The organism is Psychrobacter piscatorii (assembly GCF_904846415.1).
Taxonomy (GTDB): domain Bacteria; phylum Pseudomonadota; class Gammaproteobacteria; order Pseudomonadales; family Moraxellaceae; genus Psychrobacter; species Psychrobacter piscatorii.
Map to the genome: position 1 here is coordinate 1 of NZ_CAJHAR010000001.1, position 115,343 is coordinate 115,343.

The following is a 115,343-nucleotide window of genomic DNA, read 5'->3' on the forward strand; positions in this document are numbered from 1 at the left end:
AGGCTTAGATGCGTATAGTTCATGGTTGCAATCTCACTTTGGTCGGTGGATAAAGACTTTGATGCTAGCGCATCTAGGTCTTTTTTTCACCTTGCATTTGGTATTGCACTTCATGTGTTAATCTAAGATTTTTATGATTACAAAGCAAACGCTCTAACGGCGCAATTCAATCGCCATCAGAGCGTACTTATATTATCGAGTATATCCTACATAGGGATTGGGTTTTTGTTTCGAGCATCTGTGTGAGTAATCCACCAGCTACCGACGCAGAGATGGGAATCAATGGCGTTACAGTGGCTTGAAAGTCATGATAAAGATCTTCGCGCGTTGGATATACGACCGTACTTAAGTTGCCATATGCATCTACCTCATGACGCCAACCGCCATGCTCAAGATCAATCAAAGTACTGGCAATATAATCCCAAGCTAAGCGGTAGTAATGTTCAAAGCGCGGATCATCCGTACGGCGCGATAGCATTAGCGCGGTATTAGCCATCTCAGCCTGTACCCAGTAAGGACGGTTTGGTATTGAAATCTCATCATCCCAGCCGATGGTATAGACCATGCCAGATTGACCGTCAGGTGCCCAGCCGCGCTCGATAGCACTATCAAATAATGCGATAGCATCAGGTAGCAGCCAATCAGGTACGTCATAACCATGGGCGATACAGGCAGACTCAACTTTCAGCAGCAGTCCTGCCCATTCTGCAAAGTGACCGGGTGTGAGACCCCAAGGCCTCAAATCATCAGAAGGCTCGTTGGCATCGTAATCAGGCAATAGATTCCACCCACTATCAAAATGTTCAGGTAGGCGACCATCGTAATTACTAGGCATATGATGACCGAAACGCTTGGCTAAGTGTAGTGCGCGATCGAGCCAACGCGTTTCACCCGTGGCATCTACCAGTGCTAAGCAGGCTTCAGTCGTATGCATGTTGCAATTGGCGCCGCGATAATCTTCAGGATCAGACCAGTCAGCCGCAAAAGAAGGTAGCATCGATTGCTCATCTTCTAGCCAGAAGTGCTCATCGATAATATTTATCGCTGCTTGCATGAGCTCTGAACCGCGCGGGCGACCAGCAATGCTAGCAGACGCACCAGCAAGCGCGACAAACGCATGCAGATAGGCGTTTTTGCGTGATGGGTTTTCATGAGTTGAAGAAGCATCACTGAACCAACCGCCATGTACCGAGTCGCGTAATGGGCCATCAAGCAACGCATCTAGGCCATGGTCAGCAAGTGTTGCTGCACCCGGTACGCCCATTAGTGCCGCTAGCGCATAGCAATGCACCATCCTCGCAGTGATGATGCTCTTTGCTGTGTCATCTACCATGCTCCCATCGTGACCGAGAGTAGCAAACCCTGATGGCACGCGCGCTTTGGCATAATGTTCGAGCAAACGTTGCCCTTCAGCGAGCAACCAACGGCGATGAGTACTGCTATCTGCCCAACAGACAGATAGCAGGTCAGAGGAGTCAGGAGAATCCATGATATCAGCCATTGGTAATCATGCCTCCGTTTATGTGTAAGGTCTGACCAGTCACAAAGCTACTGTCTTGGCAAGCAAGAAATACATAGGCAGCACCCATCTCACGTGGCTGACCCATGCGCCCCATTGGTGAGGACATGGATTCTAAAATATCTTTATCAAAGTCTTTAAATACCAGTTGAATCTCGCTCACCACAGGACCTGGTGCCACCTGATTGACGCGAATACCACGACTAAGTAGTTGTTGCGATAGCGCGCGAGTGTAGCCGACGATAGCGCCTTTGGTCGCGGTGTATGGCACCAATACATCATTGCCGACATATGCATTTACTGAGGTGGTATTGATGATGCTATCACCTTCTTTCATATGCTCAAGGGCGGCGCGAGTTGCATAAAACATTCCTGCCATATTGACATCGAAATGCTGTTGCCAGTCTTCGTCACTGACCTCAGACAAATCATGATACGGCTTTTGCATACCTGCGTTATTGACTAGCACATCAATGCCGCCCCATTGTGCCACGACGGCTTCTACTGCCTCTTTGCAACTACTGCTATCTGCCGTATCACCCTGCAATACCAACGCATCTGTGCCTTCTGCTTCAATACCTTCACGCGTCTCATTTGCGCTCTCTTCGTCAGAGTGATAAAGGATGGCAACTTTGGCACCTTCACGTGCCATGTGAAAAGCCACTGCACGACCGATACCGCTGTCTCCGCCAGTGATTAAAACGCGCTTATCAGCCAGTTTTCCTGAGCCTTTATAGTTATCATTGATGTATTCAGCAGGTGGCATCATGCTGTCGATTTGGTCTGTCATAATCTGTATCCTTTGTTCTTTTCAGGTATTGTTTATTGTTATTACAGCAATCCTATGACGCTGGCATCAGTATTTTTATAATGCTATTTTAGGATGTCCGCCTCATAGTCTTGCTAGCAGTCATCATAATACCCAAATGCGTTTTTTGAAATATTACTCGGTTAATGTTTGGTAATTTAAAGATGCAGTTATGATACTTATTACCATGGACAAATACTAAGCAAAAAGGATATTGAGAAAATATTAATTAATAAAGCGATCACCGTCTAAGACAGACGGTATGAGACATTGGGTGATTTGGAAAAATGTAAAGACGCGGCAAAAAATAGGCATTTAGTTGAAAGGCTCACTCGGATAGAGACTCAGTCTATATAACAAAGCTTATACACAAGCGGCAAGCCATTTTATGTTTACCCCAGTGGCCGCATATATGTGTAGCAGTTAGCTAATACATTAATAAATCGCACTTTGTCTAAAGCGGCATAAATATGACATATATCTATAAAAGCGATAATCTGATTAATAAAAAAGGCTGCCATACTAGCGACAGGTTATACTGGTATGCTGGCACCGGTATTTTCATGAGTAATATGAAGATGACCACTCATAGGATTTGATAATGACCGTACCCGAAAATATTGATTTTTTTAATAAGTTTAGCGTTGCTGTCCCAAGCTTTATTCGTCATCCCACTCTCAGAAAACTGGCCGAGCGAGTGCAACAGGAGACATTGAATGCGCTTACGAGTCCGGCGATGTCCGAGAGTGGCGACACCTCACAAAGTACACGTATTTTGGACAGCTTATATCAGACACCTATTGCTGATGCATCGATATTGGTCGCGATCACTCATGAGCGTAAACCAAAAATATTATTGACGCGCCGAGCCGCTCATATGAACAGCCATGCGGGAGAGGTCTCCTGTGCAGGCGGCAAACACGAGATAGGTGATGGCAACAACGTCGTGACCGCGTTACGTGAAGCCTGTGAAGAGACGGCGCTACCACCTAATAAAGTGCAATTACTGGGACAACTACCGATCCAAACGTCCAAAAGCGGTATGAGCGTACGTCCAATTGTCGCACTCATCGCCCCAGGTCTGGTGTTAGTTCCTGAAGTGGGAGAGATATCACGTATTTTTTGGGCGGATTTAGAGTCGTTAGTCAACCAGCCAACGGTGGAGTATGCGGTAGAATATAAAATGCAAGAACAAACCGCGACCATACTGACGCCGAGCTGGCAAGTGGATGGTGAGACGGTGTGGGGACTGACAGGGCGCGTCATTGCCAATCTGCTAGAAACAGGATTCGATCGTCAGCTAGAATGGTATTACCGCGTAGAAAACAAACGCTGATAAATGTCATCTACTATGGTCATCTACTTATAATAATCATCATTTTTCTTGAGCCACCAGTTCATATTGTCTTGGCGTTTGGCACGAAATGCTTCTAATTTTTGGGCGACCGTTGCATTGTGCTGCCGCGCAGTATCAAGGGCAAAAAGAATCGGCACGGAAGACAATACGCCAAATCGTATCTTTGATTTTGGTAAAGCTAAGCCGTCACCAATATCATCACCAACCAAAGTGCGCGTCACACTGGCGTTGACCATCTCCACAAAGCGTCCACGGCGATTGTCTTCGCCCATTAACTGACGCGGCAGATCATGCAAGGCTTTTGCCAGTGGCTGCCCCATCTTAAAGTCTAGCTGCTGTATAGATAGGTAGGTATACAGCCATTCCCAGCTAGCCGCTTCATCTTTTGGCAGACGCGCTAAATCAACGCCCATCCAGTAGCTGGCAAGATTCCATAAGTGCAAAATACCTTCCGCTTCCTCAGAGCTAATACGAGCGCCGAGCAGTCGTAGGCCGCGCATAATCAATAATGAAAACTGTAAATGGGTGGCAATCATGTCAGTTTGGTTAATCGGCACGCCCCAATAATCGGTATTCCAGCTACCATCAGGATTGTGATGTTGGTCGGCGTTTGGTATCACGCCAGCTGCCGCATTGCCCTTACCTTTGAGCAAGTTTTGCCGTACCAATGTATGAATCTGACGTACTTTGATGGATTGTCGCCAGCCCTCAGAGCCAATCGCCAATACTTGATCGATAGGTTGAGAGTGGTTGCGCATGCTCATATCCGATTGTGGATGTTCAGACACCGCCAGGATATAGGCATAGGTACGCATGAGCCGTGGTAGCGCATCGTGCATCAACGCGCCAGTTTGAATGAGTGGTAGTGATAGCGCTGGGATGCTATAACCTGCCATCAGCGCGACATTACGCAATAGCCAAATGAGCATCAATGGATAGCGTCGATAGGCGACCGCACCGATTTGCGCGAGTTTGGGATCGAACCAATCAGGATGACTGCTAAATTGCTCGGTTAGTGTATTAAATGAGGCATTGATTGCGAGGTCACTATTTGGGTCTAGATCATTGCCGCCGCTGATAATCTGTTGTAGGGGCTTTGCAAAGCGGATATTGTTAGCGGCCAAATCATCTGCGAGTGGATCGCCAATATCGTAGCCGGCGACTATCTCCTCTAGTAGCTTAGGCGAGATAGCAAAATCTTTTGGCAGTAGATATCGCTTAATTCGCTTTAACACTTGCAAATCACTATGGTCATCGATAGCAGTTGTACGCCCATGACGCAAATAAGACGCTGTTGATGGATGCTGCGTCTTATTGGTGGGGATATTTGCAGTATTGCTGATTTTCTTATCCATATGATCAAACACCTTTATAAGTCAGCTATAAAACAACATTCGTATCGTATGAGCGATCCATAACCATCACTTATAAGCGTTAATTGATGGATTCAATGAATCTCGTTGTCTTTGTATCGTACTGATACGAGATTTTAGGTCACGTATTTCATCAGATAAGAATAGCAGTCTTACACGCGCGTCTTTCGCACTAACGATAGGGCAGACATGATATATTGGATATTCTCGTCTGCCGACATTACAATTATTGCTGATGCTACAGCTGGTTCATTAACAATAAGCAACCTTGGCTAAATCCCTATTTTTCATTAACAGGTTTTGCAGATAATAAAAAGCGACTTATAAGCTAATAGGCTCATAAGTCGCTCGTTTTGTTATTAATGAGAGCGAGTCAAATCGACTGATGTGCCGCTGACATTATCTTTCAAGCTCACTTTGAGCATGATGTAACCTGCGATACCAGAGACGATAGAACCCATGATGATACCCAAGCGCTCGTCAAACATAGTCGTATCACCTGCAAATGCGAGGCCGCCAATGAATAAACTCATGGTAAAACCAACACCGCACAATAGCGCTGCGCCGTAGATTTGCTTATAGTTCATACCTTTTGGCATGGTTGAGATACCAAGCTTAAAGATTAACCAGCACATAATCATGACGCCCAACTGCTTACCAATAAACAGACCTGCGGCAATACCTAGTGGCACTGAATGGAATAATTCAGCAAGACCTGCACCTTCGAGTGAGATACCCGAGTTGGCAAAAGCGAATATTGGCAAAATACCAAAGGCGACGGTGTTATGTAGGTCATGCTCTAGCTCTTCAAGCGGAGAGTGCTCAGGATCAGTGCGGTCAAACATAGGAATAAATAGTGCTAAGACCACACCAGCCAGTGTTGCATGGATACCCGATTTGAGCACTGCAATCCACATGATAATACCAATAAGTAGGTAAGGCGTGATGCTAGTAACGTTACGACGATTAAGAAGGTACAAGAATGGTAGACATAGGCCAGCCAATGCTAACGACTCTAATGATAAATCGCTGGTATAAAACAGAGCGATAATCAAAATTGCACCGATATCATCAAAGATGGCAATAGAGACCAAAAAGACTTTCAGAGAGTTGGGTACACGGTTGCCAAGAAGGCTCAAAATACCAAGCGCAAAAGCAATATCCGTTGCCGCAGGAATGGCCCAACCTTTCCAAAACTCAGGCTCATTGTAGTTAAAGAGTAGATAAACAATCGCAGGCATAATCATACCGCCCAGTGCTGCACCAGCTGGCAGGATAATCTGCTTGACGTTAGACAACTCACCAATCAATACTTCACGCTTGAGCTCAAGCCCGACCAAGAAAAAGAAAACAGCCATTAGACCGTCATTGATCCAGTGGTGAGCATCTTTGGCAATCGCAAACTCGCCAATTTGAATGGCAACTGGTGCGTGAATAAAACCTTCGTACCAAACATTAAGAGGGGAGTTGGCAATGATCATTGCAGCAACGGCAGCCAATGCTAAGACGATACCGCCCGCTGCCTCAAATTCAAAAAATGCCTTAATCCTTCGTATTGCCATATTATCCTCATCTCCTAAGTACAATTTACTAAATAATCTCAAATATCCACGCTACTATTCATGACGATATAGCAAGCAGATAAAAACAGTTTCTCACACTCTTATTAATATAGACAATAAAATACGCTGAAATAATGCCATTAGCCTATTATATCGTCTCAATGATAGTGACATTATAAAGGCGATGCGACGAGCAAAATAGTTGTAAGTCGTTAAATCTTTTTAACAAACTGTCCGTTATATGAGAGATTTGGAACACTATTGGCTAAATCTAGCAGACTTTGTGACGTTTTTGGCTTTTTTTGCAGTTTTATATCTATAATGATCGACGCATTATGACGTTATCTCATGTCTTAAGAAGTTTTCAGGAAATTTATCGTCTTATCACTACTATTACCAACAATAGTTATTACCAACGATAGTAGTGTCATTAGTAAGTTTTTAGCCTAGTATCTGAGGCTTCCTTTTCTTTTATCACCATATTTTGTAGGTCAGCATTATGGACTTAACCTTCTCACTAGAGATTATTTTGATGCTTACGGCTGTCGCAGCATTGGCAGGATTTATTGATGCGATTGCTGGCGGCGGCGGTCTGTTGACCATACCTGCTATGCTATTGGCCAATATTCCACCAGTGCTCACGCTCGGCACCAATAAGCTACAAGCTGCTTCTGGCGCATTGGCCGCATCCATTACTATGATAAAAAAGGGCGTCGTCAAACCGCAGCGTATTAAAGTTGCTATTATTGCCGCGTTTATCGGATCAGTCTTGGGTACCATTGCGGTGCAGATGTCACCACCTGATTTGCTCGAAAAACTGATTCCTTTTTTGATTGCCGCTATCGGTATTTATACCTTATTTGCCCCTAGGCTTGGTGAGGTAGAGGCGGCTCCCCGCATATCAGAGGGTAAGTGGCAAAAAGGGGTGGCACCTTTGATTGGTTTTTATGATGGGTATATTGGTCCCGGCACAGGGATGTTTTTTGCGCTGGGCAATGTGGCACTGCGCGGTCGTCAGATTATTGAAGCGACAGGCACCGCAAAAGTGTTGAATCTATCGACCAATATTGGCTCATTGATATTCTTTATCTTGGGTGGCAATGTACTGTGGAAAGTGGGATTGGCAATGATGGTTGGGCAAACCGTTGGCGCGTATTTTGGTTCACATATGGTCGTCAAAGGCGGTAGTAAGCTGATTCGTCCGATGATTGTACTGGTGTGTTTGGCAATGTTGACCAAATACGTTTTTGGCTAAATGAGAGTAACCATACTTATGATTTACCTCAAAAAAAACCTCAGCCAATGTGACTGAGGTTTTTTATTTTATAAATGTCTATCTAGCAGAGGTGATTAGTGGCGACGATCAACGTCATCGTACTCACTACCCATGATGCCATCATTCATGACTTTAGAGAATTCACGCTCGTTGTCTTCATCGATATGACCGTCAAACACGTCTTTGGCACCAGCATTAGGATCGTTATAAATAGCAAGATCCATTTTGCCTTCTGATTTTGCCACGATAGCAGTCACTGCTGCATCACCACCAACGTTCACGGCAGTACGTAGCATGTCTAGGATACGATCCACACCTAGAATCAGACCAATACCTTCGATTGGTAAGCCAACTTGGGCAAATACCATAGATAGCATGATCAGACCGACACCAGGGACACCCGCCGTACCGACAGAGGCCAGTACTGACATCAAGATAACGGTTAGATATTCGGTCACGCCCAAATCAATACCATAAATATTGGCAATAAAGATGGTCGCTGTACCCTGCATGATGGCTGTACCATCCATGTTGATGGTGGCACCAAAAGGAACGGTAAACGAAGCCACTGAGTTATTCACACCCATACGTTTGGTAACGGTACGCAAGGTAATCGGAATGGTCGCGTTTGAGCTTGACGTACTAAACGCAAAGATTTGTACTTCGCGCATTTTTGCCAAAAAGGTCTTGATAGATAGACCTGAAGAGACTTTTAGTACAATCATCATAGTAACGAAGAAATGGAAGGCCAAAGACCCAACCAATACTGCCATATAGCTTAGTAGTGACAAAATTAATTCAAAGCCTAGCTCAGACATCGCCTTAGCTAACAGCGCAAATACACCATAAGGGGCTAGGTTCATAATGATTGTCACCATCTTTAAGATGACTTCATTGATAAGCTCTAGACTTTGAACTAAGCCTTTGGCAGGTTTACCCACCATCAAAATACTGATACCGATTAGAATGGCAAAGAAAATAATCGATAGCATGTCGCCATTTGCCATCGCACTGATGGGATTTGATGGGATAATGTTTGAGAACACATCAAGCAGCGGTGGCGCTGATGCAGCTTCAAACGTGGCTTCAGATTCGATATTCATGCCTTTACCGATACCAAATAGCACACCCAATCCAATCGCCGTTGCAATAGCAAGCGCGGTTGTCATCATATAGATCATAAATGTTTTGGTACCAATACGTCCTAGCAGACGGATATCACCGATGCCACACACACCACAAATCAGTGAGATAAGTACTAAAGGTACGACCAACATTTTTAATGAGTTAACAAATAGCTTGCCGATAATAGCAAAGGCACCATTTGTGATATAAGTATTAACGAAGCTGCCTTCGCCATTTAATCCTGAGTAGTTTAAAAATAGACCCAGTATGATACCGAGCACCATGGCAACGATAATCTTGCCTGTCAGTCCCATGTTTTTCCACATATCCGTATCCTTTGTGTGCATAACAGCGCTATAGTCAGCGTCACCCAAATCTATGTGACCGTGTTTACCAATCTAACTATAATGCGTGTTATGACTATTAAGTTCTTGTGATTGTCGCTTGATGTCACATTTTCGAGGACAATATAAAAGAATAGTTAAGGGCACTGCAAGATTTTTTTTATCATTTTATTCTGAGAGAATAATCCCTGTCACAACTATGTGCCCATAAAATAGTGATTATTTATTGTAAACGGTTTGTTTCTGATATGAAACAATATATTCATGAAAGAGTTTTTAGGGTAAATGGATATATCAAACTATTGATATTAAACCAGTGTTATCATTTTGATGTCATAAAATACGTTTGCATTTTGGCAACTCCAAAAAAAAGCCAGACTGTCGCGTGTGGACAGTCTGGCTTTTGAATTTTTATATTTATCGTCATGAATAATTACGATACTCATGAGTTTACGCGTTTGAATTGACCTTTTAGTTATACCTTGTCATCTTCTTCGCGTTCGCGCGGCAGATGCGTCTGATCATCTGAGGTTTGAAGGTGTTTGTCACTTGCGCTTTCGTCGACCTCATCAGGTGGAGCAATGTGGCGACTGTGGTTGTTACTCATACGCTCATTGAGGTGTGACTCTGCATCACGATAACGATGATCAAGCGCTTCGGCTTCAGGATTTGATTTCTCAAAATTCGCCTGTGACTTGATCTCTTTCACAGTATCTTGCTCACTGACCATTTCTACATCACCATCGCTCTCATAGCCGTGATTGGGATTGGCATCACCAGTCTGTGGTTCTGTAGTTGTCGTATCATTTAACGCATGCGTGACTGGCATCTCACCGTCAGTCGATACGCTACTTTTGTCTTTTGCTTCTTTTTTTAGCTCTGCATAGTTTGTTAGTTGATTGACAGCGTTTTCGAGCGTATGTGGATTATCGCGCTCTTGAGCTTCTGATAGGTGCTTATCAAATACATCGGTTAATAATGAATCAAAGCGCATGGCATTGTATTGAATCAGCACTTCAGCCTCTTCTTCAGTAATACCGCCATTTTGGCTCGCATGTACCACATGGTCTTCGAAGGTTAGGCCTTCAAAGCTATCCTGATGTTCTGCCTTTTTGAACTTCTGCCACAGTGGTTCGATCTCAACCAAGGTCTGATAAGCATGCTCCATACGGCCTGTCACATCATCTGGGTCGATATTGTAATAAACCATGGTTTTGAGATAATCGCGGAATGGATTGGCAGCAAAATCATCCATAAAGGTATCACCCAGCTGACGTTTTAGCTCATCGCTTGCTGGCGTAAAGATACGTCCACTTGGGAAAGTCACAAAGCTCACCACATTGGCGGCCATGCGATTAGGGAAGTTGGCAAAGAAAGATACAAAAGCTTCTTGAATCGTGTATAAGCTGTTTTGTAGCGCAACTTCAGCATGTAAACGCTCAGCTTCTGATTTACTACCATGCTCATAAAATTGCAAAATAGCCGTCGCGATAAATAAGTGGCTATGAATATCCGCTAAGCGACCAGACAGCATCTCTTTACGTTTTAGATCCCCTGCTAACAGTCCTAACGCCATATCCGCAGTCAATGCAAAGCAAGCACTGAGACGGTTGATATGCTTGTAATAAGGACGAGTAAAGGCATCAGCAAAACGTGGCGCATTATCACTACCACCGACGTAACCTGCGATAAACGCTTTTGCACCGCGGTTAAAGGTATAGCCTAAATGCTTAAAGAAAAGCGTATCGAATTTTTCAGTCGCTGCTTTTTTATCCTCACTCTGTAGCAGTTGCAGCTCATCGAATAGATAAGGATGACAACGCATCGCGCCTTGACCAAAAATCATCAGCGAGCGGGTCAAAATGTTGGCACCCTCAACAGTGATAGATACAGGAATTGCTTGATAAGGTATCGCTAAGAAGTTACGTGGGCCCATCTGTACGGCACGACCACCAACGACATCCATACCATCATTGACCACACTACGCATGGTTTCGGTCGCGTAGTATTTAGCCATTGCAGTCATTACTGATGGCGTACCACCTTGGTTTAACCCGCAAGTCACCAAATGACGGAACGCCTCTAACATATAAGTGTTACTTGCCATGCGGCTGGTGGCGTCCTGTACACCTTCAAACTTACCGACTGATATTTTGAACTGCTCACGAACTTTCGCAAACGCGCCGACAGACAGATAGGTCATTTCACTGGCTGAGGTCGATAGAGCAGGCAAGGAGATACCACGACCCACGCCTAAGCACTCCATCAGCATACGCCAACCGCGACCGGCATTTTCGACACCGCCAATGATGTAATCTAGTGGGATAAAGACATCTTTGCCATCGACCGTACCATTCATAAATGGCGAGCCAATTGGGTTATGACGTGGGCCCGTGACCACCCCTTCGTGATTGGCGGGGATCAGTGCACAGGTGATACCGTAATCGGTTTTGTCCGGATCTCCAAGCAGCCCTTCAGGATCATGCATCTTGAAAGCCAAACCCACGACAGTAGCGATAGGGGCTAACGTAATCCAGCGTTTGGAGAAGTTCATACGCAGACCAAGTACCTGCTCGCCTTCATGCGTACCATAACAGACGACGCCTGTATCAGGAATCGCACCTGCATCAGAGCCTGCCTCAGGTCCGGTCAAACCGAAGCAAGGTACTTCATCACCTTTGGCGAGACCCGGTAGCCAGCGCTGTTTTTGCTCGTCCGTGCCATAGTGCATTAGTAGCTCACCAGGACCGAGCGAATTGGGTACCATACAGGTCACTGCAGCAGTCGGTGAGCGCGACGCGATCTTACTCATCACACGGCTTTGCGCGTAAGAGCTAAATTCTAAACCACCAAACTCTTTTGGAATAATTAAACCTAAAAAGCCATTACTTTTGATAAATTGCCACGCTTCAGGTGACAGCTCTTTATCTTTGTGCTGGATTTGCCATTCATCGAGCATGGCGCATAACGTTTCTACTTCGTTATCAATGAAGCTTTGCTCTTCTTCTGACAGCTGCGGATAAGGATAATTAGCAAAAGCTTCCCAATTTGGGGCACCCATAAATAGCTCTTTTTCCCACCAGCTAGTACCAGCATCGAGCGCTTCACGCTCCGTATCACTCATACTTGGCATCGCACCGCCTAATGCTTCGTAGACCGGTTTGGTAATCAAAGATTGACGGATAGGTGTGATGAGTAAAACCAAACAAAGCAATGCGATCGGTACGCCCAATATCAGGGACAGTGGGCTGATAATCGCGGTAACAACGACGGTAATCAGGGCAACGACGCTGCCCGTAACCCGTGACAAGGACAACAAAAAGATGGCCAAGACCACGGCTAATTGAATGATGACTGCCAAAATAAACAAGCCAATTGCCATGACTATCTCCTGTGAAATACTGAATAAAAAGCGTGAAAAATATAAAAGATAAGAAACGTGTGAATAACGATATTTATTGTTTTGTCTTACGTCATTGTAATGGATACATCGATAATAAAAATATATATAAGCAAACTATAATACTACCTACTAATATGAAACAGTTGTCGATGACTATCAAGAGCCAAAATGCTACGCTCTGTCGATAATATGTATCAGGTATCATGCCCAATAGACTCTAATGAAGAGGGTTTGCCAAGCAGCTCAAATTTGCTGACCAGTTAAGCGATCAGTGTTATGAACTAACCAAAAGGCGCAAGGCAGCTTTCGGCATAAGATAAGGTATCGTTGCGGCCAACGATTATGTGATCAACAAGAGAGATATCTAATAAGTCACACGCTTTTTTTAGCTCATAGGTCAATACATTGTCTGCTGTTGATGGCTTGGCATCGGTATGAGGATGGTTGTGCGCGATGATAAGTTGGCTCGCCGCGTGGCTTAGAGCGTGCCGTAGTACATGCTTGATACAGACAGAACACGATGAGATACCGCCGGTGAAAAGTATCTCAAAGTTTAAAAGGTTCAAGGCATTGTCTAGACAGAGGACTGCAAATACTTCACGATGCTCACCGCGTAACTGGGTGCTGATATAATCTTTGACCACTTGCGAGCGCCCAAGCGCTTGCCCCGTTTTTAGCTTACTATCCAGATAACGTGTACCCATCTCAAGCGATGCCAATATCTGAGCATACTTGGCGGGACCGATCCCATGGCAAGCAAGAACGGTTTGTTGCGGGGCGGCAAGCAGCTCAGCTAGACTGCCAAACTGATCAATCAAATGACGCGCGAGCTCAATTGCTGACTGTGACTGCGTACCCGTACGCAAAAATATGGCCAGTATCTCCGCATCAGACAAATGAGCGGCACCGAATTTCAATAACTTTTCGCGTGGTCTGTCATCCTCATGCCAGTCTTTAATCGCCATTGCCACTCCTTAAGAATAAATTGCTACTTGTTATCTGAGGTAAATACGGAAAATTTTACCCAATTTATCTCATAGTTGTTACTATAAGCGCAATTTTATCTTTTCACTTTTTTATTGATGCCACGCTTATGTCCAATATTGTGCTTGCTATTACCGGCGGTATCGCCGCTTATAAATCTGCTATATTTGCCCGCCTGTTGATTAAGGCAGGCTTTGATGTGCGCGTCATTATGACGACAGGCGCACAAGCATTTATCACACCGCTGACTCTGCAAGCGTTGACGGGTAATGAGGTGCATGTCTCGTTGCTCGATGAGCAAGCTGAGGCAGGCATGGGGCATATTGAGCTCGCTAAGTGGGCAGACTTGATTGTCATCGCACCTGCGTCAGCCAATACGCTCGCACGTCTGGCTATGGGAATGGCTGATGATTTGTTGACCACAGTGTGCCTTGCCACAACAGCGCCAGTCATTATCGCTCCTGCCATGAATCAGCAGATGTGGGCGCATCCTGCGGTAAATCTGAATGTACAAACCTTACGTGATATGAACTATCAGATTATCCAGCCAGCCAGCGGTGAGCAAGCATGTGGTGATGTGGGCGCAGGGCGGTTGCCTGAGCCTGAGCAGTTGTTGGCCGAAGTGCTCCTGTTCAAAGCAATGAACACGACGCCGCAATTATTAGCAGGCAAAAGAGTGGTCATTACCGCAGGACCTACAGTAGAAGCGATCGACCCTGTGCGCTATTTATCCAATCATTCTTCAGGAAAAATGGGCTTTGCCTTAGCGCGTGCTTGTGTGGCTGCTGGCGCAGAGGTGGTCCTAATCGCTGGTGGTAAAGTGGCATTGCCTACGCCGCTTAATGTCACGAGAATTGATGTGCTGTCTGCTAAAGACATGCTAATCGCTGCCCAGCAATGTGTGGATGGTACGCATAGCGATCTTCAACTGGATTTTGAAGATGAGCATGACCATTCTCATGAACACGCACATGAACATGAACATAACCATCCTCACACTCATGAGCACCATCATAGCGATTGTGGTTGCGGTGATGAGCATGAACTACCGCAGGCTTATACTGAACACCAATTCGTAAAGGCAGATATCTTTATCGCGACCGCCGCAGTAGCAGATTATCGTACTGAAGAAGCCGCACCGCAAAAAATTAAAAAGACGCAAGATGCTATGAATCTCAGCTTGGTTAAAAACCCTGATATTTTAGCGACGATTTCTCTTGCTCATCCAGAATTATTTGTCGTTGGTTTTGCCGCAGAAACACAAGATGTCGAGCGTTATGCGCGTGGTAAGCTCGCCGCAAAAGCGCTAGATATGATCGCCTGTAATGATGTCTCACGGGCAGATATTGGTTTTGCTAGTGACGATAATGCCATGCAGGTATTTTTCTCTGAGCGCTATGAGCGTGATGCGATAACGTTAGACAAAACCAGCAAAGACAAAATCGCTGAGCGGTTAGCCAGTATTATTGGTGAAACAATCGCTCAACGTCAAAATAGCTAGTGGTATAGACATAGGCGCTGAGCCTCAAATGGTATAAACAATATGACCAACATAGCTGGTAACGATAGCACTCAGATGCTAGTGCTGACGCTCATTTTTGCGCTGGCATCGCTGCTACACGGTATTAGCGGACTTGGCGCGACGCTTGTGACGACTACCGCGCTTGCTAGCATGTATCCATTGCCACATGCCATTGTATTGGTGATCTTCCCCTCGCTAGTGGTCAATCTCATGACTTGGCTAGCAGGTGGCGAGCGCACTATTTGGCAAAATTTTATCTACTATGGCAGACGCTATTGGCTGCTTGCGCTTACTAGCTTACTAGGTAGTATTCTAGGTGCGAAGCTACTGCTATGGGTCGATAGCGCTTATATCCTTTTATTGTTGGCGGCGGTCATTGCCTTTTACGTCGTGAGTAGCTTGCTCGGCAAACAAATCCGCTTACCAGATACGAAGCCCATGTTGATAGCCGTTGGTTTTGGTGCAGGCGTCATTGGCGGCTCAACCAATGCGATGTCGACCATCCTGATGATGTATTTGCTCTCTGCAAGTGACGATAAAAACACCATCGCCAAAGTGGGTAACATGTGCTATTTCTTAGGAAAGATCGCACAAATTATTGTACTGCGTGAGCCTATCATGGCGTTGAGTAGCGGTGAGTGGCAGCTGATTGCCTTGCTCAGTGTGATATCTATTGTTACGCTTTTAGTCGGGATTCGTCTACGTCGTTATTTGCCACAAGCGCGTTTTCGTCAGCTTATTTTATTGATTCTAATCGTGCTTGGAGTGCGCGTAGGCTGGCAAGGCGTGACCGCATTATTATAATCAAAGTTGCCAGAACGAGTTCAACTCTGAAATTATTCTTATCTTCTGAGTGAATTTAGTATCAAACCATTTCACCAAAATAAATCTGCTGTGCCACTCGAAAGGTATTGCAGTGCGCCTCGACCACATCTTCGATATCTTCTGAATAGCCACCGCCCATGACAATGGCAATCGGGATATTGACTGACTTTGCTTGCTGCAATACATATTCATCACGCGCCTTACATCCTGCTTGTGTCAGTCCAAGTTTGCCGAGCTTATCGGTAGCGAGTACATCGACAGCAGATTGATAAAAAATCATATCGGGCGCAACCTCAGCGATTAACCGTGGGAGTGTGTCTTTTAATATCTCTAAATATTCGTCATCACCAGCATCGTTTTCCAATTCAATGTCTAGGTCTGATACTTGCTTGCGAAACGGATAATTCTTGGCACCATGCATACTAAAGACAAAAACGCGTGGCTCATCGTGCATGATGCTGGCGTTGCCATTGCCTTGATGAACATCCAAATCCACAATCAAAATTTTCTTCGCTTGTCCGCGATTTAGTAATAAATTGCTAGCGATACAGACATCATTGAACACACAAAACCCTTCTCCATGATCGGCAAAAGAATGATGGGTGCCACCTGCGACATTCATGGCCACACCATATTGCTGAGCATATAGCGCGCACTCATAGGTTGCATGGGCAATATAACGACCGCGCTCCACCAACTGCGGTGTCATCTCAAACCCAATTGCTCGAGCGGCTTTGCGTGGTAGTGTTTGGGTTTTGAGCTGATACCAATACTCTGCTGTATGAGTGGTCAAAATCTCCTCTTCGCTTAAGCAGGCAGGGGCAAAGAAGTTATCTTGACTGATCGTGCCCTCACTCAATAAGCGCTCAGGAATCATAATATACTTTTGCATGGGGAAGCGGTGCTTTTCGGGCACAGAATAACGAAAGACGTCAGAGTAGGCAATTTTTAGCATAAGAATTCTAGCTTAATATTGATGGTTTTTTGGATATACAAATAGATAGATGAGCGACCGCTGAGTGCGGCCTTATTGCGTAAACTATATGAGTGAATAAACTGACGCATTACTGAACAAACTGCGTCGGTAAAAAGAATGTGCGTGCATCTGATTGCTGGCGCAGCTCTGTCAGTAATGTCTGCATGTCTTCAGCAGGGTCCTGATTATTAATCAAATCGCCAAATAGCTCGCTTGCAACCGTGGTCATCGCAACAACGCTTTGTAGTGAGTGTTCAATGATCTCAGTATCGATACCGACCGCTTCGACATCGATCGCGTTTTTGTAGCGTATTTCCCCATCATTGACATCCATCTCTAGGTTACCAATGAGCATGTCGTAGTTAATTTGAGTGATAAGTAATAGGGCAGCGCTCTGATGACTCTCTGGTATCAAAAATGGCAAAATGCCATAGATTGCTAACAGTTTATTTTTTTCCTGAACACGAAACAGATAACCACAGTCGATTTGTTTATGACGCATTCTTAGGGACAAATGATGCGATTGCTGGCTGTCATTGGCTTTGGGACGATAGTGCGTATAGTGCCATTGCTTGTCATTGAAGTATTGTTTTAGACAGTCAACAATGGGCATGTCGCTATGATTTTGTGGTTCTGAACTTGGGTTGTCAGTTTTGAGGTGAGACGCATCTGCTTGCGCTTTTTCGTTGCTTTGAATAGTATCGTCTTTGGGCGCAGTTTTAGAGGTAGTATTATCAATGTCGCTGTCAGCAAGTGATGACTGTGCTGGCTCGTTTATACCATCGATTACTGACTGCGGTGCGGAAGCCGTCAGTAATCGTTTGATTTTTTGCCATAAGCTGAGTTTATTGGGTTGACTCATAATAGTATGCTAACAAATAAAAGTTATAAATTAATCGTGGTTAAGAGCCAAACCTTCTTTGATAGCAGGCTGCGCATAGAATGCTTCTAGCATGTCACGAATATGAGCCGCTAACCAAGGCGTTTCAATGGCGTCGTATACGATGGGTAATAGAGCGCTGCTACATTGCGCCATCGCTGCGTCATCGATGTGCAAACTCGCCGCAATGGTAGCTATCGTATCAGACTGATGATTGGCATACCAAGTATCAATACTCGCTGATACCAAACTGTGCAAATAGGGTGACAGTCGCAGACGATTGTAGCTTTGCTGGATACCCGCTTCGATATGGTCGATACTACTGTTATTAGGCTCATCGCTTAAGTAGGTTTGTAGTTCACTGATTGGTTGGTCTTTGATACGATCCCAGCCCATGACCATCAGACGTGCGACTTCTTCATTTGACAAGTGTTCTTGTGCATTGGCCTCGGCTTTGCGCGTCAAGTCTTTGATATTGCGATGCAAATACGTTTGTAGTTTTTCATCGAGGTTTCTGTTGGTCGCTTTCTCAAATGAGCTGCGCCCAAGCTTCATCAGTTTACCAACGCCGCCCGCTTTATCAAGCGTGGTCTCCATAAAGTCATTGATAGCGTGATAGAGCGTTTGGGTCAACAGATCGGCAAAGGTTTCGTTACCCACCAGCGTATGAATGAGGACGTTACGCTGCTGCTCATGGCTACCAATATAGTCAGCAAGAGTCTGAACTTGGGTGTCATCGACCAGCTCAGACAAAGGCACGTTGTCATTGACTGGATGATAGATAATGGTATGCAAAATATCACGGATATCTGTACGCATCACCTCAGTCATTGGCTGATTTAACAGCCAGTCTTTCATTAAATGCTGTAAATGGTCACAGGTAATATATTTGCTTAAGGGCTGCGCGCCAAACCACTGCCAAGCTTCCATCGATAACGGCTCGGCCTGCTTGTGCAACCACTGCTGCATGAAATCAACTTGCGCATCGATCAAACTGTCTATCGTCAAGCGGCTGGTTAATGGCGCTTTTGACAATTCGGTGTCTGCATTGTCATTGTTGGTCTCTGCATCTGGCATTTGATTTTGGCTATCTTGTGAAGTCTGCATAGGTTTTGAAGTCATATTTTGAGGTCGTATTTTTTTGAGGTCGTACTTTTTGAAGTAAGAGTAATCGACAATTTGTTATACTGTGTGTTTGTGGTGAGCATAGGGTATTATGCCACGAACATTACCTTTGTTTGTGATGAATATTGACTGCTGCTTGATAAATAACCAGAGGTTTTGATGACGGTTTTGGATACGCCTGTACTAACGCTTGATGAGATGACGGTTCAGCGCGGCGAGATACCGCTCTGTGAAGGGGTGACGCTGCACCTGTCTGCCGGTAGTATCTGTCATCTGATTGGGGCAAATGGAACCGGAAAGACCACGTTACTCATCCAGCTGGCAGGATTATTACCCATTCTGTCAGGAGAGGTTACTTATCAAGGGCAAGCGTGTTTGCCTATTCAACCTTTATATGTTTCGCATCAGTTGGGTATCCATCCGAATCTAACTGTGGCACAAAACCTGATATTTTTATTGAATTTATATGGCATCACGCCTAGCGCTACCGATATTGATGATGCGCTCACATGGGTAGGGCTACAAGGGTTCGAAACGATCAGCTCAAGCCATCTGTCCGCTGGTCAGACGCGGCGTATCACGTTGGCAAGATTGTATTTATTGACGCCAGCTGTCACACCGCTCTGGTTACTTGATGAACCGTTTACGGCGCTAGATGTCGATATGGTGGCACGTATGGAAGCACGGTTATGCGACTTTGCGCAGGCTGGCGGCTCGATACTCATGACCAGTCATCAGGCAGTGGGTGTCGCCAATCAAATGCTTGATTTGTCAGATTACATGGTCTAAATGTGACTGCTATCAGTACCATCAGTATCGGTAAAAGGATGAATAATGACAGACAGTCCAACGCAAGTGAGCACAACCATAACCGCGAATAAAAACTCAAATGTTATTGTCACAACGCCGCGCAGTATTGGGTTTATGCAGTTGTGGCGCCGTGAATGGCAAGTCAAGCAGCAAGGGGCGGTGCAATGGTTGTACCCATTGGTACTGTTCTTAGTGATTATCACCTTGTTTCCACTAGCGGTCGGTAGTGAGCCTGCGTTATTGCAGCGTCTTGGCGTATCAGCCGTGTGGATTGCTGCATTGCTGTCACTGGTAATGGGTGTTGATGGCTTGTTCAAGCCTGCGCTTGATAATGGTACGCTTGCACAATTGGTCGTGGCCAAAGCGTCACTACCATTATGGGTGCTGATTAGACTGGTCATTCACTGGATTTTTAGCAGTGGTATTGTGGCATTGCTTAGTCTGCTTGCTGTGCCGCTATTTCAACTCAGTTGGTTTGAAGCGTGGATATTGATGGCGTCTATCGTGACAGGCAGTCCGATGCTTTTGATGCTATCCGCAGTCGCCAGTAGCTTAACGCTATCATTGAAGAATGGCGCGGTGCTAGTGCCTTTGATTGCGTTACCGATGCAGTTGCCAGTATTGATTTTTGCCACAGGCGCGGTTGACTTATTTGCCACTGGCCTGAATGGTCTGCCGATCTTGGCCTTATTGCTGGCAGGAAGTATCATATCTGTCTTAGTCATGCCGTGGGTGATTGCGCTGACCCTAAAAATGTCATGGCTCAATTGATTAATGTATTTGCCATATATTAGAAACCCAGTCGTCTAAATCCAGTTGTCTGAACTCCATGTATTAACATCGTGTTGAAAACGGGCAATTTTGCTATAATAACCCCAGTTCGGGATAAGCCACATTGTAACTCATTGATACTATTTACAATGTTGCTACCTGTCCCTGCTGAGGCATGTTTTTGATGGTGGGTTTATAGGGAAACCAGCAATAAGCAATTAAACCTGACAGCAAGTTTGTGATAAACCCCGTGACACTACGATGGCGTGAGTGTTCGATTTGGCACAAGTTTTTAAGCTCTCCAAACACCGTTTCAACCAAAGAGCGATGATTGAGTAGTGCCTCATCCATAGGCTCAAGTAATTGGGGTTTCATATTACGCCGAAGTTTAGTTATCAACGTGGTATCACTGTGTTTTGTGAGCCACGCGTTTAGTGCTTTACTGATGTATCCTCTATCACCAAACAGCTTACCAAATAACGGCGTTGTCATATCCTTAACAGGCACTCTGTCATCCGTATTACCCGCAGTGACTTTAACAGATACAAGCTCGCCCTTATGATTGATAATGGCGTGTAGCTTAAAGCCATAGAACCAGCCCATGCTGCTTTTGCCTCGGGTTGCAAGTCCCTTAAAGACTTTATGACGGTAGATACGCTTGTTATGACAAACTGCTATCTTGGTTGAATCAATATAGCTGATACCCGTACAGTCGCCCATCATGCTTTGCAAGTAGCTGCACAGTGGCATGATACTGCGCGGCACAAGCTCTATAAATCGCGAGTAGCTCGGCAGATTTGGAAATTCCCGTTTCATCATGCCAAGCATGTGATGGTAGTAAAACGCCTTAAACTGTCGATAACGTAATTGATGAAACAGTACCAAGATGGTCATAATCTCTGCTACACTTATCTGGCATACTCTTAACCTTTGGTGTCCCGTTGCGATTAAATGAGCGTCAAACTCAGGTTTGAATTGCTGATAAAAGTCGTCAATATGGCAGTATAGTTCGGTTAGGTTGTCCATGTAAGAAGTCCTTTTTGCTTAAGTGGTCTTGGTAAACTTACTTTAGCAACTTCGGACTTCTTTTTTTATCTTTTTTTTGAGCGCTTATCCCGAATTGGGGTTATAATAGTCAATTGAATACGTAAACAGCTCTTTGTAGATTCTATCCAGTGTTTAACGCCAGCAGGTGAGCTGATAGTGTGCTTTTGTAGGCCACGTCGGTCATGACCAGTAAGCTGTGTAATAGGTTTATTCCCATGCCCAACCTGAATAACGTCTCGTCTCCTAGCCTATGGCAGCGCATTTGGCAGGGCTTCTTGACCACTGTAGGCACCAAGCAGTTCTTTCGGATTTTTAGTCCTTGGGTCAAGTGGCTCGCGATATTAGCCAGTCTCTGTTTGCTTATTGGTAGCGTATGGGGTCTTGCTTTTGCGCCGCCTGATTATTTGCAGGGCAATAGCTACCGTATTATTTTTATCCATGTCCCAGCAGCCAGTCTTGCTATCTCTATTTATTTTTCCCTTGCCGTTTTGGGGGTGATTTATTTGGTGTGGAAAATTAAGACCGCCAGTCTGGTCGCGCAGGCACTTGCTCCGATGGGGTTTTTGCTCTGTGTGATCAGTTTGCTCACAGGGTCTATTTGGGCAAAGCCAACCTGGGGGACCTACTGGGTATGGGATGCGCGTCTCACTTCAATGCTGATATTAGCGTTTCTGTACGCAGGGGTGATGGCGCTGTTTGCTGCCTTTGAGCACACGGCCAATCGTGGTAAAGCGGCTGCTATTTTATCTATCGTGGGCGCGGTAAATCTACCGATTATTAAATATTCAGTAGAATGGTGGAATACCTTACATCAAGGTGCCACTTTTAGTCTGACCGAAGCACCGAAGATGTCAGCTGATATGTGGATGCCACTGTTGCTCATGATTATCGGCAGTTATTTACTGGTCGCGACCATGGCGATTTATCGTACCAATACGCTGATCTTACATCGTGACCAAGGCAAAGCATGGGTCAAAGAATACATTCGCGCTCAACACAAATAACGGCTAGGAACCTACTATGCAGCCTTACTTTTATAGCCTATCTGAGTTTGTCGCCATGGGTAAGCATGGGGTCTTTGTGTGGTCATGTTGGGCGATTACCATCGGCGTGATGCTGGCCTTTATTATTTATAGTCGCAGACAAAGACAAGCGCTTATCAAGCAGCTGACTATACAGCAAGCGCGTCAGGCACAGCGCACGACCAAAACATCCACACCGATCACCAAGCAATCCGACTGAGAAATTATCTTAATATCAGGGTTTTAGCGTAAGAAACCCTATCCTTTTACTGACAAAAATATGACCTCGCGAGTAGCTATAGGGCTTATTGATTTGTCCGAAAAATGCTATCATATGATCATTAGAAGATTACGATTAGAAAGATTTTTTGACAATGTTTATTGAAAGCGTTTTTCTAATCGTCGTTTCTTTAATATTTTCTGTTTTATGGGCTAATTGTCTTTAAAACAGAGACTCATCAACGAGGTAGAGGTATGAATGCAGTTCGTCGGAAAAAGCTGATGTGGGTGATGTTTACGCTGGCAGGTGCAGCTGTAGCAGTCATATTGGTTATTTATGCTATTGGGCAGCAAACCGACTATTATTTTGATGCGACCGCTATCGCTCAAGGTGAGGCGCCTCAAGACAAGCGTATCCGTGCTGGTGGTATGGTGGTTGCAGGTAGTGTGCAGCGTGCAGCAGACAATCCATTGAATGTTGAGTTTGCGATTACTGACTTTCAATCAACCGTACCTGTGACTTATCAAGGTATTTTGCCAGACTTATTTGCCGAAAACTCAGGCGTCGTAGCCACGGGTAAAATGCAGGGCGATACTTTTGTCGCTGGTGAAGTATTGGCAAAGCATGATGAAAACTATATGCCACCAGAAGTCGCTAAATCCATGAAAGAAAACAATCGTAATGGGGTAGCAGTACCTTCTTCTGAACAGTATAATCCTGCCGAAAGAATTCATGAAACTGAAACCCTGCAACAGTAATAATGATAAGTATTGATTACATATAAAAAGGCCACCGATAATCGGTGGCCTTTTTGTGCATAGTACTAAGCTATTTAACTGATTGCTTATTTAACTAATTATTCAAGTAACTGATTACTAGTCATCCCATACAGGGCTATAGTCAGGATGCTCAATCTTACGACCATCAGAACTTGCTAGCTTACCGATTCTTTCTAATTCATCTGCACTCAACTCTACTTTAATGGCGTCTAAATTGCCTTGTAAGTGGTCAGGGTTAGACGTTTTTGGAATAGCAACACGGTCTTTATCCGACAAAATCCATGCCAATGAAATCTGCGCTGGCGTTACGTTATGCTTATCTGCAATCTCTTTGATAATATCATTATCAAATACATCGCCACGAGCGAGTGGTGAATAAGCTTCTAGCAAAATATGATGGTTGTTCAAAAAGGTTTGTAATGTATCTTGCTTAATGAACGGATGAAATTCAACTTGGTTTACGACAATAGGTACATCCGCATATTTTTCAGCTTCAGTGATGTTAGCAATATTAAAGTTCGAGACACCGATATGACGCGTTAGACCTTGCTTTTGTAATTCACACAATGCGGGTATAGTCTCAGATAATGGTACGCGGTCATCAGGCCAATGTAGCAACAATAGATCGACATAGTCCACGCCCAAATTTTCTAATGACTTTTGAGCAGCAGCTTTCAGCTTTTCTGGCTCAAACTTCATGTCATCAGGAAAAATTTTGGTGGTTAAGAAAAACTTATCACGAGCCACGCCAGACTGCTTAATACCTTCGCCAACTTCTTTTTCATTGTCATACGCTTGAGCGGTATCAATATGCTCATAGCCCATCTCTAGACCCTTTTTGACCACATCTATGCAGTCTTGACCAGTTGACTGCCAAGTACCTAGTCCTAGAACGGGAATATTGGCTTTTCCAGCGGTACGAATATTATAGTTTTTAGTACTCATATTTTTATCCTTATTTTATTTATAATTTATAGTATGTTTTGAGTTAAAAATGGTTTTAAGCAAAACATTTAATACAGTTGATACTAGTAGAAAAACTTAGCGAACCTAAGCATTTGTTTAGCTTATCTAATAATCAAGCTTGTCTACTATAAGAAAAACTGGAGCAAAGTGGAAGAGTGTGTGACGCATCCCTACAAAGGACAAACAGGCTGTAACGTGATTTTGATCACCAGTTAGAATGTATAAAATGTTTAAAAGTGCAAAACCTCAAACTCAATGCCATAAAAAAACGCCCATCACGGTTAAGTGATGGGCGCCGATAATCATTGAAATACCCTTATATTTGGGTACTTATGATTTTAATATCTTACTGAGCAGCGGCTTCTGTAGTTGCAGTGTCTGCAGTTTCAGTTTTGGCAGCAGTGTCTGTCTTTGCGCTGTTATCAGAACCCCAGATTTTTGGGTACTTATAGCCAGGGAAGGTTTCGTGAGCATACTTTTTGAAAGCTTCTGAGTTATAAGCGTTGGTGACATCTTCGACCCATTTCTTACCAGCATCAGCAGATTTGATCGCTGACCAGTTCACATAAGCAAAACTTGGCTCTTGGAACAATGCTTCAGTCAGCTTGATGCCAGAGTCAGTTGCATAGTTACCGTTGATTACTGCAAAGTCAACTTCATCACGCGCGCGTGGTAATTGAGCGGCTTCTAGCTCAACGATGTCGATATCATATTTGCTGTTGTCAGCGATGTCAGCTTTTGATGCAGTCAATGGGTCGATATCGTCTTTTAGCTTAATCCAGCCAAGATCGTCCATCATGACCAACGCACGAGCAAAGTTACTTGGATCGTTCGGTGCAGACACACTCATGCCTTTGAATGCTTCATCTAGGCTAGATTTTTTACCTGAGTAGATACCAAGTGGAGCTGTTGGTACTTGGAATACTTCAACAAGATCAAGGTTGTTCTCTTTTTTGAAGGTGTCAAGGTAAGGCTTGTGCTGGAAGATGTTGATATCCAAATCGCCTTCAGCCAATGCAAGGTTAGGACGAACATAATCAGTAAACGCAATCAACTCAACCTCATAACCCTGAGCTTCAAGAGTTCCTTTCACTTGGTTACGAACCATATCAGCAAAATCGCCTTCAGTCGTACCGATAACGATTTTGGTATGTTCAGGATCGATGTCGCTAGTGCTAGCAGCAGTTTCTGCAGTGGCACCTTCGGTAACAGGCTCTTGATTCGCTTCTGGCGCTGATGAGTTGCTGCAACCAACTAAGACCAAACCTGATACGCCAACGGCGGCAAATGCGGTGGCTAACTGACGGCTGATATCTGTTAATTTCATAATATGTCCTTAATAATGAATGGGATTGAGTAAAGCGTTTATCGTCGATACATTAAAAAAGCAACATTATAAATAGTAATGCTGCTTTTTTGTGAGCGCTGAGACAAGGGTTGAGTGTTGCCAAAAATAAACCTAGTCGCTCGCAATGTCAAGTATTCTCTAAAGCGGTTTAACGTTTGTCTAAACGATTGGCGAGCCAGTTGCCAGAGGCTTGAATCGATATAACCATGATGGATAGTACAATCACGATAAAAATCATCACCTCGGTCTGATAGCGATAATAGCCATAACGAATGGCCAAATCACCCAAACCACCACCGCCAATCATACCAGCCGCCGCTGAGTAAGATAGCAAACTGATACACAAAATGGTGACAGAGAGTACCAAACCTGAGCGCGCTTCATTGAGCAGCACTTTGATGATAGTAAAAGGCCTGGCGCCCATCGACTCGGTCGCTTCAATAATACCGCGCGGTACTTCACGCAAATTTTGCTCAACCAAACGCGCAAAATAAAATGAACCTGCAATCGCCAGTACGAGCGATGCGGCAATCGGACCGATACCAGTACCGACGATGGCCTTGGTAAACGGACTCATCGCAATCATCAAAATTACAAAAGGGAAGGCGCGCATAAAGTTAGTAATGCCGCCGAGCACGCCATATAGTGTTTTGTTTTGCAAAAACTGGCGATCACTAGACAAAAACAAGAATACGCCAAAGAGCCCACCGATAAGGATAGCGACCGTGGTTGAAATACCAAGCATGACGAACGTATCAACAAACGCGCTCACAATCTCTTTGCGTAGGGCAAGCAGCTTGTCTATAGAGGCGGATAATTCAGTACCAGTTAACATATCTATTTCTCCTGCCTCATTAGTCCTCAACGACTAAGCCTTTGCCAATCGGGGTAGTTGCCTGAATCAGACCATCTCGTACATCGGCCACTTCTAATAGCTGACCTTGATGCAATAATGCTGCGCGATCACAGAGTCTGCGAATGACGCTCATCTCATGGGTTACGATGACGATGGTCACACCAAGTTGATCATTGATATCGCGCAAACAAGTCAGCAAACTGCGAGTCGTTGCAGGATCAAGCGCACTGGTTGGCTCATCGGCCAGCAATACTTTTGGACTCGGTGCAATCGCGCGGGCAATACCGACACGTTGCTTTTGCCCACCGGATAGCTGCGCAGGATAATGTCCAGCGCGATCTGTCAAATCGACAATCTCAAGACATTCCATAACGCGTTTATGAATATCGCGGCTAGGGTAGCCTGACACTTTTAAATTAAATGCTACGTTGTCAAAAACCGTTTGATTAGACATGAGATTAAACTGCTGAAAAATCATACCGATATTGTGACGGGCGATACGCAGTTCACTGGCAGATAGCGTGGTCAAGTCAGTACCGTCTATCACCACTTGGCCTGAATCTGGACGCTCAAGCATATTAATCAAACGCAATAAGGTGGATTTACCTGCGCCTGAATAGCCCATTAGACCAAAAATCTCGCCTTGTTTGATAGTCAGAGATGTCGGCTCAACAGCAGTAAACCAATGTGGTTTGCCGTCTTTGTCTTTGATTGATCGGTCGCTTAAAAAACTTTTGGTCACATCGTTTAAGACAATCATGTCATTCATGGAGGGCTCAAAATTCAATAAATTTTTTAATGGTCATCGTGTGTCGTTATGCTTCTATTACTAGATAAGAAGCCCATCAAAACAACAACAGTCAATAACCGTATAATAAGGGGCGGTAATATAGCATATTATCAGCCACTTTGGATATGCACATCCGTGACTGACTTATGATGAATAGCTATTAAGGAAGGAATGTTTGAGGGGTATCAGTGGCAGTAATATTAACAAAGCAACATGTTTTCAAATATAGCTGACTACTCATGCTGATTGTAATGAGGGTCATGCTTAACGGGTATGGCGACTAAGAAGCGAGTATGACCGTTTAGCGTATCAGTAGTGATCCGCCCTTGATGCGCGGTGACAATCTGTGAAACCAAAGATAAGCCCAAACCAGAACCTTTGTTTTTCTGCTGCAATCGTACGAATGGGCTAAACACTTCTTCGCGTTTCTCTTCAGGAATACCTGTGCCTTCATCAATCACTGCTAGCACCGCGTATTTCGGTAGTGGGCGCACAGGCTCAGTTTTTGCCTTTTTTAGATGCTTAGCAAATAAGCCTTCTTTGCGCGGTGTGGCTGAGGCTTCGTTATTATTTTGGGTGTTGGCTTTAGTGCCGTTTTTCGCTTTATCTTTGTTGCCATTTTTGCTGATAGTTGTATCAGTTGCTACTTTGTCAGTTTTTCGATTGCTATCATTTTTAAGAGCATGCGCACGATTATCGATTGTTTCATTTGTAGATTCGATAAAATCATTATGTACGGATTTCTTAGCGTCTTCATTAGAGTCTAGGGTGTCTTTAGAATCAGGAATGGCCTTCCAAATCACTTTATCTAAATCGGTGCTAGCAATATGAGCATCAAGTTTTACAGAGCTTGGGGTGTTTCTAATAAGGTTAAGATCTGTATTCATATCAGCATTTACATCTTCATCGACTGCTAGATTTTCGCCATTCTTGTAGATTGGCGGCGCTGGCAAGACAGCTATTGGCTCGACTGACTCCGTTTTGTCTTTATTGCTCAGAGTAGAGTCAGCATTTTCGAGTGAAGCAGATTCGTGTGCATCACTGTTGGTATCAAGCGACTCTTCATAAGAGTCAAAATCCAACAAGCTATTATAATCGGTGAAACTGCTAGAGAGCACGGTCTGCAATAGGTAATCAGGAACAGTGCCAGCCTCTTCGATAGTCTGAACGCCGTACAGTAACACGGTAACGGGCGGCTTGCCGTGAAGCATGGCATTGGTCAGTAGATTACGGATGAGATGAGTCAACATTGATGATTGACCATCAATCATGATGTGCTCACCAATCAGCGTGGCTTCAGGATAGTGCTGACGTTCTTGATTGACCAAATCGTATAAATCCAAGTTTTCAATTTGCTGCAGCGCATGACCTGCATCTAGACGACTGACCAACAATATACTTTCGACCAAATCATTGAGACCTGACAGATCGCGAGTGATGGCATGAGCGCGTTTATCAAACTTGGCTTTGGTGTCAGACGGTAGAGCACCAGCCAACATATCCATCATTTCAACCTGCAAGCGAATGCGCGTGATAGGCGTACGCAGCTCGTGAGAAGCATGCGCCAGTAATAAATTATTGGCATCAACGAGGTGCTCAATCTTTTGCGCTGCTTGGTTGAACCCACGCGCCAATGAGGCAATTTCGTCATTACCACGCGCGTTCACTCGAACCGTAAAATCCCCATCGCCTAACTGAGCCATCTGCTGACTTAACTGATCGATACGCCATGTCATGGTACGGGCAATCAGCCACAGAACACCTGCCATGATAATGAGCAGCAACAAAGTACCCGTAAACAGATTCAGCGCTGCAGAAAGTACGGGCTTTTTAGGAGGTAAACGTGACTCATACAGCAAAGTATAGCCAGTGCTGCTATAGACTTGAGCCTGCTTAGTAGGGGAGGTATCTGCAAATGAAGGGAAAACACGTGAAAATAAAGATGGCGTAGGTGGTAGCTCTAGTGGCAAATCGCTATTATCGGTTTGCATGAGCAGCCGACCTTCGCTATCGTACAAGCCCATTTTGGCCTGTAGTGACTCATCAAAAATATCAAAGCTTTTTTTGACAACAGCCAGCATAAATCGTGATTGTAGGCGATTGTCCTTACTAATAGAGATGTTCAACTCGTGCAGAAACGGATCAATTTGACCCAAAATCTGCGTGGCCAATATCTCTGAGCGGATTCCTGCGTCCTTGTCATGCACCAGCTGGGTCAATAGCACCATAGCAACTGCAAATAAAGTAAGTGCCAGCATAACGCTGGCAAATAGTTTGGCAAATACGGAACGAAAACCCAATTGCTGCATTAAACAATCTCTGTTATTGGACACTAATATCGACTGAGCTTAATATACTCTCTATCGATTAATCCATCTTTTACGATCAAACCTGATCAGTGGCAAATTGATAACCAACACCGCGCACCGTGATAATGCGTTTTGGTTGACGTGGGTTGTCTTCGATCAAAGCACGCAAACGTGAAATATGCACGTCAATGGCACGATCGATGTTATCTGAGCTGTCGTCATTTGGCATTGCCTGCCAAAGCTGCTCGCGATTTAATACCTTGCCAGAATGAGTAGCAAAATAGTGTAGTAATTGGAACTGATGCGTCGTTAAACGTACAGGCTCGTCATCGATAGTAACTTCGTGACTGTCAGGGAACACACTCAAACGACCAAAGGTTAAGCTATCTGACTGGCTATCTGCTTGGTTTGGTTGCTCATGACGGCGGATAACCGCACGGATACGGGCAAGAAGCTCACGCGGCTCGAAAGGCTTTGCGATATAGTCATCAGCACCCATCTCCAGACCTAACACGCGATCAGTTGTATCCCCTTTTGCGGTCAACATGATAATAGGCACTTTATTGGTCATATTATTCTTGTTGCCACGAATTTTTTGACATACTTGCATGCCATCCATGTCAGGCAACATCAAATCAAGTACGACCAAATCGATATCACGCTCTTTAGTATCTAACAGATCAAGACCTTCTTGACCCAAACCTGCATGATGGACGTCATAGTAATTCATGGTCAAATAATCACTGATCAGCTCTGCTAAATCTGGATCATCTTCAATCAATAAAATCTGCTTGCTCATGGGATATCCTCTAATTGTTGTTATAATTTGCCAAAAGTCTAATGTGCGCTAGTCGCTTAATCATGATACATGATAGAAGTATCAATAATTTTTACATTCTATGCCATTAAACCTTTGAGCCTCTAAGTTTTCAGGTGTTCTAGAGTACTGAACTATCATGATGATAAAAATACGTAGTGATAAAAATAGTCCTAAATACTCGGATAGTGCTATATATAATACGACTATATTGCCCAATGATGCTGTTACAAAACAAGATAGGCTTTGTTAATGTTTCTACCAAATGTAACTGTCAGCATGAATTGCTATGACACGATGACTTTTTTGCCTTCAGAATCAATAGGTAAGTCAGCCAAGCAAATTAAACTATCGTTACTCACACCAGCAATCAAATATTGTTGCGTGGTCGGATCATACTCAACAACCTCAATAGGCTGGCGTGTCAAACGCTGGTCTTGGCCAATAATCCAGACATTAGCTGTTAAGGGTTTAAGCGGCATGTATGGCGGTTTTTGTAACTCTGTTAAGTCAACATCATGTAAGGCGCGCTTAGGCACGATAGTACCCACATCTATTTGTCCATAATTGACTCGCCCCGTGACCTTCATTTCTGGTTTTAGCTTGTCACGGCTGGCTTCATTGTCAATGACGTTAACATACACCAACAGTTTTTTTGGCTGGCTGGTAGGCACAAGCTTACTGACCTGACCTGTAAACTTGTCAGTGATACCTTCGGTCGTAAAATTGACAGTCTGACCAACTGAAAGCTGAGGCTCCGCTTGAATGGGAAGTGTAGCCGCAAAGTGCAATTTGGTCTCGTCACTAAGTTCTAATAGGGGAGTGCGCGCCGCCATTTTTTCACCAGTGGTGGCATATAGGTTTTCTACACGACCTGAAAAGCTAGCAGTTATCGTCACCAAATTATATTGTGGGTTTGGTTTTTTATTATCAGCTTTTACACCATTACTATCGGCGTTATCACTATTATCTGTCACAAGGTTTGCTGCTGACGACTCTTCTTTATCATTGCTAGTATTATTTACATTAGCATCATTATCAACAGATAAAGTTTTAGTAGGTTTAGGATCAGAGTTGTCGTCAATACTTGGTGTATTCTCTGGTTTCTTATTATTGGTAGTGCTTGTCACTATCTCTTCTTTAGAAGAGTTGGCTTCTGTAGATGTGTCTGATTTTACGGTAGGATCGCTCACCGCCGCCAAACGCCTGACAACTAGTAAGGGCGTACCTTTTTCTACCCATTGACCTTCGCTAACGAACGTTTTTTCTATATTGACTGGATGTACTGCAACAAATTTGGTTTGTTTGATAGGTTCGATGCTACCTTGCAGCCCTAGACTTGGCTGATAACGTGAGGACTTTATACTTAGTATGTGTTCAGGCGTCATCGTAACACTATCACTGGTAATGACAACGGGGGAGTCTGCCGTTGCCGTGTTTTCAGGAGCGACTGATTCATTCTCAGGTGGTGAGGGCTGACAAGCAGCAAGCAATAAAACGCTGAGCAAGTAAAGGCTTTTTTTGGAATGTTTAAAGGCTGTCATAGCAGTTACCGTTATAGTCGTCGCTTCATTATATAGTGAATAGATACGCGGTGGAACAATTGCGCCATACTTACTAATCTTAAGTAGCGTAAGCGTTTGTCGTAAGAAAACAGATGTGGTTGCCGACTTATTAAATAAGAACAGCGATTTATGATACTCATTAGTTAGAACATTAATTCGCTAATGACTGGAAAAGCATCAATAACTGTGCTAAAACAAACATAACGAAATACTGTGATACATTTTTATCACAAAAGAAAATTATTCAGCAATGTGGTTATTGATTCTATATAATGCAGGAATATCATAAAGTTGGTTGCCTCGTAGTTTGAATGACGTTGTCACTGACAGTAAGTAAGTTCAAAATTTTTGAGTATTTTAAGAGATAATACGACTTTGCTTGATGGTTATAGAAGTAAAATATTGAGCCTAAAAAGCTAAGAACCGCACTCAATTTTATGAGCTTATTACGAGCAAAGTGCGTATAGTAACTCATGTTGACGCTGTGTTTGATGGGCAGACACTGATAAAAGGTATTCACTGTCATAAAATGTCTAATAAAATCTTAGTCTTTTGTATTGGTCTAACATTGACTGATATCATGACTTAAGATGATCGTTAGAGCTTTATATAGACAGAGAGCGTTACGAATAAATAGTCGTTCATAGGATAATGATAATGGAAAATAATTTTGAAGGTTTAAAAGTAATGGTGATTGATGATTCAAAAACCATTCGCCGTACCGCAGAAACCTTGCTACAAAAAGCGGGTTGTGAAGTCGTAACCGCTATAGATGGCTTCGATGCCTTAGCAAAAATTGTTGATAACAACCCAGATATTATTTTTGTCGATATCATGATGCCGCGCTTAGATGGCTATCAGACTTGTGCACTCATAAAAAATAACCCTGATTATGCTAATAAACCCGTGATTATGTTGTCATCTAAAGATGGCTTATTTGATAAAGCCCGTGGCCGCATCGTCGGATCTGATGAGTATTTGACCAAACCATTTAGTAAAGATGAGCTTTTTGATGCAATTAACCAGTACCGTTAATCAGCTCTATAGACTCAAATATAGTGATTGCTAAGATTAAAAATAATGACTCACTATTTAAGTGACTAACATACTAAATGATTAGCATAAAAATAAATCACGAATAAGTTGTTGGGCATCATTTTCAATCTTTTTATCAACAATATATCTTCATAGATATTTTAGAAAATAAAGGAAAATCCTATGACTACCGTTTTAGTCATTGACGACTCGCCATCAGAAATGGCGAAATTTCGCGACATGCTTTCCAAAAATAATTTTCAAGTATTAGAAGCATCAAATGGCGAGCAGGGCTGTCAGATGGCAGCTGATCACCTGCCAGATGTCATCTTAATGGATGTGGTCATGCCAGAAATGAACGGTTTTCAGGCTACGCGAAAAATCACTCGTGGTAAAACCACCGCTCATATACCTGTCATTATGATTAGTACCAAAAATCAAGAAACCGATAGAGTGTGGGGCAAGCGTCAAGGTGCCAAAGAGTATATGAATAAACCAGTCGATGAAAATGGATTGGTCAATATGATTCGCAAAGTGATGGAGTAACTTGTGGCCTCTAGAGGATTTATTGAGCTTCTGCGTCTAGCAGACTTGGCACGTGCGCGCAAAAGTGGTCGCCGCGGTGGTCAAGAGTTTGATTGGCAAGGGGTGGTATTTGAGATTGGTGGGCAGCGCTTAGTTGCCCCTATGGGTCAGGTATCAGAGGTATTATCCATGCCAGAATATACTAGCTTACCTCTAGTAAAGTCTTGGATGCTAGGTATTGCCAATATTCGCGGACGATTACTACCTCTGACGGATTTGTCACACTTTTTACAAGTGCCAAGTCGCTTGTCACAGCTAAGCCAGCGAAAAGTTATTGTAATCGATCATGACAATAACTTTTCAGGGCTACTAGTCGATCAAGTGCTTGGTATCGAACAATTCACTCAGGAACAATATCGCCCAGAAGCGATTGATTCCAATTCACCATTTGCACCTTATAACCATGGTAAGTTTTTGAAAGACGAGCAGGAGTGGTACGTTTTCATGCCAAGCTTGCTGGCACAGGATCTGCAGTATTCAGATGCTGCGATATAGTAATCGATAATAGAAGACCTATTTATTCGGTAACGACAGATTGATAGCGACTGACACGATACAGTGGGATGTCAGTATTTATACAGGCTTTGCTAATCATTGTTTTGATAACAATAAGATTGTCAAAGTCAGTCACGATAAGACTTTGACGATTGTTTGAAAGGAATACGCAAGATGAGTGATGTTAAAAGAAAACCTGTAGCTGGCGTGGGCCAAACAGCAGTAGATGGCAAAAGCTCTGATAGTACATGGAAATTGTTGTTAGGATTTTTTGTGCTATTAAGTTTGGCCTGTCTGATTTGGCTGATCAACTCCCTATCAACGGTAAGTCAATACTTTGATAGCTTTGATCAATCGGTTGTTTTACCGGCGGCGATATTTGCAGTCGGAGCCGTGGGTATTATGTTTGCCTCATATCAGTTGCTCAAGCAACGTGGTGGATCGGAGCGTTTACTGATTGAAAAAGAAACGTTACGCCGCCGTCAAGAAGCAGAAGCAGAGTCTGAACGAGCTCGTCAAATTCAAGAAGAAAACGAACGTAACCAGATCGCTATTCTACGCCTACTTGATGAGTTGGGTGATTTGGCAGAAGGTGATTTGACGGTCAATGCTACCGTATCAGAAGACTTTACAGGGGCAATTGCTGACTCAGTAAACTTCGCAATTGACCAATTACGTCAATTGGTCTTGGTTATTAACAGTACCGCTGACCGAGTTGCACAGTCTTCAGATCAAACGCAGATGAATGCTGTTGAGCTTGCTGAAGCTTCTGAACATCAAGCGCAAGAAATTGCTGGCGTATCAGCCGCTATTAATGAGATGACCGTGTCAATTGACCAAGTTTCGAATAATGCGTCAGAGTCTGCGACGGTTGCTCAGCGTTCAGTTGCCATTGCCTATAATGGGGCAGAAGTTGTACAGCGTTCGATTGAAGGTATGAACGTTATTCGTGATCAGATTCAAGAGACGTCTAAACGTATCAAACGCCTTGGTGAGTCTTCGCAAGAGATTGGTGATATCGTTGGCTTGATTAACGATATTGCAGACCAAACCAACGTTTTGGCATTGAACGCCGCTATTCAGGCATCGATGGCAGGTGAGGCCGGTCGAGGCTTTGCGGTTGTTGCTGATGAGGTTCAGCGTCTGGCTGAGCGTTCAGCGAATGCGACCAAGCAGATTGAAACCTTGGTAAAAACCATTCAGGCGGATACTAATGAAGCTGTTATGTCGATGGAATCGACGACATCTGAAGTAGTACGTGGTGCTCGTTTGGCAAAAGATGCTGGTGAAGCACTAGAAGAAGTACAGAGCGTTTCTAACACGTTGGCTGACTTGATTCAGAACATCTCAAATGCTGCATTACAGCAGGCTGAATCTGCTGGTCATATTTCTCATACTATGAATATCATTCAAGATATTACTTCACAAACCTCATCTGGTACGCTTGCCACAGCACGTTCTATTGGTGAGTTGAGTGAAATGGCTGCCGCACTACAAGAATCTGTTACCGGCTTTAAAGTATCGAACGATGATGAATTGTTAGATGATGAAATGACTCACTCTGAACGAACCTTATCGGAAATTGTCTAACCTTTTAGCTTGAATGTTGAAGCGGTATCGATACGTTTTTTACATAAGGTTTTAATTAAAATGCTGTATAGGTTCTGATGCCGTGCAGCAGTGATAATAGCAGGTGACGTGAACAATCATACACAAGCAAAAAAGGCTCTATCTAATACATTTGAACCTGTATGGGGTGACGAGATGATACAGGGCGATAGTGCTAATTTGCAGCAGTGGCAGCGATATATAGAACAAGAGATTGGCTTCATATTGCCAAATATGCAGCTGCAGTGGTTGACCAATGCCATTGACCATACAGCAACGTTAAATGGACTCACTACCCAGCAGCTATGGCATCAGTTGCCTAAAGATAATGAAATTCGCCAGCAGTTGTTGGATAAGGTGCTGATTCATGAGAGTCGCTTTTTTCGCCATAGACCTTCTATAGCCTTTATCACAAAATATGCAGCAAATTATCAACGAGCAAATAAAACGGATACACCATTTCGCATTTGGAGTGTTGGTTGTGCAAGTGGGCAAGAGACTTGGTCGCTGGCTATGAGTATGACAGCCGCGCAGTTGTCCAATCACGTGATACTGGGAACAGATGTGAGCGAGCAGGCGATTACAAACGCGCGGTTAGGACAATATGATAAACGGCAGCAGTCATTAATTCCTCAAAATTGTCAGCAGTTTGTTCACCCTTTGATCACCAAGAATGCAGGTACTGAGCTGAGTATGGCTGATGCTTCTAGTAAAGCAGAAAGGTCTATCAATACTCACGTTGATTGGCAAGTAGCGCCGGCTTTGCGACCTTATGTTAGCTTTGCTCTGCACAATGTTATTGAACAAAAACCACCCACTTCGCATCTCCAAAATGTGATTATCTGCCAAAATATGCTGCTGTATTTTCGTAAATTTGATCAGCGTGATATTTTGGCACGTTTATCAGAGCAGTGTGCGATAGAGGGATATATTATATTGGCTCCAGGTGAGGCGTTGTTTTGGCGTCCTTCGAATATGCGCCGTATTGCGCACCCACAAGTGAATGTGTGGCAAAAAATTAGTGCCTAAATTAGTGCCTAGACGAGTTAGGATAAACCTATGAAAAAGCAGCCCAATGACATAGTGACGCTTGAGTGGTTGTCGCCACTGCTCAATCAGCAATTATCACAGATATCTGATGGCTGGCAATCAGGTGCTGAAATCGACAGTTATCAACAGATGACATCGCACTACCATCAGATTAGCGGCGCGCTGACGATGATTCGCTTGCCTCTACTAGCAGATATTGCCAATAAGTTGAGCCTTATGGCGAGCTTGGGGGAGAGTGATGATCTGTCTACTAGAAACTGTCAAATAGGCAAGTTTTCTCATAAGTTGTTACAACATGCGCTCAACCAATATGCGCGTGTAGGCAAATACAACCGTGCTCTAATAAATAAAGCTACTAATGAGCTTGCCCAGATACTATCGCAACGAGGTGTGGAAGCAGACGCGTTTATAGATGCTACTGATACCCAGCACGATCATCGAAATAACGATGATATTCATGAAGATATTGTTCATGAAGATATTGTCAATAGCATTCAGATCGCAGTACCCACGAGTAATGTCACGACCAATTTGGAAGATCAGCACTATCAGCAGATGTTACTGGTGTGGCGACAGCAAGTACAAAAATTGCTGGTTGCCAATAGTAATCAGGCACCTGTTCTACAGGTTTTAGAAAAAGTTAGTCAATATCTATGGCAGACCACTCAAGACAATGATTTACAGCGCCTATGGTATTTGACTCAATTGTGGCTGAGTGATCTTGCTCATAATGAAGCGCCGTTACCTGAATATTATGCGCCACTATTAGGTCAGCTTGATCGCGTCATAGAATCTGCTACTCAGCCAGCCCAGTTATCTTCGAGCCTTGTCAAAAGCTTAATCACCAGTGTCTATATCCAGCTCAGCTATTTAGAAAGTAGTAGCGAGCGAACTCAATCTATCCTTAATGACGTATCACAGCACGGGCCTGCGACCTCACGTTTTTTAACGCGATTACTCAGTGAGATTGAGACCTTTATCTTTAATCTAGATAAGCCAGATACGCTAGTCAATCCTCTACGACATATACAAGGCCAGCTTGAGAGTCGAGGTTGGGTACAATACGCGTCGCAAGTCGAATCAATCCTTACCGATTTAGAGCAAGCACGCTTGTCAGAGGCAGAGTTTACGCAGCAGCAATGGCACATTGAGCGCAAGCTACAAGAGCTCTATAGTGCTATTTATGATACCGAGCAGGCAATATCACTCAAAATCGGCGCTGCTGCTTCTTTTGCTACTATACCTGAAGCGTTTGATAGCAGTGATGTAAAGGGTGAAGATAGACATGAATCAGTTTCTAATGACAGTGATTTACGTGAGCTACGTATTGCCGTTGAGGAAATCAAGGAAGGCTTTAACGAGTATATACAACGTCAAGATATTCAGTCTTTACCAGCCATTGCTGACTTTGACAAAATTGCCCATGCTTTTGATGATATGGGACTGCCAGTCATTAGTGAGACGATAGAAAATATAGGTAGTATATTCACGCAACTGCTCACTCACGAGATTGCTGTACTTAGCTGGGATGTGACCCAAGCCTTGGCAGAGAGTCTGACCTCGATTGAATTGTTACTCGACTATCTTGCGCAACAAGTCTTTGATCAAAACTTACTGACGCAGGCAAATGAGTATGCAGCGAAAGCATCACAGCTTCTTCATGCGTATGTGACATCACCAGAAACGATTAACGAGACATGGCTGACGCAAAAGCCAGTCGCGATGAATGTGCTTCGTTATGATGATAGTGGTGAGATCGCACCTGTGATCAGTTCAGATGATGAAACGGTGATAGCAGCGCAAGATACCACTGATACTAGTCCTAATGTAGAGAGTGACGCATTGCTGCGTGCTCGTGAACAAGTCAAGCCTGACAATTTTGAAGTTGATGAAGAGATTCGTGACATCTTTATCGAAGAAGTCACTGAAGTAATTGACGATCTGGAGGATTTTCTGCCTATTTGGCAGCAGGATGCACAAGACTTAACACCATTGACTGAGGTGCGTAGAAGCTTTCATACCTTAAAAGGCTCAGGCCGCATGGTTGGTGCCTTTAGCATCAGTGAGATGGCATGGTCAATAGAAAACCTACTTAACCGTCTGTTGGATAAAACACTCCCTGTAACAGACGATGTCGTACGTCTGGTGATAGAGACGGCGGAACGTTTGCCAGTGCTACTGACAGATTTTGCCGCACAACAATCACCGAGCTTTGATCCTGCTATTACTATTCTACAAAGTAGTAACCTAATGGCGCAGCAGCCTGTCAATGCTGGTTTAGATACGTTTGAGACTGGAATCACTGAAACATCAGTTGAAGTAGCGTTAGGTATCAATGACTCTGACTCAATGGATGATTTATCGTTAGAAACATTACTTTCGAGCGTTGATGCTGCTGCAGGAATAGATTCTGAAAGCAATAATACAAATGTACTAGCATCGCTATCTGGTTTAGAGATTCCAGCAGTACTTGTCCCGTTTATGCAAGAAACCGAGCAATTAGCAGCCGATGCGAATGATGCAGATCCTGATATTAAAGAGATATTTATAGAAGAGGCCGAGGAAGTACTTGCCGAAATCGTACCTTTATATGAAGGTTGGCAGCTAGCATCGACTGACCTAGACGCCTTAAAAGATATCCGTCGCGGTTTTCATACCCTAAAAGGCTCTGGCCGCATGGTGGGCGCTAACTACACCGCCGAGCTAGCATGGGCGATAGAGAATATGCTTAATCGCGTATTGGATCATAGTGTTGTTGTCTCAAGCGATATGGGTCAGCTGATGTCAGATGTATTGGCCGCTTATCCTGAAATGTTAGTAGCATTTGAAAACAATAGCCAAGATTACCCAGCTTTAGTGCCTTTATGGATTGCCTGCGCCAATGCCTATAGTAAGCAACAGGGTGATGCGTTTAGTTACTCTCGTTTATATGAGCAAGCAACAAGCCATTCTGAAGATGACGCCGCGCAAGAGCCCGTATTGGCGACTAGCATAGACGAAGCCAATCCTACCTATGATGAGACTAATGAAGCGATAGACATGACGTTACAGACCTTCCATTCTGTCAACGAAAAAATGGCAGAGGCAACCGTCGTTCTAACGCCTCAAAGCGAAGAAGAAAAAGCATTTTGTAAGATATTTATTGATGAAGCAGAAGAGTTACTTCATCACATTGATCAATTTGTCAGCGACAATCAAGATCAGCAGCTTATTGAGATAACGGATGAAATAGTACGTGCATTCCATACGTTGCGAGCTGCATCTGGCTCCAGTGCTTTGGCTGCTATCAGCGAAGTTAGCGCAACAATAGAGCATAGTTTGGAGCTATTGCAGCAGCAAGATACAGCGATGAGCGCCCAACATTTAGAGGCTTTAGCGCAATCTGCCAAGCTGATAAATGGTTATTTAAGTAGCTACAAACAAAATATTCAGCAGCGTAGTGTTATAGAAGAAGATTCACACAGTCAGCAAGAGCAAGACATAGCGTCATTGCAAGCAATGCTGGCTGAGCAGTATGTCATTAGTGATGCTGATGCGACCGTTGTTACTGATAGCAAACCAACGATAGAAGAGCTATTAGATAATAATATCGATACGTTATTAGATGCTGAGTGGGAGTTAGAAGAGGCGCTTGGTCATGCTGAAACAGAACACAGTCAAGACTATATCGCGCAGCAAATTTCACAAATCACCTGTTTAATAGATAAAGCTCAAGCATTTCCAAAATTCATTACCGTTCTGAATGAGCTTGGTAATGCCTATAGATACCTGAGTGATAATATTGATAAAGCGAGAGATAGAGATATCCAATCTATTCTACTGTCGGGTCATGCCCAGTTGATTGGTCTATTCGATGCGCTAGCTGGTAGTACGTCACTGAAAATAGACCAGCAGGTAATGAGTGATCTACAAGGTATCTATCAAAATGATAGCCTTGATGATAACGACGAAGGCTTTGTAGTTCGAGCTATTTCGGCACCTGAAATCCAATTTGAAACGATTGATACGGATATTGAGCTATTAGAGATTTTCTTAGAAGAAGCTCAAGAGCTTGATAATGCGCTAGATGAGAGTTTCAATAAATGGCGTGACGATATTACTAATATCAACTCGCTAAAAGTATTACAGCGTCATTTGCACACCATTAAAGGTGGCGCACGGATGGCTGGCATTCGTAGTATTGGTGATCTAACTCACGAAGCAGAAAGTGTTTATGAGTCTTTTGTAGAAAACAGACGGGAGCCGACGACACAATGGCTTGAGATTATGCAAATGGTGCAAGACACGATGTCGCAACAAGTGATGCATATCGTGAATCATAAAAAATCTTTTTTTACCTCAGAGCTTATTGAGCAGTTAAAAGTACTTGAAAGGGAAAAAACCTTACCAGAAACGGTAGAGCTGATCATACCAGTACCGAAAAACTATTTTGAACCAGACGTCCAAAACGTAGTGGAGGATAAAGCTAATATCAGTACTGAGACATCAGAATTGCTCAGCCTAGATACCATGATTAAGCAATCATGGGCTAATGGGTTGCCTGATCCAGACATATTAGCAGTGTTCTTAGAAGAGGCAGAAGAGCTTACCAATCGTAATAAATACCTGCACTTGTTCTTAAACGACACAAACAATACCACAGCATTACAAGCGCTTCAGCGAGATCTGCATACCATTAAGGGCGGTGCCCGAATGGTGACTGCGTCCGGTATTGCTGATTTGGCTCATGAGATGGAGTCGGTTTATACAGACTTTGTGAGTAACCGTCGTCCCCCTACTCAGAAAGTATTAGAATTGCTAGTTGCCAGTCATGATTGGCTTGCCGATGCCGTATTTATTCTTCAACAAAATGTGAATCCACCAACGCCTGCACTATTAATCGAGGCGTTAGAGCAGTTTGGGAGAAATCCTGATAGTCTCAAACAAGTTCCTAAAGAATCTCTACAGTCTCAGCGCGAAGCAATTTTGATTGCCAAAGAAAATCAAGACTCTCACTATCTTGCAAAAGATATTAGCGAGATGCCATCTATGTTCAGTAACACTAATGAGGAAGATGACAGCACTAGTAGTAATGAAATGATTCGTATCTCAGGTGGTCTGATTGAGCATATGATTAACTTATCTGGTGAGTCAGCGATTAACCGTGCCCGTATTGATATGGGTATTAGTAGTTTGACTAACAGTATTGAAGAGATGGGTACAACGGTACAGCGACTGGCAGATCAGTTACGCCGTATGGAGATTGAGCTTGAAGCTCAGATTTTGTCACAGATAGATGATGAGCTCATTGATAATGAGGATTTCGATCCACTAGAAATGGATCAGTATTCTTCACTGAATCAATTGTCAAAATCATTGACAGAATCTGCCTCGGATTTGGTTGATATCAACCATACTTTACTAGAAAAGACTCGTGACAGTGAAAGCCTATTGCTACAGCTATCGCGGACACAGACTGAGTTGCAAGATGGGCTGATGAACTCGCGTATGGTGCCATTCACGCGTCTGACACCGCGTCTTGAGCGTATTGTTCGTCAGACCGCTAATGAGTTGAACAAGTCCGTTGAGTTGACAATCATTAATGCTGATGATGAGATGGATAGAACCATCTTAGAACGTATTACTTCACCGCTTGAGCATATGCTACGAAACGCTGTCGATCACGGTATCGAAACTACCTCGACGCGTCTCAAAGCAGGCAAAGAACGTAGTGGGCATATTACGCTTGAGGTCCATCGAGAAGGTAGCGAGATTGTTATCCAACTATCAGATGATGGCCGTGGTATCGATGTAGAGGCGGTACGCAATAAAGCTATCTCTCAAGGTCTTATTGATGCAAACGATGATAGTCTCTCTGATCTTGATATCATGCAATATATCTTCAATGCTGGACTGAGTACCAGTAAGCAAGTGACACAGATCTCTGGCCGCGGCGTTGGCATGGACGTTGTGATCAGTGAAATCCGTCAATTAGGTGGTTCCGTCTCGGTTGTTTCAGAGCTTGGCAAAGGCTCTAACTTCACGATGCGTTTGCCATTGACCGTCGCTGTGTCTGACGCTTTGGTCGTGCGCGCAGCAGATCGCTACTACGCCATACCATTGGTACAGATCGAGCGCGTGGTACGTGTCAACCCAGAAAAGCTATATGATTACTATCAGTCAGATGCTGCCACCCTGAACTTTGAAGATACCGAATACCGTGTACGCTATCTAAACGAGATTCTATCAGGTAATAAACTGAATGAGCTGGTCGTCAATACCAACACCAGTCTGCCGCTGATTATTATTAAAAACCGTACGGGACAAAACATCGCACTACAAGTTGATCAAATTGCAGGATCACGTATTGAAGTGGTTGTTAAACCCCTAGGCCAGCAATTATCGAATATACCGGGTATTTCAGCTGCTACTATCATGGGCGATGGTTCGGTGATGCTCATTTTGGACCTGATTGCGTTAATGCGAAATGCGCAGCTGGTGAAGAACAGCTCGAAATCTGCCAGTGCCAAGCGAGGACGTATAGAGTCCAAATCGACGGTGTTAGTAGTCGATGACTCCGTGACCGTACGTAAAGTGACCTCTCGTTTCTTGGAGCGTCAAGGGTTCAATGTGGCGGTTGCAAAAGATGGTATCGATGCGCTCGAGATATTACAGGACACGACGCCAGATATGATATTGCTAGATATTGAGATGCCGCGTATGGATGGCTTCGAGGTGGCGACTCAGGTCAGATTCAATAGTCGATTGCAACATATCCCAATTATTATGATTACCTCACGTACTGGCGAAAAGCATCGTGAGCGTGCTCTAGAGATTGGGGTAAATGACTATATGGGTAAGCCATTCCAAGAAAAAGAGTTGCTTGAAAAAATCCAAAGACTACTTGGTGAAGAGGTCAGCCTAACTAATGAAGGATAATGCACGTGTTTTAGCACTGCGACAAAAAAATAATAATGAGATTAAAGTGCTGGTGGTGGCAGAAGATCATCGCCAGCGTGTGGCTTTTTCGGACACCGTACGTAGTTGCGGTTTCACGCTTGTCGGCTGTGTATCATGGGCTCAGTGGCAAGAAAAAAGTGAGCTGTCTAATGTAGATATCGATATTTGGCTCATAGACAGTGATTATGATGACAGTGTTGCAACCGCAACGACAGCTTCCAAATCTGCTGCTGTCTTGGTGGGTTTTAGTCAGGCACCCTATCTTAACGAAGCACAGCAATATGCCAAATGGCAGCGTAAGTTAAAACGCAAACTGGCGAAGCTACTGGCGCTACCAACCTTACTGGATACTGCTGCACATAAGAGTGATGATGCTGAAAGAAGTTGGCAATATGTCGTATTTCTGGGTGCATCTATGGGTGGTCCTAGTGCAGTAAAAGAGTTTTTAGATAATGTACCAGCGACACTGCCAGTGTGCATTTTATTGGCGCATCACTTCAATCAGACTATGATTGGTACATTACCAAGGATACTTAATCGCCATAATGATTGGCGCTGTGAGGTTATCGCTTCCTCGCAGCGTTTGCGAGCAGGACAATGTCTTATAGCACCGATCGATAAGCAGATTGTCTGTGATTCGGCAGGTCGGGTGATACTGTTGGAGCAAGCGTGGAGCGGTGAATATAAGCCTGCTATTGGTCAGCTTCTTAAAAATACCAGCGATGTTTATGGTAGCGATCTAATCAATATTATATTTTCGGGCATGGGTAATGATGGCTCTCAGTATTTGGATATGGTTCAAGACAACAACAGCCAGTTGTGGGCGCAAGACCCTAGTCTGAGTGCATGTCCGAGTCAACCTCAGGCTATTATTGATTCAGGGTATTGTGGTTTCGTTGGTAGTCCGACAGATTTGGCAAAAAAACTGACTGATTATATTGGTGAAAGGGCAGCAAGCCATTCACGCTAACTGATTGTGAGCGACGTATGAAACAAATTTTGAAACACTCATTTGAAGCGGTAAGTTTACTGACCACGAATAATGGTATGCTTGATGTGACTATCGTGCCAGCATCTAACCAACCTGATTGGATCATTCCGAGCAGTTTGATTTTGAGCGTCGAGGATTATCAAGAGCGTATATCCACGTATCAGTGGCAAGAGCAAAATCTTGCTGTCTTTCACTTGTTACCGCAAGATAGAACACCAGAGAAAATCATCATACTAGAGGGTAACACCACTGAGCATCGATTTGCTTTGCAAACGGCAGGTGAGCTGCGCCAATTACAAGCTCGTATTTCTGACGTCAAAGATACAGAGCTTCCCGAGCAGTTTGTAGATACTGGTGTTGATAAAATAGAAGGGCAGTCTGACGAAAACGTTGTGCTCTCTTATCTGTATCAGACTGTTATGATTGACGACAATGTTTATTTGGTACCAGATTTAGACAAAATTGCGCATCATTTGGTTAATTTAGATAACTAGATTCTCGTCTAAGTTTCAGTTATGCTTCACCTCATAGGTAGTATCCGAGCAATGCTGATTACTTTTTGTTATTGAATGAGTTGCTGTCCTATATATAATATCAATTATAAATAATGCTTAATAAAAACTATAGAGCCGCTCATGAATAATTCTAATGTATCAAAATGGTCGCTCAGCAGTCGTATATTTCATTGGATCAGTGCAGTTTTATTGTTGATCACATGGGTAATGATATTGCTGTATGAAAATCTCGATAGCAATCTATATATCGGATTTCACAAAGCGTTTGGGGTAAGCTTGTTGTTTTGGATGATTGCGCGAGTTATCAACCGCGTCTTTACCAAAGCGCCACCGTCTATACCAATGCCAAAATGGCAATCGATGGTCTCTAAGTTGTCGCATTTTGCTCTTTATGCCATTCTGATCGCTATGCCACTTGCTGGTTTATTGATGACGGTATATGGTGGTCGTCCTGTCGATATCTTTGGTTTATTCCAAATACCCGTGTTTGTGACTCCTGATAGGAGTTTGGCACGCTTTTATAATGATTTACATACTGATATTATTTGGCCGATGATTATCGGTTTTACAGCGCTCCATATTGGTGCTGCCTTGTATCATCAGTTTATCAAAAAAGACAATTTAATATCGCGTATGAAATGATCTGCCATTGATCAATGCTCGGATGCTATATACATACATCACGCCGTACCAATAAACTTAAAGATGCAAAAAAGCCCTAAGTACATTACTTAGGGCTTTTTAAGTGATAAATGACAGTGCTTACGGTCTAAAGGTCTGATTACAAATTTACTTTTTGTGTTCAGGTAAATTGATGTTCATCTCTAATACATCCAAGCTATCTTCCGAGCGATGATTGATATTGACATCATCAATCTGCACGCCATTCACATATTTGTTGACCACTTCTAAGATTTCACGCTTCATTTTTTCGATACGATCAACCGTTAGGCGGTTATTTAGACGATTTTCGCTAGCTACGATAACCTTGAGACGTTCGGTAGCTAGATTGGCACTGCCTGCGCTACTGCTATCGTCAGTACCAAATAGGCTACTCCAAAATCCTTTTTTCTTAGTCATCATTAACCCCCAAACCAGCGCTGTAGTAAACTCTTTTTCTTCACATCAATATGACGTAGTGGACGCTCTTCGCCTAAGAAACGGGCGACGATATCATCATAACATTGACCAGCAACAGAGTCGGTATAATGAATAACAGGCTCACCGTGGTTCGATGCTTCGAGCACAGAATGGCTCTCAGGCACAACGCCGAGCAATGGTACTTTTAGAATATCATTAGAAATAGTATCGATGTCCATCATCTCATTCGCAGCAGCACGTTCTGCATTGTAACGAGTGATGACCAAATGCTCACGTACAGAGCCTAGGTTTTCTTCAACTTTTTTCGTTTGACTTTGCAAAATACCGATGATGCGATCCGAGTCACGTACTGAAGAGATTTCAGGATTGGTAACAATGATGGCTTCGTCAGCGTGATACATGGCCAACTGTGCACCGCGCTCGATACCAGCAGGTGAGTCACAGATGATATAGTCAAACTGTTTAGACAGCTCAGTCATGACCTCTGCGACACCTTCGTCTGTCAGTGCGTCTTTATCACGCGTCTGACTAGCAGGAAGGATATACAGGTTTTCAAGCTGTTTGTCTTTGACAAGTGCTTGTGACAAGCGTGCGCTACCGGTAATGACATCAACGAAATCATAAACAATTCGGTTTTCACAACCCATGATCAAGTCTAGATTACGTAGACCTACATCAAAATCAATTACAACCGTTTTATAGCCACGCAATGCTAAACCAGCGGCAAAAGAGGCACTTGTCGTGGTTTTGCCCACACCGCCTTTACCTGAAGTGATTACAACTATCTTCGCCACAATGGCACACTCCTATGAATCAATGGGATATCTTTTATATAAATAGCACAATTGCATGGTATTTATCTACTAACTATATATGTACTATCTGCGAAGCTAGCCTAGCATAAATATACAAGGATTTATAGCAAGTCTATATTAAAGCAGAAAAACAACTGAGATATGAGCTATAAAAGGCTTTTGCTTATAAATTGCACAGTTAACAGCGATAATTTTTAGCCGTTTGATAGCTATTTAAATATAAGGCAAATAACGTCAAAACCAACACTTAATAATAGCTCAATTGTAACGATTAATTTGATATATCTTGTTTTATTTATCTGACACAGCAGCTTATATAATTAAGGCTTACCTTACCCAGTTTACTTTACTAGACAATCACCTAACCGTTTATTATTTTTAACCGAGTAATCGTTAAGCTTCATCCATCACGATAAATACTAGGCCTTCACCTTCCACAAACTTGACTTGCACCGGTTTGTCTATCACGTGATCTGGCAGATTGTCTCGTAAGCAATACGTCCCAGCAACGGAAACCAATGAAGGGTTGAAAACTTGGCAAAAAATGCGGGCATCTTTGTCGCCCGTTGCACCTGCAACCAAGCGACCTTGCGCACGCCCATAGACATGCAGGCTATTGTCGGTGATTGCCTCAGCACCATTGTTGACACTGTTGGTCAAAATCAAGTCGCCGCCAACATGGTTTAAGCTTTGTCCTGAGCGCAGCATTTGGTCATAGATTAGGCTGGTTATATGCTGAGCACTTAATAATGTCTCATCTGGAAGACTAGAGATGGTAGTTTCAGTGGCAGGTATATTTGCCGCACTCTCGGTGCTAGTAGCGTTGGCTGATTCTGTGCCATTATCTTCTTTGGGTTTATTGGACGGTGTAGGGGCTGTTTTGCTAGGTACGATACGTTCGATACGTTTACCATCTGCTGGAAATATGGCCAAACGTTGCTCGCGCGCTTGATCATCAAGTAGGCCTGTCACCACACCGATAGGTTGCAGCCCCCATGACCATAATAACTCTACTAAGGCGGATAAATCTTGCTCGACCGCGCTGTCGATAAGGATTGGGATATTACTGGATTTGTTGCTCAGCGTTTCAGCAAGTTGGGCTTCAATAGCACCTAGATCACTGGTATTGAACTGTAAACGTGAAAAAGTTAGCATCTTGCCATATAGGGCTAAGGCTGGTGCTGCGCTTGCAGTCTGATTATTATTGTCTGAAACTGTCATATATAAACCCTTAAAAATAATTCTATCACTGTATTCACGGTGTCATTTTTATTATCGTGTCATGTTAGTAGACATACTATAGATTTAGCATGTCTTGGTGTTTCCATTGCTGTACTTTTACTTGTGCTTCAAATGCAGTCAAACTGTCATCAATGATACTCGAAATCAATGTATCAAGCGCAGTATTATCGGTATCTATTTGGGCGATACCACTGGCAATAGCGACCATCAATGAGTCGAGGCGCTCAGGGTCAAGCAGGCGCTTATTTAACGCATAAACAACATTTTCACCAATATTATGTCCGACATGCTGTAGCTGCGATTCAATCAAATGACCAGCGATGGGTATCATACGCAAATAGCGTCGTAGCTCAGGAGTATTGGCTAAGCCTTCTTCAATGGCGTTGCCCATGTCGCTAGCCAACATGCTGCCGCCACCTGATGAGGCAGTCAGCTCCTGCAATTTTGGCGCAAGCTCGGAGCGAAGGATAGATAATACGGCCGCTTCAATCTCGGCACGGTTACGTGTGATGGCTGATTCAATAAATGATTTGTGCGTTTCAGGATTGGTCAATTCCTGTCTAAAGTTTTGGATAGTCGTCAAGATGACACGATCCGATAGCTCTTCTAGTAGTAGGTCAATATAGAACTTGATACGGTTGATCCATGGCTGCGGCAGTACTTGATAGCCAAGCTGGTACAACCGACGCCCGATAACGACTGCCCTAAATAACCGTAACAAACGCAGTTGCGGAAAACAGCCCAAGACTTCATACCAATGGACAAAAGGGAAGAAAAACCAGCGATAGTAAAATTTTTCTTTGATTGCAATCGCCCAGCGTAACAGCAGCTCACTAACCAAAAATATAGTAAAAAACCCACCAGCGGTACGTAACGGCTCATGCAAGGTAGCCTGATACCAGTTGAGCCCCTCGCTGACTGACAGCCATTGTGCAGCATTACTACTAAAATCGCTCATCAGTACCGCGTCAATACTGATCAGTAATAAATCAATACTGATGGCGATGATCATTACGATGTCGTAAGTGAGCTTTAGGCGACTTGGCTGCGGGCGATCCGGTCTTGGCGGCTCACTGGTTGCAAGATGAGGCGAAACCGGTGCGGTCGTAAGAGGCGGGCTAGGAGGAGGAGAGGCGGGCACAGTCATACCTTATAAGTGATAAATGGTACAAAAAATGAGTAAATTTCTAATGAGTATTCAAAAATAACCATCGAAAATTTATGAGTTCATGATTAGTCACATTATCAATGAATAAGGCTAAAAAACAACCCATCTGCGATTAAAATTTACGCATAATAATTTATAACCTATAAAGCGAGCATCGCAAATAAAATGCTCGCTTATTATTATCAGTATTTTTTTGGTCGATTACTCCATAACTCATTGCGAGTACTGCTCGCTTTTATAGCTTATTTTGCTATGATTTATTGTTCCTGTATACAACGTATTTGATACTTGATAAAGGGAGCACTTTAGCAAATGTCTTGAGCATTAGGACTGGTTTCAGGGCTTGTCTCAAAATCAGCCAGCATGTCAGTGATACGCTGATCTTTTTGACGCCAGATGTGTTCAACCCAGTCAAACATTTGCGCTTTTATTTCTTCATTATTTTCGTAGCCGCCCTGCTTAATTCCCTCAAACAACGCATCTGGTATATCGATATATCTTAGATCCACACCCAGACGTTTGATATTGCCTTTCCACAGGTCACTATAGCTTGGTACACCGTCAGGATAGACGATGGTCACATCCAGTATGCCATCAATGTCCTCGCCTAGAGCGTTAATCGCAAGGGATAAGCCGCCAGCTCGTGGTTTTAGCAAGTGCGTATAAGGAGACTGCTGTTTGGCGTGTTTGGCTTTGGTAAAGCGGGTGCCTTCTAGATAGTTTAGCAAGGTGAATGGCTTGTCTTTTAAAAGGGCACAGGCACGCTTGGCCTCTTCGATATCTTTACCTTTGAGTGCAGGGTTTTTGGCGATGGCTTCTTTAGAGTGCCTGCGCATCATGGGGAAATCTAAAAAGTAAAAAGCTTGCCCAACGATAGGAATATAGATCAGCTCAAACTTAGTAAAAAAACGCGTCAATGGCAGGCGCTTTTCGCCAATATACTGCACGATGCTGGTATCGACCCAAGATTGATGGTTGCTGACCAGAAGGTATTTACCATCGATACGAATATCATCTGGTAAGCTGATACGCCAGTCTTTACGAGGCAGCATGTCATCGATTAGGGCACTATTGCTGCTGATCCAATAAGTCGCGATTTTGATGACCGCTTTATCTGCGATAGGCGCACCCGTAATGACCTTGCCGACACCCATTAACCACAAAGGAATACTACCACCGAAGCTATTGGCTGCAATGACGCCTGTTGCCGTGGCTAGAGAAACAGCTTTGCCCAGTTTAGGCGTGCGTTTATGTAGATTTCGAATGGTGGATGTCAGTCGCATGCTTGATCCTCTTGGTTCCGTTTAATTAATTAAGTAAGCCATATATTTCACAAGTCGATGTGTTCAAATATTGCCAAAACTGCTCATATGATTGATGATCAATAATCCAGTGAACTAAGCGCTAATCATAGAAAAGTTACTGGTTAATCCCTGATAAAGCGGTCATTTGACGATGAGCAATTTGGTGACATAATTTTAGCAGAAACGTTTCGCAGTGTACGAGTGTAAACGTGACTAGTGATAGCAAGGAACAGCTATTGGATAGTTTAAATGCTAAGAAATACCGCAAAGTTAATCTGCACTTCTCATACATAGGTGTGACAAAATATTACACAGAGTTAGATTGTAATTGCCATAATAATGACGAAAGTAAATAAGTACTTAATAAGATTAACGGACAATCTTGATAAAGCACGATTTATAATATTTTTAAACTTATAGAGGAAATATCATGCGTAATACATTATTAATTGCAGCAGTAGCATCAGGTCTAGCACTTAGTGGTTGTACGACTGATCCAAACACTGGACAGCAACGTTTGAACAAAGCGGCTCTAGGCGGTTTGGTTGGTGCAGCAGGTGGCGCAACTATCTCAAAAGCAACAGGCGGTGACAAAACTGGCCGTGATGCTGCTATCGGTGCTGCACTTGGTGCTGGCGTTGGTTACTACATGGAGCGTCAAGCTCGTCAGCTTGAGCAGCAAATGGCTGGTACAGGCGTGACTGTTAATCAAAACCCAACCACTGGTAACATTGATCTTGTTATGCCAGGTAGCATCACTTTCTCGTTTGATGATGCAACACTTAACTCATCATTCAAGCCAACGCTAGATAAGCTTGCTTCAACCATGAACCAGTATAACCAGAACACAATCACGATTGCTGGTCACACTGATAGCCAAGGTTCAGCATCTTACAACATGGGTCTGTCACGTGATCGTGCTTACTCAGTTGCTAACTACCTAACTGCTCGCGGTGTTGCTTCTAACCGTATCAACGTAGTCGCTTATGGCGAGTCACGTCCAGTTGCTACTAACAACACTGAATCTGGTCGTCAGCAAAACCGCCGTGTTGAGCTAACGGTTAATGCACCACAAAGCGTAAACTAATCGACAGTTCCATATAACTGTTTGGTAGGTGCGAATGATTTTTACGCCCCTATCTAGCAAAAAGAGTCAGCAATATGCTGGCTCTTTTTTTATGCGTTAAATTTTGATTGATCAAACTCGATAGTTAGAAGAGTGCGAGTATAATGTCTGCTGTCTCAAACAGAATAGTACTCGTTTAGCGTTTGATAACATTTTATAAAATCGTCATAAAGATTAATGATTATTAATATAAAATTAAGTATTGATAATGATTATCAATAACACTATAATTTGTTAGTGTTTTATTACTGAATAGTTACAAGCTTGATAATATGCGATAAGCATAAATATACGAAATCAAATCAGCTGATTAAGGCGTGATTTGATAATCGATATGATGGAAGCCATTTAACCAAAACGAATTTTACTATCTCTTTGAGGATTTGTATGACGATTACCACAGAAACACGCCGTAAGATTTTACCAACTACTTTAGCTGTTGCACTTGCAGGATTGTTAATGGTATCGGGCTGTACCAAAAAAACCGAAGAAGACACTGCTGCTACTGAGACGCAGACAGAGGTTGTAAGCACAGAAACAGGCGACAATACAGATATATCAGCTGCCGAAAAAGCACATATTGATAGACTGATGATCAGCTATGCAAACATGGCACACGCCGCTTACAAAGACTCGCTAGATACTGCTAAGACATTACAAGCAGCGGTAGATACCTATGTTGCGACGCCAACTCAAGCCAACCTTGATGCGGCAAAAGCTGCCTATAAAGCTGCGCGCCAGCCGTACTCACAGACGGAAATTTTCCGTTTTGATGAAGGGTTTGTGACGGCAAATGATAAGCGTGCTATCAATAGCATCGATAGCTGGGAAGGTCAGATCAATGCTTGGCCACTGGATGAAGCGCTGATTGATTATGTCAGTGATGACTATCAAGGCGAATACAACAGTCAAGAAAATATCATCAATAGCGACAGCATTACGGTCGGTAGTACCAAGCAAGATACCAGCACAATTACACCTGAACTGCTTGCAGAAATGAATGAGATCGGTGGTAGCGAAGCCAATGTAACGACTGGCTACCATGCGATTGAGTTTATGCTATGGGGTCAAGACACCAATGGCGTAAAAGAAGGCGCGGGTAATCGCCCAGTCACCGACTATATGACAGAAGCTGGACAATGTACCAGCGGGGATACGGTCAATGAAGATGCCAGTATTTGTGAGCGCCGTGGTGAGTTTTTAAAAGCCGCTACTCAACTACTGGTAGATGATTTGACTGCGATGGAAGCTCAGTGGCAGCCTGATACCGAAAATACTTTACGCAGTGATTTGATGGCGCGTAAATATGACAATGGCCTGCGTCAGATTATGTACCAAATGGGCAGTTTAGCCTTGGGTGAGTTGGCCTCTGAGCGTATGCAGGTCGCTTTTGTCACAGGGTCTACCGAAGATGAGCACGAATGCTTTAGTGACTTGACGCATCTGAGCTATGCCAATAATGCCCGCGGTATTCAAAACGTCTTTAATGGTAGCTACCAGACAGTCGCTGGTAAAACAGTCGGTGGCTATGGTATTAAAGACTATCTCGTTGACAGCGGTCATGTAGAGGAAGCTGACAAATTGGCTGCTGACTTTAGCAAAGTCGAAGGTGCATTCAACGTCATCGTTGAAAAGGGTGAGAAAGAAGACATCAAAATTGACCAAATGATTGCAACGGTTGGTCAAGCAAGTCAAGAAGGTGTCTCTGCTGAAGAACAAAATATCCGTCGCGGCTGGGTAGAGGCAGGTATTAATAGCTTGCAAGAGCTGACCGCTGGTATCGAAAACGCCGCAAAAGCCGTTGGTATTGATAATCTTGATGCAGATGCAGGATCACAGTTTTAAGCGCATTTTTGATGATTAAAGGCTTTTTATTATATTCATCATACTGAGTCAACTTATTATTAAGTAACAAGGCTCACTTTTATAAAATATAGATTGGATCTCATATATACGTTGTCGATTACGGTCGGCAACGTATTTTTGCAAGTATCAAAATAGGCCGATAGGTCGGTGTTCCGAACCAATATGTCGATGACTAGATATGTAATCGTCATCGGCTTTTATGGTTCTACTCTAAAACCAAGGCATTTAATTTTTATGAAAGCCATTTATACCAAATCCTCTGCTTTTCCTTTCTCCTCTAGCATAATACAAAATTTGCCATCCAAACTTGCACTTATGATGATGGGGACGGTGGCACTGAGCGCATGTCAACCGGCTGATAGCGTGTCAAATGAGACTTCGGATAATGAGAGCGTCGCAAGCACCAAGGAAAAAGCTCAACCGCTCACCTCTGAACGTGCCGAAAATATAGAAGCACTGGCTGGCGTGCCGATGCAGCAACTGATCAGCTTTGATCCGCAAGAGATCAAGCAGGGTGGCGACTCTGGTATCAGTATTACCAGTGCTGAAAGCTACTCTAAGCCTTCATCGAACCTGACGGCGTCGCGTAAGGGCTCGTTTTTCATTGGTAATGCATTCTTTAAGCAGCCTTGGGTCGTCGCTCCTGCCAGTACCGACAGTCGAGATGGGCTTGGTGCGCTATTTAATGTTGCCGCTTGTCAGTCTTGCCATATCAAAGATGGTCGCGGTCATGCGCCCATGTCGGCCGATGATGACGCAGACAGTTTATTGCTTCGTCTATCGATGCCAGCAACGACAGATGAGCAGCGACAACAGCTACAGGACTCGCTGATTGAAAAGGTCGTCCACCCCATGTATGGCGGGCAACTGCAAGACCGCGGTATTCAGGGTGTACCTGCTGAAGCCAGAATTGCGGTGCAGTGGACAGATAAGCCAGTCACCTTTGCTGATGGGCATGTTGAGACGCTACGTGCGCCAACTTTTAATTTGACTAACTCAGGTTATGGCGCTTTTGACGACGCAATGATGGTATCACCGCGAGTGGCGCTCCCGATGATTGGGCTTGGGCTACTAGAGCAAATACCTGATGATGATATTAAGAAACAGGCAGGCAATAAGAGTAATAGCGACATTAGTGGTAAGTTCAATTGGGTAATGGATCCACAGACTGGCAAACGTGCGCTTGGACGTTTTGGCTGGAAAGCCGGTCAAACCAAACTGATTACTCAAAATCAAAGTGCCTTTAACGAAGACATGGGTTTGACGTCAAACATTCGTCCTCATGAATCCTGTATGCCGACACAGACCGCCTGCTTAAATGCGACAACAGGCGCTGATGAGCAAGGCAATGGCAAACCGCCTGTGGAAGTGAATGATGATGTTGCCAAGTTTGTGGAGTTTTATACCCGTAACTTAGCGGTGCCCCATCGCCGCAATGCGGATAATGAGCTTGTGCTGGCGGGCAAAAAGCGATTTTATAACATGGGCTGTCAAAGCTGCCATACACCAAGATATCAGTTGCCAAAAACTGACGATGATCATCTTGAGCAGCATGGACAAGTGATTTATCCTTATACAGATTTGCTATTGCACGACATGGGTGATGCTCTCGCTGATCGTACCATCGCGGGTAAGCTACCACCAAAAGACGCTCAAGTTGAGTTTTTAGCCAATTCTTATGAATGGCGCACGCCCGCACTTTGGGGCGTTGGACTTGCACAAACGGTTGATCCACAAGCGACGTTTTTACATGATGGACGCGCTCGTACGCTGATGGAAGCGGTCCTTTGGCACGGCGGAGAAGCCGAAAAGCAACAGCAACAAGTATTGAAATTAGACAAGCAAGGTCGCGCCGAGCTAAATGCGTTTCTAAAGTCGCTATAATAAGGTCACTGTAATACAGTCACCATGATAAAGTCAGCATAAAAACGCTATAAATTACTACCTATAACATTACCGAGAAATCTATGAAAATAAATCACGCTTTGGCGATGGCGCTATCTGCATTGAGTGCCGGGCTGCTGATCAGCTGTGTCAAACCTGCGGACGACAACAAATCTGCAGAAGTGGATAGTCAAGAAGTTGCACAGAACAACTCGACTACTGACAGCTCAGCAGAAAGCAGTAAGGAAAGCACTGCGCAGATCGTTGCGGTAGATATCAGTCCTGAGACTCAAAAAACGTATTTGACGCATGTGGCAGATGATATAGTGATTCCTGCGTATGCTGATGCAGCAAAGCAAAGTGATCTGTTAAATGAATTGGCGCAGAAACATTGTCAGCAAGCACCCGTCAGTGGCGATGAGCTACAAGCATTACGTGCGCAGTGGCTAGTATTGGCACAAGCATGGTCGAGTGCTGAGATGATTAATTTTGGTCCTGCGACTGCCAGTATGAGCAATCTGTACATCAATTATTATCCTGATGAGCGCGGACTCGTACATAGCGGCGTGGCTGACTTGATTGCTGCCAATCCAACCCTAACGCCAGAGCAGCTCGAGGGCGAGAGCGCTATCGTACAAGGCGTGCCAGGATTGGAAGAAGCCTTATTTGCCAATGAGAGCTTGAATGCTGGTCAATGTGCTTACGTGATTAGTGCCAGTAGTGCCTTGAGCACACGCCTAAAGGACATCGAAAAAAACTGGCAGCAAAACGCGACTGAGTTATTGGCGATAGATCAAACAGCTGAGAGCGATCAAGGCTTAAATCAATGGATCAACTCTCTACTGTCATTGGTTGAGACCATGAAATCTAACGCCATTGATCAGCCACTCGGTCTAACGGGTAAAGCAAAAGGTCATTTACCAGCTGCTACCGCTGGTCAAAGCCGCGCTATTATCAATGCAAAACTAGATGCCATCAATAAAGCCATGACGGATCCCGTATTGACGGCGATTCTTAGCAGCAATGATGAGAGCACAGTGGCTAACAATCTATCGACGGCATTGGCTGACACCACGACCCTATTGGCACAAATGCCAGAAGATTTATCAAACGTAGATAAAGACGATCAGCAGGCGCTATATGACCATCTCACTACCGTCACTCGCTTGATTAAACGCGAGTTAATCCCAGCTCTCGGTATCCGAGTGGGCTTTAATAGCACCGATGGCGATTAAGTGATGTTTATGACTAAAGGCAATACGATGTCAGATGATGAGCGTCATGACAGATCATATGAGCCAAAAGCCAGTTCAGTAAGCCGTGAGCTCCTGACGACCTCACTGCTCACGGCAGTCGGCACCGCGGCTTTGGTCGGTATTCACCATCGTTATCGTAAGCAGCAGCATCCAGATGCCAGTCTAAAAGATTATGTGGCGGGTATGCGAGCGCAGTTACAAGCATTGCAATCGGCCACTGGGTCAACGCCAAACCTCAAACGTTTTCGCTATGCTTGTCAGCAAGTAGCGGTGACATGGCAGCAGGCTTATCATCAAGCGATAGATGATAATAAGAGTGACATTCTTGATCTTACTGCTATGCATACGACGACGTTGCTGGCACGACCTGTTCGCTGGGTCAGCGGTGTCGCATCTATGCCAAAAAATACCGCTTCATTGAATCAAAATGAGCATGATTTTGGCGTGGTAGGTATCGATGCCGATAGACAGCTCGTTTGGCAGACGACCATGCCTGAGCGTGTCCACGACATCGTTGTTCAGCCTGTACCTGTTACTGTACTGGATGCCCAAGCTCAGCATAGCAATGTCGAACAAAGACGCGATGTCGTTGTGATGGGGCGCCGTCCAAGCGAAAGGTTCTGGGTACTTAATACGTCAAATGGGCAAGTACAGCATGCGATTACAGCTGATGTAAACCGTCATTTTTATGGTCATGCTTGTTATAGCTTAGATGGGAAGTTGCTCTACGTAACTGAAAATGACACAGTTAGTCTGGCAGGTAAAATTGGTATTTATGATGCTAACGATGCTTATAAAAAAGTAGCAGAGTTTGACTCCTATGGTATCGGGCCGCATGAACTGATTATGCATCCTGATAGCGAAACACTAGTAATTGCAAATGGAGGCATCAAGACTGAGCAGGCCTCACGTGAAGAGTTAAATTTAGATACTATGCGACCATCGCTGGTCTACCTGAATCGTCATGATGGCACACTGCTTGAGCAAGTGACTCCCGAGCATAATCAGATGAGTATACGCCATTTAGCGATGCACAATAATGGCACTGTCATGATCGGTATTCAGTTCCAAGGCGAAAAGCACATCAATGTACCGTTGGTACTGACTCACCAGCGCGGTGATGTCAGCTTTACGCCCCTGACTATGCCGAATAATCAATGGCAACGTTTTCACCAATATATCGCAAGCGTAGCCGTCGATAGCGACCGTAATTTGCTCTGTGTGACCACTCCGATTGGGGGCTGTGCAGCGATTTATGATTTGCACACTCGTGAATTGATTGACGATGTGAGTTTGCCAGATTGTGCAGGGGCATCCGTCCTATCCAGTGCTAGTAGCTCAGCTAACAAAGTCGACAATTCCATCGAGTCATCAGGATTTATCGTGAGTGATGGGCAAGGGCAGTTAACAGCGTTAAGAGTAAGTGTTTCTTCAGAAGTTAAATTAGACGCAAACGATGCTGAACAACATGCTCGTATTATAAAGGATAGTAAGTTGCATATGATGTCCTTTGATAACCATTTGCAAGCGTTATAGTACATAGCCATCGGTACAGTTATTGTCATTGAGGAGATAAAGCATTAGCTTAGACACCAATTTAGATACTGTTAGAGAGCAGCTCGCACAGGCAAGCATTGAGCTGCACATCAGCAAAAAGCGTGTCAAAAATATCAATTTTCGCTTAAAGCCTTATATGTTGATGGTCTCTACACCGATGCATGTCAGTACATCACAAATGTTACATGCTGTGGCTAAGCGGGTGCCGTGGGCTATTGAACATCATCATCAAGTATTAGAGCAATACAAACGTAGACAGAGTATGTCGTCTGACATTTCAGCTGATAATAATTCAGTTTTATTATGGGGTACAGCGCAATCATTTACGCTAAGCCCTGATAAAAAAATCACCTACTATCGCCAGCAGCTCTCCGATGTCATGCCGTCGCTATTTGAGAAATGGCAGCCAATCGTTGGTGCTTACGCCAATGAGATACGATTAAAAAAAATGCACACACGCTGGGGCAGTTGCAACACGCGTGCAAAGCGAATTTGGCTATCCGTTTATCTTCCTGCCTATCCTATCGAATGCACCGAATATGTCATCGTCCATGAACTGTGCCATTTGCATCATGCCAACCATAGCCGTGCGTTTTGGCAAACGGTTGCAATCGCGATGCCAGATTATCAGCAATGGCATAACATATTGGCGGGTAAGACAGGTCAGTTGGATTAAACATGTCATCTAAATAATGTAGATAATTTCAACAAGCCTGATATGATAAGAAATAACGATATAAATTGTGTCGTTTAAATAATAGTTTTATATACAGGGATGTCATATGGAAAACGTCAACCAAGCTGAGTTTTGGCAGGAGCGTTATGAGAAAAACAGTATCGGCTGGGATATGGGGCAAGTATCGCCACCTCTCAAAGCTTATATTGATCAGCTACCTCAAAGCGTCAAAAATCAGGCGATATTGGTAGCAGGTGCTGGTAATGCCTATGAAGTAGGCTACTTATATGAGCAAGGGTTTACCAATGTCACGTTGGTCGATTTTGCGCCTGCACCGATTGAGGCGTTTGCAGCGCGCTATCCTGATTTCTCATCTGAGCAGTTAATTTGTGCGGATTTTTTTAGTTTGTCAGCTGAGCAGTGTCAATTTGATTGGATACTTGAGCAGACGTTTTTTTGTGCGATCAATCCATCGCGACGTGATGAATACGTGCAACAGATGGCAATGCTGTTAAAGCCACAAGGTAAACTGGTTGGGTTGTTGTTTGACACGGATTTTGGACGCAAAGAGCCACCATTCGGCGGCAGCAAAGAAGAGTACCAGCAGCGTTTTCAAAGTCATTTTGATATCGATATTATGGAGCCCAGCTATAATTCACATCCAGCACGGCAGGGTAGTGAGCTATTTATAAAGCTGCGAGCGAAGTAAGCTCGCGCTTGATATTATCTCGAGCTTGTGTTTCCAACTGATTGTAGTAATGGTCAGTTAGATAAAGCTTGGGATGTGCTAGTAATCCTTGCAACACTGCAGTGCGCCCATCACGGTAGTTGTCAGCGGCAACATGCTTATATTCTTGACGTATCGCCTTTGCATATTGCTCATATGCAGGCCAAGGCGTACCCAAGATACTCAAATCCATATCTAACAGATATGCCGCATCACTGTATTTTTCACTGTCTATCAATACATCTATCTGATGATTAGCCGTCATCATAATGAGAGCGTAGATCTGCTGGCATTGCTCTGTGCTTAGATAAGGGCTCAAAACATCTGTCGCAAACTCAGCACTTTTTAGCTCGTTGTCGGAGCGTGCTGGGTCGTATATTACATCATGATAGTACAGTGCTAATGCAATGATATGCGGCTCAGACAGAAACTGCTTAATATTCTCAAACTGTACCAATAACTGCTCAATGTGATTGAGTGTATGGTAAGCACGTTGTGGTTCGCCGTAGCGCGTCACGATATCTTGCCAAAGCCTATCTATTTGCTTTGGCAGGATATCGCTGGTCATAGCTGACAAATGCTGTGCAAAGCACTTGCCAAGCTCATCATGCTTATTTGAGACAGTTTTCATATGTCATTTTTTCACTATGACCGTGGTAAAAATGGTTTGATTATTCTTTGTTAGCCACTGCGTCTTTAAATGCTTTATTAAACACCTCACCAAGCAAGCTAACATCATCGACACGCGCATAGTTCAGACGGGTGACAAAGGCAATATGGCGATGCGGCCCGTCTTCAGCCAATGGTATGGCGACGGCATTCTGGTTTTGCAGGTGTAGCTGATCGAGCGCCATTTCAGGCACTAGCGTTGTGCCCATATTGGCAAGTGCCATTTGAATCAAAGTGTTTAAACTGGCATCTGAGAAGCTTGATTTCATTTGTGCGCGGTCGAAATGACAAACAGACAGGGTCTGGTCAGTTAGGCAGTGTCCTTCACCAAGTAGCATGAGGTTGGCAGTTGCCAGTTCGTCAGCATTGATGGTCTCAAGCTTGGCATGTATGTCATCTTTTGGAAATACAGCAAAGAAGTCTTCACTCCAAAACTCAAAACTGTGTAGCCCATCTACCGCATAAGGTAGCGCAATAATAGCGGTGTCGATATGACCGTAGCGTACCTGTTCAAGCAAACGCTCTGTCTGTTGTTCGACGATGGTCATACGGAACTCTGGATATTGTGCACGCAGCGCAGGCAGTACTTTTGGCAGCAAATAAGGCGCAATCGTCGGAATGATACCGACAGTCATGGGATAGGCGAGCGGCGTCTGATGGCTATGAGCACGCGTGGTCAAATCGCTGACCTCAGAAAACACTCGCTGCGCCCGTGTGAGGATGTCTTGACCGATAGGGGTAATCAATACCTGTTTATTGTTGCGCTCAAAAATCTGAGTATCTAGCTGTTTTTCTAATTCTGCGATACCCAAACTTAGTGCAGATTGCGAGATATTGCAATCTTCAGCCGCACGTTTAAAATGACGATGTTTGGCGACGGCTAGGGCAAACTCAAGTTGTCGTAAAGTAATCATAAAACCTCTCTGTTAGTGGGTTTTTAATGCAATTTATTATGTTTGGTCAACCTTTATAAGGTAGCAAATTACCAATTAAGCACCAATGATAAAATGTAGAGATAATAGTTTAACAAGTTTAATAAAACAAAACATCATATTAAAAACTTTTAACTGGATTAACCGTAGAATTCGCGTATAGTTTGTCAGGTAGCCCAGAGAGCTAGAGGGCTAATTGAAAAAACCATATAAATAATTTCCAATTTACTTAACTATAGAGGAGCCAACCATGGCGTCTATCATCAATCAAGAAATCCCAGAATTTTCAGCAGATGCATACGTAAACGGTGAGTTCAAAACCATCACTTCAGAAGACGTAAAAGGCAACTGGGCGATTTTCCTATTTTACCCAGCTGATTTCACGTTCGTTTGCCCAACTGAGCTAGAAGACATGGCCGCTCATTATGACGAGCTAAAAGGTCTTGGTGTTGAAGTATACTCAGTATCTACTGACACGCATTTCACGCACAAAGCATGGCATGATTCTTCAGAAGCTATCGGTAAAGTACAATACCCAATGATCGGTGATCCTACTGGTAAAATCACTCGCGGCTTTAATGTTATGATTGAAGAAGCAGGTTTGGCTGAGCGCGGTACGTTCTTAGTAGATCCTGATGGCTTGATCCAAGTAGCAGAAATCCACGCTGGGGGTATTGGCCGTAGCGCAAAAGACATGCTACGTAAAGTAAAAGCAGCTCAGTATGTTCGTGAAAACGACGGCGAAGTTTGCCCAGCAGCTTGGGAACAAGGCGGCGATACACTTAAGCCAAGTCTTGACCTAGTTGGTAAAATCTAAGTAGCTATTTCATCCCTTAGATAAAGTAGTGCTGAATTTCATACTTCTATGGGAATCAGTTCTACAAATAAAGACCCCATTAACTGATGTTGATGGGGTCTTTTTATGGCGCTAGCTACAATCTTATGAGTCTTATTTGTTGATCATAAGCGTAGTAGGCGTAGTATCAGGCGCGAGATTGTTCTTTATTTTTATCAATAATCTTATAAATCTCGTCTTTGAGATATAATTTACGCCGTTTCATTTGTTCTATTTCTTCTTCACGGCTGGCATGCTTGACTAGATCTTTTTCGAGGTAATTAATCTTTTGGTCAAGCTCGGTATGTTCATCAAAAATACTCGCAAAATGACTGTCTTTGAGCTTAAGTTCGGCAATAATATCTCTATTATCGTGGAAAGTATCTGTTTTTCTCATGTGTTCATCCTTGTCATGAAACGCAAGCTTGTCACAAGCAGTGCGTATTGTTTTAAAAAGACGGCTTAACTTAAGAACTATTCTCGATTGTAGCGAAAAAATAATCCAGTTACTATCGCTATTATCCACCAGTGTATTTGTATTTAATTAATTAAACCTATTAACGATTGGTTTTATAAAACTTAAGGTTTGAGTTTCTCAGCTTGCCCAAATGCTGTGAACACCTGATAATAGGGTCATTCAAGAGCGAAAGTTCGATATATACAATGTTTTTTATAAAATTATTAAGTGTAAGAATTTCATATTTAGGCGTGCAGCATGACAGTTGCCGTTACATATTCAGTCATAATGAGGAACAAACATGATAGATCAGAATTTATTAGACGCAGTTAAGACATATAGCGAAAACATGACGCGCCCGATTACTTTTGTATTGGGTAGCGGTGAGCACAACAAACGCGCTGAACTCATTGATTTTTTGACCAAGATTGCTGGTACAACTGTCAAAATTAACTTCGATGCAGAAGCGACTGATGACAGCCTGCCAAGCGCGATTAGTTTTAAAGTAGTCAGTCATATCGATGGAGAGGCTGCTGACACAGGTATCGTATTCAGTGGTATTCCTGGTGGTCATGAATTTACCTCATTGATTCTAGCCATTTTGCAAGCGGGTGGTCATACGCTAAAATTGGATGACGGTATCCAAAAGCTGGTCAAGCGCTTTAATAAGCCATTACAGTTCCAGACCTATGTGTCATTATCGTGCCATAGCTGCCCAGAAGTGGTTCAGGCGTTGAACCAATTTGCGCTACTAAACGATGGTATCAGCAATGAGATGATCGATGGCGCGCTATTCCAAGAGCAAGTAGAAGCAAACAAAATCCAAGGTGTACCGGCAGTATTCTTGAACGGAAAGCCGTTTGCCAATGGGTTAATCGACACCGCAAAACTGATTGGAAAGTTACAAGAGCAGTTCCCAGATCTATTGTCAGACGTAGAAGATGACGCTGAGCAATTAGAGCAGCAAGATGTCACTATCATTGGTGCAGGTCCTGCAGGCGTGGCAGCAGCTATTTATACTGCGCGTAAAGGTCTGAAAGTGACCATGGTCGCTGATCGTATCGGTGGACAGGTCAAAGACACACAGGACATCGAAAACTTAATCTCTGTGCCTTTAACCAATGGTACTGATTTATCGACTAATTTCGTTAAGCACTTGTCTGAGTACAATATCACGCTAAAAGAGCATGTAAGTGTGAAAGATATCGGCGAGACAGAAGAAGAAAACTACAGCATCAACCTAAATACCGGTGAGACGTTTGAGACTCGTAGTATTATCTTGGCGACAGGTGCCCAGTGGCGTAAGCTTGGCGTACCAGGCGAAGAAGAAAATATCGGTAAAGGCGTGGCGTTTTGTGCCCACTGCGACGGTCCCTTCTTTAAAGGTAAAGATATCTCAGTCATCGGCGGTGGTAACTCAGGCGTTGAGGCCGCGCTAGATTTGGCAGGTATCGTCAAGCACGTCACGGTTTTAGAGTTCGCTGATGAGTTAAAAGCAGACCAAGTATTGATCAATAAAGCCAAAGAAAAATCTAATATTGAATTCATCACTGGTGCTGCGACACAAGAGATCAAGGCGACTGATGGCAAAGTATCGTCTATCGTCTATCAAGATCGCAGCACAGGCGAGACACATGAGCGTGATTTATCAGGTGTGTTTGTACAAATCGGTCTCGTACCAAACACTGAATTTGTCAAAGGCTTTGTCGATTTAAACCGCTTCGGCGAGATTGAGATTGATGAGCGCTGCCGTACAGATCGCAAAGGTATCTTTGCTTGCGGTGACGTGACCACCGTACCATTCAAGCAGATTAATATTGCGATGGGTGAGGGTAGTAAAGCGGCATTGTCAGCGTTCGAATATTTGGTTATGCAGTAAGTTTTAGTATCAGAATTAGTCTCAGAAGAAAAAGCCACCTTAATTGAGGTGGCTTTTTTTTGCGTTTTATAGGAATTTTTCTATAGAATAGCGCCTAAAGTTTAAAAACCAGTCATTTTGATGAGTGAATAAAGCAATTTCTCTCGAAAAATGTCATCATTTACGTTACAAATGCGCCATTTTCGTTACAAATACGGGTCTTAGATGCGATAATAAGCCCAATAAAACCTATCATAGCGTCATGAACTATAAGGAAAATAGGCATGGAATATATAGAATCTTTTTTTGCCCTAGTCGGGGATCTAACGTGGGGCTGGGCACTCGTGCCTATGTTAATTATTTTTGGTTTATTATTTACCATTGTGGGCAGGTTCGCTCAGTTTACATATTTTAAACGTATGTTCCGTGTGTTTAAGACGGATGAAGTAGGAGACGATGGCATTTCTGCCCGTCAGGCGTTGCTCGTGTCGATCGGTGGGCGTGTTGGTGGTGGTAACATTGCTGGTGTTGCCGTTGCGATCTCTTTGGGTGGTCCCGGTGCGGTTTTTTGGATGTGGGTTGTGGCCCTCATCGGCATGATGACCAGTATTGTCGAATGTAGCTTGGCTCAGCTTTACAAGCGTAGAGACAATGATGGTAATTTTCGCGGCGGCCCTGCAACCTATATCTTACATGGTCTAGGTAAAGATTATCGCTGGCTCGCTGTCATTTATGCGATCTCGCTACTACTGTCTTTCTCTATTGGTTTTGTGGCGTTCCAAGGCAATACGGTAGCAGGTTCTGCGCTTGAGAGTTTCGGTATTGATCGCTGGATATCAGGTGCGGTACTGGTGGTTGCAGGCGGATTTATTGTTTTTGGCGGTATCCAGCGCATTGCAAAGGTCGCTGACGTTGTCATTCCTGTGATGGCGTTGATTTACATTGGTATGGCACTAATTATCATCGTGCTGAATATCACTGAACTGCCTGCATTGATGGCAATGATTGTCAAAAATGCATTCGGCATTGAATCTGTCGTCGGCGGCGGTATCGGTGTGGCGATTGAGCAAGGCATGAAGCGTGGTCTGTTCTCTAATGAGGCAGGTTTGGGTTCTGCGCCTAACATTGCCGCCACTGCTTATGCCACGCATCCAGTTAGTCAAGGTATCTCACAGTCACTATCAGTATTTATCGATACGATTGTTGTGTGTAGTGCTACGGCATTTATGATTTTACTCAGCGGCGTTTATCAGCCAGGTGCCGAAGTTGATGGTATTGTACTGGCGCAGCAAGCGCTCACCGCTCAGCTGGGTGATTGGTCACAGTACGTGTTAACCATCTCGCTATTATTGTTTGCATTAAGCTCGATCATGTATAACTACTACATGGGCGAAAATGCGATTAACTTCTTAGTTAAGAAGAATATTAAAGCAGCGACCCTGGTATTACGCATTGTGGTGATTGCGATCTTGTTCTTGGGCGCGGTAGCACCTGCGGCAACCACTGTCTTCTTCTTCGCTGATCCATTGATGGGCGTACTCGCACTAGCCAACTTACTGGCCTTGATTATGCTGTTCCCACGTGCCAAGCGCTTACTTGACGATTTTGCCCGTCAATTAAAATCAGGCGTCAAAGAGCCATTATTCGATGCACAAGAGTATGAGAAATTAGATCTCGATCTGAGTGCATGGGGCAAAAAAGCAGTCAAAGAGGCGTTAGAGCAAAAACAGTAAAACGTTATATTCGAAGTCTTATCAAACAAAAAACCACTTTAGCCAAGCTGAAGTGGTTTTTTTGTGGAAGGTATTATTTAGCTGACAAAACACCCGATAACGAGACAATCTCACCCGCTTCATCTTCTTCAATCATCCGTGTCTCTTGCAGTGCTGCTTGAATCCAAGCCTTGATATGCGGGTTATTCAGCATGGTCTGACAATATTGCTTAGTCAATGGTTGCAAGGTGATATTGGACGCATCAGCATAGGTTTGTAATCGCAGTACCACTGGGGCGAAAAAAACATCAGCTGCTGTGAAATGTCCAAACAAATAACTGTCTTCTGAATGTCCCTTTAAGCAATCGGCAAAAATAGCCTCAAGCCGAGCAATGTCTGCTAAGCACGCCTCACTTGGGTGTATTTTAGCAGTCGCTCTGATATTCATCGGCATCTCATTACGAATACCTGATAATCCTGAATGCATCTCAGCAATGATGCTTTGGCAATAAGCGCTATTTATTTTACTTTGGATGCCATGTTGGGTGCTGGTGTCAGATTTGCTGATACCCGTCCAAATATTGATATCCGTAAAATACTCATTAATATGCATCGCAATAGCTAATGTATCCCAAACAGTGACTTTTTCATCGTCTTCACCGTAGACCAATACAGGGACTTTTCCTGTTGGTGAATGCGCCTCAAGTATTGGGCGTGCTGAGGGATCAAACAATTCAATCAGCTGCTCGTCAAAGTCAACGTTAAATGCTTTTAGCAATAGCCAAGCGCGTAGCGACCAAGAGGAGTAGTTCTTATTGCCGATAATCAATAGTGGTTTTTGCATCGTACAGTCCTATAAAGCCATGTCTATAAAATTTTATTATGTACTCAATATTGAGAGTTAACCAGTCTATAACTTGCGTGATATCTCTATCATTTAAATGATATTCCAAAAAAAGCCCATCCAATATATGGACAGGCATTTTTAATTTTAAGTAGTAGGGGATTTTGTTAATTTGACAAAAGACTAGTCATCTAACAAATCCATTTGCTTGGCGGCTTCATAGATACCATTTGAGCGGTTACCTGTACGGCAAAAGATAAGCATTGGTTGCTCAGCTTGATTAAAGAAATCTGCAAATGCTTCGACATGCTGCTGCGTCAAGCCATTACCTGAGAATGAAATCTCTTTATAAGCAAGTCCTGCTTCTTTAGCAGCGGCTTCAATCTCTGCACTGGTTGGCTGATTTGGCTCTTCACCATCAGGACGATTGTTGATAATGGTTTTAAAGCCGTTTTCGGCAATCATAGGCACTTGGTCAGGGGTGATCTGTCCGGTAAAGCTAACTTCATGGCTCATGGGAGCTCCTTTTTTTATTGGTTCAGTTGGTGGTATAAAATGCATTTATGATTGAGCCAAAGCGAGCAATATGACTATAGCAAGCCTTGCATCAATGCGCTTTGATACAGCAGCTTGGCTCGCGCGCCCGTACCGCAAAACATCAATATGGGTTTTGGCATTGAATGGTAAAAGTCAGCAAACTGCTCTACGGTCAGCATACTCAAGCGCTCATCATCAAATGGCAGATGATGATAGGTTAGGTTTGCTTCCTTCGTGGCAATCGCTAAATCGCAGCTGTTGGGCTGTGTCTCGATCTCAGCGTCTGGACGTATATTGAGCACTGAGCGATAGCCAAGCTCGGCAATTTTGATACATTGGCTTGGATAAATTTGCTTATAAATCGTTATGTCATCAGTCATAAATAGCTTCAGTTATCGTTGTTAATATATATTTATTATTGAGGTCTTGGCAGAGATTATCAAAATGGGGTCAAGCACTGTTGAGAATGAAAAAATAGGGTGATATGTGTTTATGTCTCATTAGCCTCTGTTCAGTCAATCTAGCATAACACAGGCTCTATCATAGCGATATTGTGCGATAGACAACAGTAACGATTGAAAGTGTGGTACAAAAATAATGACGCAGCTATCTATCCTTTAGAGCATCGACGGCATCTAACGTACTGAGATAGACCTGCCCTGACAGCTCGCTAATGAGCGGGGTCTGGCCGATGATATCCATGACAGGGCCCTTAATAAAGCTAAAATGTAAGCGCTTGTTTTGCAGCGCAAGTTCTTTATTTAAGGTACTGAGCATCTCTTGTGCCGTCAGATCGATATGATTGACGGCGGCCATGATCAAAACAATTTCCTGCGCTGCTGGATATTGCTGCATGGCATTTAGAATACGGCGGTGTACCGATTCACTATTACCAAAAAACAGACTCTCATCGATACGTAGCATCAATAAATTATCAAAAGTCACTACATCGTGACGATTGATATTGCGAAAGTGTCCTGTACCACCTAGCTGTCCCACGATGGCGACATGTGGCTTACTTGATTGCCAGATGAGACTGGCGAATGACACCATTAGGCCAATGACCAAACCTGTATTGAGCCCAAATATAAGCACACCGACGAACGCAGCCAAAAAGCTAGCACCATCCAAGCGATCACGCTGCCAAGCAGACTTTAAGGTCGCAATATCTATCAGACCAATGATAGAAGCCATAATGGTTGCACCGAGTAGTGCATAAGGCAAGGGTGCGAGTGCATTACTAAAGGCAATCAGCGCGGCAATCATTACCAGCACCGTCACAAGGCTGGCAAGCGGTGTCTTTGCACCTGAATCGGCATTGATCGCCGTGCGAGAAAAGCCACCTGCGACCGCAAAGCTCTGAAACAGCCCGCCAGATAGATTGGCAAGACCAAGACCCGTCAGCTCATGGTTGGCATCGAAGCTCTCACCACGCAAGCGTGCGTAAGTACTGGCAACGGAACTGCTAGAAACAAAGACGATCAGTGCCATCAATCCTGCAGTCGGCAAGAGCTTGAGCGCTTCCTGTAGATCGGTCATATGCGGTAGCGTAAAGCTGGGTAAACCTTGTGGAATACTACCAATGGTCGCAACCCCTAGCGAGTCCCAGTGCAATAGCATACTCAGAACGATAGCAATACCCAGTAAAACCAGTGGAAATAAACGTTCGGCCCATTTGGCATACGATGATGACAGCCACGTTCGCCATACCCATTGACTCGCATAGCGGTTAGCGACCAACAGCGAAAACGCGATAATACCAATCACTAACGTTAGCGGATGCACCTGACTGGCATAGTGCTGCATGGTAGATAAATAGCCAACCAAGCTGCTACCAGCAATAGGAATCGCCATCAGATACTTTAGCTGACTGACAAAGATAAGTACTGCCGCGCCGCTCACAAAACCTGCTGAGACGCCGCGACTGATAAACTGCATAATCCAGCCAAGCTTTAACCGCCCTGCAATCCACAGCAGTGCGCCTACCATCAATGCCAATAAACTCGCCATCAGAGCATACTGCTCTGTGCCTTGCTCAGCATAAGGCAGTAGACCACTGGCCGTCATAATAGCGGTGATAGCGACGGGCCCGACGGCTTGTACGTTGCTAGAACCCAGCCAAGCATAGACGAGCACAGGCACGATCGCAGAATACAGACCATACACGGGCGGTAGACCAGCAAGGACTGCATAGCCTAGGCTCTGCGGTATCACCAGTACGCCCACCACCAGTCCTGCGACAAGATCGGTCGGTAACGCTGTGAGCTGGTATTGGCGCAGCCAAGTAGGAATCAGACGAGCAGCGATAGAAGACATATCAATACATCACCAAGATAGAAAGCAGCTTAAAACAGTCAGGCGAGTACGGCATTATTCGGTTTTGGCACAAAATCTCTGATAAAGCAGCTCTAGTACGGCCAAGGCATCGTCACTTGCGATGCTATAGTAGATTTGCTTGCCTTCACGGCGTGTCGCAACCAGTTCGTCTTTACGCAAGATACCTAACTGCTGCGACAAGCTTGGTTGTCCAACACCGACCAGTCCTTCAAGCTCACCGACGCAGTATTCACCTTGTGTCAACTGGCAGAGTAGAAGTAGGCGATCAGGATGCGAGAGCGACTTTAGTAGCTGGCTGGCTTGCATCGAGGCTTGTTGCATTTGTTTAGCAAGATCGATAGATGAAAAGTCTGCGCTATCAGATGACACCTCATCGTTAGCGCTGTGAGTAGACATACTCATTGCTGAATTAGAAGTAGCCAGAATAAGCTCCTTATATAATAGGACAGTCACTGCCATATTATTTTTAATAATATATGGTTGATTATCAATGATATCGCGCCACATAGCAAGATATCATTATTTACATTATATAAATTGATAAAATGTATCGCAGTTGCTATATTGGTGATAACAAAAAGTCGTAAATATAAGCAAACATTATATACGACTCAATATCATACTTAAGGGTTAATTAGAGATAAAAAAAGCCCTATAGCAAAAACATTCATAGATAAGTAAAGAGGCAACCATGCAAGTTCATTCTTTCTTAGATAAAGACACAGAAACCTACACTCATGTACTCGCCGATGTCGAGCAGCAAGTGTGTGCGATTGTCGATCCCGTATTAAATTTTGATGCAAAATCAGGCAGGACGAGCACGAGCAGCGTTGACGAGGTCATTGAGTTTGTACGTGAAAATGATTGGACGCTCAAGTACATTATTGAGACTCATGCGCATGCTGATCATTTATCGGCGGCCATTCATGTCAAAGAAAGCCTTGGTGGGCAATTAGTCATGGGGCAGCACATCACTGAAGTACAAAAAATATTTAAGCAAATCTTTAACTTTGATACCAGTTTCCGCACCGATGCCAGTCAGTTTGATATTTTGACGGACGATGGCGAGACGCTAGCGCTTGGTGATATTACAATCACCGCAATATACGTGCCGGGTCATACCCGTGCCGATATGGCTTATATGGCTGCTGATAATGAGAAAACAGTGGTCTTCGTGGGTGATACGTTATTTGCCCCTGATGTGGGTACGGCTCGCTGTGATTTCCCAGGCGGTGACGCAAAGACGCTCTATCGCTCTATCCAAAAGCTACTGGCGCTCCCTGGTGATACGGTGATGTATCTGTGCCATGACTATCCGCGTGAGAGTCGTCAGCACTGCCCAACAACCACGGTTGCGGCGCAAAAACTAGAAAACATCCATGTCAAAGACAGTATCAACGAAGCAGAGTTTGTGCAGATGCGTGAGCGCCGTGACGCGACCTTGGACATGCCGCGTCTGATTATCCCAGCGGTACAAGTGAATATTGATGCGGGGCATTTTCCAGAGCCAGAAGACAACGGTACACGTTATCTGAAAGTACCTATCAATGTCCTTGGAGAATAAACCAAGTTGCGCTATGGGTGACCATTACTACCTAATAAATGACATATAAAAGGCACAGCCATGAAAATAAATATCGGCAGTACTGAACGGTTACTACGTATTATTGTTGGCGTGGTGATTATCGCATTAGGTATATATTATGGCAGTTGGTGGGGCGTAATCGGCTTAGTTCCTTTACTAACAGGATTATCGCGTTTTTGCCCTCTGTATAGCATGCTTGGTATGAATACCTGCAAGCGCTAAGTAGTTCAATAAAGGGAGAGGACAGTGAATCCATACGAGCGTTATGTATTGCCGAAGCTGATAGATGTCGCTTGTAGCACAGGCAATGTAATGAAAGCTCGGTCTAAAATTGTTCCTCAGGCGTTCGGTGAGGTATTAGAGGTTGGCATTGGTAGCGGTCTAAATCTGCAGTTTTATGATCCCAAAAAAGTCTCTACTATTATTGGTATTGACCCAGCGGCTCAGATGCAGACGCTAGCACGGCAGCGAGCCGCTGACATTAGCATTCCAGTTGAAGTGATAGCGGTGGATGTGCAGGGTATTCATGCTGATACTGATAGGTTTGATACTATTGTTATGACCTTTACCCTATGCAGTATCGACGATCCGATCTCAGCATTACAAGAAATGACGCGTGTGCTGAAACCTGATGGTCGCTTGTTATTCTGTGAGCATGGCTTGGCACCAGATGTCTCTGTCGAGCGCTGGCAGCATCGATTGACGCCTTTTTGGAAACCGATGGCGGGCGGTTGTCATTTAGATCGTGACATTCCAGCGTTGATTAGAGCAGGTGGTTTTGTCATCGATGAGTTGAGCGAAGCGTACTTACCCGGTCCACGACCGATGAGCTATGTGTATAGTGGCGTGGCACAGCAAGTGGTATAAAGAACGAGTATCAGCAACAATGTTAAAATGATTCATGTAAGTATTTTGTGCAGATAGCTTTTATTGGCAGATACCAATAACAAATCTTTAAGAAGCAAAGCGATTAGAATAATTAAAATAGGAATTATATGATGAGTGAACACAGTTTTCATTTAGTATGCCCACATTGCCAAGCAACCAATCGCGTTCCGGCTGCACGGCTAAGCGCTGCACCAAAATGTGGTAAATGTGGTCAGCCATTATTGACCGCAAGCCCGCACGAGCTTAACGCACAAACGGCCAATAAGGTTATCCAAAAGAACGACGTATTGACCATTGTAGATTTTTGGGCGAGCTGGTGTCAGCCGTGTATTATGATGGCGCCAGAATTCAAAGCGGCTGCTGGTCAATTGACGCAGGTGGTGTTTGCCAAAGTACAAACAGATAAATACGAGCAAGCGGCAGCCCCTTATAATATCCGCAGTTTACCGACGATGGTTGCTTTTAGAAATGGTAAGGAAGTCGCGCGTCAGTCAGGCGCACTACCAAGCAGCCAAATCGTCCAGTGGGTACAAAGCTTGCAGGCGTAGGGCTTAGTAAAGTAGTATTCGTCAGATTAGTACAATGCCTGTCAACGCTATAATGAGAAAAAAGCCAATATGCTGATCGCGTATTGGCTTTTTCTTGTGTCATGATAACAATTTAACAGTATTGTGTTACCGCTAGATTTTTCTTGGCCTAAATCTTATTCACCATAGATCTTGATGCCATTGGCAAAACTACAGCGTTGAATACGGGCAGTTTGTACGATGGCATCACGCTCACCATAAAGCCGCGATAACTTTGCATCACGCGCTTTGGTATTGTTGCTTTTGCCAACCCCAAAGCTAATATTGGGAGAGATGCCCCAACGCCCTGCCGAGACGCCAACACCCACACCCGAAGCCGACAAGGTAGATTGCTCATTGCGCGCCGCTTCAACATAACGGTTGACGCGATTGTACTCTTGGCTCAATGCTTGGCAGTCATAGTTTTGATAAGTGCTGGGCGGTACATATTGCGGCGTGACATTGCCAGTAGAGGCACAGCCTGAGAGCGCAAAAACGCCAACTGTTGCCAGTAGTGTCGCTGTGGTAAACGTTTTCATAGTGGCTCCATTAGGCTAAGTGATTGTATTTATATCTATTTAAGATAGCAAAAATAGCATGATTAAGATATTGAAAAAATATAAATGGTTAAATATTTTGTTGCCTTGCTAATACGATTGCTTGTGAGATAGCAGTACGATATTTACTCAAAATATTGAAGCTCTGCTACAACGACAATTGCTTATCAGAATAAGTTGGCTGGTTTAGCAAAGGCGAGTATTACAATGCCAATATACGCGACAGCTGCAATCAGGATACCTGTTTTGCTCTGAGTAGGTGTCGCATGGGCATTAAAGGCTTTGATACTTGAGCTAATCGCTGCGATAAGTAAGATAATTTTGGCAAATACCCACTGCACAGGCGCATTAGCACTCATCAGCTGCATGAGCATAATAGCGCCTGATACGATAAGTAATGCATAGATAATATGAGTGGCGATTTTGACCACGAGTGGCGCGCGTCTATTTGCGCTGAGCACTAAGTAGCTTTGATATAAGAACAGCACAATGGTCAGTACCGCCATCAGCATGTGTAGATGTTTCATCGAGTATCGCTCCTGCTAGAACTGCATTATATGGGCTTGTTTAAAATATTTTATCGTCAGCTATTTATTTTGACCTGCGCATAATGGGCTGTCAGGGCTTTGACCTTGCCATTCTGTCGGTGTGTAGGCATGAATGGCTAAGGCATGTACTTGACCGCCTTGTGACGTCAATAAAGGCGTAACCAGTCCATATATTAGCTGATGACGCCCGACCAGTCGCTTGCCCTCGAACGCCTCACTGACGATAGCGAGCTTAAAATGGCTTTCTTTGCCTTCGAAATAACCAGCATGAGCCATCGACTCATTGATTAGTTCGATGTGCTGCGGCTCTAGAGCCTGTAGCTTGGCATGAAGTGCATCGGCGGTAGGTGTAGTGCTCATAACAATCCTTCAATGTATATTGCGCAATTCTATTAGGCAATCTGCAAATGATATCTATTGGCATTATAGCAGACAGAGCAATCGGTATAGCACTTGATTAAAAAGCCTTTACTGTCTAAGCAAACCCCAGTAAAAAAGCAAAGCACAACACGTTGGTTGTACTTTGCTTTTCATATTTACACATTTAATAAATCAAATATCAAAGTAGAAGGCGATGTATTAACGACGCGACCTTTGATACAGTGGCATTACTTTTGGCATCAACGATTGTAGCTCCGCGATACGGCTGCTGCTCGTTGGGTGAGTGCTTAGGAATTGAGGCGGCTCGCCTTGGCTCGCACGCTGCATTTTTTGCCATAGAGTAATAGCGGCTTGCGGGTTATAACCTGCGCGTGCCATTAATTCAAGACCAATTTGATCGGCTTCACTTTCTTGGGTACGACTGTGTGGACGGCTTAAACCTAGATCACCGGCAACGCTTGCTAGCTGCGCTTGACCTTGTGATAGACCAAAGATACTGGCAGCAACACCGATACCTGTTTGGGTCGCGTATTCGCGTGAGATGCGTTCACGTGAGTGCTCACGTAATGCGTGAGAGATTTCATGCCCCATGATCGCAGCAATCTCATCATCAGTTAAGTTCAGACGGTCAATGATACCTGAGTAAAACATAACCTTACCACCTGGCATAACGAAGGCGTTCAACTGGTCAGATTTGATCGTATGTACTTCCCACTTCCATTTTGCTGCATCTGCACGATAAACACCCACTTGACCAACCAAACGATTAGCAATGTTTTTCAAGCGATTTAATTGAGCAGTATTGGTATCCAATACACCTTTTGATCTCGCATCTTGCAATGTCTTAGCGTAGCTCTGTGCAGATAGCTGCAATACTTGCTCGCTAGAAACCAATAATAACTGCTGGCGATCGACGCCAATGGCACCAGTATTGGTCGTACTGGTACAACCAGTCAATGTCAGCGCGGACAATGAAGCCGCCATCACACTAGTGGTCAATAGTTTTTTCATGAAAAGCATCCTCTCGATAAATGGTAAAAAGCAAAATCAAACAAAGTAAATCGCGTTGCAGCAGGTAATGGCGCTATTTTTTATGGCTCTTTATCGATGCCCAATTACCTACTAAGATAGTAAAAGCCTGTTCGAGCTGTCATTGTAGATAAGTATAATAATGTTAACCAAGTAAAACCAAGATAGGAAAAGTAACAATAGAGCGTATGATTGTAAGTGAAACAGACATTGCTCATAATGAAGTAACGTTTTGCTTTTAGTGATAGCAAAAAAATTTATAGTCATGTACAAACGTCACATAAGGTAAATTGTAGACTGATAAGGTTTAGCTGAAGTAGTAGGTATCAATGACAGAGGATAAACCTCAAAGTGCTATTATTAATATAAAATAATTTATATTTCTCTAAAAGTAATTCCTGTTTTTAAATCAATTGCTTATGTTACATTTCCTCAAAAACGAAGGTCTGGACTAAAAATATTAGCCATAATTTTTAAAAAAGGTGTTGACACCCACAGAATATTTGCTAAAATAGCCAGCCTATCGAGACGGAGTAGTTGTTAACAACACGATGATTCGATAATAAGCGGGAATAGCTCAGTGGTAGAGCATAACCTTGCCAAGGTTGGGGTCGAGAGTTCGAATCTCTTTTCCCGCTCCAAATATGGCTTGAAAAAGCGTAAAAAGCCTCACTTTATAGTGAGGCTTTTTTTTATGCGTAAAATCCAACTTAGCGCTACTTTTTAGATAAATAACGGAAGACAAAGGACAAGTCGACGCTCTATGGAAAGAAGAGAATATAGTAATAACTGTCATAGGTGCTATGCACTAGACGTATCAACTTAAATACTTGAGTATTTTCAATCTATAAGCAATATAAGGGCACGTCATGCCACCAAAACCGCTCACCCAGATCAGCGCCAAGCTCGCCTTTATTATCTCAGCCATCGTCATCGCCATCATGGGCGTTACCATGATTGGCTTTGGCTGGGTACCGCACCTGTCTCTTATATTGGCCATCTGCGTGCTACTCGCTATCGGTATGACCAAAGGTCTGAGCTTTGATGACATGCAAGCACAAATGGCCTCAGGCGTCATGCGCGGTATTGGTGCCATCTATTTGTTCTTCTTTATTGGTTTGATGGTTGCGGCTTTAATGATGTCAGGGGCTATTCCTACTTTGATGTACTTTGGTTTTCAGCTGATCTCACCTGAGTACTACTATATCTCCGCCTTTATCTTGACCTCTATTATCGGTATCGCTTTGGGTAGTAGTTTGACTACCGCAGCAACACTTGGTGTCGCCTTTATTGGTATGAGCAATGCCTTTGATGCCAATGTGGCGATAGCGGCGGGTGCTGTAGTATCAGGTGCGTTCTTTGGTGATAAGATGTCGCCTTTGTCTGATACTTGTACTATTGCGTCCTCTGTGGTGGGTATTGATCTGTTTGAGCACATTCGCAACATGATGTATACGACAGTCCCTGCATGGATACTGACAGTCATCTTGTTCTGGTTTTTCTCAGGGCAAACGACCAGTGCTGATCTGAGTCAAGTGACTGTCTTACAAGGTCAGCTAATAGAGAGTGGTCTGGTACATGGTTATTCAGTATTACCCTTTGTGATATTGGTAGGGTTAGCCCTGTTTCGGGTCAATGCGATTTATACGATTATCTGTACGATTGCCGCTGCACTCATCATTACTTATATGCACAGCTCACCAAGCTTTGGTCAATTAGGTGGTTATTTGTTTGCCGGTTATGCGCCTGCTGAGTCATTAGAGTTGGGTGAGGTGGGCGGTATGCTGTCGCGTGGCGGTGTACAGAGTATGTTCTTTACACAGGCGATTGTGATACTGGCATTAAGCTTAGGTGGTCTGCTGACGGCATTAGGTATTCTGCCAGCATTACTATCCGGTATTAAGGACACACTGACAACATCAGGACGAGCGATCTTTGCGGCAGCGATGTCGGCACTGAGCATCAACGTGCTGATCGGGGAGCAGTATTTAAGTATTTTATTATCTGGTACGGCGTTTCGTTCAACGTTTGAGCGCTTGCACCTACATCCGAAGAATTTGTCGCGGACGATTGAGGATGCAGGAACGGTGATTAATCCATTGGTGCCTTGGAGTGTGTGCGGGGTGTTTATCAGTCAGGCATTAGGGGTGCCAGTGCTGGATTACTTGCCGTATGCATTCTTCTGTTATTTGTCATTACTATTAACATTGCTGTTTGGCTTTACGGGGGTGACGATTAGTAAGAGGGTGAGTAGGCAATGATTTTAATAAGGACAGTTTATAAATAATGCTATTTTTATAATAGTTAACTTATTTCTTATCTTAAGATCTGAAGCATTATGTGAGTGCAGTTATTCGTGGTGAGACACGTATTGCTTTATTTGAGAGTGTAGATATCTAAGCGTGATAGTAAAGTAGGCGTATATAAGCCGCAAAAAGCATCATCCAATGAGTAGTCGGATGATGCTTTTATGATTTTAGTCATGATACTTTTTGATAATAACTTTTAAATTAATAAAAATTTTTAGACATGTGGCGCTTTGATAGATTCAGTCTTTCAACTAATTGAATATCCCCAAGTGATATCGTTTATATCATTCAAAACAAATGCGAGCGGCGTCATTACAGAATGTTTGATTACCATTTTTAAAGCCTGCTAATGCTTGAGCGTTGGTTCTAATCGTCTCTACCGCATCTTTTGCTTCTAGTATCACGAACGTCGCTGGTGCTCCTACTGCTATCTCTGTCTGCTTTGAGAGTAGCTGAGCTGCATTCTTGGTAATCATGTTGAACACATCTGCTATCTGCTTATCTTTTACCAACTGTGCGATATTGGCGTACATATTCGCCATTCTGACCAATGAGGCATCGCCATAAGGTGTGAAAGCATTCAAAATATTATTACTAGAGAGGGTCGTATTGATACCCATCTCTAAAAGCTCATTAGCATTCACCATGCCTCTAGGAATTAGCAAATCATAATCCCGCCCATTCAAAAATATATCGGTAGCAGGTAAAACAGTCAAAGTAATATCAGCGATTTTCAATAACGCTGCCATCTCTGTGCGCTTGTCTTTGTCCATTGCAGACAGTTTGGTCACATGGCCGATAGACACACGGCCTTGGTAATGGCGCTTGATGGTTTCTTCCACCAGTTTTGGAATGCTGGAGTTTTTTGGATCCAAATCAAAATCGAGATGAAAATCAACATCGACGTCAAATTGTTCTGCCAAATCAAACACCATCTCGATATGTTTGTCAGGGTTATCATCTTTATAAGGACAACCGCCAACTAAATCAGCGCCTTGCGACAATGCGAGTTTTAATAGCTCATAGGTATGTGGCGCATTGGTTAATCCTGATTGGGCAAAAGCACAAATCTCTATATCAATGGCAAATGCGTACTTATCCCGCGCTTTTTTTATTGCATTAAACGCCCGCATTTCTGTCTTTGAATCGGTTTCGACAAAACTACGCAGACCAACCGTGCCTTTTTTGATGGACATTTCAATCACTTTTGATGCGCGTTCAAATACATCTGCTTCTGTAAATTCTGTTTTCGCCTTGCTAGTTTCTTCAACAGCTTCGTCTAAATCGCCTTGCTCTATCGTGCAACGATTTAGGATGCAGGCTTTGTCAAGATGAATGTGGCTCTCAAAAAATCCTGAGCAGACAAAACGGCCTTTAGCATCAAAAATAGCGGTTGGCTCATTGTCATTATTTTTAAATGCCTCCGAGATGTTGTCAATACTCTCAATATGAGAGCCATTTATGCTGATATTGACCAAGTTTTCTCGATTGGCCAATCGGGCATTTTTTATGAGTAAATCTGACATTATGTTTCTCTTATTGTTTGATGAAGCCTGCGAAAAAATCTATTAAATTCAAAATCAAAAATGCAATTTTGCGCCCTAAAGTAGAATGATTATTGATTGTTATGGTTTTTCCTACTCAGCGGTCGTTATTTGTTCTTGAATGGTTAGGTACAAATGTGCTCTGAGTTGCTATATAGAATATAATAATTGATATGGGATGACGGCTTTGTTTACGAGCACGCTATAGTTCCTGTACCTAAAAACACACTTAAATGTCTGTATTGAATTATCATCACTTTCTTCAATATAAATCAAATAATTTAAGTTTATCTAATAATTAGGTAAGTAGTGAATAAGTATCAAGCAGTTTATTACGATTGAATTGCACAAGCGTTTTCAAGAGAAATTATCTCATCTACACACAAACAAATGGATAGGAAAAAAGTATGTCAAATATTAATGAGTCTTTGAAAGAATTAATGGATCTTGATGGTGCTATGGGTGCCTGTATCGTTGATTACATGTCAGGTATGGTACTAGGTATGATTGGTGGCGGTGTTGATTTAGAACTGGCTGCTGCTGGTAACTCGCAAGTCGTAAAAGCAAAAGTAGCAACGATGAAATCACTAGACATCAAAGGTGAAATCGAAGATATGTTGATCACACTAGAGTCTCAGCTGCACATCATTCGTCCGACAGCCAGTCATGAAGATTTATTCATCTACCTAGTACTTGATAAATCAAAAGCGAACCTTGCATTGGCACGCCGTAAAGTACAATCAATTGAAAGCAAATTAGAAATATAATTTGGCTAAAATGAATCAAACCGTCGTTGGTTTGTTGAGTCCAGCTTATTGCTGATAGTGTGTCAAACATTATGAGCAATAAGGTCAAATTCGTTATATGCGTACTGTGTATAACGAATTATTATTTTATATATAGTTATAAAGAATTTATTGAGTTTTGGATGTTCTATCAAATGGTGACAAAATGAAATGTGTTGCATATGTCAGCAGAGCGCCTATCAAAGATCGCAGTGTTCGTATGCCTGCTGGATTATCAGATATTGTCAGAGTCTCTAGCAAGCATAATCCAGAGTTGCAAATCACTGGTATCATATCCTATCGCGAAGGGCAGTATCTTCAAGTACTTGAAGGCCCTTATGCAGCAGTAGATAAGTTGATGGCCAAGATAGCATCTGATCCTAGACATAAAGATATTTGGGTTTTTCTTGAAAAGGATGTGACAGAGCGCAGCTTTGATAATTGGGGCGTCAGCGTGTTTGACTTTGTAGATAAAGGCACTTTTTTTGATACTTTTATTGAAAATAACAGTGCGGTTTTAAATAGTTTTGATGAACTACAAACCAAGCGTATTCAGCCTTTCTTTGACATAAAAAAATCTAATAACGCCTCCCAAAAGGATTATAAAGGCAAAAGTCTCAAATTATTGGCTTGGCCTGACTTAAATCATGAAAGTAACCCTCAAATGATTATGGATTTGTGTGTTAAATTGACTAAGAAACCGTATCCATTTGATGCGTTAGTGGATAGTGGTGAGTTTGGCTCACTTGATCAAGTCACAAAAATGATAGTAGGATTTGAGCAATCAGGTATACTAAATGTGACAGACGCACAGCCAGTAGATGAGCAAAAGGTTAGTGAAAAAAAACCTAACAAATTTTACGGTGCGATCAAAAGATTCTTAGGAATGAGGTAAAAAATTGAATTATCAAAAGCTAGCTATCATTGGTGAAGTGGGCGCCGGAAAAACTCGAATGGTTAAGACTTTAAGTGAGATAAGTCCTTTCGAGACAGAAGCAAAATCCAGTATTGATATTGGTAAAGAGTACACCACCGTCGGTATTGATTATGGAAGAATCACCCTGTCTGATGATATGGCATTAGGTATTTATGGGGTTCCAGGTCAAGAGCGTTTTTCGTTTTTGTGGGAATTCGTCAATCACTCCTTGTGGGGTTTGCTAATCTTGATCAAGCATGGTGAGACGCCTGATTATGCTAACTTAGATAAACTGCTACATTTTTTTGCACCAGCAGAAAAGCAGACGACTTGTATTATTGGTATTACACATTGTGAAGATGCTGATAAACAAAGCTTGGCAGCGCTCGGACAAGAAATTAGAGTCATGCTGATGGAGCACGATATAGTTGCTCCAGTAATCAATACAGATCCTAGAAACAAAGAGTCCGCCGTGTCTCTATTATCATTATTTAATACCCTGAACAATCAAGGTTGATGTTAGATATGACTACACAAAACGAAAAATCACCAGCGAAAATAGCACTTTTAGGTCACATGAAAGCCTTATGTGAAGCCAATAGAGAAATCATATTGGTCAGCTTATGCACCACAGACGGTTTTCCTATCAGCTGCTTCTCGATCAAAGAGTTGAGCAACCAATCCGATAAGTTTGCGGCGATGAGCAGTACGCTATCAGCGCTCAGCGACTCATCAGCTACCCAGATGAAACAAGGTAAGTGCGATATCACAATCGTTGAAGCCACGTCTGGCAACATGCTATTTGTCAAAACAGACTATATCGGCAAGCCATGTGTATTGACCGTTGTGGCACAAGACAAGATGGCATTAGCAGAAGCAAGATATAAGACCAAGAAGCTGATTGGTCAAATCTCAGCGATTACTGAGTAGAGTGAAATTATTGAGAGCAGAGCGCTTCGTAGAGTAACTACGGCGCTATACTTTGTAAAAGAATAACCTTGCGCAATCAACTCCTATCAAAAATCATCCCAATAGGGATGATCACCAAAGCGCTCGGCAATGAAGTCAATCAAATAACGACAACGCTGCGATAAAAATCGATTTTTTGGATAGACGGCATACGCGTTTAGTATTGGCAATTGATACTGCTGCAAAATCGGTACAAGCTCGCCGTGTGCTAGTTTTTTATAAGCGATAAAAGTTGGAATGACAGTAATGCCATGTCCTTTTACTGCCAAATCCGTTAAAAACTCACCATTGGTGGCTTTAATTTTGGCATTCATCGCGTGATAATGCTTTTTCCCTTGGGCATCAATCAGCTCTATGCTGTTTGTTTGACCAAGACTGTATTGCAAAAACTCATGCCCCTCTAAATCTTCTAATGTATCAGGTGTGCCCATTCTTTTTAGATAGTCGGGACTGGCGCAGATGACGCAACGAATCCGTGCCAGCGGCTTTGCTTGATAACTAGAATCTCGTAGCTCTCTGATTCGAATAGCCAGCTCATATCCTTCTTCAATCAAATCAACATGCCGATCAGAAAAATCCAACTCAAACTTCAGGTTTGGGTGCTGATTGGCGTATTCATCAATCACATCAGTCAGATGCATAAGACCAAACGATAACGGCGCTGTCATCTTTAGCGTGCCGCCAATGCGTGTTGGCGTATCACTGGTAGTCTCGTTCAAGGCATCAACCGCGTTTAAGATACTGTTGACCTGCTGATAGTACTGCTCACCTGCTTGTGTCAAGTGAGAGTGGCGCGTCGTACGGCTGATCAACTGAGTGCCTAGGCGCGTCTCCAAGTCTTGTAGGCGGCGGCTGACAGCTGACTTTGCAATATTTAATTGCTCAGCGGCTTTGGTAATACTGCCTGCCTCGACAATGCGTACAAACATCGCCATGTCTTCTAACTGTCCCATTATCGATGCCTCATGATTGTTCTAATAAAAAGAATAGTTATTTGCATTTACGTCTGTTTATCTCTGTATAGTCAACAATTATAATAGATACATTGTTCAATCACGTGAATTAATAACAAATATATAGATGATAAACGTGTTGATAATTAAGGATAAATAATGAAAACGATCTATCATGCAGCAGACTCCCGCGGTAATGCCAACCATGGCTGGCTCAAAAGCCGTCATACCTTTAGCTTTGCCAATTACTATAATCCTGAGCGTATGGGCTTTGGGGTGTTACGTGTCATTAATGATGATTTTGTCATTGGTGGTCAAGGGTTTGGCAACCACTCGCACCGTGATATGGAAATTATCAGCATTCCTTTAGCTGGCAAACTTGCGCATGGCGATAGCATCGGTAATGAAGGCATGATTGAGACGGGTGAGATCCAAGTCATGTCAGCGGGCACAGGCATCACCCATAGTGAAATGAATGGTAGTCGTGAAGAAGCCGTAAGGTTTTTACAAATCTGGGTCATGCCAAATAAAATGAACGTTGCCCCTCGCTATCAGCAAGTGCATATGGGGACAATCATGACATCCAACCAGTTTAATCAAGTGTTATCGCCAAATGTGGATGATGCAGGGGTTTGGATTCATCAAGATGCTTGGTTCAGCATGGGAGAGTTTGATAAAGGCGTGACGCAGACCTATCAGCTAAACAACTCTAATAACGGTGTTTATATTTTTGTGATTGCAGGAACAATCGTGATAGACGGTAACATTTTGTCTACTCGAGACAGCCTTGGAGTTTGGGATACTAAGCACTTCACTATGGAAGCGGAAGAGGCTGCAAAAGTATTGGTGATGGAAGTACCGCTATCTTTGTAAATAAATAGGGCATATACCAAGAGGTGTCACATGACAATTAGAACTCTAGAGCCACGAATGACTGAGGTTGGCGGTGTTCCTATTGCTCGATTACTGCCTAACAAAGGCAAACAGCCCATTGGCGCGTGGTGCTTTTTGGATCATGCAGGGCCAGCTGAGTTTGCTCAAGATGATTTAGGGGTGCAAGTTGGGCGCCATCCGCATACCAATCTACAGACGTTTAGCTGGATGATTGAGGGTGAGATTTTACACAAAGACAGCTTGGGTAGCGCGCAAGTCATTGCCAAAAACCAAGTCAACCTCATGACGGCAGGTACTGGGCTGACACAAGGTATCAGCCATACAGAGCAAAGCGTGTTTTTGGACAGTGCTGACTCAGATGCTGCTCACTCAAGCGTCGCTGAGCGTCATATCAATATGGTACAGCTGTGGATCGCTTTACCCACTGACCAGCAGATTGAACGCAGTTTTCACCATTATCCGGAGCTGCCAACATGGACTGAGGGCAACGTCGAGCTGATTCTGACTACGGGTAGTTACAAATCAGCGTCTGGTGAGCACTATCAAGCGCCAACGTTGCAGTACTCAAAGATGGTTGGGATTGATGTGCATTTTTTAGAAGATGGGGACGTCACGCTGAATTTGGAAGCAAGCTTTGAGTACGGTGTTTTGGTGGTTGTCGGTACGTTAGAGTCTGAAGGTCAGGTGTATAAAAAAGACCAATTATTACGCTTTCATCGTACAGACGTTAATAACGATACAACGATAACGCTGGTTGCCAAGAAAGGCACACGCTTGATGTTTATTGGCGGTGAGCCTTTAGATAACCGAGTATTACTGTGGTGGAACTTTGTCGCTGATAACAAAGAAGAGCTTGAGCAGTCAGTGATCGATTGGAATAATGGCCATGAGCGTTTTGGCAAGGTTGATTCTGATATGCAGCGTCTGATGGCACCAGAACTACCCAAAGGCTTCAAAGGCTAATTATCAACACGCAAAATTTATTAACCTATTTTTCAAAGACAATCACTATCGTTAAGTTTTTTTTACAAAAAAGTTATGGGGTTTTAAGTGAATTGTTCCGATAATAGCGCAAATAAACAAATTATTTTATAAAAACTTGTTGATCATAAGATTGACAAGGTCTATCAACCCAAAGCAAATCATTCCTACAATAATATGGAGAAGTATTATGTCAGAACTAAAAGACTTACAGCAATTAGCAGAGAAACGCCGTACTATTTATGCACTAAGCGACCAGTTGCCAGTATCTAACGATGAAGTCGTCAAAGTAGTTGAGCATGCTGTCTTGCATACACCATCATCATTTAACTCGCAATCAACGCGTGTCGTTGTGTTATTCGGTGACGAGCATCATAAACTATGGGATATGACTGAAGACGCACTACGTGCAATCGTTGGTGATGAAGAAGCGTTCAAGTCAACTAAAGAAAAAATTGCTGGTTTTAGAGCGGGTGCTGGCACGGTATTGTTCTTTGAAGATAAAGCAGTGGTAAGAGGCATGCAAGAAGCAGCGCCTTTGTATGCTGATAATTTTCCAATTTGGGCAACTCAAACCAACGCCATGCATCAGTACGTCATCTGGACGGCACTAGCAAGCATTGATGTCGGTGCAAACTTGCAACACTATAACCCAGTAATCGATCAAAAAGTCGCGAGCACTTGGAATATCGATGCAGACTGGGAGTTAAAAGCACAAATGGTATTTGGTAAGATTGAGCAGCCAGCGGGCGACAAAGAATTCAAGCCACTTGATGAGCGTATGAAAGTGTTTGGTGCTTAAGATAAGCAGCTTATTGCTTTATTTTAGGAAATATCCTAAATAAAATATATGTCACATAAAAAAACGCCACCCAATCATTGGATGGCGTTTTTTTATGAATAATAAAAATTAAAGACAGTACAGCTATACTGGATGTTTGCAGAACTGATGCGACAATTTAATGATTATTTGCGTTGCATTAAACTGTTGGCGACCCATGCTGGACCGATTAACAAAAACTGTAAATCTTCAAAAAATGAGGGTTTTTTGCCTTCGATTTTATGACCAATAAACTGACCAATCCAAGCAACGACAAATACTGCCGCCCACGCTTTGAATCCCCATGGCATTGCTGCCATGACCGACAGACAAATCAGAATAAACAGCCCCATTGCCAAAAATAGCGGCGTAGATAAGTGTATATAAAACAGTAATACCAACGCACTCAGTACGAGAGTAAACCACACAGACAGCGACATTCCCATGCCCAGCAGGCTGACAAAAATCGTTGGCACACATAGCCAATGGATTTTTTTATTGACCAAGTTTTGGTGACTGACCGCGTACTCGCTGAGCCACTGCTCGAGCGTGCGTTTGGACATTTTGGGTTGACGAGACATACTAACCTCCTTGTTAGTAAATGAAATAAAACACTGACATGCGCTATCACTTTAAATATTAACATGCGCAATTAGTACCAGTTGTAGCACTAATTGCGCGTGTCTACCATTTTATCTGATAGACGGCACAGTCAATTTCACTCGTATTGCCAATGCGATATTAGTAGGATTTATCTCAATATCTCAAACGCTTTTTTCTACAGATGTTGCTATTAACCTCGTTCGCTGCGGTGCCACTCATAGAGACCGACAAAGGCGTTTACTTGATAAACCATGGTTTGAATCGCAAAGATATAGTTACCAGACATGAGATTGACGATCAGCCACACAAAGTTGACGATGATCCATAACCACCAGTTAAAGGAATAACGCAGAATCATGGCGGCTTGCGCGGTAATAGAAAGCACAAAGGCAATGACGTTGATCCAAAAGAAAGAGATGAATCCCAAAAACAGACTATTATCATCCTCTACGACCGCATAACCATAGCTCGCCAGTAAATCATTGACGGTTGGGAAAAGAGCCAGACCAATGATGATAAATGCGGCAGTGATGAACCAAACGGCTTTGCTCGCTGATTTGGGTATCATGTCGCCATCAGGGTCGGTGTGTTTTGACCAGTAAAAGATGCCATACACATGAGTGAAAAAGTTAAATAGGGGCGCGAGCATCAGACCCACTGCGCCAGATGTTGCTTGTACAATGACTTCCCCTGCGGTTGCGCCCATACCAAAGCCATTGCCCATGACGTTTTTGCGAAATGACAGCGAGACGACGCAAACCAAGCCAATAAATGAGACAGCCAAGTAAAACCAATCAAGCGTAGTGTGATCTGTAGTGAGCCAAAAACCTGCGGACAGAGCAATGACCCCGCAAATGAACCAAATGACAATCCATTGCATCGACCATTTTCCGGTGATGTTGTCCAATAGCTGAATACGCATAACTTTTTCCTCTAAAGTAAATACTGATTTCAATATGGCGCTAACTACAATGCGCTAGCTAAGTAAATTATTATTATAAATGTGGCACCTATTGGCATAGCTTATGATGTTTTGCCATAGATGTGCTGATCGATAAATAACAACGCTTGCTGATAGCGAGCATCGTAATCCGGCTGGTCAATCATGTGCGGCGCGATATCGTGACGCGCAAAAATGTCTAGTAGGCGCTGCTCAAATCGTCCGCGTGCTTCAGGGGTACCCAAAGAGCGCATGCCATCATCGACCCATGGCGTATTGTTGTCGAGCATGATGGTGTAGTCTAACCGAAACTCATCAACGCAAGCAGCGACAAAAGGATGGGTGCGACCCTCGTATTCTTCACAAAACGCTTGCGTGGTCACAAAATCCGTATCAACGATCGTGATCGGTGCAGTCGCATTGGCTTTAGACTCTCGTATCGCTTGCGCATGATCCAGACAAATAGGGCCGTAATCGCTGTACTGTAGCCCAACTTCGCTACCGCCCAAATCTGTGCCAACATATATACGCCCCATCTCCAGCGCAAAGCTGGCACCGTAATAATTAGCCAGCTTATGCACCAGTGTTGTCTTGCCAGAGCTTTCACCGCCGACGATCGCAACGGTTTTTGTATAGTTGGCGCGTGCTTCTGGATGAAGTGCTGACCAATGGGCGACTGGGTCGCGAGCAATGGCGTACGAGTCGAACTCAGGCTGTAGTGCTGTCGTGACCACTTGTAGGATAAGTTGCTCCTGTACATCACTCTGCGTCAGCGGGTGGTTCTCCGCCATAAACAATACTGTCTCTGCAGGGAGTGCAAGTGCCTCTATCAAGCGCTGCAACTTAGCATTACTAGTCGCCACATCGATCCTGACATCCTCACTGCTATCATAAAGATGCTCATGAAGCGGCAACTCGATCTCATCAGTGGTATGAATATGAATAAATGGTAAATCCGCACAGGCCATCTGTAGCCAACGCGCTTTGTCTTGTAAGGTGATCGTAAAATCTGGATGCGGTGATGGATGCGCCATAATGACGATATGCAGGGTCTTTGCTTGTCCTGCTGCTTCTAATATGCTGCGCATTTGCCCCAAATGTAAGGGCTCAAAGTGTCCAATCATCAATCCGTTGTCGTACATAGCCATCCTTATTTTGTTTTAGGCTTATATTTGTTTTAGATTTAAGGATAAATCCTTTAAAACCTGAGTTACTTATCAGCATGGTATAAAGGTTTTAGAGGATTTACAGGTAGGTTATTGTAAATCTGACTTATATTTGACTCTTACGCAGATTCTTAACTTTTTCATCATCGGTTTTTGTATAAGTCTAAAAATAAAAAGCGAGTGATGATTTTTTGACAGTTGAAGGTTTGAGTGGTCATTATTACTATCAAATTTTTAGCAAAACGCTGCTTATCTCTTTGATTCATTTAAAAAATAATGAACTGTGTAAGTAGCTAAAGCAAGGTTTTAGCAACAAAGTGGATTCTGAAACATTTTGAAATAACTATTTAAAATCAGGGGCTTGCGTGGTGGTATGACAGGTTAGGGCAAGCTTACGTATCATAAACTCACAAAGTACGTCTATACCTTCAACAGATAAATTTTCAAGAATTGATATACTTACTTGTAAGTTGGCAAGGCGAGGTAGCCTTAAGACTCAAAAAGTAAGAAAAGAAGAAAAAATACATTATAAAAATAGACAATAGAGAGGTATTTAGTTTGGCTAAGTTAGCAAAATTACATCGCTCACAAAATAATCGCATGATAGCGGGCGTGATGGGCGGTATTGCAGAATATGTCGGTTGGTCACCTACGTGGGTCAGATTACTGTTTGTAATTGTCTCATCATTGAGTGCTGCCGTACCGGGTATTTTGATCTATATCGTATTATGGATAATCATGCCAAAAGCAAATAGCGATTCCTATCAGTAACCAGATTTAATATCTAGACATTAAGACCCGTTAAAAGAATCAAGTTTGTACCACAAGCAGTTGTCCAAAAAGTAGTCTCCAAAAATAAAAAGCCTGAATCATCAGGATGCCCAAGATACAATTTTCCTCCTGCCCGAATGCTCACGCATTTGGGTATTTTTTTGTTTTCAAGATTAGTCGCCGGTCAAGCATTTTTTATGATGATTTGGTCGTAAATCAGGGATATAGCCGCGTGTTTTTATCGACAACGCAAATTTAGTTAACGTAAATATGGATAAAATAGTCAATTTTTAGTAAGGTGAGCAGGCAAATAGCGTCGTTGCCAAATAGGTGACGAGTGCTATCAGAGATTTATTTAATCATACCCATTTCACAGTGACTTACTATGAAAACCCAAACTATGACATCCGAAGCGACAACCCCGATGATACAAGACAAAGACTCTCAACCGATGACTTTTCAGGACTTAATCCTAACCCTACAGAATTATTGGGCCGACAAGGGCTGCGTGGTATTGCAACCTTACGATATGGAAGTCGGCGCGGGCACGTTTCATACCGCTACGTTTTTGCGCTCGTTAGGTCCTGAGCGTTGGAATGCAGCGTATGTACAGCCGTCACGTCGCCCGACTGATGGTCGCTACGGTGACAACCCAAACCGCTTGCAACACTACTATCAGTTCCAAGTCGTGCTAAAGCCGAATCCACCTAATATCCAAGAGCTATATCTGGATTCGCTACGCGCTATTGGTATCGATCCATTGGTGCATGATGTGCGTTTTGTGGAAGATAACTGGGAATCACCAACGCTTGGCGCATGGGGACTTGGTTGGGAGATTTGGCTAAACGGTATGGAAGTGACTCAGTTCACGTACTTCCAGCAAGTCGGCGGTATTGAGTGCTTCCCAGTGACAGGTGAAATCACTTACGGTCTTGAGCGTCTGGCGATGTATGTGCAAGGCGTTGATAGCGTCTATGACTTGGTCTGGGCGGATGGTGAGTTTGGGCGTGTCACGTACGGTGATGTGTTCCATCAAAACGAAGTTGAGCAGTCGACCTACAATTTTGAACACGCTGATGTGCCAATGATGGGCGAGATGTTTGATTTTTATGAGCAGCAGGCAGATAAGTTGGTAGAAGCAGGATTGCCGTTGCCTGCTTATGAGATGGTGTTAAAAGCCTCTCATGCGTTTAACTTGCTTGATGCACGCGGTGCGATTTCGGTCACTGAGCGTCAGCGTTTTATCCTGCGTGTACGCACACTTGCGCGTAAGGTTGCGTTTGGTTATGTCGAAGCTCGTGCCAAGTTAGGCTTCCCATTGGCAGATGAAGCGCACCGCGCCGAAGCTCTTGAGAAGTACTTGCCCAAAGAAGACGCGGCAGCAGACAGCTTAACCAAAGAAAGCACTAATAACAATCAACCGACTAACAAGCAATAGGAGCATCCCATGAGTACTATTCTATTTGAACTGGGGTGTGAAGAGCTACCTCCAAAGAGCCTAAAACCATTACGCGATGCGCTGCAAGCCAGTGTCGCTGAGCAGTTGTCTGCAGCTGAGATTACCTTTGATAGCATCAAAGCCTTTGCCGCACCGCGCCGTTTGGCGATTCAAATTGAAGGCATTAGCGACAAGCAACCTGATCGCACTGAGCAAAAACGCGGACCAGCTATCAAAGCGGCATTTGACGCAGAGGGCAATCCAACCCGCGCGGCGATGGGTTTTGCCAAAGGCTTAGGTATTGAAGCGAGCGAGCTTACGACCATTAACACCGATAAAGGTGACTATGTCGGCTTTGAGCAAACGATCAGTGGTCAAGCGACTACCGAGCTACTGCCAGCGATTTTCCAAACGGCGTTAGATAGCCTACCGATTGCCAAACGTATGCGCTCAGGCGCAAGTCGCAACGAGTTTGTACGTCCAGTACAGTGGGTAGTATTGATGCAGGATGATACTGTCATTGATGCCACTATCCAAGGGCATGAGACAGGCTCGCAAACGCGTGGTCATCGCTTCCACAGCCCTGACTACCATAACATTGCTCATACCAATGACTATGAGCAACTGTTAGATGGTTTAAAAGTCGTGGCAGATTTTGATAAGCGTCAAATGCTGATCAAAAACCAAGTCAAAGCATTGGCAGATGAAGTTAATTCTGATGCTATCGTACCGCAGGATTTATTGGACGAAGTCACCGCATTGGTTGATTTCCCCATTGCATTACGAGCCAGCTTTGAGGCGCGCTTTTTACAAGTGCCACAAGAAGCGCTTATCTCGACCATGCAAGCGGATCAAAAGTATTTTTGCTTGACCGATAAAATTGGCAAATTGCAGCCTTACTTTATCTTTATCACCAATATTGAATCAAAAGATCCCAATCAGATTATCGAAGGTAATGAAAAAGTGGTGCGTCCGCGTTTGGCTGATGCAGAGTTTTTCTTCTTACAAGATCAAAAGCAGCCGTTATTTGCACTCACAGAGAGTCTGAAAACTCGCGTATTCCAAGACAAACTGGGGACGATTTGGGAGAAGTCTGAGCGTATTGCTAAGCTTGCCGCGTTTATCGCCACATTGATGCAGCAGCAAGGTCACGATATCAATGTCGATGACACCGTACGTGCGGGTATTTTGTCTAAAGCAGATTTGGCCAGCTCCCTCGTTGGTGAATATCCTGAATTGCAAGGTATCGCGGGTACTTATTATGCGCGTCTGAATGATGAGCCTGAAGCAGTTGCGGCAAGTTTAGAGGAGCAATACCTGCCTAAGTTCAGTGGTGATGTATTACCACAGACACCGATTGGCATCTGCTTAGCATTAGCTGATCGTTTGGATACGTTGGTTGGTATTTTTGCGATTGACCAAGTACCAACGGGTTCAAAAGATCCGTTTAGCTTACGTCGTTCTGCCATTGGTATTTTACGCATTTTGATTGAAAAGCAGTTACCGATTAATCTGGTGGCATTGGTTGAGCAAGCGATTAAAGGCTATAGCGATGCTGAAGGTAGCAAGATTGCCAAAATGGGCGATACTTTTACCCAAGTCATGGCGTTCTTAAACTCGCGCTATCGTGCGATGTATACCGAGCAAGGCGTTAGCGTTGATACGATTCAGGCTGTACAAGCGATTAACCCGCATATGCCGCTTGATTTTGATCAGCGTATTCGCGCCGTACAAGCGTTTAGTGAGCTGTCACAAGCGTCGATGTTGGCTGATTCAAACAAGCGTGTTGCCAATATATTGGCCAAATCAGAAGTGAGCGTTGCTGATACAGTTGATGAGACGCTACTGTCTGAACCTGCTGAGCAAAATTTATATGCAAATGTGAAGCAAGCACAGACAAGGGTACAACCATTGCTGGAGCAAGCGGACTATACGCAAGTATTGCAAACGCTGGCGAGCTTAGATGAGCCATTGACACAGTTCTTTGATAATGTGATGGTTAATAGTGAAGATGCGGCGCTCAAAAACAATCGCTTGGCATTGCTCAAGCAGGTACGCGCCTTGTTCTTGACTGTAGCTGATATCAGTGAGTTACAGCTATAACTGCTAGCCTTTAATCTTAGGTTTTGATATAAAAACTGGCTCAATGTGGCCAGTTTTTTGTTGCTATAGCACTTGGGTATTTGTCAGTGCCATTAATGACAATCCAGCATAATCAACAATTAACCGTAAAGTCATTGTGCCATTGCCATTATTGACGGTAAAATTTATGCATTCGAGCGTATTGGATCATGGTAAGTGTCATCACTCTTGTTATTCATTACGTTTATTTGTCATTGAAGGAGCGCTGCCGTGTTTGCCGTTATTATTGTCATTCTTATTATCTGGGCTTCCATGTGGGCTTTTTACAAGTTTATGTACCCACGTCCACCCAAAAGCATGATGCCAAAAGAGGGTGATGTCACCACACCGCGTCAGTGCAATTTTTGTGGTAACAGTTTGGCGGAGTATCGCGGTGTCCTTGAAACTAAGCCTAGCTTAGCGACAACCAGTGATGGTAATACTGAATCAGCCCAAGAATTATTCTTTTGCAATTATGAGCATCAGGCAGACTTTCACGCAGGCAAGACTTACAAACCTTATGCGTAAGTAGATAGATAAAAACGATTGAACATAAAAAAGCGCTTAGCTTTAGTAGGCTAAGCGCTAATAGGTTTGATGCTTTTTCATCATATCGCACACTATTAGATCATGCATGTTTTGAACGATCTGTTTGCTTATAAAACACTGCTAACTTAAAGAATAGAGTGGGCGTCTTTCATGATTTTATTTAACAATGCCTGTGATTGCTTATCTTTTTGTACACGGTCTTCATCACTTCTTTGATTGGCATGGATTTTTTCGTATAAATTCAAGCAACACAGTACTAGTATGCTTTCTTGACTGAGGCTTGGTGCATCTCGCTTTAGATCAAGCGCATAGTTATTGATATAAGACACCGCTGATAGCAGTTCTTCTTGCTCATGTACTGGGCAAAAAATTGGATAAGTAACACCAGCAATCGCGATATCTACTTTTTTGATTTGTGGTTCTGGCGCTTTAGGTGTCTTGGTATTCGATTCTGCCATGGCGCTTGATATATTTGATCCTGTGGCTGTCGTTTTTTGCGCTGCTGATGGTGCATTTGGCGCTTGAGTATTTTTTGGTTGTTTGTCTATCGATTTACTTTGGTCATCGGTCATGATACATCCTACAATGTCTGGTCAGTGAAATGAGTGATATCAGGTTTTACAAATAGCGTTGGGCGGTTTGATAAGTAGCATATTTTGCTATCTATTACAGGAATGCGTTAGCCTTCTGCTTGATCGATAAGGGTCAGGCGTTGCAATACTACTTGCGTGCGCTCGGCGGCTAATTGGTTCTTCTTTTGCAGTTCACTGTTTTGTTGTTTGATATCGCTATATTGCTGCTTCAATTCATTATTGTGCTTTTGCAGCTCGCTATTTTGTTGTTGTAATTGACTGATTTGTTTTTGCAGTTTGTCTTGTTCTTCACCGATCATATGATGCGCTTCTGCGAGACTCTGATAGCGCTTGTCGAGATCGTTCAGTTGCTTTTTGGCACCGTCACGTTCGCTATGACTATTATCGAGCTTTGTCTTTAGAGCGGCAAATTCTTTAGAGTCGGTGACAGGGTGTTGTTTAAGGCTGCTAAGTTCAGCACTGACAAGCTGATACTGTTTTTTGATGTCGAGTACCATTTTTTCTAATATTCTAAGTTGATCATACATAGTCAGTTTTTATCCTTAACAAGTAAGCGTGAATGAATTTTGTTCGCTGCATTTAATAATGCCATAGGTGACCGCATAATATCTATATCAACAAAGTAATTACAAGCACAAGGCTTTGTATTTTTACTTTTATTTATCGATGATTTGTCCCTGACATTTTATCGCGATTTTTTTATTTTATAAGTAACACTTAATCACTAGGACATCTGTTATGAATGATAATATCTCTGGCTGGAATACTTGGCTGACTGCGTTTGACGACTGGACTGACGTGTCTATCAGTGAAGTGCATGGCCTAATGACAGGGCTCATGACGGCCTGTAACGCGCCTGATGAAGCAACATGGGCGAAGGTGTTTGAAGAGCTGAGCTTTGCGCCACTACCAGAGGCTGCATTGACCTTGTTGACAGAGGAAGCAGAAGACACCGTGTTTCAGTTAAAAGATAAAGATGATGCTTACGCCTATATGCCGCTCATCCCTGATGATGAACATGATTTATACGAGCGTGTGATGGCATTGAAACAGTGGTCAAACGGCTTTATGACGGGTTTTGGTATTACTGATTGCGGTTTGACCAGTGAAGAGAATGAGATGTTATCTGATTTGGCTAAGATCGGTGCGATTCGTTTAGAGGAAGATGAAGATTTTGAAGGTGGTGAAGAGTCTTATCTTTATATCTATGAGTTTGCTCGTATGGTGCCAGTGAGCTTTGCGACGCGTAAACGTAAGCCTGTGAAAGACATCGCGCTGATTGCTGGACTGTCTATCAATGCCAAAACCACCAAAGAGCTACAAGCAGAAGGCAGGTTACCAAAACCGATGCCGCCAGTGCTTGACGTGATGAATCAGAATAATCCATCATAAGTGATACTATTTGACAACAGCCATCGTGATTTGCGATAAAAGAACAAAGGAAGGCAAGGATGATCACGGATAATGACAGGCAACATCTGCGTCGCTGTATTGAGCTTGCCACCGAGGCCTTAGACGCAGGTGATGAGCCGTTCGGTAGTGTATTGGTTGATGGTGAAGGTCATGTGCTATATGAGGATCGCAATCGTATCAACACAGTCGATGCCACTTATCATCCTGAAATCGCTGTCGCAAAGTGGGCGGCTCAAAACATGACGGTCGATGCACGAGCCGTAGCTGTGGTTTATACCTCAGGTGAGCACTGTGCCATGTGCGCGGCGGCGCATGCTTGGGCAGGTCTTGGTTGCATTGTCTATATCAGCTCATCCAAGCAACTGAGCGAATGGATGAAGGAGATGGGTGCGGGGTCTGCATCACCAGTGAGTAGTTTACCCATTCAAGCTGTTGCTCCAAACGTGCCAGTGACAGGACCTATTTCAGGTCTGGATGAAGAAGTAAGAGCTTTACAGCGGCGCTCATTCCAAAAAGGGTAGCGCCTACTTATTTTATGCCATTTCGAAAACCAAAGTTGTGAGTAAACGAGTGCCAGTATATTTGATAAGCTTGGCAAGTTTCACTTAGCGAGTGGTGTATTTTGGAGTTGGCACTATATCGTAATAAGGATATTTTATGATCCAAGATATTAATAATACAGCTAATGGTAATGACGTTGGCAATAATAACGACAGCCAGTTAAATAGTACTGAGCATCCAACACATAGCCTTGACTGGCTGACGCGCCTGATCGCCTTCGATACGGTCAGTCGGCACTCTAACCTAGCACTGATCAATGATATAAAAGCGTACTGTGAACAGCTGGGTCTGACGGTAGATTTGACCTTTAACGAGGCAAAAACCAAGGCCAACTTGTTTGCGACCGTACCCGCTGGTGAAAACGCTGACATCGTGAATAACGGTTTGGTGTTGTCTGGCCATACGGATGTCGTACCCGTTGATGGTCAGGACTGGACATCAGATCCATTTACGGCAACGATACGTGGTGACAAACTATATGGACGCGGTGCGTGCGATATGAAAGGTTTTATCGCGTGTGCGTTAACGATGTTGCCACAAGCAGTACAGTTATCCAATAACGGTCAGCTGCGTCGCCCATTGCATCTGGCATTTTCGTTCGATGAAGAGGTGGGCTGCTTGGGTGCGCCATTGATTTTGGCAGACCTAAAAGCGCGCGGTATCACCCCTGATTACTGTATCGTCGGTGAGCCGACCAATATGGCGATGGTGGTCGCGCACAAAGGCATCGCGGTATATCGTTGCCGTGTCCATGGCAAATCAGCGCATTCTTCATTGATTGCACAAGGTGTCAATGCGATCAGCTATGCAAGCAAATTGGTTGGCTACGTCGATACGCTTGCCGAAGAGCTGAGCGCTCGTGATGATAATGATGCATTGTTTACGGTGCCTTATTCGACATTGTCAGTAGGTACTATACACGGCGGCACAGCCACCAATATCGTGCCCAATCTGTGCGAGTTCACCTTTGACTACCGTAACCTGCCGCACATGACGCAAGACGATATACTGGAACCTATTCAAGCAAAAGTCGCTGAGCTAAATGCGCAAATGCAAGCACGTGCGCCTGAGACGGGTATCGAGCTGATGCAAGAAGAGAGCGTCCCAGCAATGACGGATAATGACAGCGCTGAGCTACAGTCATTGATAGCTGCGCTGACTGGTGACGACGAGCGTCATAAAGTCGCTTATGCGACGGAAGGTGGTCAGTTTACCAATGCAGGTATCCCAACGATCATCTGCGGTCCTGGTAGTATTGAACAGGCGCACAAAGCGGATGAATATGTTGAGTTGATCGAAATCGAACGTTGTGACGGCTTTTTGCAAAAACTATTAGACAGTTGTACCGTCAAGTAGCCTATAAAAATGCTAAACATATGTATATAATATAAGTAAGTATAAAAATACCGTCTCAATGGCGGTATTTCTTTTTTTGGCGATATGGCTGTTCGTATAAGAACCATTTATATATAACAAAGTAGGGGTTAGCTGATGTCTTGGCATCTGTTTGCAGTATTTTTCGCAAGTACGTTTTTGATTTCCGCGACCCCAGGTCCCAATATGCTACTGGCATTCCAGTATGGTATGAACTATGGCGTGAAGCGGACGTTATGGACGCTGGCAGGTTTGAGCCTTGGTCTATTTGTATTACTGCTATCGACATTGTTGGGACTAGATGTGATCAGCCGTCAATCGCCTTGGCTGCTCACAATTATCAAAGCGGTGGGCGCGGCATACTTGGTGTATTTGGGGATTAGCTCATGGCGTGATGCGGGTGATGGTAGCTTGATGAGCGATGCCAAAGAGTTAAGTGCAGAGGTTGAAGCCGACTACGATGTTTTTGATGGTAAAGCCGATAAACCACAGCCACGCTCGCTGTCGAGTGCAGCGGTCAAGGCAGGCCCCAGTAACCTTATTCTGTTTCGTACGGGTGTTTGGGTGTCCTTATCCAATCCAAAAGCGATCTTATTCTTCGCGGCCTTTTTTCCTAAGTTTATTAATTTTAGTGCGCCGCTATGGCCGCAATATATCTTATTGACCATTGGGCTATTCATGAGCGAAACCATTTGGCAGATCGTATATACCTTAGGCGGTAAAAAGCTGGCAAGCTGGCTTGATGTCGGTAATCGCTTAGCATGGCTCAATCGTGGTTGCGGCATTATCTTTATCATAATTGCAGCGGCTTTGTTTACTGAAGTAATTAATAGTTTTATGGTATAAAAAGTTATTAGTTATTATTTGAAATAATTACTTTGTTAAATGAATGGTCTCTGTTATCGAGTTTTTTTGTTATTTAAAAATTAATAGTTGACAATATTTTTTAAATCGTTATTATTATCTCACTGATTTATAGTCTTGCTATAAATTTCTAATAAATCTGCTACTGTCGCCCTGACATTAGCCACAACCTATGGAGGAATCATCGTGTCCTATATAACTGTTAAGACGTTTTTAAAGATTGAATGTATGAAAAGCATGACAACAATGAAGACTTCGAAAAGGTTTGGCTAAATTTATATATAGCTATTGAGTGATATTCTATCTATTCATATCAATGAATAGCCTCCTATATGTACTCGCTCCATCCTTCTTCTAAATCTACTTTGTTAAAATAGTGATGCGATAGTGCTAAGTAGTTTCGTGCTTGCCGTTATCTGCTTATCCAACATTCTGCTGTATCTTTATTACCAAAAAATTATTCACGCTAACACTTAGCGATTGTCTACCTGTGCGCATAATATTTACGCCCTCATTTTTGGTATGAAAGATTCTTCTTTAAAACGTCCATAATAAATCAGCCATAATTTTTATTGATTTTTAATTAATAAAAATACGGTTTTTTATTGCCTATTATTTCTTAATTGACGATTTTATTTCTTGTTAAACATTATGTTTAATCGAGATAGATAAGTAATGTCTAAAAAATATAAATAGGCGAATTAAAAAAGTGTATGGCTTTAAAAATAAAAAAAGTGGAAAAAATAAATAATGAGCATTCAATTAGTATTAAATAAAAATAGTCAACATGGAGTACCTGTCAAGATTTACACTTCTGATATCGAGCAAGGTGCGATGCAGCAGTTACGCAATTTAGCCCAGCTAGAGTTTGTACATTCGCACATTGCGGTTATGCCTGATGTACATGTGGGCAAAGGTGCAACCGTTGGCAGTGTGATTCCGACCAAGTCTGCCATCATTCCTGCGGCGGTCGGTGTGGATATCGGCTGCGGTATGAACGCCGTGCGCTTATCCCTGACTGCAATTGATTTACCTGATAGCTTAAGGTCATTACGCTTGGTAGTGGAGCAACAAGTGCCTGTGGGTTTCAACATGCACAAGCAAATCCAAGCGAAAAACTCCACACTTGATCCGCTCGGCAAACGCCTAAAACCGATTACCGATAAGCATCCGGGCTTGCTTAAAATGCTTAAAGGTTTTGAGCGTACGTGGGCGAAGCAGCTGGGTACACTTGGCGGTGGCAATCATTTCATCGAGCTGTGCTTAGATGAAAACCAAGACGTTTGGGTAATGCTGCATTCTGGTAGCCGCGGTATTGGTAACTGTATCGGGCGCTACTTTATCAATTTGGCCAAAAAAGAGCGTCAATCGCGCTTTGGTCATGTGCCCGATCGTGATTTGTCGTATTTTGCCCAAGGGTCTGACAGCTTTGCCGATTATGTTGAGGCGGTCGGCTGGGCGCAGGATTACGCGCTAGAGAATCGCCGCGAGATGATGCGTTTGGTGATTAAGGCGCTGCAATCACCGCAAGCAGGGTTGCCACGATTTCAGCTGACCAAAGAGGCCATTAACTGTCATCACAACTATGTCAATGAAGAGGTGCATTTTGGCGAGCAGGTTTACGTGACGCGTAAAGGTGCAATCAGTGCTTATGCCGGTGAGCTTGGCATTATCCCCGGATCCATGGGTGCAAAATCCTTTATCGTCCGTGGTCTAGGCGCGGCAGAATCGTTTTGCTCTTGCTCACACGGGGCGGGGCGACAGATGAGCCGTGGTAAAGCGATACGCGCGTTCACCATTGATGAGCTAAAAGCGCAAACCGATGGTGTTGAATGTCGTAAAGACAAAGGCGTTATCGATGAGATACCCGGCGCGTACAAAGACATTGATGAAGTGATGGCCAATCAAAAAGATTTGGTTGAAGTGGTGCATACGCTAAAACAAGTCATGTGTATTAAAGGCTAGCTTTTTCATGAAACTTGATCTTGCTTTGACTGTCAGCATCTTATGACGCAAGATCAAATTGAGGAGACAATTATGAGAGATTATCCTTATATCAATAAAAATGGTAAGAAAAGACCTCAATCAAAAGAGTGGGCTGATATACGAGCAGAGATTATGTGCTTGAAAACTGAGCTGAATCTAACGGATAAATCTTTTCGAGTTCTAACCCCTTACGATGATTACAAAGGCATAGAAGAGCAGATTTATCAAACCTTTTGCAAAATTGAAAATGGTAAAAGCCGTCCAGTTTGGTTATGGCAAAATCTGATACAAGAAACGTATTCAATAGAAATCAAAGATTCTCTTGAGAATTACTTGTTACGCTTAATTCAGCCCAATGAAAGTGTTTGGTTTGGTGTCACAGGAACATTCAAGGAGCGTTCAAAAATCTGGTTTTACGAGGGTAAAGTTGAGGCAATAATAAAAATACTCGATGAAATCTGCTTCTTTGACGAGTGCTATTTTGTTTCTAAAAATTATGATTGGCTCATCTGTAACAATCACCATGACATCTTGATGGCCACAGGTAAAGACATGCCACAAAAATTAAAGGCTATAGAAAATGTAGCAAAGAATAAAGGATAAAATAATGAGCTTAAAACAAATGTTAAAAAAGGCCAAACAGATTGAGCGACAGCTAGCACAACAACAGGCGGTAGGCACAGAGCCATCACATGGCGCAGTGAAACCGCGTAATTATTTGGCACTGGATCCGCTGTTAAGAAAGGGTGGTCTTCATGAAAAGGAAGATATCGATATCGTCCGCAAGAAACGTCGCCGTGAGACCAAGCAGCAATTACGGAAGACAGATTGGTTATCAGAATAGTGATGATTAACATTCACCCACAAAAAAGCCGTTCGCTATTATAGTGAACGGCCTTTTTTTATTTAACTAGAATTGTTATATGTAGTTCTATGCCAACACTTCGATTAGCTCGCCTTTTACCATGTGCGGGCTGACAAAATCAGTGATGCGCACGCTGACGAGTTTACCAAGTAACTCATCCATTTTGTCTTCGTCATAAGGGAACATGACCGTACGCGTATTATCCGCTGTACCAATTAGGCAGTCAGGGTGACGATTGGCAACTTGTTCAACCAAGACGCGAGTAGTGGTGCCGACCATCTCATGCGTTTTGGCAAGCGTTGAATCGATAATAACTTTTTGGAACTCAGCCAAACGCGCTTTTTTAGTCGTGAAGCTTACGTCATCTGGCAGTTCTGCTGCTGGCGTGCCAGGACGCTTGGAGTAGATAAAGCTGTACGAGTGATCGAAGTTCAATTCTTTTGCCAAGTTTAAGGTATCTTGGAAATCTTGTTCCGTCTCGCCAGGGAAGCCAATGATAAAGTCGCTCGACAAGTGAATATCTGGACGAATAGCTTTAAGCTTATTGATCTGATTGATATAAACATCAATGGTATGGTTACGCTTCATCGCTGCCAAGATAGCATTTGAGCCACTTTGAACAGGTAAGTGTAGGTGCGATACCAACTCTGGCAATTGTGCATAAGCATCAATGATATCATCGGTAAACTCAAGCGGATGGCTGGTTGTATAGCGAATACGCTCGACACCATCGACGTGCGAGACATAATGCAGCAGCTCAGCGAAACGGCAAATACTGCCATCGTCTTTTTCGCCACGATAGCCGTTGACGTTTTGACCGAGTAGGTTGATTTCACGCACACCTTGCTCGGCAAGGCTATCAATCTCTGCCAATACATCATCAAGCGGGCGTGACAACTCTTCGCCGCGCGTATAAGGCACGACGCAGAATGAGCAATACTTTGAACAACCTTCCATGATTGAGACAAAGGCTTTATAGCCTTCTACTCTTGGCTCAGGTAAAAAGTCGAACTTTTCAATACTGGGGAAGGATACGTCAATCGTACCGATACGGTTTTTGGGCGCGATATCACGCTGCTCATGTGATTGATCATATAGTTCTGGCAGACGGTGCAAGGTTTGCGGGCCAAACACCATATCTACATAAGGTGCGCGTTTTTGGATGTTGTCGCCTTCTTGTGAGGCCACGCAGCCGCCAACGCCAATCACCAGATCAGGACGTTTTTCTTTGAGTTTGCGCCAACGGCCTAATTCTGAAAAGACTTTTTCTTGGGCTTTTTCACGGATAGAGCAGGTGTTCATCAGCAGCACGTCGGCTTCATCGATATCATGTGTCACTTCCATACCGTGTGAATCGCCGAGCACATCGAGCATTTTGTCAGAATCATAGACATTCATCTGACAGCCTTGAGTAGTAATGAATACCTTCTTAGTTGCGGCTTTTTCGACGGGCGCTTGGGCTGGACCTGGTTCTTTGAGTGCAGTGACAGCACGTGCGGTGACAGTCGTCTCAGCAGCAGCATCGTCATCGATGCGGGGATTGAATACAGTAACACTCATAAGGATAAGTCCATGATTGACCAAAAATATAGCGGAGTAGCCGATTAACAAGTGGCGTATTTTATCACAACCCTGTACCAATGTGAAAAATTAGCATAGGCGATGGGTCGTCAATATGATAAATAATTCATAGCAGTATCAATTATTTACTGTGATTAATATTACCATTTATAAAAACTGAGGCTCGTTATCATTTCTATGTTACACCGTGCTGTCCTATTTATTAACAAAAGGTAAAGGAGATAGTTGAAAGTACAATGAGTATAGTATGATGATTGATATACCCTTGGCGGTACCTAGCGAACCGTTATTCATATATTTGTAGAGATATCATAAAGAGAGTCAGTATGACAAAGTTGCGTGTTGCGCATAGCATCAAGGATGAAGAATCAGTCAGTCAAAAGCGCGTGTCGAAGCGGATCGCAGCCGGTACGTTACGGATGAGTGCGTTTAGCGTGGCAACAGCGGTAAGTGCACTTGGTATGTCGCAAGTGGCTTGCGCGGAGTTGACGTGGGGCGATGAGGAAAGCTATCAACAAGAGAGCAACTATCAACAAGACAGCAGTATTGATTCGTTTACAGCGGCGGCTATCGCAGCGGATCGTGGCGATGTGGGTGCGCTCTATAATTATGAGCAAATAATGAGCGGTGGTCTATTTGCCATGTATCCAACTTACTGGCGGATGAATCTAGACCTCAATTCACAAAGTTCAGCGGCAGTATCACAGTTTGTACGCCAGTATCCAGATACAGTCATGGCCGAGAAGCTGGTGGCTGACTTTGCGGAGACCAAAGCGGGGTCGAATGATTACGCCTCTGTCAGACAAGTGGCAAATCTTATCACCAATGCCGATGCTAGCGAGCGCTGCGCTATCGCCCTTGGGTTCAATAATGGCGGTGATACCATGCGTGCCATGGCTGCCAAATCTGATGTTTGGTTAACCACCAAAAAGCAGCCCGCCTTGTGTGACCAGCTAGCGATGGAAATGAATAATAATGCGCTCATTAGCAATCAAGATCGCGCTTCTCGTCTCAAGCGTATGTTACGAATAGGCAAAACAGGTGATATTATGGCGCTGTCGTCACGACTAGGTACGCCGATTGCTTATTCGGCGCTCAGTGAAATTCAGCTAAATCCCTCGTCGTTTTTTAGCCGCTTTGGCCGCGAGCCTGCCAGCCAAACCAATCAATACCTATACCTATATGCTATTGGCCGTGTCGCAGATAAATCCTATCGAGAGGCAGCACTGCAATTAGATTTTGATATCAAACAAGACAATCAGCGCGCTATCAAACTATTGAATGACGAAACACGTCGTTACGCCTATCGTACGCTTGGTGTTAAGCGCATGAACCACAATACAGATGACGGTTTTAATGTTGAAGCGGTAGAGTGGCTCCGCAATAGTTTAGATGATGACTTTAACTTTGAAGAAGCTGAAGACTACGCCATGGCAGCGATCCGCTTTGGCCGCTGGGATGATGTAGTTGAAGCTATCTCAAAAATGGATGGTGAAATTCAAAAGGATGGTCAGTGGCAATATTGGCTTGCTCGTGCTTATGAACAATCGAGCAATAGTAGCAAACGCAATACTGCCAAAAAGATGTATCAAAATCTAGCGAAAAGTAACGACTACTATGGCTTGATGGCAAAAGACAGAATTGGTCAGCGATTTGATGCCAGTCGCCTAGGTGGTAGCAATTTACCCAATGTTAGTACCGCTGACCGCGCTCGCGTGATGCAAGATGGCAACTTTGCTCGCGCATTTGCCTTATATAACTCTGATGCCAGCCGTGCGTATGCCAACCGCGAATGGAACTGGGCTGTGAAGCAAGCACGAGATAATCGTGATGATAATCTGATCATTGCTGCCGCGCGTCAAGCCTATGACATGGGCTGGCTCGATCGGGCGATTTATGCCGTTGATAATACCGATAGAGTTGATAGCTTGGCACTTTCGCATCCAATGCCGCACCAAGATTCAGTGGTGCGCTATAGCCAGTCAGCGGGTATTGATCCAGCGTGGGCTTATGGCATCATGCGTCAAGAGAGCCGTTTTGTATCTTCCGCGCGCTCAAATGTGGGCGCCAGTGGGTTGATGCAAGTCATGCCTGATACCGCAAAATATATCGCTCGAAATCTAGGTGAGACTTATAGTGCGAGCCGTGCCAACAGTGGTGATACCAATATCCGTTATGGTACATGGTATATGGGTGATATCTTAAGTAAACTGAACTATCAGCCAGTATTGGCAACCGCAGGTTATAACGCGGGTCCTAATAATGCCAAACGCTGGCAGCCAACCTATGGCGCAATCGCCGCAGATCAATATGTCGAATCGATTGCCTTTCCTGAAACGCGTAACTATGTCAAACACGTGATGGAAAACGCCACTATCTATAGTAGTCTGTTAGGTCGTAGCCAGCCAATCAGTCAACGTATGGGTACAGTACCTGCTGCATTTTAATCAGTGAATTCGTATTTAATAGACCACTAGCTTTTATAGTTAATGGTCTATTTTTTATGGGCTGAATGACAGTAAGTTTTCCTATTCTGCATAATAAATACTGGACTTAGTTTTGTAATTGTTGACGAGCACGACAACGTTTACGTTTTTGCTATAGATTAAAAAAGACATTTTGTTACCATTGCTTTAATTGACGTTTATATTCTTCAGTCTTGTTCTTAGATCGCTATGTGTTTAATGCTGTTAGCACAATGATTTAAGTGATAGCCCATGTTTTATCATTGCTAATTGCTTCCAGCCCTATGATCAAAAAATACTTCAAACTGTTTGTATTATCGAAAACTAGGCAACCTCTACTGATTCAGGTGCCCTCGTTATCTAATACAAAAGCAGAAACAAGCGCAAAAATTAAGACATCCAGTTTCTTGGTGCAGTTCCGTGGAAGTTTGATAAGTGGAAGTTTGATAAATAGGCATCATATGGGTAAAGTTAATAAGACGACGAGTTTTGGTGCTTTGTTAATCATACAAGGTCTTATGCTTACGCCAGCATATGCGGCGAGTACGGCCAAAGCTGGTCAGCGCGTATTGATGGTTGAGATGACTCCTGCGTTATGCAGCATGCAACCGACAAGAGCCCGTATGCGTCAATGTTTAGAAGGCTATTCATTGACAGTTTCAGGTCTAGACATGGGCTACGGCGAACGCTGTGGTCGTGGTAGCGAGCCACGTTTGACGCCACTACAACTAAAGGTCGTCAATCGGATCATGCCTGATACGACAGTACGTAGCCAAACGTGGCAGCGCTATGGTGCTTGTAGCCCATTGAGTGCCAGTAGTTACTTTCGACAAATCACTAACTACGCTGGTGAACTAAAACTGCCTAATGAGCTGAATACGGGCAACAGTTATACAGTCTCTAAATCTCGATTTATTAGTCAAATGACGCGCCTAAATAGTGGTATGTCATCAAATAGTGTCGATCTCATTTGCCAAGAAGGCAGCCGTCGTCAATCGATACTGACGGATATTCATGTGTGCTATGAGGGCAGCAGTTTTGGCACTTGTCACAATGTTGTAGATAACTGCGGTAGCCAATTCATCATTTCAGGTGGTAGATAGCTCTTATTTAACTATTTTTTAGATACTCCACTGTTCTTTTTCTACATCCTTTTTGGTCCTATCTTTAATGAAATCTGAGTGAACTTGGCAGTATTACATTTTCATTTTTACGCTCTTATTTACTCGTCTCATAGCGATAAAATATACTATGGACCGTATCTAAAAATTCTACAGCCCTTTATTCATGGGCTCTGAGTCTATAAATATTCTTCCTGTATAAAATGTAACAATATAGTCCCTGATGGGTCTATGACTGTATCTAGACGGTCGCTGTGATGAAGTGCTACACTAGCTCTCGGTTTATGTATGCTGCAATGCGGCAGACAAGTCGATATCTATAATGATAATCATCAATGAAAACTATGCATTATCCAATCATCAATTAGGGAGTATTCAATGTCAATGAAACAGCCTTTACGTGTTGCCGTCACTGGTGCCGCTGGTAATATCAGCTACGCGATGCTATTTCGTATTGCATCTGGCGAGATGCTAGGTAAAGATCAGCCAGTTATTTTGCAATTACTTGAAATTACGCCAGCGCTTGATGCCCTAAAGGGTGTGGTCATGGAATTAGAAGACTGTGCATTCCCATTGCTTGCTGGTATTGTCCAAACTGATGATGCTAATGTTGCATTCAAAGATATCGATTATGCTTTGCTAGTTGGCGCACGTCCTCGTGGCCCAGGCATGGAGCGTAAAGACTTGCTAGAAGCCAATGCTGCGATCTTCTCAGCACAAGGTAAAGCATTGAACGAAGTCGCTAGCCGTGATGTAAAAGTATTGGTCGTCGGTAACCCTGCCAACACCAACGCGCTTATCGCTCAGCGTAACGCACCAGATCTTGATCCACGTAACTTCACTGCCATGACTCGTCTAGATCACAACCGTGCGATGGCGCAGTTGGCTGACAAGACTGACAGCACCGTTAATGACATCAAAAACATGACTATCTGGGGCAACCATTCGTCAACTCAGTATCCAGATTTAACTGCTTGTACAGTAAACGGCAAGCCTGCGCTAGATCTTGTTGATCGCGACTGGTACGAAAACACATATATCCCAGAAGTACAACAACGCGGTGCTGCGATCATTAAAGCTCGCGGTGCATCATCTGCCGCTTCTGCTGCTAATGCTGCTATCGCACATATGCGTACGTGGGCACTAGGTACTGACGAGAACGATTGGGTCTCTATGGGTGTTTACTCAAACGGCGAATATGGTATCGCTGAAGGTTTGATCTACTCATTCCCATGCACTTGTATTAACGGCGACTGGTCTATCGTAGACGGCGTTGATGTCTCATCAGATTTCTCTAAAGAGAAGATGGCTGCCACTGAGCAAGAGCTTAGCGAAGAGCGTGATGCAGTAGCACATCTGCTACCATAAGCTAAGCAGTTATATAACTGTCTTAACTTAAGTAATGCGTGAAAAAGAAAAGCCCTCTTAATATAGGAGGGCTTTTTTGTGTCTATAAGATTTTTTGTATCTAAAATATATGATGAAATAAAAAGTAATTCATTTCATCTTTTTAAATGGCAATACCTGTTTGCTGTCAATACAATTGATAACGTTAGCTAAACGTTGATTAACAGCTATTAGCATAAAGCTTGCTACAATAAATGGGTTAATTTGGATAATAACCACAATTACCTCTACACCACTTAAGGAGAAAAGTATGTTGGGTGAGCCAGAATACAATATGAATGAGCTGTTTGCTCAGTTGGGACTAGATAGCTCTGATGAAGCGATTGATAAGTTTATCGCAGACAACCAGTTATCAAGCGAAGAGAAATTGATAGAAGCTGATGTCTGGAGCGATAGCCAGCGTATGTTCTTACAAGAAGAGTGGCAAAAAGATGCAGCATGGGTAGAAGTCATTGATGACCTAAACGTCCGCATGCATCCTGATGCGTAACAGCATATTAAAGCCATGATAAGAAAAACCCCACGATAATATCTATATCGTGGGGTTTTTCATTTATGTAAGATACGTCTGACTGCTAAACTTGACTGTCACGCCATTCGAGTAGGTCAGTGACATCTTGATGAATACCGGCTTTCAAAGCGTCCAAACCATCGTAGCGACGTTCACCATGCAAAAAGTGCAAGAAGCGCACTTCTAAATTCAACCCGTACAAATCTGCTTTTAGTTTGGGAAAGTGTACTTCCAATCGCCAGTCATCACCTTTATCAACAGAGGGTCTTTTGCCAATGTTAGCGGTACCGAACAAACTATGTGGACGTAAACCTGCGACGCCTATATTGTTATCAGTAGCTAGCTTTATTAAACCATCAGGTATGACCTCTCCATTCTCATCTAAGCTGACGACATCAACGGCAAAAATACCGTGCAAAGCGGGTTTTATTCGCTGCAAATCAATATTGGCAGTAGGAAAGTCCATGGTGCGACCAATTTGATCGCCACGGACGACCGACCCGGTAATGGCGTAGTCGCGGTCTAGAAGTATGTTAGCAGCATGAATATCACCTGCCAATAGCAAGTCACGGATGCGGGTAGAGCTAATACGTGCAGCCTCATTATTAACATCATTCAAGTGGTCATTGTCGATATTGCTATCAGTGACGGTATCTAGGTTAGTCACATCCAAACCATAATCGCGCAAAAACTGACTGTCGCCAGTACGATCATGACCGAAGCGAAAGTCGTCACCTAATACCAGCGCTTTTACATTTAGGCGCGTGGCTAATATATCGGCAAAGGCTTGTGCTGATAACGAGCGAAAGTCCTCATCAAAACCTGCCACCACTAAGGTTTTAACCCCATATTGTGCTAGGAGTGCCTGCTTTTCTGCTAGATTGGTCAAACGCGCAGGGGCTTTAGCTGGCGCAAAAAACTCACGTGGTTGTGGCTCAAATATCATGACCGCAGCGTCCAAGTTTTGGGTATGCGCAATATCACGAACTTGGGCCAGCATTGCCTGATGACCAAGGTGTACGCCATCAAAATTGCCAATAGTGAGCACACAAGGCGCTAACTCTACTGGGTCATTAGTAGTAGACGTGGCATTTGATGATGCAATCAGTTGATCAAGAAAATAGGTTTTCATAAGTTTTCAGCTATGATGAGACCAGATAAAAAACGAAAAAACACATCTATGGTCAAAATTGATGTGTCGAAAATTAGCCATTATAAAGTAAAATAGCCACACTAACATCCTATAGTCTACGGATAATGCAAGTATGAATGACGCTCTATGAATTTCATGGTTTGTACATACGTTTATTATCAGTATGACGATTTTTTACTATCATCATGAATGCCAATCAATATGGAGACTCTATGTCCGATGTTGCCTTAAATGTCATAGCAACTGACCTGTTGACACATCAGCTGACCCAGCAGTTTATGGTACAACGTGCCAGTAAAGAAGACTTGGCAGAAGTCTTGGCGATTTATAACCAAAGTATTCCTGGCAAACAAGCAACGGCAAATTTGGCGTTAGTAACGGTCGAAGAACGTACGGCTTGGTTCGATGAGCATTTGGATAGTCCAACGAGGCCTATTTATGTAGTCAAAGCATTACCAGAAGGTGATACCGATAGACAAAGTACAAAACTGCCAATTGTTGCATGGGGCAGTTTCAGTGATTTATATGCGCGTACCGCTTATCATATCAGCACTGAAATCAGCATCTATCTGAATCAAGATTATCAGAGTAAAGGGCTGGGCAGTCTGCTGACACGCTGGATGTTGACGCAAGCGCCCAGCTTAGGAATCAGAAATATCGTTGCCCTTATCTTTGCCCACAACCAGCCAAGTTTGGGACTGTTCCGTAAAATTGGCTTTGAGCAGTGGGGATATATGCCAGAAGTTTGCGATATGGACGGGTTTATCGCTGATGTCGTGATGCTTGGTAAAGCTGTGACATCGGACAACGTTGCAGATAATTAGAGTAAAGTACCTTAACCCAAGATTTTCCATTGGCCGTCTATTTTCTGTAGTTGATAGGTCAATGGTGCAGGGTCACTTTGTCCTTTGAGCATCAACTCGCCAGTAATGGTGGCACGCGTTTTGTCATCATTGTACGTTGTATCAGTAATAGTCACGCCATCGACCGTTTGTTGAAATGCCGATTGAGTGTTGGCAAGCTCTTGCTCAAAATTTGCCATATCTACTTGATAGTAGCCTGCCGCATCCTTCACATCGCCATAATACAAACTATTTAGTGCTTTTTTGACCGTGTCCTCTGGTGTGCCAGCTTGGGTCGGATTAGTCACTAGGCTTTTTTGGTTGGTCGGAGCGGTGACTGGATTGATATTGTCATTACCAATGGTTGTTTTATTCTCAGTATCATCTGTGACTTGAGTCGTTTCGCTTGTGCTGTCAGCTGTCTCTTTTTGCTCAGCCGTGTCTGTATCTGAAGTATCAACGACAGCTACAACCTCTTCATTATCGGTAGCAGTTTCAGTGTCTGCAGACTCATTGTTACTGCAACCGCTCAGTAGTAGTCCAGTACCGAGTACACCTGTTGCAAGTAGAAGCGGTAAACGCTGGAAGAGTGGCTGTTTCGTTGTCATATCAAACCTCAAATGTCAGTTATTCATTAATAGGCCATTATGACAACGATCGGTGACAAGCATTGTCAATTCTGATGATAGGCTTGTTTTGGTTTCGTAAGCCAAGCTCATGCCTATATCTACGTTGGTTTATCCATGCTTGAGCTGGCGAGGACGGAAACCTGTCGCTAGCAACACCACGCCATAGACGAGCGCTCCCACGACGCACATAATCACGAGTGCGATGATGCGTTGCCACTGGGCTTCATCAGTAGGGAAGTAGGGCAACATGAGATAAAGCACACCAATCATGGAGCCAGTCGAAATGGCAAACTGTGTGAATAGCTTATTCCAATGGGGGCCAAAACGGAAAATATCACGCTTGTGTAAGAAGTAATAGAGCAAGCCTGCGTTTACGAACGCTGCGCCCGTCGTTGCCAAGGCTAGGCCACCATGTAGTGGTATCTCTAAGAAATAGAATATCCCAATAAAGATGACACTAAATACCATGTTGGCAATAACAGAAATGATGCCGATTTTGACAGGTGTTCTGGTGTCTTGACGCGCAAAAAATGCAGGGGCAAAGATCTTGATCAGCATGAATCCCAAGATACCACCTGCCATACTACGCAATGCCAGCGAGCTCATCTGTGCATCACGAAGGGTAAACTCACCACGTAAGAACAGGGCTTGCATCAGCACATCTGCGAGTACAAAGAGCGCAGCCGAGGCAGGCACACCGACCAAAATGATAAGGCGCGCGGCCCAGTCGATGGTCTTTTTGAAACTAACATCGTCTTTTTGCGCGTCGCTTTTGGATAGACTCGGTAATATGACCGTACCGATTGCCACACCAATCAGGCCTAGTGGTAGCTCGCTCATACGCTCAGCCGCGTAGAGCCAAGAAACCGAACCACCAATCATCAACGAGGCAAAAACGGTGTTCAGCAATAAGTTAATCTGAGTGACAGACACACCAAAGATAGCAGGCAGCATTAATTTTAGAATGCGGCGAACGCCCTCGTGCTGAAAGTCAATCTTGGGCGCGACCAGTAGTTTTTGTTGCCATAGCTGCGGCAATTGTATCAAAAACTGCAGTAAACCTGCGATAGCTACAGAATAGCCAAGCGCCATAATAGGGGTATCAAACATCGGTGCAAAAATCAGCGCACCACCAATCATACATAAATTCAATAGGACTGGGGCAAAGGCGGGCGCAGCAAAACGGCCATAACTTTGCAAAATACCACTGGCAAAAGCCGTCATAGAAATAAACAGCAAATAGGGGAAGGTAAGGCGGAGTAATTCAGCGGTAATGGCGAATTTGTCAGGCTGATCGGCAAACCCGGGGGCAAACAACGTCACTACCCAAGGCGCGATTAATATAACAACCACTGTCAGCATCGACAACACCAGCAAAAGTGCGCCCGAGGTACGACTGACTAAAATCTGTACTTGCTGTAAGCTATATTTTTCCTTGTACTCAGACAACACAGGAACGAATGCTTGGCTAAATGCCCCTTCAGCAAACAGTCGTCGCAAAAAGTTTGGGATTTTGAAGGCGACCAAAAAGGCATCCATCAAACCACCAGCCCCAAAAACCCCCAGCAATACAACATCACGTACCAAACCTAAAATACGCGATAACATGGTCATACTGCTGACCACCATGGTTGAACGAAATAACCGACTTTTTGCCATGAGAACCTATCTTGCTAAGTTATGTACAGGGTTGTATAAGAGGTGGTGTACTGATTTGCTGCTGCAAAAAAACTGACGAATTATAGCACTTTCATCATTGAGATAAATGGATTGGATGTGGAAATCATTTTTGCAGTAATAAAGAGTTATTTCGTAATAACCCTGCAACTAGCTCCCGCAACCTTGCCCATTCAAAATAATCACCAGGATCGGTCTTACGCCCTGGCGCAATATCACTGTGCCCTGTCAAATGACGATGCGTTTTCGGATACGCTTCATAAATAGCCGCAATTACCGCTGCAAGCTTCTCATATTGAGCAGAAGTGAAGGACACAAAATCTGACCCTTCAAGCTCAATGCCAATGCTATAATCATTACATTCAGGCCGCCCCAAGTAGCTAGACCGTCCAGCGTGCCAAGCGCGTTCGTTAAAATTGACGAACTGCGTGATAGCCCCATCACGCTCAATAAACAAATGCGCTGACACTTCTGCGCCTTTGATTGTCTGAAAGTAAGGGTGCGCATCCCAGTCTAGTTGATTGGTGAATAATGCCTTTACATAATGTGTGCCACTAGGGTCGCACGCACCAAACTCATTGGGTGGTAGGCTAATATTATGAATAATGATGGCATCAATACTTAGACCTTTTGGCCTGATATTATAGTTTGGTGAGGCCAGCCAAGTAGCGGCTGACAGCAAACCATCTGTGATTGTCATTGGCAATGTAGATAATGATGAATTTAATGATGAAGTGGGCATAAAGCTCTCTTTTTATAATAGTATTGGTGATGTTGTGATAGAAAGTTTATCAAAGTAGTTAGATGGTCGCAGCTTGCTTATATCATTTGAGTCTCTAGCATAATAAACCTTAACAGCGCGAATAGCGTATAAATAATAACGTGTGAGAGCCTGCCTCATGTCTATAAAACCGATGTCTACGTCTGGAACTTATACTCTAATAAACATTGGTCAGCGAGCGCGACTGCCATTGGCGATAGCGGCGCTATTATTCTCTGCAAACACGCAGGCATTTTTACCGACGCCTTTATTGGTCACTGAAGGTGCGCTTTCATCTGAATTATCAGATAACATGTCACCTAGTGACGCTAAAGCTGCTGTTCGCATTGAGACATCTAATCTCAGTGATACTGGAGAAAATAGTCAAAATAATACTGCGTCTGGGTCAGATATGACGACAGAGCAGCTACTTTCAACATGGCGTCGACAGGCAAAAACTGACAATCTAGCACAGCATATAACATGGCGACGCTTATTGTATTTTTACAATGATCAAAGCAGTATGTTTTCTAAAAAGAAAACGGAAAGTCTGGTCGACGACCCAAACTTCTTTTTGAGTGATAGCGGTCAGAAAGATTCAGCCGCAGAATTAGACGCGACACTAGTCGCACTGGCAACAGAACTCACATCGTCGACGGCGACTGGTAATAACCAAGCAAACATTCATATAAAAACTCAAGCCAATAATAATTCCGTTCTGTGCCGTTTCCCGGCACGAGTGGCATGGCTAAAAGAAAAGTTAGCTATCGATGATGCGAGCCTATCGGCTGAGTGTTCAGAGCTGGATGACTGGATGTCAACATTGGCCCCTGAGCAGTTATCTATTGTGTTTGCTGAAGAGTATTTGGACAATCCACTCTCTGCCTTCGGTCATACCTTATTGCGCATTGATTCAAAATCGAGCGTAGCAAACCCCAATCAAATCAGTCAGGCGTATGCGCTCAATTATACGGTGGACGGTGATCCAGACGATAGCTTTCCAATCTATGCGACCAAATCCATGATTGGCAGTTATGACAGCGCCATCGAGATTGATACTTATCCAGAAAAGCTCGCAAAATATCTACAAGACGATGAGCGTGATACGTGGACGTATCAGTTGAATTTGACACCTAGTGAGGTGCAGCAGATTATGCGCCATGTTTGGGAGACCAAATCGCTAAAAATGCCGTATTACTTCACCACGGATAATTGTGCTTCTGAGATCCTGCGCCTTATCGACGTGGTTCGTCCGCAGCAAAGTCTACTGAATCAACTGGCTTATGTGGTCGTGCCCTCTGATGTTATCCAACTATTGAATAACAAAAAACTTTTGGGAAATGCCACTTACACACCTGCTGATAATACGTTGCGTCAAGCTCAACTTAATGACGTTAAGCAACAACGTGCTCAGCTTGGCTATCATAACAGCGCCAAACAAACCTTAAATGAGATAAAGTCGGCACAGCTTAATCCTGTATCAAGCCTATCAGATGATGGACAACGGTTGCGCAAACGTCAAATCGACGTATCGGATAATAACCCAATAGATAGGCATCCACTACAGCTGGGGACGATAGCTATCGGTCAGCGCGGTGACAATGACTATATCGATATTGGGGTTAGAGCAGGGTTTCATGATACGCTTGACCACGCGTCAGGGTATCCACAGTTTTTTAATTTAGAGGGGTTGGCTGCGACCTTACGCCTGTATGACACAGATGATGA

The 115,343-nt window shown here is 43.6% G+C and carries 103 protein-coding genes, 1 tRNA gene and 1 pseudogene (1 of these 105 running past the window's edge); 58 read left to right on the forward strand and 47 right to left on the reverse strand.

Features of this window, described 5'->3' with window-relative positions; all coding sequences use genetic code 11:
- Positions 1–187 precede the first annotated feature (187 nt).
- Together JMX83_RS00005 and JMX83_RS00010 are read right to left on the reverse strand one after the other, a co-directional pair.
- Complete coding sequence (locus JMX83_RS00005) at positions 188–1,489, reverse strand: AGE family epimerase/isomerase (protein ID WP_201597822.1); 1,302 nt, start codon at positions 1,487–1,489, stop codon at positions 188–190.
- A gap of 4 nt (positions 1,490–1,493) precedes the next feature.
- Positions 1,494–2,309, reverse strand: coding sequence for an SDR family oxidoreductase (locus JMX83_RS00010; RefSeq protein WP_201597824.1), 816 nt, complete (start codon positions 2,307–2,309; stop codon positions 1,494–1,496).
- Positions 2,310–2,928: 619 nt separating this feature from the next.
- On the opposite strand from JMX83_RS00010, the gene JMX83_RS00015 reads away from it, so the two are divergent.
- Complete coding sequence (locus tag JMX83_RS00015) at positions 2,929–3,663, forward strand: NUDIX hydrolase (RefSeq protein ID WP_201597826.1); 735 nt, start codon at positions 2,929–2,931, stop codon at positions 3,661–3,663.
- Positions 3,664–3,686: 23 nt separating this feature from the next.
- On the opposite strand, the gene JMX83_RS00020 is transcribed toward JMX83_RS00015, so the two are convergent.
- Together JMX83_RS00020 and nhaA are read right to left on the reverse strand one after the other, a co-directional pair.
- Positions 3,687–5,039, reverse strand: a complete 1,353-nt coding sequence (locus JMX83_RS00020; RefSeq protein WP_201597828.1) for an oxygenase MpaB family protein — start codon at positions 5,037–5,039, stop codon at positions 3,687–3,689.
- Between the two features lie 377 nt (positions 5,040–5,416).
- Positions 5,417–6,619, reverse strand: a complete 1,203-nt coding sequence (gene nhaA / locus JMX83_RS00025) for a Na+/H+ antiporter NhaA (protein ID WP_201597831.1) — start codon at positions 6,617–6,619, stop codon at positions 5,417–5,419.
- Between the two features lie 499 nt (positions 6,620–7,118).
- Between nhaA and JMX83_RS00030 the strand changes: the two genes are divergently transcribed.
- Positions 7,119–7,874: a TSUP family transporter gene (locus tag JMX83_RS00030; protein ID WP_201597844.1), complete on the forward strand. Its 756-nt coding sequence runs from the start codon at positions 7,119–7,121 to the stop codon at positions 7,872–7,874.
- Positions 7,875–7,969: 95 nt separating this feature from the next.
- Here the strand turns inward: JMX83_RS00030 and JMX83_RS00035 are convergent, their stop codons facing one another.
- From JMX83_RS00035 to radC, 3 genes are all read right to left on the reverse strand, one after another.
- Positions 7,970–9,346, reverse strand: coding sequence for a dicarboxylate/amino acid:cation symporter (locus JMX83_RS00035; protein ID WP_201597847.1), 1,377 nt, complete (start codon positions 9,344–9,346; stop codon positions 7,970–7,972).
- 493 nt (positions 9,347–9,839) lie between these two features.
- Positions 9,840–12,746 carry an acyl-CoA dehydrogenase gene (locus JMX83_RS00040; protein ID WP_201597850.1) on the reverse strand — a complete coding sequence of 969 codons (2,907 nt, stop codon included), beginning with the start codon at positions 12,744–12,746 and terminating at the stop codon, positions 9,840–9,842.
- Positions 12,747–13,048: 302 nt separating this feature from the next.
- Positions 13,049–13,732, reverse strand: coding sequence for a RadC family protein (gene radC, locus JMX83_RS00045; RefSeq protein WP_201597851.1), 684 nt, complete (start codon positions 13,730–13,732; stop codon positions 13,049–13,051).
- Positions 13,733–13,860: 128 nt separating this feature from the next.
- On the opposite strand from radC, the gene coaBC reads away from it, so the two are divergent.
- Together coaBC and JMX83_RS00055 are read left to right on the forward strand one after the other, a co-directional pair.
- A complete protein-coding gene (gene coaBC, locus JMX83_RS00050) occupies positions 13,861–15,252 on the forward strand; it encodes a bifunctional phosphopantothenoylcysteine decarboxylase/phosphopantothenate--cysteine ligase CoaBC (RefSeq protein WP_201597858.1) in 1,392 nt (463 codons plus the stop codon).
- 42 nt (positions 15,253–15,294) lie between these two features.
- Entirely contained in the window at positions 15,295–16,077 is a 783-nt protein-coding gene (locus JMX83_RS00055; protein ID WP_201597861.1) for a sulfite exporter TauE/SafE family protein, read from the forward strand.
- Positions 16,078–16,138: 61 nt separating this feature from the next.
- On the opposite strand, the gene JMX83_RS00060 is transcribed toward JMX83_RS00055, so the two are convergent.
- From JMX83_RS00060 to JMX83_RS00070, 3 genes are all read right to left on the reverse strand, one after another.
- On the reverse strand, positions 16,139–17,053 hold the full coding sequence (locus JMX83_RS00060; protein WP_201597863.1) for a histone deacetylase family protein: 915 nt from the start codon (positions 17,051–17,053) through the stop codon (positions 16,139–16,141).
- A 109-nt stretch (positions 17,054–17,162) separates the two neighbouring features.
- Positions 17,163–17,936: a type III secretion system chaperone family protein gene (locus JMX83_RS00065; protein WP_201597865.1), complete on the reverse strand. Its 774-nt coding sequence runs from the start codon at positions 17,934–17,936 to the stop codon at positions 17,163–17,165.
- Between the two features lie 30 nt (positions 17,937–17,966).
- Positions 17,967–19,076, reverse strand: a complete 1,110-nt coding sequence (locus JMX83_RS00070) for a hypothetical protein (protein WP_227675642.1) — start codon at positions 19,074–19,076, stop codon at positions 17,967–17,969.
- Positions 19,077–19,238: 162 nt separating this feature from the next.
- On the opposite strand from JMX83_RS00070, the gene ccmA reads away from it, so the two are divergent.
- Together ccmA and JMX83_RS00080 are read left to right on the forward strand one after the other, a co-directional pair.
- Entirely contained in the window at positions 19,239–19,868 is a 630-nt protein-coding gene (ccmA, locus tag JMX83_RS00075; protein WP_201597867.1) for a heme ABC exporter ATP-binding protein CcmA, read from the forward strand.
- Positions 19,869–20,003: 135 nt separating this feature from the next.
- The gene (locus JMX83_RS00080) at positions 20,004–20,660 is read left to right on the forward strand and encodes a heme exporter protein CcmB (RefSeq protein ID WP_058025499.1); all 657 of its coding nucleotides are present in this window, start codon (positions 20,004–20,006) and stop codon (positions 20,658–20,660) included.
- A 144-nt stretch (positions 20,661–20,804) separates the two neighbouring features.
- Here the strand turns inward: JMX83_RS00080 and JMX83_RS00085 are convergent, their stop codons facing one another.
- Entirely contained in the window at positions 20,805–21,686 is an 882-nt protein-coding gene (locus tag JMX83_RS00085) for an IS982 family transposase (protein ID WP_201597869.1), read from the reverse strand.
- Positions 21,687–21,922: 236 nt separating this feature from the next.
- Between JMX83_RS00085 and JMX83_RS00090 the strand changes: the two genes are divergently transcribed.
- The 3 genes from JMX83_RS00090 (at position 21,923) to ccmE (ending at position 23,707) form a co-directional block, all read left to right on the forward strand.
- Positions 21,923–22,711: a heme ABC transporter permease gene (locus JMX83_RS00090; RefSeq protein WP_201597871.1), complete on the forward strand. Its 789-nt coding sequence runs from the start codon at positions 21,923–21,925 to the stop codon at positions 22,709–22,711.
- Between the two features lie 16 nt (positions 22,712–22,727).
- Positions 22,728–22,949, forward strand: coding sequence for a heme exporter protein CcmD (ccmD, locus tag JMX83_RS00095; protein ID WP_201597873.1), 222 nt, complete (start codon positions 22,728–22,730; stop codon positions 22,947–22,949).
- A gap of 254 nt (positions 22,950–23,203) precedes the next feature.
- Entirely contained in the window at positions 23,204–23,707 is a 504-nt protein-coding gene (gene ccmE / locus JMX83_RS00100) for a cytochrome c maturation protein CcmE (RefSeq protein ID WP_058025465.1), read from the forward strand.
- Positions 23,708–23,824: 117 nt separating this feature from the next.
- On the opposite strand, the gene JMX83_RS00105 is transcribed toward ccmE, so the two are convergent.
- From JMX83_RS00105 to JMX83_RS00135, 7 genes are all read right to left on the reverse strand, one after another.
- Positions 23,825–24,673: an aldo/keto reductase gene (locus JMX83_RS00105; protein ID WP_201597878.1), complete on the reverse strand. Its 849-nt coding sequence runs from the start codon at positions 24,671–24,673 to the stop codon at positions 23,825–23,827.
- Positions 24,674–25,040: 367 nt separating this feature from the next.
- On the reverse strand, positions 25,041–26,021 hold the full coding sequence (locus tag JMX83_RS00110) for a MetQ/NlpA family ABC transporter substrate-binding protein (protein ID WP_201597879.1): 981 nt from the start codon (positions 26,019–26,021) through the stop codon (positions 25,041–25,043).
- A gap of 169 nt (positions 26,022–26,190) precedes the next feature.
- Positions 26,191–26,877, reverse strand: a complete 687-nt coding sequence (locus JMX83_RS00115; RefSeq protein WP_201597883.1) for a methionine ABC transporter permease — start codon at positions 26,875–26,877, stop codon at positions 26,191–26,193.
- 19 nt (positions 26,878–26,896) lie between these two features.
- Positions 26,897–27,667 carry a methionine ABC transporter ATP-binding protein gene (locus JMX83_RS00120; RefSeq protein ID WP_201597885.1) on the reverse strand — a complete coding sequence of 257 codons (771 nt, stop codon included), beginning with the start codon at positions 27,665–27,667 and terminating at the stop codon, positions 26,897–26,899.
- 254 nt (positions 27,668–27,921) lie between these two features.
- Positions 27,922–29,997: a sensor histidine kinase gene (locus tag JMX83_RS00125; RefSeq protein WP_201597887.1), complete on the reverse strand. Its 2,076-nt coding sequence runs from the start codon at positions 29,995–29,997 to the stop codon at positions 27,922–27,924.
- Positions 29,998–30,073: 76 nt separating this feature from the next.
- On the reverse strand, positions 30,074–30,796 hold the full coding sequence (locus JMX83_RS00130) for a response regulator transcription factor (RefSeq protein ID WP_058025471.1): 723 nt from the start codon (positions 30,794–30,796) through the stop codon (positions 30,074–30,076).
- 305 nt (positions 30,797–31,101) lie between these two features.
- Positions 31,102–32,358, reverse strand: coding sequence for an efflux RND transporter periplasmic adaptor subunit (locus JMX83_RS00135; RefSeq protein WP_201597889.1), 1,257 nt, complete (start codon positions 32,356–32,358; stop codon positions 31,102–31,104).
- 678 nt (positions 32,359–33,036) lie between these two features.
- Between JMX83_RS00135 and pilG the strand changes: the two genes are divergently transcribed.
- From pilG to JMX83_RS00180, 9 genes and pseudogenes are all read left to right on the forward strand, one after another.
- Entirely contained in the window at positions 33,037–33,414 is a 378-nt protein-coding gene (gene pilG, locus JMX83_RS00140; RefSeq protein WP_057761576.1) for a twitching motility response regulator PilG, read from the forward strand.
- A 183-nt stretch (positions 33,415–33,597) separates the two neighbouring features.
- On the forward strand, positions 33,598–33,960 hold the full coding sequence (locus tag JMX83_RS00145) for a response regulator (RefSeq protein WP_201597892.1): 363 nt from the start codon (positions 33,598–33,600) through the stop codon (positions 33,958–33,960).
- Between the two features lie 3 nt (positions 33,961–33,963).
- On the forward strand, positions 33,964–34,494 hold the full coding sequence (locus JMX83_RS00150) for a chemotaxis protein CheW (RefSeq protein WP_201597893.1): 531 nt from the start codon (positions 33,964–33,966) through the stop codon (positions 34,492–34,494).
- Between the two features lie 303 nt (positions 34,495–34,797).
- Positions 34,798–36,084, forward strand: a pseudogene (locus JMX83_RS00155) (methyl-accepting chemotaxis protein); the annotation flags it as partial.
- A gap of 108 nt (positions 36,085–36,192) precedes the next feature.
- Positions 36,193–37,131 carry a CheR family methyltransferase gene (locus tag JMX83_RS00160; RefSeq protein ID WP_227675643.1) on the forward strand — a complete coding sequence of 313 codons (939 nt, stop codon included), beginning with the start codon at positions 36,193–36,195 and terminating at the stop codon, positions 37,129–37,131.
- A 30-nt stretch (positions 37,132–37,161) separates the two neighbouring features.
- The gene (locus tag JMX83_RS00165; RefSeq protein WP_201597898.1) at positions 37,162–44,070 is read left to right on the forward strand and encodes an Hpt domain-containing protein; all 6,909 of its coding nucleotides are present in this window, start codon (positions 37,162–37,164) and stop codon (positions 44,068–44,070) included.
- Positions 44,060–45,061 (forward strand): chemotaxis protein CheB, encoded by a 1,002-nt coding sequence (locus JMX83_RS00170; RefSeq protein WP_201597900.1) that lies wholly within the window; start codon positions 44,060–44,062, stop codon positions 45,059–45,061. Before JMX83_RS00165 ends, JMX83_RS00170 begins: the two co-directional genes overlap by 11 nt.
- 17 nt (positions 45,062–45,078) lie before the next feature.
- Positions 45,079–45,576 carry a hypothetical protein gene (locus tag JMX83_RS00175; RefSeq protein ID WP_201597903.1) on the forward strand — a complete coding sequence of 166 codons (498 nt, stop codon included), beginning with the start codon at positions 45,079–45,081 and terminating at the stop codon, positions 45,574–45,576.
- A 141-nt stretch (positions 45,577–45,717) separates the two neighbouring features.
- Positions 45,718–46,239, forward strand: a complete 522-nt coding sequence (locus JMX83_RS00180) for a cytochrome b (protein ID WP_201597906.1) — start codon at positions 45,718–45,720, stop codon at positions 46,237–46,239.
- A 147-nt stretch (positions 46,240–46,386) separates the two neighbouring features.
- On the opposite strand, the gene minE is transcribed toward JMX83_RS00180, so the two are convergent.
- From minE to JMX83_RS00205, 5 genes are all read right to left on the reverse strand, one after another.
- On the reverse strand, positions 46,387–46,677 hold the full coding sequence (minE, locus tag JMX83_RS00185) for a cell division topological specificity factor MinE (RefSeq protein ID WP_201597908.1): 291 nt from the start codon (positions 46,675–46,677) through the stop codon (positions 46,387–46,389).
- A 2-nt stretch (positions 46,678–46,679) separates the two neighbouring features.
- Positions 46,680–47,492, reverse strand: a complete 813-nt coding sequence (gene minD / locus JMX83_RS00190) for a septum site-determining protein MinD (protein WP_058025481.1) — start codon at positions 47,490–47,492, stop codon at positions 46,680–46,682.
- 414 nt (positions 47,493–47,906) lie between these two features.
- Entirely contained in the window at positions 47,907–48,734 is an 828-nt protein-coding gene (minC, locus tag JMX83_RS00195; protein ID WP_201597910.1) for a septum site-determining protein MinC, read from the reverse strand.
- A 76-nt stretch (positions 48,735–48,810) separates the two neighbouring features.
- Complete coding sequence (locus JMX83_RS00200; protein WP_227675644.1) at positions 48,811–49,902, reverse strand: hypothetical protein; 1,092 nt, start codon at positions 49,900–49,902, stop codon at positions 48,811–48,813.
- Between the two features lie 326 nt (positions 49,903–50,228).
- Positions 50,229–51,206: an acyltransferase gene (locus JMX83_RS00205; RefSeq protein ID WP_201597915.1), complete on the reverse strand. Its 978-nt coding sequence runs from the start codon at positions 51,204–51,206 to the stop codon at positions 50,229–50,231.
- 451 nt (positions 51,207–51,657) lie between these two features.
- Between JMX83_RS00205 and JMX83_RS00210 the strand changes: the two genes are divergently transcribed.
- The 7 genes from JMX83_RS00210 (at position 51,658) to JMX83_RS00240 (ending at position 60,301) form a co-directional block, all read left to right on the forward strand.
- The gene (locus JMX83_RS00210) at positions 51,658–52,314 is read left to right on the forward strand and encodes an OmpA family protein (protein ID WP_201597918.1); all 657 of its coding nucleotides are present in this window, start codon (positions 51,658–51,660) and stop codon (positions 52,312–52,314) included.
- Between the two features lie 426 nt (positions 52,315–52,740).
- Positions 52,741–54,198, forward strand: a complete 1,458-nt coding sequence (locus JMX83_RS00215; protein ID WP_201597921.1) for an imelysin family protein — start codon at positions 52,741–52,743, stop codon at positions 54,196–54,198.
- Between the two features lie 255 nt (positions 54,199–54,453).
- Positions 54,454–56,103: a di-heme oxidoreductase family protein gene (locus tag JMX83_RS00220; RefSeq protein ID WP_201597924.1), complete on the forward strand. Its 1,650-nt coding sequence runs from the start codon at positions 54,454–54,456 to the stop codon at positions 56,101–56,103.
- A gap of 83 nt (positions 56,104–56,186) precedes the next feature.
- Entirely contained in the window at positions 56,187–57,338 is a 1,152-nt protein-coding gene (locus tag JMX83_RS00225; RefSeq protein ID WP_201597927.1) for an imelysin family protein, read from the forward strand.
- Positions 57,339–57,347: 9 nt separating this feature from the next.
- The gene (locus JMX83_RS00230) at positions 57,348–58,895 is read left to right on the forward strand and encodes a DUF1513 domain-containing protein (RefSeq protein WP_227675645.1); all 1,548 of its coding nucleotides are present in this window, start codon (positions 57,348–57,350) and stop codon (positions 58,893–58,895) included.
- Positions 58,896–59,052: 157 nt separating this feature from the next.
- The gene (locus JMX83_RS00235) at positions 59,053–59,592 is read left to right on the forward strand and encodes a M48 family metallopeptidase (RefSeq protein WP_201597932.1); all 540 of its coding nucleotides are present in this window, start codon (positions 59,053–59,055) and stop codon (positions 59,590–59,592) included.
- Between the two features lie 106 nt (positions 59,593–59,698).
- Positions 59,699–60,301: a methyltransferase domain-containing protein gene (locus JMX83_RS00240; protein WP_201597934.1), complete on the forward strand. Its 603-nt coding sequence runs from the start codon at positions 59,699–59,701 to the stop codon at positions 60,299–60,301.
- Here the strand turns inward: JMX83_RS00240 and JMX83_RS00245 are convergent.
- Positions 60,279–60,950: an HD domain-containing protein gene (locus JMX83_RS00245; protein ID WP_201597936.1), complete on the reverse strand. Its 672-nt coding sequence runs from the start codon at positions 60,948–60,950 to the stop codon at positions 60,279–60,281. The two genes, JMX83_RS00240 and JMX83_RS00245, sit on opposite strands and share 23 nt — an antisense overlap.
- 40 nt (positions 60,951–60,990) lie before the next feature.
- A complete protein-coding gene (locus tag JMX83_RS00250) occupies positions 60,991–61,902 on the reverse strand; it encodes a hydrogen peroxide-inducible genes activator (RefSeq protein ID WP_101206008.1) in 912 nt (303 codons plus the stop codon).
- 268 nt (positions 61,903–62,170) lie between these two features.
- Between JMX83_RS00250 and ahpC the strand changes: the two genes are divergently transcribed.
- Positions 62,171–62,737, forward strand: coding sequence for an alkyl hydroperoxide reductase subunit C (gene ahpC, locus JMX83_RS00255; protein ID WP_057761534.1), 567 nt, complete (start codon positions 62,171–62,173; stop codon positions 62,735–62,737).
- A 166-nt stretch (positions 62,738–62,903) separates the two neighbouring features.
- Here the strand turns inward: ahpC and JMX83_RS00260 are convergent, their stop codons facing one another.
- Positions 62,904–63,152, reverse strand: a complete 249-nt coding sequence (locus tag JMX83_RS00260) for a YdcH family protein (RefSeq protein WP_201597938.1) — start codon at positions 63,150–63,152, stop codon at positions 62,904–62,906.
- 361 nt (positions 63,153–63,513) lie between these two features.
- Between JMX83_RS00260 and ahpF the strand changes: the two genes are divergently transcribed.
- A complete protein-coding gene (ahpF, locus tag JMX83_RS00265) occupies positions 63,514–65,091 on the forward strand; it encodes an alkyl hydroperoxide reductase subunit F (protein ID WP_201597940.1) in 1,578 nt (525 codons plus the stop codon).
- A 263-nt stretch (positions 65,092–65,354) separates the two neighbouring features.
- Positions 65,355–66,803, forward strand: coding sequence for an alanine/glycine:cation symporter family protein (locus JMX83_RS00270; RefSeq protein WP_201597942.1), 1,449 nt, complete (start codon positions 65,355–65,357; stop codon positions 66,801–66,803).
- Positions 66,804–66,876: 73 nt separating this feature from the next.
- Here the strand turns inward: JMX83_RS00270 and JMX83_RS00275 are convergent, their stop codons facing one another.
- The 5 genes from JMX83_RS00275 to JMX83_RS00295 form a co-directional block, all read right to left on the reverse strand.
- The gene (locus JMX83_RS00275; RefSeq protein ID WP_201597944.1) at positions 66,877–67,626 is read right to left on the reverse strand and encodes a glutathione S-transferase family protein; all 750 of its coding nucleotides are present in this window, start codon (positions 67,624–67,626) and stop codon (positions 66,877–66,879) included.
- Between the two features lie 183 nt (positions 67,627–67,809).
- Positions 67,810–68,142 (reverse strand): TIGR01244 family sulfur transferase, encoded by a 333-nt coding sequence (locus tag JMX83_RS00280; protein ID WP_071003008.1) that lies wholly within the window; start codon positions 68,140–68,142, stop codon positions 67,810–67,812.
- Positions 68,143–68,216: 74 nt separating this feature from the next.
- The gene (locus JMX83_RS00285) at positions 68,217–68,543 is read right to left on the reverse strand and encodes a beta-lactamase hydrolase domain-containing protein (protein WP_201597946.1); all 327 of its coding nucleotides are present in this window, start codon (positions 68,541–68,543) and stop codon (positions 68,217–68,219) included.
- Positions 68,544–68,769: 226 nt separating this feature from the next.
- Entirely contained in the window at positions 68,770–70,479 is a 1,710-nt protein-coding gene (locus JMX83_RS00290; RefSeq protein WP_201597949.1) for a SulP family inorganic anion transporter, read from the reverse strand.
- A gap of 54 nt (positions 70,480–70,533) precedes the next feature.
- Entirely contained in the window at positions 70,534–70,896 is a 363-nt protein-coding gene (locus JMX83_RS00295; protein ID WP_238038892.1) for an ArsR/SmtB family transcription factor, read from the reverse strand.
- A 295-nt stretch (positions 70,897–71,191) separates the two neighbouring features.
- Between JMX83_RS00295 and JMX83_RS00300 the strand changes: the two genes are divergently transcribed.
- From JMX83_RS00300 to trxC, 4 genes are all read left to right on the forward strand, one after another.
- Complete coding sequence (locus tag JMX83_RS00300) at positions 71,192–72,064, forward strand: MBL fold metallo-hydrolase (RefSeq protein WP_201597952.1); 873 nt, start codon at positions 71,192–71,194, stop codon at positions 72,062–72,064.
- A gap of 60 nt (positions 72,065–72,124) precedes the next feature.
- Positions 72,125–72,307, forward strand: coding sequence for a YgaP family membrane protein (locus tag JMX83_RS00305; protein ID WP_201597955.1), 183 nt, complete (start codon positions 72,125–72,127; stop codon positions 72,305–72,307).
- Between the two features lie 24 nt (positions 72,308–72,331).
- Positions 72,332–72,952: a class I SAM-dependent methyltransferase gene (locus JMX83_RS00310; RefSeq protein ID WP_201597957.1), complete on the forward strand. Its 621-nt coding sequence runs from the start codon at positions 72,332–72,334 to the stop codon at positions 72,950–72,952.
- 131 nt (positions 72,953–73,083) lie between these two features.
- The gene (gene trxC / locus JMX83_RS00315; protein ID WP_201597959.1) at positions 73,084–73,521 is read left to right on the forward strand and encodes a thioredoxin TrxC; all 438 of its coding nucleotides are present in this window, start codon (positions 73,084–73,086) and stop codon (positions 73,519–73,521) included.
- 155 nt (positions 73,522–73,676) lie between these two features.
- Here the strand turns inward: trxC and JMX83_RS00320 are convergent, their stop codons facing one another.
- From JMX83_RS00320 to JMX83_RS00335, 4 genes are all read right to left on the reverse strand, one after another.
- A complete protein-coding gene (locus tag JMX83_RS00320) occupies positions 73,677–74,078 on the reverse strand; it encodes a hypothetical protein (RefSeq protein WP_201597961.1) in 402 nt (133 codons plus the stop codon).
- A gap of 185 nt (positions 74,079–74,263) precedes the next feature.
- Positions 74,264–74,623 (reverse strand): SirB2 family protein, encoded by a 360-nt coding sequence (locus JMX83_RS00325; protein WP_201597963.1) that lies wholly within the window; start codon positions 74,621–74,623, stop codon positions 74,264–74,266.
- 60 nt (positions 74,624–74,683) lie between these two features.
- Positions 74,684–75,004: a BolA family protein gene (locus JMX83_RS00330; protein ID WP_201597964.1), complete on the reverse strand. Its 321-nt coding sequence runs from the start codon at positions 75,002–75,004 to the stop codon at positions 74,684–74,686.
- A 219-nt stretch (positions 75,005–75,223) separates the two neighbouring features.
- Complete coding sequence (locus JMX83_RS00335) at positions 75,224–76,036, reverse strand: M48 family metallopeptidase (protein WP_201597965.1); 813 nt, start codon at positions 76,034–76,036, stop codon at positions 75,224–75,226.
- Between the two features lie 584 nt (positions 76,037–76,620).
- On the opposite strand from JMX83_RS00335, the gene JMX83_RS00340 reads away from it, so the two are divergent.
- Both JMX83_RS00340 and nhaC read left to right on the forward strand, forming a co-directional pair.
- A tRNA-Gly gene (locus tag JMX83_RS00340) sits at positions 76,621–76,695 on the forward strand.
- Between the two features lie 228 nt (positions 76,696–76,923).
- Complete coding sequence (nhaC, locus tag JMX83_RS00345; RefSeq protein ID WP_201597967.1) at positions 76,924–78,315, forward strand: Na+/H+ antiporter NhaC; 1,392 nt, start codon at positions 76,924–76,926, stop codon at positions 78,313–78,315.
- A gap of 332 nt (positions 78,316–78,647) precedes the next feature.
- Here nhaC and JMX83_RS00350 read toward each other — a convergent pair whose 3' ends face one another.
- A complete protein-coding gene (locus JMX83_RS00350) occupies positions 78,648–79,889 on the reverse strand; it encodes an amidohydrolase family protein (RefSeq protein ID WP_201597969.1) in 1,242 nt (413 codons plus the stop codon).
- Positions 79,890–80,314: 425 nt separating this feature from the next.
- Here JMX83_RS00350 and JMX83_RS00355 point away from each other — a divergent pair, with 425 nt between their 5' ends.
- The 4 genes from JMX83_RS00355 to JMX83_RS00370 all read left to right on the forward strand — a co-directional run bounded on the left by JMX83_RS00355 (position 80,315) and on the right by JMX83_RS00370 (position 82,538).
- Positions 80,315–80,674 (forward strand): hypothetical protein, encoded by a 360-nt coding sequence (locus JMX83_RS00355; RefSeq protein WP_201597971.1) that lies wholly within the window; start codon positions 80,315–80,317, stop codon positions 80,672–80,674.
- 157 nt (positions 80,675–80,831) lie between these two features.
- Positions 80,832–81,587 (forward strand): BLUF domain-containing protein, encoded by a 756-nt coding sequence (locus tag JMX83_RS00360; protein ID WP_201597972.1) that lies wholly within the window; start codon positions 80,832–80,834, stop codon positions 81,585–81,587.
- A 4-nt stretch (positions 81,588–81,591) separates the two neighbouring features.
- Positions 81,592–82,125 carry a GTP-binding protein gene (locus JMX83_RS00365; protein ID WP_201597974.1) on the forward strand — a complete coding sequence of 178 codons (534 nt, stop codon included), beginning with the start codon at positions 81,592–81,594 and terminating at the stop codon, positions 82,123–82,125.
- Positions 82,126–82,133: 8 nt separating this feature from the next.
- Positions 82,134–82,538, forward strand: coding sequence for a roadblock/LC7 domain-containing protein (locus tag JMX83_RS00370; protein ID WP_201597976.1), 405 nt, complete (start codon positions 82,134–82,136; stop codon positions 82,536–82,538).
- Between the two features lie 86 nt (positions 82,539–82,624).
- Here JMX83_RS00370 and JMX83_RS00375 read toward each other — a convergent pair whose 3' ends face one another.
- The gene (locus JMX83_RS00375; RefSeq protein ID WP_201597978.1) at positions 82,625–83,530 is read right to left on the reverse strand and encodes a LysR family transcriptional regulator; all 906 of its coding nucleotides are present in this window, start codon (positions 83,528–83,530) and stop codon (positions 82,625–82,627) included.
- Between the two features lie 159 nt (positions 83,531–83,689).
- On the opposite strand from JMX83_RS00375, the gene JMX83_RS00380 reads away from it, so the two are divergent.
- From JMX83_RS00380 to JMX83_RS00390, 3 genes are all read left to right on the forward strand, one after another.
- On the forward strand, positions 83,690–84,403 hold the full coding sequence (locus tag JMX83_RS00380) for a pirin family protein (protein WP_201597980.1): 714 nt from the start codon (positions 83,690–83,692) through the stop codon (positions 84,401–84,403).
- Positions 84,404–84,433: 30 nt separating this feature from the next.
- The gene (locus tag JMX83_RS00385; protein WP_201597982.1) at positions 84,434–85,387 is read left to right on the forward strand and encodes a pirin family protein; all 954 of its coding nucleotides are present in this window, start codon (positions 84,434–84,436) and stop codon (positions 85,385–85,387) included.
- A 208-nt stretch (positions 85,388–85,595) separates the two neighbouring features.
- Complete coding sequence (locus JMX83_RS00390; protein ID WP_201597984.1) at positions 85,596–86,207, forward strand: nitroreductase family protein; 612 nt, start codon at positions 85,596–85,598, stop codon at positions 86,205–86,207.
- Positions 86,208–86,371: 164 nt separating this feature from the next.
- Here the strand turns inward: JMX83_RS00390 and JMX83_RS00395 are convergent, their stop codons facing one another.
- The 3 genes from JMX83_RS00395 to nadR form a co-directional block, all read right to left on the reverse strand.
- The gene (locus tag JMX83_RS00395; protein ID WP_201597985.1) at positions 86,372–86,806 is read right to left on the reverse strand and encodes an Mpo1 family 2-hydroxy fatty acid dioxygenase; all 435 of its coding nucleotides are present in this window, start codon (positions 86,804–86,806) and stop codon (positions 86,372–86,374) included.
- Between the two features lie 212 nt (positions 86,807–87,018).
- Positions 87,019–87,750: a nicotinamide riboside transporter PnuC gene (gene pnuC / locus JMX83_RS00400; protein WP_201597986.1), complete on the reverse strand. Its 732-nt coding sequence runs from the start codon at positions 87,748–87,750 to the stop codon at positions 87,019–87,021.
- A 101-nt stretch (positions 87,751–87,851) separates the two neighbouring features.
- Positions 87,852–88,910, reverse strand: a complete 1,059-nt coding sequence (gene nadR / locus JMX83_RS00405; protein ID WP_201597987.1) for a multifunctional transcriptional regulator/nicotinamide-nucleotide adenylyltransferase/ribosylnicotinamide kinase NadR — start codon at positions 88,908–88,910, stop codon at positions 87,852–87,854.
- Between the two features lie 582 nt (positions 88,911–89,492).
- Between nadR and JMX83_RS00410 the strand changes: the two genes are divergently transcribed.
- The 4 genes from JMX83_RS00410 to JMX83_RS00425 all read left to right on the forward strand — a co-directional run bounded on the left by JMX83_RS00410 (position 89,493) and on the right by JMX83_RS00425 (position 93,792).
- Positions 89,493–89,705 carry a PspC domain-containing protein gene (locus tag JMX83_RS00410; protein WP_201597988.1) on the forward strand — a complete coding sequence of 71 codons (213 nt, stop codon included), beginning with the start codon at positions 89,493–89,495 and terminating at the stop codon, positions 89,703–89,705.
- 451 nt (positions 89,706–90,156) lie between these two features.
- Positions 90,157–91,143, forward strand: a complete 987-nt coding sequence (glyQ, locus tag JMX83_RS00415) for a glycine--tRNA ligase subunit alpha (RefSeq protein ID WP_201598181.1) — start codon at positions 90,157–90,159, stop codon at positions 91,141–91,143.
- A 9-nt stretch (positions 91,144–91,152) separates the two neighbouring features.
- Complete coding sequence (gene glyS / locus JMX83_RS00420) at positions 91,153–93,246, forward strand: glycine--tRNA ligase subunit beta (RefSeq protein ID WP_201597989.1); 2,094 nt, start codon at positions 91,153–91,155, stop codon at positions 93,244–93,246.
- A gap of 249 nt (positions 93,247–93,495) precedes the next feature.
- Positions 93,496–93,792: a hypothetical protein gene (locus tag JMX83_RS00425; protein WP_227675646.1), complete on the forward strand. Its 297-nt coding sequence runs from the start codon at positions 93,496–93,498 to the stop codon at positions 93,790–93,792.
- 146 nt (positions 93,793–93,938) lie between these two features.
- Here JMX83_RS00425 and JMX83_RS00430 read toward each other — a convergent pair whose 3' ends face one another.
- Together JMX83_RS00430 and JMX83_RS00435 are read right to left on the reverse strand one after the other, a co-directional pair.
- The gene (locus JMX83_RS00430) at positions 93,939–94,385 is read right to left on the reverse strand and encodes a cell division protein ZapA (protein ID WP_201597992.1); all 447 of its coding nucleotides are present in this window, start codon (positions 94,383–94,385) and stop codon (positions 93,939–93,941) included.
- Positions 94,386–94,492: 107 nt separating this feature from the next.
- A complete protein-coding gene (locus tag JMX83_RS00435) occupies positions 94,493–94,933 on the reverse strand; it encodes a hypothetical protein (RefSeq protein ID WP_201597993.1) in 441 nt (146 codons plus the stop codon).
- A gap of 211 nt (positions 94,934–95,144) precedes the next feature.
- Between JMX83_RS00435 and JMX83_RS00440 the strand changes: the two genes are divergently transcribed.
- The 7 genes from JMX83_RS00440 (at position 95,145) to JMX83_RS00470 (ending at position 101,448) form a co-directional block, all read left to right on the forward strand.
- Complete coding sequence (locus JMX83_RS00440) at positions 95,145–95,798, forward strand: UPF0149 family protein (protein WP_201597994.1); 654 nt, start codon at positions 95,145–95,147, stop codon at positions 95,796–95,798.
- Between the two features lie 59 nt (positions 95,799–95,857).
- Positions 95,858–96,340, forward strand: coding sequence for a deaminase (locus JMX83_RS00445; protein WP_201597995.1), 483 nt, complete (start codon positions 95,858–95,860; stop codon positions 96,338–96,340).
- A gap of 136 nt (positions 96,341–96,476) precedes the next feature.
- A complete protein-coding gene (argE, locus tag JMX83_RS00450) occupies positions 96,477–97,736 on the forward strand; it encodes an acetylornithine deacetylase (RefSeq protein ID WP_227675647.1) in 1,260 nt (419 codons plus the stop codon).
- Positions 97,737–97,871: 135 nt separating this feature from the next.
- Complete coding sequence (locus tag JMX83_RS00455) at positions 97,872–98,600, forward strand: LysE family translocator (protein ID WP_201597998.1); 729 nt, start codon at positions 97,872–97,874, stop codon at positions 98,598–98,600.
- Between the two features lie 768 nt (positions 98,601–99,368).
- Positions 99,369–100,583 carry an RtcB family protein gene (locus JMX83_RS00460; RefSeq protein ID WP_201597999.1) on the forward strand — a complete coding sequence of 405 codons (1,215 nt, stop codon included), beginning with the start codon at positions 99,369–99,371 and terminating at the stop codon, positions 100,581–100,583.
- Between the two features lie 72 nt (positions 100,584–100,655).
- Positions 100,656–101,207: a DUF6756 family protein gene (locus JMX83_RS00465; protein WP_201598000.1), complete on the forward strand. Its 552-nt coding sequence runs from the start codon at positions 100,656–100,658 to the stop codon at positions 101,205–101,207.
- A gap of 4 nt (positions 101,208–101,211) precedes the next feature.
- Positions 101,212–101,448, forward strand: a complete 237-nt coding sequence (locus tag JMX83_RS00470) for a hypothetical protein (RefSeq protein ID WP_201598215.1) — start codon at positions 101,212–101,214, stop codon at positions 101,446–101,448.
- An 87-nt stretch (positions 101,449–101,535) separates the two neighbouring features.
- Here JMX83_RS00470 and miaB read toward each other — a convergent pair whose 3' ends face one another.
- Positions 101,536–103,029: a tRNA (N6-isopentenyl adenosine(37)-C2)-methylthiotransferase MiaB gene (gene miaB / locus JMX83_RS00475; RefSeq protein ID WP_201598001.1), complete on the reverse strand. Its 1,494-nt coding sequence runs from the start codon at positions 103,027–103,029 to the stop codon at positions 101,536–101,538.
- Between the two features lie 347 nt (positions 103,030–103,376).
- Between miaB and JMX83_RS00480 the strand changes: the two genes are divergently transcribed.
- From JMX83_RS00480 to JMX83_RS00495, 4 genes are all read left to right on the forward strand, one after another.
- Complete coding sequence (locus JMX83_RS00480; protein ID WP_201598004.1) at positions 103,377–105,497, forward strand: lytic transglycosylase domain-containing protein; 2,121 nt, start codon at positions 103,377–103,379, stop codon at positions 105,495–105,497.
- A 479-nt stretch (positions 105,498–105,976) separates the two neighbouring features.
- Positions 105,977–106,618 carry a T2 family ribonuclease gene (locus JMX83_RS00485; RefSeq protein WP_201598007.1) on the forward strand — a complete coding sequence of 214 codons (642 nt, stop codon included), beginning with the start codon at positions 105,977–105,979 and terminating at the stop codon, positions 106,616–106,618.
- Between the two features lie 396 nt (positions 106,619–107,014).
- On the forward strand, positions 107,015–108,004 hold the full coding sequence (locus JMX83_RS00490) for a malate dehydrogenase (RefSeq protein WP_201598010.1): 990 nt from the start codon (positions 107,015–107,017) through the stop codon (positions 108,002–108,004).
- Between the two features lie 289 nt (positions 108,005–108,293).
- Positions 108,294–108,533, forward strand: coding sequence for a DUF2789 family protein (locus JMX83_RS00495; RefSeq protein WP_201598013.1), 240 nt, complete (start codon positions 108,294–108,296; stop codon positions 108,531–108,533).
- An 85-nt stretch (positions 108,534–108,618) separates the two neighbouring features.
- On the opposite strand, the gene ribF is transcribed toward JMX83_RS00495, so the two are convergent.
- Positions 108,619–109,686: a riboflavin biosynthesis protein RibF gene (gene ribF, locus JMX83_RS00500; RefSeq protein ID WP_201598016.1), complete on the reverse strand. Its 1,068-nt coding sequence runs from the start codon at positions 109,684–109,686 to the stop codon at positions 108,619–108,621.
- Between the two features lie 233 nt (positions 109,687–109,919).
- Between ribF and JMX83_RS00505 the strand changes: the two genes are divergently transcribed.
- Positions 109,920–110,531 (forward strand): GNAT family N-acetyltransferase, encoded by a 612-nt coding sequence (locus JMX83_RS00505; RefSeq protein WP_201598018.1) that lies wholly within the window; start codon positions 109,920–109,922, stop codon positions 110,529–110,531.
- An 11-nt stretch (positions 110,532–110,542) separates the two neighbouring features.
- Here JMX83_RS00505 and JMX83_RS00510 read toward each other — a convergent pair whose 3' ends face one another.
- The 3 genes from JMX83_RS00510 to ampD form a co-directional block, all read right to left on the reverse strand.
- Positions 110,543–111,157 carry a nuclear transport factor 2 family protein gene (locus JMX83_RS00510; protein ID WP_201598019.1) on the reverse strand — a complete coding sequence of 205 codons (615 nt, stop codon included), beginning with the start codon at positions 111,155–111,157 and terminating at the stop codon, positions 110,543–110,545.
- 129 nt (positions 111,158–111,286) lie between these two features.
- On the reverse strand, positions 111,287–112,837 hold the full coding sequence (gene murJ / locus JMX83_RS00515) for a murein biosynthesis integral membrane protein MurJ (protein WP_201598024.1): 1,551 nt from the start codon (positions 112,835–112,837) through the stop codon (positions 111,287–111,289).
- Between the two features lie 124 nt (positions 112,838–112,961).
- Positions 112,962–113,597: a 1,6-anhydro-N-acetylmuramyl-L-alanine amidase AmpD gene (ampD, locus tag JMX83_RS00520; protein ID WP_227675648.1), complete on the reverse strand. Its 636-nt coding sequence runs from the start codon at positions 113,595–113,597 to the stop codon at positions 112,962–112,964.
- Between the two features lie 157 nt (positions 113,598–113,754).
- Here ampD and JMX83_RS00525 point away from each other — a divergent pair, with 157 nt between their 5' ends.
- On the forward strand, positions 113,755–115,343 hold the 5' portion of the coding sequence (locus JMX83_RS00525) for an Lnb N-terminal periplasmic domain-containing protein (protein WP_201598026.1). Its footprint extends 571 nt past the window's final position; only the first 1,589 of its 2,160 coding nucleotides appear in the window; its start codon is at positions 113,755–113,757; its stop codon lies beyond the right edge, outside the window.

Bases quoted from the DNA above. Each gene is read 5' to 3' on its own strand.
- JMX83_RS00455 (WP_201597998.1), top strand. From the start codon at position 97,872: ATGTCTTGGCATCTGTTTGCAGTATTTTTCGCAAGTACGTTTTTGATT.
- miaB (WP_201598001.1), bottom strand. From the start codon at position 103,029: ATGAGTGTTACTGTATTCAATCCCCGCATCGATGACGATGCTGCTGCT.
- JMX83_RS00355 (WP_201597971.1), top strand. From the start codon at position 80,315: ATGTCAAATATTAATGAGTCTTTGAAAGAATTAATGGATCTTGATGGT.
- JMX83_RS00320 (WP_201597961.1), bottom strand. From the start codon at position 74,078: ATGAAAACGTTTACCACAGCGACACTACTGGCAACAGTTGGCGTTTTT.
- JMX83_RS00090 (WP_201597871.1), top strand. From the start codon at position 21,923: ATGCCCAACCTGAATAACGTCTCGTCTCCTAGCCTATGGCAGCGCATT.
- JMX83_RS00495 (WP_201598013.1), top strand. From the start codon at position 108,294: ATGTTGGGTGAGCCAGAATACAATATGAATGAGCTGTTTGCTCAGTTG.
- JMX83_RS00085 (WP_201597869.1), bottom strand. From the start codon at position 21,686: ATGGACAACCTAACCGAACTATACTGCCATATTGACGACTTTTATCAG.
- JMX83_RS00375 (WP_201597978.1), bottom strand. From the start codon at position 83,530: ATGGGACAGTTAGAAGACATGGCGATGTTTGTACGCATTGTCGAGGCA.
- ampD (WP_227675648.1), bottom strand. From the start codon at position 113,597: ATGCCCACTTCATCATTAAATTCATCATTATCTACATTGCCAATGACA.
- JMX83_RS00370 (WP_201597976.1), top strand. From the start codon at position 82,134: ATGACTACACAAAACGAAAAATCACCAGCGAAAATAGCACTTTTAGGT.
- JMX83_RS00210 (WP_201597918.1), top strand. From the start codon at position 51,658: ATGCGTAATACATTATTAATTGCAGCAGTAGCATCAGGTCTAGCACTT.
- JMX83_RS00180 (WP_201597906.1), top strand. From the start codon at position 45,718: ATGAATAATTCTAATGTATCAAAATGGTCGCTCAGCAGTCGTATATTT.
- JMX83_RS00430 (WP_201597992.1), bottom strand. From the start codon at position 94,385: ATGACCGATGACCAAAGTAAATCGATAGACAAACAACCAAAAAATACT.
- glyQ (WP_201598181.1), top strand. From the start codon at position 90,157: ATGACTTTTCAGGACTTAATCCTAACCCTACAGAATTATTGGGCCGAC.
- coaBC (WP_201597858.1), top strand. From the start codon at position 13,861: ATGTCCAATATTGTGCTTGCTATTACCGGCGGTATCGCCGCTTATAAA.
- nhaC (WP_201597967.1), top strand. From the start codon at position 76,924: ATGCCACCAAAACCGCTCACCCAGATCAGCGCCAAGCTCGCCTTTATT.
- JMX83_RS00110 (WP_201597879.1), bottom strand. From the start codon at position 26,021: ATGAAATTAACAGATATCAGCCGTCAGTTAGCCACCGCATTTGCCGCC.
- JMX83_RS00115 (WP_201597883.1), bottom strand. From the start codon at position 26,877: ATGTTAACTGGTACTGAATTATCCGCCTCTATAGACAAGCTGCTTGCC.
- JMX83_RS00130 (WP_058025471.1), bottom strand. From the start codon at position 30,796: ATGAGCAAGCAGATTTTATTGATTGAAGATGATCCAGATTTAGCAGAG.
- JMX83_RS00270 (WP_201597942.1), top strand. From the start codon at position 65,355: ATGGAATATATAGAATCTTTTTTTGCCCTAGTCGGGGATCTAACGTGG.
- JMX83_RS00305 (WP_201597955.1), top strand. From the start codon at position 72,125: ATGAAAATAAATATCGGCAGTACTGAACGGTTACTACGTATTATTGTT.
- JMX83_RS00480 (WP_201598004.1), top strand. From the start codon at position 103,377: ATGACAAAGTTGCGTGTTGCGCATAGCATCAAGGATGAAGAATCAGTC.
- JMX83_RS00105 (WP_201597878.1), bottom strand. From the start codon at position 24,673: ATGAGTACTAAAAACTATAATATTCGTACCGCTGGAAAAGCCAATATT.
- JMX83_RS00445 (WP_201597995.1), top strand. From the start codon at position 95,858: ATGATCACGGATAATGACAGGCAACATCTGCGTCGCTGTATTGAGCTT.
- JMX83_RS00295 (WP_238038892.1), bottom strand. From the start codon at position 70,896: ATGTCTACTCACAGCGCTAACGATGAGGTGTCATCTGATAGCGCAGAC.
- JMX83_RS00135 (WP_201597889.1), bottom strand. From the start codon at position 32,358: ATGACAGCCTTTAAACATTCCAAAAAAAGCCTTTACTTGCTCAGCGTT.
- JMX83_RS00300 (WP_201597952.1), top strand. From the start codon at position 71,192: ATGCAAGTTCATTCTTTCTTAGATAAAGACACAGAAACCTACACTCAT.
- JMX83_RS00235 (WP_201597932.1), top strand. From the start codon at position 59,053: ATGTTGATGGTCTCTACACCGATGCATGTCAGTACATCACAAATGTTA.
- JMX83_RS00465 (WP_201598000.1), top strand. From the start codon at position 100,656: ATGAGAGATTATCCTTATATCAATAAAAATGGTAAGAAAAGACCTCAA.
- JMX83_RS00055 (WP_201597861.1), top strand. From the start codon at position 15,295: ATGACCAACATAGCTGGTAACGATAGCACTCAGATGCTAGTGCTGACG.
- JMX83_RS00145 (WP_201597892.1), top strand. From the start codon at position 33,598: ATGACTACCGTTTTAGTCATTGACGACTCGCCATCAGAAATGGCGAAA.
- JMX83_RS00020 (WP_201597828.1), bottom strand. From the start codon at position 5,039: ATGGATAAGAAAATCAGCAATACTGCAAATATCCCCACCAATAAGACG.
- JMX83_RS00030 (WP_201597844.1), top strand. From the start codon at position 7,119: ATGGACTTAACCTTCTCACTAGAGATTATTTTGATGCTTACGGCTGTC.
- JMX83_RS00290 (WP_201597949.1), bottom strand. From the start codon at position 70,479: ATGTCTTCTATCGCTGCTCGTCTGATTCCTACTTGGCTGCGCCAATAC.
- JMX83_RS00005 (WP_201597822.1), bottom strand. From the start codon at position 1,489: ATGGATTCTCCTGACTCCTCTGACCTGCTATCTGTCTGTTGGGCAGAT.
- JMX83_RS00280 (WP_071003008.1), bottom strand. From the start codon at position 68,142: ATGAGCCATGAAGTTAGCTTTACCGGACAGATCACCCCTGACCAAGTG.
- JMX83_RS00470 (WP_201598215.1), top strand. From the start codon at position 101,212: ATGAGCTTAAAACAAATGTTAAAAAAGGCCAAACAGATTGAGCGACAG.
- trxC (WP_201597959.1), top strand. From the start codon at position 73,084: ATGAGTGAACACAGTTTTCATTTAGTATGCCCACATTGCCAAGCAACC.
- JMX83_RS00260 (WP_201597938.1), bottom strand. From the start codon at position 63,152: ATGAGAAAAACAGATACTTTCCACGATAATAGAGATATTATTGCCGAA.
- ahpC (WP_057761534.1), top strand. From the start codon at position 62,171: ATGGCGTCTATCATCAATCAAGAAATCCCAGAATTTTCAGCAGATGCA.
- minC (WP_201597910.1), bottom strand. From the start codon at position 48,734: ATGACAGTTTCAGACAATAATAATCAGACTGCAAGCGCAGCACCAGCC.
- JMX83_RS00440 (WP_201597994.1), top strand. From the start codon at position 95,145: ATGAATGATAATATCTCTGGCTGGAATACTTGGCTGACTGCGTTTGAC.
- JMX83_RS00490 (WP_201598010.1), top strand. From the start codon at position 107,015: ATGTCAATGAAACAGCCTTTACGTGTTGCCGTCACTGGTGCCGCTGGT.
- JMX83_RS00245 (WP_201597936.1), bottom strand. From the start codon at position 60,950: ATGAAAACTGTCTCAAATAAGCATGATGAGCTTGGCAAGTGCTTTGCA.
- JMX83_RS00350 (WP_201597969.1), bottom strand. From the start codon at position 79,889: ATGTCAGATTTACTCATAAAAAATGCCCGATTGGCCAATCGAGAAAAC.
- JMX83_RS00380 (WP_201597980.1), top strand. From the start codon at position 83,690: ATGAAAACGATCTATCATGCAGCAGACTCCCGCGGTAATGCCAACCAT.
- JMX83_RS00285 (WP_201597946.1), bottom strand. From the start codon at position 68,543: ATGACTGATGACATAACGATTTATAAGCAAATTTATCCAAGCCAATGT.
- JMX83_RS00040 (WP_201597850.1), bottom strand. From the start codon at position 12,746: ATGGCAATTGGCTTGTTTATTTTGGCAGTCATCATTCAATTAGCCGTG.
- JMX83_RS00220 (WP_201597924.1), top strand. From the start codon at position 54,454: ATGAAAGCCATTTATACCAAATCCTCTGCTTTTCCTTTCTCCTCTAGC.
- JMX83_RS00485 (WP_201598007.1), top strand. From the start codon at position 105,977: ATGGGTAAAGTTAATAAGACGACGAGTTTTGGTGCTTTGTTAATCATA.
- JMX83_RS00250 (WP_101206008.1), bottom strand. From the start codon at position 61,902: ATGATTACTTTACGACAACTTGAGTTTGCCCTAGCCGTCGCCAAACAT.
- JMX83_RS00070 (WP_227675642.1), bottom strand. From the start codon at position 19,076: ATGACTTCAAAACCTATGCAGACTTCACAAGATAGCCAAAATCAAATG.
- ccmA (WP_201597867.1), top strand. From the start codon at position 19,239: ATGACGGTTTTGGATACGCCTGTACTAACGCTTGATGAGATGACGGTT.
- JMX83_RS00510 (WP_201598019.1), bottom strand. From the start codon at position 111,157: ATGACAACGAAACAGCCACTCTTCCAGCGTTTACCGCTTCTACTTGCA.
- nadR (WP_201597987.1), bottom strand. From the start codon at position 88,910: ATGTACGACAACGGATTGATGATTGGACACTTTGAGCCCTTACATTTG.
- radC (WP_201597851.1), bottom strand. From the start codon at position 13,732: ATGGCGATTAAAGACTGGCATGAGGATGACAGACCACGCGAAAAGTTA.
- JMX83_RS00200 (WP_227675644.1), bottom strand. From the start codon at position 49,902: ATGACTGTGCCCGCCTCTCCTCCTCCTAGCCCGCCTCTTACGACCGCA.
- JMX83_RS00175 (WP_201597903.1), top strand. From the start codon at position 45,079: ATGAAACAAATTTTGAAACACTCATTTGAAGCGGTAAGTTTACTGACC.
- JMX83_RS00120 (WP_201597885.1), bottom strand. From the start codon at position 27,667: ATGAATGACATGATTGTCTTAAACGATGTGACCAAAAGTTTTTTAAGC.
- JMX83_RS00170 (WP_201597900.1), top strand. From the start codon at position 44,060: ATGAAGGATAATGCACGTGTTTTAGCACTGCGACAAAAAAATAATAAT.
- argE (WP_227675647.1), top strand. From the start codon at position 96,477: ATGATCCAAGATATTAATAATACAGCTAATGGTAATGACGTTGGCAAT.
- ccmD (WP_201597873.1), top strand. From the start codon at position 22,728: ATGCAGCCTTACTTTTATAGCCTATCTGAGTTTGTCGCCATGGGTAAG.
- JMX83_RS00010 (WP_201597824.1), bottom strand. From the start codon at position 2,309: ATGACAGACCAAATCGACAGCATGATGCCACCTGCTGAATACATCAAT.
- JMX83_RS00125 (WP_201597887.1), bottom strand. From the start codon at position 29,997: ATGCAGCAATTGGGTTTTCGTTCCGTATTTGCCAAACTATTTGCCAGC.
- JMX83_RS00215 (WP_201597921.1), top strand. From the start codon at position 52,741: ATGACGATTACCACAGAAACACGCCGTAAGATTTTACCAACTACTTTA.
- pnuC (WP_201597986.1), bottom strand. From the start codon at position 87,750: ATGCGTATTCAGCTATTGGACAACATCACCGGAAAATGGTCGATGCAA.
- murJ (WP_201598024.1), bottom strand. From the start codon at position 112,837: ATGGCAAAAAGTCGGTTATTTCGTTCAACCATGGTGGTCAGCAGTATG.
- JMX83_RS00385 (WP_201597982.1), top strand. From the start codon at position 84,434: ATGACAATTAGAACTCTAGAGCCACGAATGACTGAGGTTGGCGGTGTT.
- JMX83_RS00390 (WP_201597984.1), top strand. From the start codon at position 85,596: ATGTCAGAACTAAAAGACTTACAGCAATTAGCAGAGAAACGCCGTACT.
- JMX83_RS00205 (WP_201597915.1), bottom strand. From the start codon at position 51,206: ATGCGACTGACATCCACCATTCGAAATCTACATAAACGCACGCCTAAA.
- JMX83_RS00035 (WP_201597847.1), bottom strand. From the start codon at position 9,346: ATGTGGAAAAACATGGGACTGACAGGCAAGATTATCGTTGCCATGGTG.
- ccmE (WP_058025465.1), top strand. From the start codon at position 23,204: ATGAATGCAGTTCGTCGGAAAAAGCTGATGTGGGTGATGTTTACGCTG.
- JMX83_RS00505 (WP_201598018.1), top strand. From the start codon at position 109,920: ATGTCCGATGTTGCCTTAAATGTCATAGCAACTGACCTGTTGACACAT.
- JMX83_RS00460 (WP_201597999.1), top strand. From the start codon at position 99,369: ATGAGCATTCAATTAGTATTAAATAAAAATAGTCAACATGGAGTACCT.
- JMX83_RS00240 (WP_201597934.1), top strand. From the start codon at position 59,699: ATGGAAAACGTCAACCAAGCTGAGTTTTGGCAGGAGCGTTATGAGAAA.
- glyS (WP_201597989.1), top strand. From the start codon at position 91,153: ATGAGTACTATTCTATTTGAACTGGGGTGTGAAGAGCTACCTCCAAAG.
- JMX83_RS00165 (WP_201597898.1), top strand. From the start codon at position 37,162: ATGAAAAAGCAGCCCAATGACATAGTGACGCTTGAGTGGTTGTCGCCA.
- JMX83_RS00335 (WP_201597965.1), bottom strand. From the start codon at position 76,036: ATGAAAAAACTATTGACCACTAGTGTGATGGCGGCTTCATTGTCCGCG.
- minE (WP_201597908.1), bottom strand. From the start codon at position 46,677: ATGACTAAGAAAAAAGGATTTTGGAGTAGCCTATTTGGTACTGACGAT.
- JMX83_RS00230 (WP_227675645.1), top strand. From the start codon at position 57,348: ATGACTAAAGGCAATACGATGTCAGATGATGAGCGTCATGACAGATCA.
- JMX83_RS00275 (WP_201597944.1), bottom strand. From the start codon at position 67,626: ATGCAAAAACCACTATTGATTATCGGCAATAAGAACTACTCCTCTTGG.
- nhaA (WP_201597831.1), bottom strand. From the start codon at position 6,619: ATGGCAATACGAAGGATTAAGGCATTTTTTGAATTTGAGGCAGCGGGC.
- ahpF (WP_201597940.1), top strand. From the start codon at position 63,514: ATGATAGATCAGAATTTATTAGACGCAGTTAAGACATATAGCGAAAAC.
- JMX83_RS00330 (WP_201597964.1), bottom strand. From the start codon at position 75,004: ATGAGCACTACACCTACCGCCGATGCACTTCATGCCAAGCTACAGGCT.
- JMX83_RS00395 (WP_201597985.1), bottom strand. From the start codon at position 86,806: ATGTCTCGTCAACCCAAAATGTCCAAACGCACGCTCGAGCAGTGGCTC.
- ribF (WP_201598016.1), bottom strand. From the start codon at position 109,686: ATGAAAACCTATTTTCTTGATCAACTGATTGCATCATCAAATGCCACG.
- JMX83_RS00435 (WP_201597993.1), bottom strand. From the start codon at position 94,933: ATGTATGATCAACTTAGAATATTAGAAAAAATGGTACTCGACATCAAA.
- JMX83_RS00065 (WP_201597865.1), bottom strand. From the start codon at position 17,936: ATGAGTCAACCCAATAAACTCAGCTTATGGCAAAAAATCAAACGATTA.
- pilG (WP_057761576.1), top strand. From the start codon at position 33,037: ATGGAAAATAATTTTGAAGGTTTAAAAGTAATGGTGATTGATGATTCA.
- JMX83_RS00225 (WP_201597927.1), top strand. From the start codon at position 56,187: ATGAAAATAAATCACGCTTTGGCGATGGCGCTATCTGCATTGAGTGCC.
- JMX83_RS00015 (WP_201597826.1), top strand. From the start codon at position 2,929: ATGACCGTACCCGAAAATATTGATTTTTTTAATAAGTTTAGCGTTGCT.
- JMX83_RS00325 (WP_201597963.1), bottom strand. From the start codon at position 74,623: ATGAAACATCTACACATGCTGATGGCGGTACTGACCATTGTGCTGTTC.
- JMX83_RS00080 (WP_058025499.1), top strand. From the start codon at position 20,004: ATGCAGTTGTGGCGCCGTGAATGGCAAGTCAAGCAGCAAGGGGCGGTG.
- JMX83_RS00060 (WP_201597863.1), bottom strand. From the start codon at position 17,053: ATGCTAAAAATTGCCTACTCTGACGTCTTTCGTTATTCTGTGCCCGAA.